The following is a 112,643-nucleotide window of genomic DNA, read 5'->3' as shown; positions in this document are numbered from 1 at the left end:
ACCAACCTCGACCGGATCATGCCGGAGCACCGCGAGATCCTGTTCACCACGCCCGGCCGCTACGAGAAGCTGCTGGAGCACATCCGCACCCGCGAGTACTACCTCAACCAGAAACGCGCCGCCGAGGGCCGGGAGCCCGTGACGTGGGAGGAAGCGGTGGAGAGCTGGTACTGCCGGCTGTACCTGCGGATCGTGGAGAACATCGACCTGCACCACGTGATGTTCCGCTTCCCCGGCCGCACCGAGGCCGACCTGTACCTGTGGATCATGGACCACCGCTACTTCCTGACCCAGAAGTACGGCCACGACGTCGGCAGCGAGGAAGCCACCAAGGACTTCGGCGAGCACTACGCGCCGCCCCTGTACAAGCGTGCCCTCCAGCGCGTGCAGTTGCTGCTCACCGGCAGCCTCGATCCCGCCCTGTAACCCCACCGCACGCGACGCTCGCCGGGACCCCCTGCCCGGCGAGCGTTCATTCGTGTGGGGACGTCTCCGCCCGCGCGGCCATGACGTACTCCACCAGCGTCCCCACGCCCCAGCCGGTCGCGGCCTCGTCTTTCAGGGCGTTGCCCGCGATGTCCAGGTGCGCCCACGGCCGGGTCACGAACTGCTGGAGGAACAGCGCCGCCTTGATGCTGCCCCCGGCCGGCACCATGTCGCTGTTCTTCAGGTCGGCCACCGTGGTCTTCTGGTACGCCCGCAGGTACGGCTGGTGCAGCGGCAGCTCCCACACGTACTCGCCCGCCGCGTGCGCCGCGCCCAGGAGGCGGGCGGTCAGGGCCGGGTCGCTGCTGAACAGGGCCGCGATGTCGTTGCCCAGCGCGGAGACCTTCACGCCGGTCAGGGTCGCCAGGTCGATGACTTCGCTGGCGCCCTCGTCGCACGCGACCGCCAGCGCGTCGGCCAGCACCAGCCGGCCCTCGGCGTCGGTGTTCGTGACCTCCACCGTCTTGCCGTTCGCGGCGCGGAACACGTCGCCGGGGCGGATGGCGTCTGGGCCGACCATGTTCTCGGCGGCGGCCACGTAGGCGCGCACCTCCACGTCCTCCGGCACGGCGCCGCGCACCTCCCCGAGCGCGCGCATGGCCCCCAGCACCGCGCCCGCGCCCCCCATGTCGCCCTTCATGCCGTACATGCCCTGCGCGGTCTTGAGCGAGTACCCGCCCGTGTCGAAGGTGATGCCCTTGCCCACCAGCGCCACCACGCGCCGCGCGGCCCCGCGTGCCGGAAGCGTCACGCGGATCAGCCGGGCGCCCACCGCGCTTCCCGCCGCGACCGCCCGCAGCAGGTTCATGCCCCGCGCCCGCAGGGTCGCGTCCTCCCAGACCTCCACGTTCAGCCCGTGGGCCTCCAGGGTGAGGGCCTCGGCGGCTAGGGTGGCCGGGTTCAGGTGGTTCGCCGGGGCGCTCACGAGTTCGCGCGCGAAGGTGATCCCGGCCTCCAGCGCCTGCACCCGGCGCACGTCCGTCTCGGTGAGGCCCTCGAGGTGCACCTGCACGGGCGTGCGCCAGGCGTCGGTGCTCCGGTAACGTTCGTCCCGCCACGTCGCCGCCAGCAGCGCTCCCGCCAGGGCCGCCCCGTGCCCGCTGGCCGCCACCCGCAGCGACTCGGCCTTCAGCTCCCGGGCGAGCTTCGCCAGCGCTATGCCCAGCTCGCGCGCCTGCGCCGCGTCCTGCGGTTCCAGGGCCAGCGCCGAGTCGCCGTCGGCCGTGCGCGACACCAGCCGCACCTCGTCCGCCTTCAGGTCGCGGGTCAGGCGCTCGGGTACGTCCTGACGGCCGCCGAGAAACGACAGGGTGAGGTCGGCGCGCTCCAGGGTGGAATTCAGTGGCATACGGGAGTAGACCACGGGCCGAACACCGGGCGTTCCGCTGTGCTGGACGGCGTTTGTGGTAGGCACCAGCGCCGGGACGGGCCGCCCGCGCGCGTCCAGACGCCGGGCCGAACAGTTCCGGCGCCTCCCGTATACTCGGGGCTACTGTGAGCGGCTCCATACAGATCACCGAGGCGGCCCTCGCCTCGCTTATCGGCCTGACGGCCCACGAGATTCCCGGCGTGGTGGGCATGGCCCCCGCGAACCTGCGCGAGGGCCTGAGCCGCGTGCTGGGCCGCGCCAACGCCAGCGAGGGCGTGGTGATCGGCAAGGACGCGGGGAAGTTCACCGCCGACCTGTACATCGTCGCGGCGTACGGCGTGAGCATCCCGACGGTCGCGCAGAACATCGTCGACCGGGTGGTGCACACCGTCAAGACCCAAGCGGGCATCGACCTGGCCGCGACCCGCGTGCATGCCGTGGGGGTTCAGCGTGTCTGACGCTGCCCCCGCCCGCCACACCACCCTGACGCCGGCCGATCTGGCCCGCATGCTGCGCTACGCGACCGACTGGCTGGGCGTGTACCGCGAGCAGGTGAACGCCCTGAACGTGTACCCGGTGCCCGACGGCGACACCGGCACGAACATGCACCTGACCATGCAGTCGGTGCGGCGCGAACTGGACACCTGCGAGCAGGACGCCATGCCCAGCGTGGCCCGCGCGATCAGCTACGGCGCGCTGCTGGGGGCACGCGGCAATTCCGGCGTGATCCTGTCGCAACTTCTCAAGGGCTTCGCGGAAGCGCTGCGGGACGCCGCCACGGTGGACGGCGCGCTGCTGACCCGCGCCTTCCAGGCCGCGCAGAAGACCGGCTACGGCGCGGTCATGAAGCCGGTCGAGGGCACCATCCTGACCGTCGCGCGCGGCGTGGCCGAGGGGGCGGCGAGCGCTCCGGCAGGCGCGGACATCGAGACGGTGCTGGAACAGGCGCTGTTCCGCGGTCAGGCGCTGCTCGACCAGACGCCGGACATGCTGCCCGCGCTGAAGCAGGCGGGCGTGATCGACTCGGGCGGCCAAGGCTACCTGTACTTGGTCGAGGGCATGCTGGCGCAGCTCCGCGGCGAGGCCCTGCCGCCCGCTCCGGAGGTCACGAGCTACGCCCAGCAGCAGTTCGAGCACGAGGAGTTCGGCTTCTGCACCGAGTTCCTGATGTCCGAGGCGACCGAGCCGATCGAGAAGATCCGCGAACTGGTCACGCCCTTCGGGGACAGCCTGCTGGTCGTGGGCGCCGAAGGCTACGTCAAGGGCCACATCCACACCAACGAGCCCGACCAGCTGCTGGCGACGGTCGGCCGCTACGGCAAGATGCTCAAGACCAAAGTCGAGGACATGGCCGAGCAGCACACCGAAATCCTGGGCATGGCCGGCGCCGCCGCGCGCGCCGAGGAGGAAGTGCCGCCGTCGGGCCTGGTCGCCGTGGCGAACGGCTACGGCCTGGTCAAGCTGTTCCGCAGCCTGGGCGCGCGCATCGTGTCCGGCGGGCAGACCGCGAACCCCAGCGTGCAGGACATCGTGGACGCCGTGCGTTCGGTCAGCGCCGAGAAGGTCATCATCCTGCCGAACAACAAGAACGTGCTGATGGCCGCCGAGAAGGCCATGGAACTCATGGAGGGCCGCGCGGTCGTGATCCCAACCCGCACTCTGGGCCAGGGCATCGGCGCGGCGCTGGCCTTCCAGCCAGACACGGACGCGCAGGAGCTGAAGGACGCGATGACCGAGGGGGCCGGGAATGTCACCACCTTCGAGGTCACGCGCGCCAGCCGCACCACCAACATCACCACGAAGACCGGGCAGACGCTGGACATCAAGGAAGGCGACGTCATCGGCCTGCAGGACGACGAACTCGTGCAGGCCGGCGGCACGCCCGAGGACAGCGTGCTGGCGATGCTGAACGGCGCCTACGCCGGGCAGGAGATCGTCACCGTGTTCGGCGGGCCACAGAAGACCCAGGACGATCTGGACGCACTGGCCGCGAAGATCAGCGGCGCGTTCCCCATGGTCGAGGTCGAGGCGCACGCGGGCGGGCCCGACCTGTACGACTACCTCGTCACGCTGGAATAACACTGCTGGCGCAGCACGGAGGGCCGGGGCCGCCACGCTCCGGCCCCGCCCTTTGGCTTACGCGCCCGCTACGCCACCCGGCGAATGTGAAGCGCGCACCCTCACCCGTACACTCCATGGCAGGTGAGGGCATGCCACGCTCCTGCCGGCCGGGCCGGACGCCCAGGGTTACCTTGAAACGGTCAACCACCCTGAGCGGTTCACTTGCCCGACCTTCCCCACCCGCTCCCATCGTCCAGTGGTCAGGACGCTCGGCCTTCAACCAGGAAACGCCGGTTCAATTCCGGCTGGAAGTACCACACCTCCACATGGAGGACGATTCCATCGTTCAGCGGCCAGGACGCCCCGTTGTCTGCGGGAATACGCCGGTTCGAGTCCGGCTGGAATCGCCACACGGGGGAACTCCAGGGCCGACCGGTCACGGTTCTTTCAGCACACGTCCCCTGTGGGGGCGTTCGGGCGGAAGCCCCGCAGGGGGCTCCGGGTTCGATTCCCGGCATTGAAGTGGCCCGGTCCGTGATCCACCACCTTGTCCGGATGTTCCTCGCTCTTTCGCCGGTTGGGCCGGAGAAGGCTCGGTTCTCTTCGGTGATGACCCGCTCAGGCGGGTTCGGGTTCAACTCCACGCCGACCTTCACCCCTTGCCCGGCCACTCACGCAGATGTCGTCCAGTAGCCAGGATGTCCCGCTGCCAGCGGGAAGACGACAGTGCAAGTCTGTCCATCTGCTCCATTCACCTCATATGCAGGCTTCTTCTAGTCAGCAAGATGCCCGGCAACCGTCGGGGAACGGCGGTGCAATTCCGTCCAGCCTGCTCCACTTCCCCTCCGACCCACTTCCCGAGGTCTCGCTATGCTCCGGTATCCCAACTCGGCAGAGGAACACGCCTCAGAAGCGTGTCAGTGTGAGTTCAAATCTCACTCGGAGTACCAGCCCCAGCGCGGGCAGACCATGGTGGGCGTCGAAGTCCCTCCGCACGCCTTGCCCAGCCTGGGCCGACGCATGAGGGTTATTGGCGATCCCGGTTCGAATCCACACACCCACCCCAAATCCAGTCCCGGAGGTACGCGCATGAAACAGCCCAGACAACCGAACAAAGTCCAGTGGGCCGGCCGTACCCCGCGACTCCAGCGAGATCATCAGCGCCATCCCGACCACGCCCGATATTCCTTCACTACCCAGCCGCGAAATTCCGGATGGGCGGCGAAGACGGCGAGTCGCGGAAGACTGTAAATCTTCAGCCTGCGGGCTGAGTGGGAGGAGTTCATCCGATTCCGGCACTTCCAGAACGGCACCGGAAGCCCCTCCATCTCCTGAACCCCTCCCCGCGTCCAACTCGCTCCGCTCGGGTTCGGCTTCGCCTCACCGGGAGGCCTTCGAGTTCAAATCCCACCCCATCCACCACACGCGGCGGGTAGCTCAATGGCAGAGCAGGAAACTGCTTTCCACGCCCCTTGCCCCGGCACATGCTGCGGGCCGAAGTGCGAAAGTTACCACTCTTAATGGCCGGGTTGCGGGTTCGAGTCCCGCCCCGCCGCTTCACTTCGACACTCCACCATGGGGACGGTGGTGCAACGGCAGCACAAACGTGACCGCGAGGTAATGCCTCAGCGCCACTTGCCCAGGCGTGGGCCGCTGTCTGAGGCTGATGTTCAGTGCGGGTTCGAATCCCGCCCGTCCCCCACATCACATGGAACGGTAGCTCAGCGGTAGAGCATCGCCTCCACACCACCTTGCCCCTCAGGGCCGACCGTGAAGGCTTATCGACTACCTATCGAAGGTCGTGGGTTCGATTCCCACCCGTTCCACCACACGAACCGGTAGCTCAGCTGGAGGAGCGTCCCGCTACGAACGGGAAGGCCGCAGGTTCAAGTCCTGCCCGGTTCGCCACTTTTCCGGGATGGCTCAGTGGCAGAGCGCCTGCCTGTTAAGCAGGACGTCGCAGGTTCGATCCCTGCTCCCGGAGCCACCGCCTGGGCGAAAGCACCAGGCCACATCGGTCATGAACAGCCAGACAACCTGCCTTTCCATGACCCCTCTCTGGACGTAGTGCAGCGGAAGCACGCCTGATTCGGATTCAGGAGGTCGCACGTTCGATCCGTGCCGTTCAGACCATGCAGACAGCGTCAGCCTCTGCCCGTCTTCGGGCGCTGGGAAGAACTGAGGCGGATTCGGGATCGTAGCTCAACGGGAGAGCACCTGCCTTGCACGCAGGGGGCTGAGAGTTCAAATCTCTCCGATTCCACCATCCAGACCGCACGAGGAGGCCGGGCGACCGGCGCGGGGGAGAACAGCCAGCGTACGGAGAGTGTGGTGTAAAGGCTGCACGCCGCCCTGTGAAGGCGGAGGTCATGGGTTCGAGTCCCGCCGCTCTCCCCACCGTGTTCCGGTAGCTCAGCAGGAAGAGCGTCTGGTTGAAGTCCAGAAGGCCGCAGGTTCGAGTCCTGCCCGGTTCACCACTGGCGCACTGCCGCGCCGCGTCGCGCCCGGCGATTCCGGGAGGGCTCAGTGCCCATTTACTTGCCCTGTCGAACAGGAGGGCCGACCCATGAAGAACTACCTGAACGCCGTGAATCCCCTGAAGCGCACCCAGACCGAGCGGCTTGGTCCCCGTCAGGTCGTGAACAACGCGGGCGGGTTCGTGTACGCCCTGCCGGACGAGGCCCGCCTGACCCGCTTCCTGATCCTGGGCACGGACGGCGGCACCTTCTACGCGACCGAGCGGGCGCACACCCTCCAGGCGACGGAGTTCGTGAAGACCTTCGTGCTCCTCGACGCGGGCGCGGCGCTGCGCGTGACGCTGGACGTGATCCGGGCCGGCCGCGCGCCCAAGCCCGACCCGGCGCTGCTGGTGCTGGCGCTGATCGCCAAGACCGCGCCGGACGCCGCACACCGCAAGGCCGCGTGGGACGCCCTGCCGGAGGTCGCGCGCACGGGCACCATGCTGCTGCACTTCCTGGCGTTCGCGGACGCCCTGGGCGGCTGGGGTCGCCTGACCCGCCGGGGCGTGGCGAACGTGTACGAATCGGCAGACGCGGCGCGGCTGGCGCTGTGGGCGGTGAAGTACAAGAGCCGTGACGGCTGGAGCCAGGCAGACGCCCTGCGCCTGAGCCACCCCAGGACGGACGACCCGGAACGCAACGCGATCCTGAAGTTCATGGTGGACGGTGTGCTGGACGGAGTGGGCGACATCAGCGCTCCGGCCCTGCGCGTGATCGAGGGGCACCTGCTGGCCCAGCGCGTGACGACCGACAAGGACGCCGCGACCCTGATGCGCGGCTACGGCCTGCCCATCGAGGCGATCCCGACCCACCTGCGCGGCGAGGCCGTGTACCGCGCGGCCATGCAGACCAACGGCCTGACGTGGCAGCTGCGTAACCTGGGGAACCTGGGGCGCGTGGGCGTGCTGAGCGCTGCCAACCGCGACGTGGTGCGCGAGGTCGTGGACCGCGTCACGAACCCGGACGCGCTGAAGCGTGGGCGCATCCACCCGCTGGACGCCCTGAAGGCGCACCTGGTGTACGCGCAGGGTCGCGGCGTGAAGGGCAAGGGCGAGTGGGTTCCCGTGCCGCAGGTCGTGGACGCCCTGCAGGACGCGTTCTACCTGGCCTTCGGCGCGGTGCGTCCCGCTGGCAAGCGCTTCCTGCTGGGCCTGGACGTGTCGGGCAGCATGGGCGTGGGGCTGGTGGGCGGCGTGCCGGGACTGAGCCCGCTGAAGGCGACCGCCGCCATGGCGCTGGTCACTGCCCGCACCGAACCCGAGTACGCGGCCGTGGCATTCAGCTCGGCAGGAAGCGGCTACGGCGGGCGCTGGGGCGGGGGCACGCCCGGCCTGACCCCGCTAACCATCACCCCGCGCCAGCGGCTGGACGACGTGATGGCCGCGATGCAGAAGATCCCGATGGGCGGCACCGACTGCGCCCTGCCGATGCTCTGGGCGGCGAAGAACAAGGTGCTGGTGGACACCTTCGTGGTCTACACCGACAACGAAACGTGGGCGGGGGGCGTCCACCCGACGGTCGCGCTGGATCAGTACCGTCAGAAGATGGGCGTGGACGCGCGCGTGATCGTAGTCGGCATGACCGCCACGGAGTTCACCATCGCGGACCCGAACCGGGGCGACATGCTGGACGTCGTGGGCTTCGACACCGCCGCGCCGGGCGTGATGACGGACTTCGCACGGGGCGAGCTGTAGAAAACAAAGGGGGCAGAGAGCGGAGGGCTGAAAGGCCGTCGCCCTCTGCCCTCAGCCGTTGACAAAGATGTCCAGCGGCAGGAACGCGCTGACGGTGTAGTTGGGCGCGTCCACGATCTGGCTGATCTTCAGGTCGGCGCACGCGCTCGCCAGGACGTACGCCTGCTCCAGTGTCAGGCCGCGCGCCTGCAGCCGGCGCAGCAGGGGGCGCAGGGCCAGCCGGGCGGCGGTCATCAGGTCGGGGTCGTGGCCGGTGGTCGCGTGCCAGCGCCGACTGCTGCCGCCGTGCGTGGGAGTGGTGAATTCCGGTGTGGTGAGGCCGGCGCCCTTCTCCACGTTCACGCGCAGCGTGATGCGGCCGTCCATCTCGATACCGGTGCCCGACAGCTCACCGTCTCCCTGGGCGGCGTGCAGGTCACCCACCGACAGGAGCGCGCCCGGCACTTCCACCGGCAGCCACAGGGCCGCGCCGGCCACCAGTTGCCGGATGTCCATGTTGCCGCCCACGTGGCGCGGCGGCGACGTGGAATGCGGACCTGCCGCGCCCGGCGCGACGCCGATCACGCCGGGGAACGGCGCCAGCGGCACGCGGATGCCCGGCAGGAAGTCCGCGTGCGTCCGGGCGCGCAGGTCCCAGATGTGCGTGTACGGCGTGAGCCCCTCGGCCCCCAGCGCGGCGTCCAGCAGCCCGATGCCGTCGGGGCGGCAGCCGGTCCAGCCCCACTCGGCGCCCTCGACGCTCAGGAGGTCGATCCGGAGCGCGTCGCCGGGTTCGGCCCCGTCAATGAACACCGGGCCGGTCAGAGGATGGCCGCGCGGGCCAGGGCGCGGCGCACGCAGGCTGCGTGCGATCACGTCTGCGAGGTCCGGTGGCGCCTCCACATCGCCGGTCGCCACGCGCCTGGCCACCCCACCGTCCGAGGCGTCCAGGGTGTCGAGGGTGACCGTGTCGCCGGGCCGGACGGTGAGGGCGGGCGGCAGCGCGTGGTCCCACACGGTATGGATGTGCGCGGTTCCAAGGTGGTGATCGGCCATGGCGCCCAGGGTACGGGAAACGCCCCGGACTGCACGAGTCCGGGGCGTGGCGGAAAGACGCTTACTTGGCGGTGATACGGCCCTTGACGGTGTTCGTGAGGCTGGCGCCGTTGGTCTTGAGGTAGTTCGACAGGATGTCGGTGTCGGCCAGGTTGGCGAGCTGCACGACGTTCGTGCCCTGCTTGAAGATCGTGAAGTTGTCGCCGCCCGCCGCCAGGAAGTTGTTCGTGGCGATGCGGTAGGTGGCCGTCGCGCTGATCGGCGTGCCGTTCAGCTTCATGCTCGCGAAGTCGACGCGATTGCCGTCGGCGTTGGCCAGTGTGTACGAGTACGTGAAGCCCCCGGACACCTGGAGCAGTTTGATCGCGGTGGCGTTCGCGCCACTCCACTGCTGCTCGAGCAGATCCTTGAGCTGCTGGCCGGTCAGGCTCAGCACCGTGGTGGTGTTGCCGAAGGGGTGCACGGCGAACACGTCCCCGAAGTTCACGGCGTTGCCGGCCTTGATGCGCGTGGTATCGGGCAGGTCGGCGCGGATGCCGCCGGGGTTCATCAGGCCGATCTGGGCGCCCTGCGCCTGGGTGCCGGCCAGCAGCGCGTCGGCGATCACGTCGCCCAGCGCGCTCTCGGTGTTGCGCACGTTGTTGATGCCGCGCTGGATCTGCGGCGAGCCCAGGTTGGCGATCGTGACGTTCGAGATGGCGTCGGTCTTGGCGTTCGCGGTCGTCAGGAGCTGGGTCATGTTGAAGTCCAGCGTGCCGGCCGCTTCGCGCGCGGTGTAGTCCACGACCAGGTTGGCGGCCGACACGCTCATGACGGCGTGGTTGGCGACGTCCACCTTGAGTTCCAGGTGCTGGAGCAGGTGCCCGTAGAAATCGCCCTCGATCACGATGCGGTCCTTGCCGGTCGGATCAGGAATCAGGCAGTTGTAGCCCTTGTGCGTGTGCCCGCTGATGATGGCGCTGACCGCCGGATCGACCCGCTTGGCGATGCTCACGATGGGGCTCTGCGTGGCGTTGAACTCGTTGACGCTGCATCCGACCGTGCTGTAGTTGGCCGTGCTGGTCGCGTTCAGTTCACCGCCCTCGTGGATCAGCATGATGATCGCGTCGACCTTCTTGGCCTTGATCTCGGGGATCACGGCGTTCACGGCGTCGGCTTCATCGGTGAAGTCCAGCATGGCCACACCCTCGGGCGACACGATGCCGGGGGTGGTCTTGGTCACGGCGCCCACGAAGGCGATCTTCGCTCCGCCGATCTCCTGAATCGAGTACGGCGCGAACGGCGTGCCAGTCTTGCCGGAGGCGGCGTTGTACTTGACGTTCGCACCGATCCACTTGAAGGTCGCGCCCTTGTAGTTCGGGTCGAACTTGCAGGCCTTGGACTTGTCGTTGCTGTCGCACCCGCCGTTCTGCATGCGGAACAGCTCGGTCAGGCCCTGGTCGAACTCGTGGTTGCCCAGCGCACTGACCGACATGCCCATCTTGTTCAGGGCGTACACGGCGGGCTCGTCGCGCAGCAGGCCGGAGTTGATCGGGCTGGCCCCGATCAGGTCGCCGCCACCCACGAAGATCGTGTTCGGGTTGGACTTCCGGGCGTCGTTCAGCTCGGCGGAGATGGCCTCGATGCCGCCCGCCTTGATGGACGTCGTCGCGCCGGCCTTGGTGAAGGCCGTGGGCGCGAGGTTGCCGTGGAAGTCGTTCAGGCCCAGCACGGTCACGTTCACCGGCTTCGGCGCGAGCGTGGTGGGGGTGGTGGCACAGGCGCTGAGGCCCAGGGCGGCCGTCAGGAGCAGCAGGGGCGCGTTTCTTTTCATGACCCGATCATCCTAGCGCAGGAGTTGTCAGCGTTTCATGCGCTTCTTAACTGGACGATGCCACTGCGGGCCGTCGTGGAGCGCGGCACGTTCGGCCGCCTCTGCTAGCCTGACCGGATGCTCGACCCCCGCACTGTTCCCTTCACCGCCGAGGTTCATCCGGACGCCCGGCCGGCCAGGCGGCTCACGTGGGATTCCCGTGAGGCCGGCGCGGACACCGCCTTCGTGGCGCTGCCGGGCGAGCGCATGCACGGCAACGCGTTCGTGCAGCGGGCGCTGGATGCCGGAGCGCCGTTCATCGTGACCGACCTGGACGTGCCGCGCGCGGTGCGGGTGCGTGACGCCCGCGAGGCGCTGTTCGCATGGGCGCGCTCGGAGCGGCGGCGCAGTCCGCTGGTGGTCGGCATCACGGGCAGCGCTGGCAAGACCACCGCGAAGGCCTACGTCACGGCGGCGCTGGACGCGGTGTCCATGCCGGTCTACAACACCATGCCGGCGATCGCGTGTTTCCTGATCGAGCACGGGCGCACTCCCCGGCCCCTGGTGGTCGAGATGGGCATCGACCGCGTGGGCGAGATGGCCGAGCTGGTGGACCTGGTGCGGCCGGATGTGGGCGTGGTCACGACCGTGGCGCCCGCGCACCTGGAGCAGCTGGGCAGCGTGGAGGTGATCGCGCGCGAGAAGGGCGTGATCCTCCAGGGCCGCCGGGCGCTGGTGGGCTCGCAGGCGGCGGCGTTCTATCCCGGCGTGGACAGCTACGGTTTCGGTGAAGGCGTCACCTTCCCGGGTGAGGCGCTGGAGATCACGCCGCAGACGGCGAGCTTCTCGTTCCAGGGCGTGCCCGTCCGGCTGCCGCTGGCGTCGCGCGTGCAGGCCGAGGCGGCCGTACTGGGCCTGCGGCTGGCGCAGGAGCACGGCGTGGATCTGGACGCCGCGGCCGCGCGCCTCGCGTCGGTACAGGTGCCCGGCGGGCGCTACCGCGTGTCACCGGGGCGGTACACCGTGATCGACGACGCATACAACGCCTCCCCGGTGGCCGTGAGCGCGGCGCTGGAGGCGCTCGCGGGCTTCCGTGGGCGGCGGATCAGCGTGCTGGGCCGCATGCTGGAACTGGGCGACACCGAGCGCGAGTTGCATGCCCAGGTGGGCCGGGACGCGCGGGCGCACGCGGACGTGACCTACGGCGTGGGCGCCTTCGCGGCCGAGCTGGGTGAGCGGGCCTACGCGACCGTGCCGCAGCTGCTGGCCGCCCTGCTGGCCGATGTGCGCGACGGCGACGTGGTGCTGGTGAAGGCCAGCCGCGGCATCTCGTGGACGCCGGAACGCCGCGCGCAGGAGGGTGTGGGGCTGGACGTGATCGTGGACGCCCTGGTGCGGCAGCGGGACGGTGGGGGGCCGCCGCCCGCGTCCTGACGCCCTCATCCCCCTCAGTGACGGGCCGGCCACACTGACCGGCATGCGCGCCGCCCTGCCGCTCCTCATGTGCTCCGCCCTGCTCGCCGCGTGTGCTCCGATCACCACGTCGTCCGGGGTGTCCGGGAGCAGCCTGCGCGCGGCGTTCAGCAACCAGGGTGTGGCCTTCGTGACCGCGGGGCGGGCGTGCGTGGCTCGCGCGCCCTCGTACGTGACGGTGTGCCCGCCGGTCCCGGCCGCGACCGACGTGGCGTGGAACGGCGGGGACGCGTGGGCGGCCGTGCCGTCGCTGGGCGTGGCCGTCACGCTTGACCGCGCCGCGCGCAGCGTGACGGTGGGCCGGGTCGTGGCCCTGAGCGCCACCCGCGCCTACCGCGAGGACGGCAGCGCGGTCGGGTACGCGGGAGAGGCGCTGGGCGGCGTGACCGGCGGGCCGTCGCTGGCCGTGACCGGCGGGAACGGCGTGGACTACGTGCTGCTGGCCGGAACCCTGGTGACGGTGCCGGGGGGCGCGCGGCTGGACGGTCCCACCGGCACGTACCTCGTGACCACGCCGACCGGCGCGCGGGCCTCGACGGTGCCGGCGGTGGACTCGGCCCTGGGCACGTACCGGCTGTCCGGGGGGCGCCTGGAGCGCCTGGACGCCACGGGCCGCGTGGTGGCCGCCGTGCCGCACCCGGACGGCCGGGTCGGGCTGGTCGGCACGGACGTCGTGACGGTCACGCCAGCCGGTGAGGTGCGGGTGTACAGCGAAACCCTGGGCCAGCGCCTGCGCTGAGGGCCGGCGCCGTTCTGTACAGGCGCCCCGACGACCGGGGGCGGCACGGGACAAAGCTGCCGTTCTGACCCGCCGCGCGGATGCCTGATCTTTCACTGGCCCGAGGCGGACAGCCGTGCAAGGATGAGCACACCGGACGGCATGGGCGGCTTCATTTCACCGGGATACCGTTCTCATGTGCCGGGCCGGCGACTCCACGCGCCGGGAGTCGCGGCCCACGCCTCTGCGCTGGAAACGGCGCCTATGACGTGTCAGAGTTCGGTAAGCACCGGAATGATTGGATGAAGATGCCCATGGCCTCCCCTCTCCCGTCCCCTGCCGATATGCTGCCATTCCCCCTCTGGGACGCGCTCTTCCAGATGAGTGAATGTTAATGTACGCCCAACCCTGGAGGGAGAATGTCAAGTTTCCTGAACCGACTACTTAATCCGCGCCCCCCGGCGCTCGGGGTCGAGATTGGCACGAGTGCCATCAAGGTGGTGGCGCTGCGGCCCGGGTCTCCGCCCTCGCTGCTGCATGCCGTGATGGTGCCCACGCCGATCGGCAGCATGAGGGACGGACTGGTGGTCGAGCCGCAGGCGGTCGCGACGGAGCTCAAGAACCTGCTGGCCGAGCACCGCATCACCACCAAGTATGCCGTGACCGCCGTGCCCAACCAGTCGGCGGTCACGCGCAACATCATGGTGCCCAAGATGGACCGCAAGGAACTCCAGGACGCGATCAAGTGGGAGGCCGAGCGCTATATCCCCTATCCCATCGACGACGTCAGCCTGGATTTTGACCTGCTGGACGACCCGGCGACCATCCCCGACGACTCGCAGATGGAGGTCGTGATCGCCGCCGCACCCACCGAGGCGATTGCCCGGCAGGTCGAGGTGCTGCGGCTTGCGGGCCTGGAACCGACCATCGTGGACCTCAAGTCCTTCGCGGCGCTGCGCGCCCTGCGCGGGAACCTGCTGGGCGAGCACCTCACCAAGAGCACCCTGACCGGCGGCAACTACACCGAGGCCGGCGAGGTCGCGCTGGTCATGGAGATCGGCGCGAGCAGCAGCGTGATCAATCTGGTGCGCGGCGACCGCGTGCTGCTCACCCGCAACATCAACGTGGCCGCCGACGACTTCACGACCGCGCTGCAGAAGTCCTTCGATCTGGACTTCAGCGCCGCCGAGGACGTCAAGCTCGGCTACGCCACCGCGACCACCCCCACCGAGGACGAGGAAGACCTGCTGAACTTCGACCTGGCGCGCGAGCAGTACTCGCCGGCCCGCGTGTTCGAGGTGGTTCGCCCGGTGCTGGGCGACCTGATCACCGAGATCCGCCGCAGCCTGGAGTTCTACCGCGTGCAGAGCGGCGACGTGGTCATCGACCGGACCTTCCTGGCGGGCGGCGGCGCGAAACTGCGCGGGCTGGCCGCCGCGATCAGCGACGCGCTGGGCTTCCGGGTGGAGGTCGCCAGTCCGTGGCTGACGGTCCAGACGGACCAGGCGAACGTGGACACCGGGTACCTCCAGACGAACGCGCCGGAGTTCACGGTGCCGCTGGGCCTGGCGCTGCGGGGGGTGACCGGCCGTGGTTGAAGTCAACCTGCTTCCCCAGCAGTACCGCACCCAGACCGAACCGAGCGCGTGGCGATTTGCGATGTACGCCCTGGCGCCCCTGACGGTGGCCGCCATCCTGATTCCCGAGGTGATCACCGCGACGCGCGTGTCCGAGCTGAACAAGCAGATCGACGCGCTGAACGGCGAGATCACGGCCCTGACGCCCGCCAAGCTGGAGTACGACAAGCTCAACGCCGAGAAACGCGATCTGGAGCAGGTCACGGCCATCGCCACACAGCTCAAGGCGACCAAGACGTACTGGATCAACGACCTCGCGGCCTTCAGCGCGCAGCTGCCCAGTGCGCCCGGCGTGGCTGTCAAGAGCATGACCATGCGCCCCATCGAGACCAGCGCCCTGAGCACGCTGCAGCAGAGCGGCATCTACCTGGGCAAGAACGTGGTGCGCGAGATCGACGTGACGGGCGTGGCGAGCAGCCAGCAGGCTGTGGTGACCTTCCTGAAGACCTTCGAGAGCAGCCCCAACTTCGGCGTGAACTTCAAGACGCTGCAGAGCGACCAGACGTCCGGGCAGTACAACTTCACCGCGACGGTCGGCGTGGTCGGTCAGGCGGCCACCACGGCGCCCGCCACCACGCCCGCCACGCCGGGACAGGCGCCGCAGGCCCCGGCGGCCGCGCCGGCCGGCACCGCGCCCACCCCCGGCACACCCACGGGCAGCGTGCCGGGAACCCAGGGAGGGCACAGTGTTAACTAAGCTCTCGCCCCGCAACCTGTTCCTGGTGGCGCTCGCCGCATGCGTGCTGCTGATCGGGCTGTGGTACATGCTGCGCTTCCAGCCGCGCCAGCAGCAGATTTCCGACCTCAGCGGCCAGCTCGACACGCTGAACACGCAGGTGGCCACGCTGCGCACCGCCGCCGCGCGGCTGCCCACGCTGCGCACCGAGGTCGAGGCGATGCGCACCGACCGTGAGAAGTTCCTCGCCGCGCTGCCCAGCGCCGCGAACTTCGGGCCGGTGCTGGACGAACTGCGGCTGACCACTGCCTCGACCGGCGCGCGGATGAACAACTTTACCGTGCAGACCGGGAACGTGGCGAACCTGCCCGGCGGCGTGCGCCCGCTGAACCTCACGGTGGGCATCACCGGGAAGTTCGCGCAGGTGTTCCAGACGCTGCGCGACATCGAGACCATGAGCCGCTTCACGACGGTCAGCAACGTGTCCCTGCAGCTGCCGACCGCGACGTCCTTCGATCCGGACCTGGAAGGCTCACTGGGCATGACGGTATACACCTTCGATCCGGCCCAGGCGGCCGCGCAGGCCGGGAGCACGTCCGGCACGCCCGCGGCGCCCAGCGCTCCGCCCGCCGCACCAGGAGGCACCCAGTGACGCGCGCGCCCATCAAACTCTCCCGCGAGATGAAGCTGCTGCTGCTGCTGCTGCTGATGGTCGGCCTGATCGGCCTGTGGTACGTGCTCACCAACAAGCCGTCCACCACGGACCTGTCCCAGCAGCCCCCGGCGACCGGCACGGCCGGCACCGGCACCGGAACGGGCACGACCGGCAACGCGGCCACGCCCTCCACGGGGTCCAGCGCGGCCACCGGCAGCACGAATCCCGACATGGTCCCGGTCACGCCGCCCACCACGCCGTCCACCGGCAGCCAGACGGGCTCGGGCCTGACGGTGCAGCCCGACAGCCAGGTGCAGGTCGAGACCATCCCGCCCTTCCCCACGGCCGGCACCACGGCCACCACGCCCGAAGCGGAACCCGCCGCGCCCAGCGGCATCAATCCGGACGGCCAGATCGCCTCTGCCCCCGGCGCCAACCCCTTCAAGCCGCTGACCCTGGACGCCAGCGCGAACGCCGGCACGGCGACGAGCGGCGCGGCCACGACCACCCCAGCGGTCACGTCGCCCGCCACCAGCCCGGCCAGCAGCGGCCAGGTCACCGCAGCGGTGCCCGCCCAGCCGATCACGCCGGCCGTGGACTCGCTCGGGAACACCGGGGGCGCGCTGGGCCTGAGCCCCATCCCCGGCTCGGACGGCAGCGTGGACGTCACGTCCGGCAGCGTGTCCGGCGGCGCCCTGCCGGTCCCGGTCATTCCCGGCTCGGACGGCAGCACCGGCACCGCCGCGACCCCGGTGGTCGTGCCCGTCACGCCCACGGGGGTCGCCGGCGGCACCACGGCGGGTAGCGCCACCCCCACCGGCAGCGCCGCGGGCAGCGCGTCCACCGGCACGGTCGTCCTGACGCCCCCCGCCAAGCCCCCGGTCGTCGGCGTGAATGTCCCCGGCACCGTCAAGGGCCTGCCGGACGTGGTCGCCGCCGCGCCAGCCGCGACGGGCAGCGCCACCGGCACCGCGGGCAGCGCCCCGGCCACCGCCGCCGCCACGGCCCTGCCCACGCCGGGCACGCCCCAGGTGATCCGCGACCTGACCACGGCCTCCAGCACCGGCACGGCCACGCCGGCCACCCCCGCGCTGAGCGCCCTCGACCGGTACGTGCAGGACCAGGGCCTGGTGTTCAACGCCGTGGTGCTCGGACCGATCAACACCGCCATCTTCCGCGGCAAGGCCGGCTACGTGGTCGTCGCGAGCGGCCAGCCCCTCCCCGACTCGAAGGTGGTCGTGGGCGACGTCACCGCGACCAGCGCCACCCTGCGCCTCGGCACCGACTCGACGACTCTTGAACTGGACAAAAGGTGAGCCATGACTAGACGCTACGCATCCCTCCTGCTGACCGCCGCGCTCGGCATGGCCGCCGCGCAGACCGCCCCGACGCCGGTGACCAGCGTCTCCGACTCGGCCCTGTCCGGTGCGGGCGTGACCTTCCAGATCAGCCGGGCCGGCAACGACCTGACGTCCATGCTGATCGCGCTGGCCAAGAGCGTCGGGTACGAGTTGATCATCGAGCCCAGCGCCGACGACGTGCTGCGCGCGGCCGGTTCGGGCACCACTGGCGGCGCGGCGGCGGCGAGCACGGTCACCTACGCCTTCACGAACAAGCCCTTCAACCAGGTGTGGCCGCTGGTGCTCGACCTGTACGGCCTGAGCTACGAGTCGCTGTCGCTGGGCGGCAAGACCGTGCTGCGCGTCGGCGTCAAGCCCATCCAGAAGATCGTGAAACTGCCGTCCGGCCTGGTGGCCAGCGCCGTCGAGCGTCAGCTGAAGCTGTCCTTCGGCACGCCGCAGACGGCGCAGACCAGCCAGACCGCGCCGGCCGCACAAGGGGCCGCGACCACGGCAGCCGGCACCACCACGACGACGACCCAGACCGACGTCGTCCTCGACTCGAAGACGCTGCGGATCGTGGCGGAACCGTCCTCGAACTCCATCATCATCCGCGGCACCAACCAGGAAGTCGCGCAGGTGCAGGCGCTGCTCGACCAGATCATCGCCACGCAGCCGGCTGGGACGCAGGCGGCCGCGCCCATCCCCTCGGTGCAGCGCATCTACAGCGTGAACTCCAGCGCGGCCGACATCACGGCGCTGCTGGGCGCGCAGTTCCCCACCCTGCGGGTCACGGCGGTGGGCACCAGCGGCCAGATCGTGATCACGGGTGCCCAGGATCAGGTGGACGCCGCCCTGGCGCTGCTCGGGCAGGTGGACAGGGCGCCGACCCCCACCGCCACGGCCACCACGGCACAGCAGGTGTACACCGTCAAGGGCCAGCAGGCCGACGCTGTGGCCCTGCTGGGCGCGCAGTTCCCAGCGCTGAAGGTCACGCCGGTCGGGCAGACCGGGCAGCTCGTGATCAACGGGCCGCAGGACCAGCTGACGGCGGCGCTGGCGCTGCTCGGCCAGGTGGACCGGCCCGCCAGCGCCGCGCCCACCACGGTGCAGCGCGTGTTCACCCTGGTCAACGCCAGCGCCGAGGAGGTCAAGGCGACCCTGGAGGGCACCCTGGCGCGCGCGCTGAGTGACGCGGGCACCACGACCTCGCCCAACGTCCCGGTGACGGGCACCGATGCCAGCGGGAACCCGATCACGGTCAGTGTGCCGGCGTCGCAGACGGCGGCGGGCGCGGCGGCCCAGGCGCAGGCACAGCAGCAGACGGCCAGCGCGGCCACGGCCCCCGCGACGGGCGCGACGATCATCGCGGACGTGCGGACGAACACGCTGATCGTGCGCGGCACGGCCGAGCAGGTCACGCAGATCGCGGAACTCATCCCGAACCTCGACAAGGTCGTGCCGCAGATCAATGTGCAGGTGCGTATCCAGGAGATCACGGACACGGCGCTGCGCTCGCTGGGTGTGGACTGGAAGCTGGGCTTCGGCGGCTTCAACATCGGCGTGGGCCAGTCGGGCCTGACGGCGACCTTCGACCCCACGCGCAGTCTGGTGGGCTTCAACCTGGGGCCGTCCCTGACCGCGCTGGAGAACCAGGGCATGACCAAGCGCGTGTACGACGGCTCGGTGACCATGCAGAGCGGCCAGCGCTCGCTGACCTCCGCCAGCGGTGCGGACAATGCGTCCAGCAACGCGGCAGCGTCCATCAAGAGCGGCGGCCGGGTGGAACTGAACATCCCCTCGACCAGCGGCAACATCGTGCGGCAGATCGACTACGGCGTGAACCTGGACTTCTTCAGCCCGCAGGTCGCCCCGGACGGGACGATCACGCTGCGGGTGCGCGGGCAGATCAACCAGCCGTCGTCGCCGCTGCCGACCACCGGGGTCCCGAACATCCTGTCGTTCACGAACTCCGAGGCGCAGAGCACCATCACCTTCAAGAGCGGGCAGACGGTGCTGATGAGCGGCCTGATGAGCACCAACGAGACCAGCAGCAAGGTAGGCGTGCCGATCCTGAGCAGCATTCCGCTGATCGGAGCGGCCTTCGGCAAGCAGGACACCAACCGCACCCAGACGCAGCTGCTGGTGGTCATCACCGGCACCGTCGTCCAGTAAGGCTTCCCGCCCGGCGCGCTCCCTTCGGTGGGGGCGCGTCTCTTTGTGGCGGCGCGGGGCCGTGAGGCTGTCGCGTGACCGTCAGACCGTTAGACCTTTGGACGGAAGGGCCGCCTCCCAGCGCTACGATTCCGGACATGAGGTATCTGACCGCCGGAGAGTCGCACGGGCCGCAGTTGACGGCCATCATCGAGGGGCTGCCGTCGCAGTTGCCGCTGGGCACGGGCGACATCGACCCCTGGTTGAGAAAGCGGCAGGGCGGGTACGGTCGCGGGCGGCGCATGGTGATCGAGACGGACGAGGCGCAGCTCCTGAGCGGCGTGCGCGCGGGCCGCACCACGGGCGCGCCGGTCACGCTGGTGATCGCCAACAAGGACCACCGCAACTGGGTGGAGATCATGTCGCCCGAACCGGGGGGCGAGCCGCGCAAGAAGGCCCTGACGGACGCCCGCCCCGGTCACGCGGACCTCACGGGCGGCATCAAGTACCGCCACAAGGACCTGCGTGACGTGCTGGAGCGCGCCAGCGCCCGCGAGACGGCGGCGCGCGTGGCGGTGGGCAGCGTGGCCCTGAAGCTGCTGTCGGAACTGGGGGTGCAGGGCGCGAACTACGTGTCCAGCCTGGCGGGCATCGAGACGACCCAGGCCTTCTCGTGGGACGCGCTGGACGCCATCGAGGACAGCGACCTGCGGACCCCGGACGCCGACGCGGCGGCGCAGATGCGCGAGCGGATCGACCGGGCGAAGAAGGACGGTGACACGCTGGGCGGCATCCTGGAGATCCGGTTCCGGGGCCTGCCGGTGGGGCTGGGGTCGTTCGTGCACTACGACCGCAAACTCGACGGCCGGATCGCGCAGGCGTGCCTGAGCGTGCAGGCCATGAAGGGCGTGGAGATCGGGCGGGCCTTCGACAACGCGCTCAGGCCGGGCAGCGGCGTGCACGACGCCGTGTATTACAGAGGCGGCACCTACGCGCGCGACACGAACGGTGCGGGCGGCCTGGAGGCCGGCATGACCAACGGCGAGGAGCTGATCGTGCGCGTCGCCATGAAACCCATCGCCACGCTGATGACGCCGCTGCCGACCGTGAACGTGGTCACGCACGAGGCGTCCGACGCGGCCCGCGAGCGCAGCGACACGACGGCGGTGCCGGCGGCGGGCGTGGTGCTGCAGTGCGCCATCGGCTGGGTGCTGGCCGAGGCGATGCTGGAGAAGTTCGGCGGTGACAGCGTGCCCGAGCTCCAGGAGCGGGTGCAGGCGGCGCGCGCCTACGCGCGGGCGTACTGACCGTGACGACCGCGCCGGCGAGCGGCACGCCCGGACCGGCGCTGCCCGTGCCCGAGCGGATCGAGGCGGGGCTGCGCGCCCACCTGCAGGAGACGTCGGGAAGCGAGGTTACCGTCCCGGCGCAGGAGTCCCTTAGACTGTCCCCCATGGTGGCCGCCGGCCTGATCGATCGTCCCGTGAGCTGGGTGGCGCTGGCGGGCTTCATGGGCACCGGAAAGAGCCGCGTGGGCTGGGAACTGTCGCGGGCGCTCGCGCTGCACTTCGTGGACACCGACAAGCTGATCACGCGGGTGGTCGGCAAGAGCATCCCGGAGGTCTTCGCGCAGGAAGGCGAGGGCTACTTCCGCGCGTGCGAGCAGGAGGTCGTGGGCCGCGTGAGTCGTCTCGACCACGCCGTGATCAGCCTGGGGGGCGGGACCTTCATCCACGAGGAGAACCGCCGCGTGCTGCTGTCGCGCGGGCCGGTGGTCGTGCTGTGGGCCACGCCGGAGACCGTATACGCCCGCACCAAGCACAGCGACCGGCCGCTGCTGCGCGCTGACGATCCCATGACCCGCATCCGGCACCTGATGGACGAGCGCGAGCCGGTGTACCGCCAGGGCACCATCCACGTGCACAGCGATGGCCGGCCCAGCGAGGAGATCGTGGAGGAAGTGATCGAGCGGCTGTGGAACTGGGCGGACGCGCAGCACGCGTGGGCCGAGCCCGGAGCGCCCCTCGCGGTCGACCGTGCCACGGATTGAGGTCGGCGGGCCGACGCCGTACCCGGTCACGGTCGGGAGTGGCGTGCTGGACACCCTGAGCGTCCCGGAACGGCACGTCGCCCTGATCCAGCCGGAGGATCTGCCCCGCGCGTTCGTGGAGAGGGCCCAGGCCGCGCTCCAGCCCACCCTGACGGTCAGCGTGCCCGCGCGGGACGCGTGCAAGACGCTGGACGTGTACGCCGGCGTGCTGTCCCGGCTGGCGGCGGCCGCTCTGCCGCGCGACGCCGCAGTGGTCGGCCTGGGCGGCGGCGCGGCCACCGATCTGGCGGGCTTCGTGGCCGCGAGCTACCTGCGCGGCGTGGCGTTCTACACCGTGCCGACCACGCTGCTGGGCATGGTGGACGCGGCGGTGGGCGGCAAGACCGGCGTGAACCTGCCCGAGGGCAAGAACCTGGTGGGCGCGTTCTGGCCGCCGAGGGCCGTGTGGTGCGACACGGATACCCTCTCGACGCTGCCGGGCGCGGTGTTCCGCGAGGGCGCGGCCGAGGCCTTCAAACACGGCCTGATCAGCGATCCCAGCCTGCTGCCGCGCGTGCTGGCGCCCGAGTTCCGGCCCGGCGGCGCCCTGCTGGAGGACACGGTCGCGGACGCCATCGCGGTCAAGGCGGGCGTGGTCACGCGCGACCTGACCGAGCGCGGCGAGCGGGCCTTCCTGAACTTCGGGCACACGCTGGCGCACGCACTGGAGGGGGTCACGCACCAGGCCATCCCGCACGGCGAGGCGGTCGCGTACGGCATGCACTACGCGGCCCGCGTGAGCCGCGCCCAGGGCGGCGCCGACCTGACGCCCGACACCCTGGCCTTCCTGCGCTGGCAGCGGCCCTCTTCCCTGCCCGCGCTGACCTACGACGACGTGGCGCCCTACATGGCGCGCGACAAGAAGGCGGACGCGGACGGCGTGCGCTTCGTGCTGCTGCGTGACCTCGCCCGGCCGTACCTGACGCGCGTGCCCGAGGCGGTGCTGCGCGCCGAGTTCGGCGGCTGGCAGGACGACGTGGCCCGGCTGGACTGAAGAGCCGCGCCCGGACGTGCCGGAACCCGCTACGCTACCTGCATGCTGCTCGTCCTGAACGGCCCGAACCTGAACCGCCTCGGTCTGCGTGAACCCGGCGTGTACGGGTCGCAGACCCTCGAAGACCTGGAACGCCAGTGCGAGGCGTGGGGCGCAGAACTGGGCGAGTCGGTGACGTGCCGCCAGAGCAACTACGAGGGCCAGTTACTGGAGTGGGTGCACGAGGCGCAGGAGCAGGGCTTCACTGGCATCGTGATCAATCCCGGCGCGCTGACGCACTACAGCTACGCGCTGCGCGACGCGATTGCCGGGCAGCCGCTGCCAGTGGTCGAGGTGCACATCAGCAACGTGGACGCCCGCGAGGCGTTCCGGCACACCAGCGTCACAGCGGCGGTGTGCCGGGGCAAGATCAGCGGCCTGGGCTTCTTCGGCTACCGACTGGCGATGGAATACCTGACCGAGAGCGCGTGACCTGACCGGGCGAGGGCACAAGGGTAGGGGTGACGTCCTTCCCGGCTGCTCCATCCAGCCGAGCAATAGATGGTTCCTTCCTGCGACGTGACTCCAGGGAGATGGAGTCCGGAGACATGGCGCCAGCCATCGTCCTCAGCAGTGTCCGGGGGGACGGATCAGGCTGCCCGCCGAAGAGGTCGCCCGTCATCGTGTGAAGGCGCGCACAGACCACAACTGTGCGCCGGGCGTGTAGGATAGGGCCAATACACATCTTGAAAGCGCTTTCAGACCCGCAGGAGCCCGCATGATCCGCCCGTCCACCGCGTCCGTTCCGTCTGCCCTTCGCCCGTCCCGGCGAGGCCCGAGCCGCAGCCGCACCCCGGCGCTGCTGCTGTCGCCGTTCTTCGTGATCCTGCTCGCCTTCGGCGTGTTCCCGCTGCTGTTCTCGTTCGTGATCTCGTTCTACGACTGGAACCCGCTCGCCAGCCTGGGCCGGGCACGCTTCGACGGCGTGTGGACCTACCAGAACATCTTCACGGACCCTGCGTACTGGCCCGCGCTGCTGCGGACGCTGGGCACCGCCCTGAAGAGTGCGGTCATGCAGCACGCGGCGGCGCTGCCGCTGGCCTTCGCGCTGCACCTGACCTTCCGGCGGCTCCAGGGCGTGCTGGGCACCGTGCTGTTCCTGCCGTACGTGACCTCGCCGCTGGCAACCGGGCCGGTGCTGGCACTGCTGTTCACCGTGCTGTGGCGGCCGCTGGGCGACCTGTACAGCGCGCTGTACGCCGGCATTCAGGCCGTGCCCGCCCTGCACACGCTGTCGGCCGCGCTGCCGTACTCGCTGGACGCCGCCGGTGCGGAGCGCGCCTTCAACCTCGCGTGGAACGGCGTGGGCTGGAACGTGCTGCTGTACCTGATGGCCCTGAACGCCATTCCCCGGCAGCTGTACGAAGCGGCCCAGGTGGACGGCGCGCCGCTGGGCACGCAGTTCCGGCGGATCACGCTGCCGCTGCTGCGGCCCATGCTGTTCGTCGCCTTCACCCTCAGTTTCCTGGCGGCCACGCAGGCCAGCACGTGGAATCCCAGCGCGCCGATCAGCTACGCCACCATGACCATTCCCGAGTACGTGATCCGCACCAGTTTCTGGGACTTCGACGGCGGGCTGGCTGCCGGGCAGACATGGGTGTACTTCGCCGGGATCGCGGTGGTCGTGGGCATCCTGTACGCGCTGATCGGGCGTCACTTCACGGAACTCGACACCGCCGGGGACGCCTCGGGCACCGACGCGCCCACCCGCCTTGCGCCCGCCCCGGCCGCCGCGCTGAAATTGCTGGTCGGCCTCGCGCTGCTCTCGGCCGTCTTGCCGGCCGCCGCGCTGCTGCTGAACGCCACGCATCCCTTCCCGGACTTCCTGCTGAACGTGGGCGACGGCCTGCGCAGCAACTACACCGACCTACTGACACAACTGCCGGACTACTGGCGCACCGTATGGAACTCGGTGTACGTGTCCACCCTGGGGGCCACCGGAGCAACCCTCACCTCGCTGCTCGCCGGGTACGCCTTCGCGCACCTGGACTTCCCGGCCCGGCGACCGCTGTACGCCGTCGTGCTGGGCGTGATGCTCTTTCCCACCCTGACGAACCTGATCCCCACCGTCCTGACCATGGGCCTGCTGAACTGGGTCGAGCAGCCGCGCGCGCTGTGGGTGCCGGCGCTGGCGAGCGCCATCGGCATCTTCCTGACACGGCAGTACCTCCAGGCCGCCGTGCCGCGCAGCGTGCTGGAAGCTGCGCGGATCGACGGCGCGCGCACGCCGCAGATCCTCACGCGGGTGGTCGTGCCGGTCGCGTGGCCGGTGATGGTCACGGTCTTCCTGCTGACGTTCATCACGCAGTGGCAGGCCAGCCTGAACGCACTGGCGATCCTGCACGACCCCGCCCACCGGCTGGTGTCACAGGCGCTGAGCCTGGTGAGCGGCGGAGCGCTGTCGGTCGGCGCGGCGGTCGCCACGCTGCCCACGCTGCTGCTGTTCGCGCTTGCCGCCACGCAGCTCGCGCGCGGCCTGAACATCACGGGCGGCCCCGCCGCCTCGCCCCCGCCGCCGGCCACGCCGGACGCCCCGCTGCCCGGCGCGGACGCGGTGCGCGCCGTCGCGTGCCTGATGGTGATCTTCCACCACCTGTCGCAGCGGCTGAACGGCAACGTGCAGCCCCCGGCCCTCAAGGAACTCCAGTCCTTCGTGATGAGCGGGGCGGTCGGCGTGAGCGCGTTCTTCGTGCTGTCGGGCCTGCTGCTGTCGCTGCCGTTCTGGCGCCGGTACTTCGCGGGCCGCGCGCATCCGCCGCTGCGCGAGTACGCCCGCCGCCGCTTCCTGCGGATCGCGCCGGGATTCTGGGCCAGCCTGGGCGTGAGCCTGCTGCTGACCCTCGCCCTGGTGCCGGACGCCGTGCACCCGTATCTGCGCGCCGTGAGCGCCGCCACCTTCACGTCCTCGCTGCACTGGCTGACGTTCTTCCCCGCCGACCTGAACGGCCCGCTGTGGAGCATCGGCTTCGAGGTCGTGTGCTACGCCCTGCTGCCACTGGGCATGCTCGGCCTGTTCGCGGTGAAGCGGCGGCACCCGGCACTCGCCTTCGCGTGGTGGTTGGGCGTGCTGGCCGTCACCCTCCTCGCCCACCAGTGGATCCTCACTCACATGATCCCGGACGCCGACGGGCGCGGGTGGCAGTACGGCATCACCGGCGGCAGCAAATACTGGATGCCCAACTACAACCCCGTCGGGCTGTACGGTCATTACCTGCTGGGCGTGCTGGCCGCCGGCGTGATCGCGTGGCGCACCCGCACGGCGCGGGTCGCCGCCGGCTGGAACGACGTCCTGGCCGCGCTGCTGGTCGCCGGGATCGTCGGCCTGCTGTACGCCACGCGACACGCCCCGGAGTTCAGCTTCAGCGTGGGCCGTCAGCCGTACTTCTACCCCACCTTCCCGCTGCTGGTCGCCGCGTTGCTCGCCACGCTGCCCTTCACCCGCGCGCTGGGCGCGTGGCTCGACCGGCCGCTGCGTACCACCGCCCGCCTGAGCTTCGGGCTGTACATCTGGCACTACCTGATCCTGGAACTGATCCGGCTGCTGCACAACCCCGCGTTCGCGTACTTCGGCATGGACAGCGTGGGCGCGTGGGCGCTGACCAGCACGGCCGGCCTTGCCCTGGCGTACTGGGCCGCGGGCCTGAGCTACCGCCACATCGAAGAGCCGTTTTTGCGGAGAATGCACAGGGGTAGGGGCACCGCACCAACATTGGCACCAGCAAATCAATCTACAAACTAATCTAAGAATATGCCTACCGGCCGAGCAAACAAACTGACAGGGCAGATTGGGGAGTTTCTCGTGTGTGCCGAGCTTGGGCGGCGAAGTCTCATAGCTACGCCGTTCTCTGGCAACGTGCCCGCCTTTGACGTCTTGGCCGCCGATGAGGACGGTCGAACACTACCCATCCAGGTCAAAGCTTCCAATAGCAATCAATGGCGCTCAAGCGCAGAATTGTGGCTCAGGCTCTCTATTGCAAAAGGCAGGCAGAAGAGTGGAGGATTGACGGAGATCACCCACCCTCAACTGATTTACGTATTCGTCGCCCTAAAACCCGATAGCAATTCAAAAGATCGATTTTTTATACTCGATAAAACCATGCTACAGAAGTTATTGGCCGAATCCTATACCGCATATATGGAAGAGCGCAGCTGGATCAGAACTAGAAATCCAAAGTCATTCGACTGCCGGCTTTGGATCAGTGAGATTGAAAAATACGAGGACAACTGGAAACTGGTGGAGAGTCGTCTCAAGGGGCTTCCCGATTCTCCTATCTGACGCTTGCCCCCGCACCCCCCGATCTGATACCTTGGCGTTTAGTGTCTCGTGCTTGGTAGGGCCGAGACGACCGGGAGGCCCCCGGACACGCACGTTGCTTTCCCCCTGACAGCGCGGGGCGTGTCGCAGCCAAATCCCCTTTTTCATGGAGTACAGCGGTGAAAACCTACATCCCCAAGAATGACGAGCAGAACTGGGTCGTGGTGGACGCGAAGGACGTGCCCCTGGGCCGCCTGGCGACCCTGATCGCGAGCCGCATCCGTGGCAAGCACCGTCCGGACTTCACCCCGAACATCATCCAGGGTGACTTCGTGGTGGTCGTGAACGCCCAGCAGGTCGCTCTGACCGGCAACAAGCTGGATGGCAAGGTGTACACCCGCTACACCGGCTACCAGGGTGGCCTGAAGACCGAAACCGCCCGCGAGGCGCTGAAGAAGCACCCCGAGCGCGTGATCGAACACGCCGTGTTCGGCATGCTGCCCAAGGGCCGTCAGGGCCGCGCGATGCACAGCCGCCTGAAGGTCTACGCCGGCGAACAGCACCCGCACTCCGCCCAGCAGCCCAAGACGCTCGAGGTCAAATAATCATGGCGATCCAGCAACCTGAACAGTTCTACGGCACCGGCCGCCGCAAGACCGCCGTCGCCCGCGTGTTCCTCCGCCCTGGCGAAGGCAAGATCGTGGTGAACGGCAAGGAATTCCAGACCTACTTCCGTGGTCTGCTCCGCGCCGTGCACGCCCTCCAGGCCTTCCGCGAGACCGGCACCGCCGGCCGCTACGACGCCGTGATCACCGTGGCCGGTGGCGGCCCCGCCGGTCAGGCCGACGCGATCAAGCTGGGCATCGCCCGCGCGCTGCTGAAGGTCAACCCGGACTTCCGCGCCCAGATGAAGCCCCGCGGTCTGCTGCGCCGCGATCCCCGTGAAGTCGAGCGCAAGAAGTACGGCCTGAAGAAGGCCCGCCGCGCTCCGCAGTTCAGCAAGCGCTGACCCGACGCGGTCAACCGGAAGAACGCCCCCTCCCGTGTGGAGGGGGCGTCTTCATGGCGTGCGTGGGCTCAGCCGCCGGTGCGGCCGCGTTCTTCCAGCCACGAGCCGCTGATCTCGCGGACGATCAGGGTGGTGCCGTCGGCGGCGACGATCAGGACGTCCGCGCCGACGGGCGTGTCGGGGCCGGTGGCGCGCCAGTCGCTGTCGCCCACGCGGACGCGGCCGGTGCCGTTCGTGATGGCGGCCGTGACCTTCACGGTGCGGCCGACCAGCCGGCCCGCGCCGCGGTTCACCTCGTCGCCCTCCGTGCCGCCCAGCGCGAGGCGGCCCACGTACCGCCGCCCGATCAGAACGCTGGCGACGCTGAACGCCGCGAACAGCAGGAGCTGCACCGTCACCGGGATCGGCAGCACGAACACCACCAGGCCCAGCGCGAACGCAGCGAGGGCCAGCCACACGAAGAACACGCCGGGCGCGAACACCTCCAGGATCAGCAGCGCGGCGCCCAGCACCCACCAGTGCCACGGCTGCACGCGCTCCAGGGTGGGCCACCAGTCCATGGGCCTAGTCCTTCCGCCCGCCGAAGGCTTCCTGGGCGAGCTGCGCGATGCCCTGGAGACTGCCGAGCACGGCGGTCGCCTCGACCGGCAGGATCAGGGTCTTCTGGTTGGGCGCGGTGGCGACGTCCCGCAGGGCGTCCACGTAGCGCTGCGCGATGAAATAGTTGATGGCCTGCACGTTCCCGGCGGCGATCGCCTCGCTGACCATGCGGGTCGCGGCGGCCTCGGCCTGGGCGGCGCGCTCGCGGGCCTCGGCCTGCAGGAAGGCGGCCTGGCGCTGGCCCTCGGCGTTCAGGATCTCGGCCTGCTTCTCGCCCTCGGCCTTCAGGATGGCGGCCTGGCGGAAGCCCTCGGCGTCGAGGATGTTGGCGCGCTTCTCGCGTTCGGCCTTCATCTGGCGGGCCATGCTGGCGACCAGGTCGGCCGGCGGCTTGATGTCCTTGACCTCGATACGGGTGGCCTTGACCCCCCACGGCTCGGTGGCCTCGTCCACGACCGTCAGCAGCCGGGCGTTGATCTGGTCGCGGTTGCTGAGCAGTTCGTCCAGATCCATGCTGCCCATCACGGTGCGGATGTTCGTCATGGTGAGGTTCAGGATGGCCTGCTCGAGGTTTCGCACCTCGTAGGTGGCCTTGGCGGCGTCGAGCACCTGGTAGAACACCACGCCGTCCACCGTGACCAGCGCGTTGTCCTTGGTGATGACCTCCTGGCTGGGGACGTCCAGCACCTGTTCCATCATATTGACCCTGCGCCCGATGCGGTCGACGTAGGGAATGATGATGTTCAGGCCGGGGGTGAGGGCACGCTGGAATTTCCCGAAGCGTTCCTGCGTCCACTGGTAACCCTGCGGAACGCTCTTGACGCCGGCCAGCAGCGTGACGATCACGAGCAGCACCAGAAAGACCACGAGGATCGTAAAGCCCATGTTGTTGCCTCCTGCTGCCCTTACGCGCTGTTCAGGTCGTTGGTTCCCGCACGCGCAGGCCCGGCACGTCGACCGTGACGGCGTCCAGCAGTCCCAGCGACCGCCACAGCGGCCACGGATCGAGGCGATTGGCGTGCGCAAGCAGCAGCGAGATGACCGTGCCGTGCGAGACGATGGCGACGGTGCCGTGCGGGTTGGCCCTCAGCACGGCCTGGACGGCGTTCCCGAAACGGGTGCAGGCGTCTGCGGCGCTCTCCTCGCCGTAGACGACGTCGTGCGGGTGGTCGAAGAACTGGCGGAGGTCGGCCTCGAAATTGGCCGGATCGGTGTGGAAGGGCGCGGTGTAGCGCAGCTGCTCGTGCAGGCCGAGCATGGCGCGCCACGGCACCCCCAGCCGCGCGGCCAGGCCGTCAGCGGTGGCCCGCGCCTTGGGTTCCTCGCTGGACACGATCACGTCCGGGCGGGGCGTCAGCCGGGCGACCAGCGCGTCCAGGCCGTCCAGCGCCCCCTCGGCCAGGACCCAGTCGTGGGCGGGCACGCCGGGGATGATCCGGGGCCGGCCGTGCTTGATCAGGTGCAGGGTACGGGGCATCCGCCCAGGAGAGCACGCGGGCGGACGCACTACACTCGGCCGGTGCTGCCGCTGGTGACATTGGATGGCGTGACCGTGATCGCCGGGGGCCGGACGCTGCTCTCGGGCGTGACGCTGGACGTGCGGCCGGGCGAGGCGCTGCGGCTGGCCGGGCCAAACGGCGGGGGCAAGACCACGCTGTTGCGGCTGCTGTCGGGCGAGGCCGCGCCGGTTGCGGGCACGCGCGTGTACGGCCTGGGGGGTGTGGAGCGCCGCAGCGCCGTGCACGCCCGCCGCATCCTGAACGTGGTGGGGCCGGACGCCGAGGCCTTCGCGCTCACACGGGACTGGGCGCAGAGTGTGCGCGACGCGCTGCTGGCCGGCTTCGAGGGTGACCAGCTCAACCTGTGGGGTGGCAGCGCGGCGGCCGAGGCGCGGCTGGGCGAGGTCGTGGCGCTGACCGGCACAGCGGCCCTGCTGGAGCGCGACCTGCGCACGCTCAGCCACGGGCAGCGGCGACGGGTCGGGCTGGCCCGCGCGCTGATGCCCGCGCCGGACGTGCTGCTGCTCGACGAGTTCACGGACGGCCTGAGCCCGCAGGCGCGCGCCGAGCTGGGACAGGTGCTGCGGGATGTCCACGCCTCGGGCGTCGCCGTGGTGCTCGCCACCCACCGCCCGGACGAGGCCCCGGCCCTGCCGTGGCGCACGGTGCGGATCGAGGCCGGGCAGATCGTGGACGGAGCCGTGGGCGCGGCCGAGGTGGGTGTGCCGGAGCCCCTGCCCATCCCGCCGGGTCACAGCGACCTGATCCGCATGTGCGGCGTGGTGGTCTACCGCAACGGGCACCGCGCGCTGGGGCCGCTGGACTGGCGCTGGAGCGCCGGACAGCACTGGCTGGTCACGGGCGGCAACGGCAGCGGCAAGAGCACCCTGGCCCGCGTGATCGCCGGAGAGTTCTGGCCCGCGCGCGGCGGCACGGTGGAGCGGCCCTTCCTGGCACGGGACGTGCTGACCGAACGCCGCCGCACCACCGGCCTGGTCAGCGCGGAGCTGTCGATCCGGCAGCGGCGCGGGTGGACGGGACAGGACGTGATCGACAGCGCGTGGAGCGGCACGGAAGGCTTCGCGCCTGCCCTGACGGCCGAGCACGCTGTGGCCGTGCAGGACATCGCCGGGGCGCTGGAGGTCACGGAACTGCTGGCCCGCAGCGCACAGACGCTGTCGCAGGGCCAGCTGCGGCGGCTGCTGCTGGCCCGCGCGGTCGTGCACCGCCCGCGCGTGCTGATCCTGGACGAGGGTCTGGACTTCCTGGACGCCGCGTCCCGGGCCCGCTTCCTGGCGCTGCTGCCCGGCCTGGCGCGCGGCGGCACGCACGTCATGGTGATCGCGCACCGCGACGCTGACGCCCCGGCGGGCCTGACGCACCACCTGCGGCTGCGGGACGGGCACGTGGAGTCTCAGGGCGCGCTGTGACGCCGGCGCCCAGTCAGGTTCGGCTCACCTTCACGCCCTACGCTTGGGGCGTGAGACGTTCCGCCCTGACCGCCCTGCTGCTCCTTCCAGCCCTGTCGTTCCCGGCGTGGGCCCAGACGACGACACAGCCGACCACCGCCCCCAAGACCGCGGCGCCCGCCACGGTCACCCCGGCCCCCGCGACCGACGGCAAGACCATCGAGGCCGTGACCGCCACCAGCCCGCGCGGGTTCAGCATCCGCATGCCGGGCGGGCAGGGCTGGACGCCGCTGAAGAACGTGCCGAACACCGATGTGGCCTTCCTGAACCAGACCGTGAACGGCCTGCGGCCCACCGTCACCGTGATCACCCAGGACGTCGATCCCAAGATCAAGGCGACGCTGGCGGACTTCCGCGACCTGTTCTCGCGGCAGCTCGGCAAGGACGTTCCGAGCTACAAGCTGCTGGGCGAGAAGACCACGCGCGTGAGCGGCATGCCGGCGATCCTGTGGACCTACTCCGGCGATGGGGACGGCGGCCCGGTGCGCTGGACGCAGGTGATCACCCTCAAGAGCAACCGGCTGTTCACCGTGACCCTGATGACGCCCACCGGCACGCCCGCCGACGTGATCGACACCGGACGCGAGATCCTGGACTCCTTTGCGCTGACGCTGAAGTAGGGCCCCGCGGCACACGCGACGAACCCGGCCGGAGGACGACCCCCCGGCCGGGTTTGTCGCCGTGCGTTCAGCGGGGCAGGGAGGCCGCGACCGCGTCCGGCAGGGGCGTGGTGGGGCGGCCGATCAGGCGGCGCAGGTCGCCGCTGGCCGTGCTCAGTTCACCGCGCGCGATGCCGGCGTCGCTGTCGGCGAACATGGCGGCCGCGCCGGCCGGCAGACCCAGGCCGGTCAGGGTCGCCGTGTACTCCGGCACCGACTGGTTCACGTAGGCGTAGGGCTGGCCGGTCTGGCGGCTGATCTCGTCCGCGAGCTGGGCCAGCGTGACCGGCGTGTCGCCGCCGAGTTCATAGGTGGCGTTGTCGTGGCCGCCCTCAGTCAGGACGGTCGCGGCGGCCTCGGCGTAGTCGCGGCGGGGCGCGGGCGTGAGCTGGCCGCTGCCGCCCGCGCCGACCAGCACGCCGTGCGGGAGGGTCTGCGCGAGGTTCCCGGTGTAGTTCTCGACATACCAGCCGTTGCGCAGCAGGGTGTACGGCACGCCGGACTCGCGCAGGGCGGCCTCGGTGGCCTGATGGTCCGCGGCGAGGAGCATGGCGGTGGTGTCGGCATTCAGGATGCTGGTGTATGCGATCAGCTTCACGCCCGCGTCCTTCGCGGCGCCGATGACGTTGCGGTGCTGCTCCACGCGGTTCTGCATATCGGTGCCGGAGATCAGCAGCACGCGCTCGACCCCGGCCAGCGCGGCGCTCAGGGATTCCGGCTGGGCATAGTCGGCCTGGCGGACCTGCACGCCCTGGGCCGCGAACTCGCTCGCCCTGGCCGGGTCGCGCACGAGGGCGACGATATTGCCGGCCGGGACGCCCTTGTCGAGCAGGGCCTGGACGACGTGGCGGCCGAGGTGGCCGGTGGCTCCGGTGACGGCGATGATGGGGAATTGCGACATGGTGGACTCCTGGGGTGACGAGAGGGCGGACGCCTGGGTGTAACCTTCTTTCTTACATGTCGGTCAAAAAAAATCAGCCCGCCCGTGCGGCCAGATCCGACATCACGTCGGCCAGCGTGGTCCGCGCGAGTTCCCGCTCCAGGGCCGCCTGTGCCCGGCCGAAACGCTCCTCCAGAGTGACCTGGATGTTCGCGCCGACCGGGCACTGTGGGTGCGGGTGCTCATGCAGGCGGAACACCGAGTCCTGACCGTTCACCGCGCGGTACACGTCGAGCAGGGTGATCTGCGCGGGTGGCCGGGTCAGCGCCGCACCCGCCACGCCGCGCTGCGTGCGCAGCAGACCGGCGCGGCGCAGCAGGCCGGTCACGTTGCGGATCACGACCGGATTGGTGCCCACGCTCGCGGCGATGTCCGCCGAACTCGACGCCTCTGGGTAGGCACTGATGAGGGACAGGACGTGGACGGCCACGGCGTACTGGCTGTTCATGCTCCTGCTCCCCGGACCGACATGTCAGTAATCTACTTACATGTTGCGGGGCTGTCAAGGCCCGGCGCCGTCACGCGCCGGTGAGCTGATCGGCCCACGCGTGCAGGAACGCGCCCAGGTCCGCCTGCTCCGGTACCTGCGCGTGCGCGTGGCGGGCCAGCAGGGGCAGTGTGCCCACCTGCACGCCGAAGCCGGCCACCTCCAGCATGGCCTCGTCGTTGTCGCTGTCCCCGAAGGCCACGGTGTGGGCGGGCGGCACGTCCAGCGCCTCCGCGATCAGCGCGAGCGCCGCGCCCTTGTGCGCGCCCTCGGGCGTGACGGTCAGGAAGTGTGGGTAGGGGTCCTGCGCGCCGGTCAGCACCAGGTGCGGGTGCGAGCCGCGCAGCCGGCTGGCGAAACCCGCCACCTGCGGATGGAAGTACCCGACCTTCAGGACCGCGTCGCGCGGCGCCTCCGCCAGCGGCCGGTAGCCGCGCAGCACCATCCACGGCTCCGGCTCGGCGCCGGCCGGCACGTCCACGTACAGCGTATCCGCGGCGAACAGCACCACCCGCGCGCCCTCCAGTTCGTGCGCCAGCACGGCCTCCAGGTCCTCCGGCGTGAAGGCCGCATCGGCGTGCACGGTGCCGTCCACCTCGATGCGGCCGCCGTTGTTGGTGGCGACCGCGTCGGGCTGCATGACCTCCGTCACCCGCGCCGGCGCCGCGTCCCGCCCGGTGATGATCGCCAGCTTCACGCCCAGCGCGCGCAGACGGTCCAGGGCGCTCACCACGTCGTCGGCCACGCTGTCGCCCCGGTCCGGGATCAGCGTGCCGTCCAGGTCGAAGGCCAGCAGCAGGGGCAGGGCCGTGGGCAGGGAGGGGCGGCGTTCAGGACTCACCGCCGGAGCGTAGAGCATGTGACCGCCGGGCGCCCGCTCCTTGTCCGGGCGGCGCGAACGAGATCTGGCCGAGCAGCACTGAAATGACCGGCGCCGCCCCCACGGTGGGGAGCGGCGCCGGCGAAGCGTCGTGCCTTACTCGGCCTGGGCGTCGGCGGCCGGCTCGGCCGGGGCCGCCTTGGCGTCGGCGCGGGTGGCCTTGGCGTTCGCGGCGTCCTTCATCACGCGGCTGCGGTCGCTCTTGATCCGGGCGGCCTTGCCGCGCAGGTCGCGCAGGTAGTACAGCTTGGCGCGGCGCACCTTGCCGCGTTCCAGCACCGTGACCTTCGCCAGCAGGGGGCTGGAGAAGGGGAACACGCGCTCCACGCCTTCACCGAAGGAGATCTTGCGCACGGTGAAGCTCTTGCGGCTGCCCGAGCCGTTCATGGCGATGACCACGCCCTCGAAGGCCTGGTTGCGGGTGCGGTTGCCTTCCACGACCTTCGTTTCCACGCGCACGGTGTCGCCGGGGCGGAACTCGGGGTGATCCTGCTTGATGTGCGGCTGCTCGACGGCGCGCAGGATGGCGCCACGGTTCACGGTCACGGTCTTCTGCATAACTTGCTCCTCTGGGCAGCGGACCGCCCCACGGTCCCGCGCGGCGGGCAGAGGCGTTCGTACTCCGGTGCTCGGGCCGGCCGCGCGCTGGCGACAGACCAAACCGAAGCAGTATACGCGACCCGGGGCCACGTGGACAAGCCGCCGCGAGACAAGAGCAGCGCAGATCACACTTCGCGGCCCGGCAGCGCGGCAGCATCGGTTCCGTGACTTCCCCGCACAGTCCGGACGAGTATCTGGCCGGCGCCGATCACGCGGCGGCCCAGCAGCGCCGCCGCCTGGCCGAGGTACACGCGCGTGAGCACGTCGGCGCCGCCGGCTGGGCGCAGTCCAGCACCCTCGAGAGCATCATCCGCGCCGGTCAGGAAGGCCTGATGGCGACCGAGGCGCTGCGCCGGGTGGTCGACCTGACGGGCGAGCAGCTGCGCGGCCTGCCGCTGGGCACGGCTCCCGACGAGCGCGCCGGGCAGGCCGCCACGCTCCGCGGCGTGATGGACCGCGGTCAGGGTCAGCTGGACGCGGCGCGGCACCTCGACGATCTGGTGTGCCGCGCGCTGGAAGAGGTGAGCGCCACGCCGCTCACGCAGATCAGCGTGTCCCGCCTCCAGGCGGTGCAGACACACCTCCAGACCCAGGTCGAGGCGCTGCACACGATCATCGCGTCGGCGCATGCCCAGGCCGCCACGGTGGAACAGGTACAGCAGCTCGACCGGGTGATCGCCGAGCACCAGCAGCGGGTGCGCGACCTGCGGCTGGAAAGTGCCGGCTCGGAGGCCGGGGCGCTGGCCACCGCCGGCGAGAGCATCGTGCAGCGCCTCGGGGAACTCGACGAGGCGGCGCCCGCGCAGCTCGGCGCCCTGAACCGCATCGGCCACGCCGTGGCTGACCAGGTGAGCGAGTCGGGCGGCACGCCGGAGCAGAAGGCCGAGACGCTCGAACACCTCGCCCAGAACATGCAGGACCGCGCCGACGACCTGCGCCGCGATCCGGAGTGATCCGGGCCTCCGGCGCGCCGCACCACCGCCCTCAGGCCAGCTCGATCCAGTAGCGGCGGATCACGCGCTCGTAGTCCGGCACGGTGAATTCTCCCTCCAGCACGCCGCAACCCTTCTCGATCACGCGGCGCGACCCGGCGTTGTCCACGTCGCAGGTGACCAGCACGCGCGTCAGGCCCAGTTCGCGGGCGCGCTCCAGCGCCAGCCGCAGGGCCAGCGTGGCGTACCCCCTGCGGCGCTGGCCGGGCCGGATCTCGTAACCGATGTGCCCGCCGAACTCGCGCAGGCGGGCATTGAGCGTGTGCCGGATGCTCACGCGGCCCAGATAGGTGTCGCCCTCGACCAGCCACAGGGACTCGGAGTTCACGAAGCCCTCGGGCGGAACGGCGGGCGGCTCGAAGCGGCGCAGGTGAGCCAGGAACGCCGGGAAGTCGCGTTCCAGTTCCGGGATGTCGAAGGTCAGGGTGTCGCCCAGGCCGCTGCCGGTCTGCTGGGCCTCGCGCACGGCGTCCAGAAAGCTGGCCCGGTGGCGTTCGGAGGGGGGAACGAGGGTGGGCATGGCGCAGTGTGGCGGAGCGCCCGGCCGCGTGCCCATCCGCCGGATGGCCGACGTGTCCGGCCTGCGCGGACGACACGGGCCCCGTGCCCACCGCTGGGAATGCCAGCACCCACCATCCGGAGTGGTCAATCCGCGGCGAAACTCGGCCGCTGACACGGTAAGGGGCCGCAGCCCCGGTTTACAATCCACAGCATGTCCGGCCCCTCCTCCTTCGTGCTGCGCGACCTGGGCACCGTGCCCTACCGCGACGCCTGGGCGCTGCAACGCGAGCTGCACGCCCAGGTGCTGGACGGCTCCGCGCCGCCCACGCTGCTGCTCGTCGAGCACCCGCCGGTGCTTACGCTGGGCCGCAAGGCGCGCGAGGGCACGAACATCGTCGTCACGCGCGGGTATCTCGCTGCCCAGGACATCGAGGTGCTGGAGGTCGAGCGCGGCGGGGACGTCACGTACCACGGCCCCGGCCAGCTCGTCGCGTACGCCATCTTCCCGGTCGGCCGCCGCGTGGTGGACTTCCTGCGGCTGCTGGAGGACGCGACGATCATGGCCCTGCACACGCTGGGGCTGGACGACGCCCGCCCGAACCCCGGTTACGCGGGCGTGTACGTGGCGCCGCGCGACGTGAACGGGCAGTGGCTTGACCAGAAGATCGCGTCGTTCGGCGTGGCGGTCAAGCGGCACGTGGCCCTGCACGGCCTGGCGCTGAACGTCACCACCAACCTCGACCACTTCGACCTGATCGTGCCGTGCGGCCTGACGAACACGCAGATGACCTCCGTGCAGCGCGAGTACGACCGGCGCGGCGTGACCCGCACCGCCAGCATGGCCGACGCGAGGCGCGCCCTGGCCGACGCGTTCACCACCACCTTCGAGACCTACGACTGGACGCTGCCGCAGCTCGCGGCGGTGGGGAGCTGACACCACATGACCCACACCGACACCACCCCGCCTGAACAGGAAGCCAAGTTCGTCAAGAACGGCATCTACCGCAAGGACAGCGTCCGCGTGCGCGAGCAGAAACCCGAGTGGCTCAAGGTGACCATTCCCACCGGCGGCGTGTACGGCGAGGTGCGCAAGATCGTCAAGGAGCACCGCCTGCACACCGTGTGCGAGGAAGCGATGTGCCCCAACATCGGCGAGTGCTGGTCGCGCGGCACGGCCACCTTCATGCTGATGGGCCACATCTGCACCCGCGCGTGCCGCTTCTGCGCGGTGGACACCGGCAATCCCCTGGGCAAACTCGACCTGGACGAGCCCGCCCACGTGGCCCAGAGCGTGCAGCTGATGGCCCTGAAGTACGTGGTGCTGACCTCGGTGGACCGCGACGACCTGCCGGACGGCGGCGCGTACCACTTCGCCAAGACCGTGACCGCCATCAAGACGCTCAACCCCGACACGCGCGTGGAGGCCCTCACGCCGGACTTCGGCGGCAACACCCACTGCGTGGATCTGGTGCTGGACAGCGGCGTGGACACCTACGCGCAGAACCTGGAAACGGTGCGCCGCCTGACCCACCCCGTGCGCGACATCCGCGCCAGCTACGACCAGACCCTGGCCGTGCTGGCCCACGCCAAGCGGGCGCGGCCGGACGTGATCACCAAGACCAGCATCATGCTCGGGCTGGGCGAGACGCGCGAGGAGATCCGCGAGGCGATGCGCGACTGCCGCGCGGCCGGCGTGGACGTGCTGACCTTCGGGCAGTACCTGCGGCCCACCATGCACCACCTGCCGGTCGAGCGCTACGTGACGCCCGCCGAGTTCGACGAGATCCGCGCCGAGGGCATGGAACTGGGCTTCATGGAGGTCGTGTCCGGCCCGCTGGTGCGCAGCAGCTACAAGGCCGAGCAGATCGTGATGGACAAGCCGGGGAACCTCCCCGATCACCTCGCGCACCTGGACGCGGGCAGCGAACTCAGCCTGATCTAGCGCGCGGCCACGGCAGGGGGCGAGTCCGGGAAGGCGCGGGCCGCCCCCTCTCCCCTGTGTTCCCACGCGTGGACGACGCGCTGCACGTTGGCCTCCAGCGGGTCGGAGCATGACAGGTCGAGGTCGTACCCGGTGAAGGTGTGCACCGTCAGCGCGTCGCGCCGGGCGTCGCCCACGCCGCGGTCGCCGCGCGCCCGTTCGCGGCGTTCGAGTTCCTCGACGGGGCAGTGCAGACTGACCAGGAACACGTCGAAGCCGGCGAGCAGCGTCCGGAACTCCTGCCACATCTGCGGCGTCTCGGCGATGTAGTCCACGACGAGGTTGTTCCCTGCCGCGAGCAGGGCGGGCAGGCAGCGGTGGAAGCCCCCGAAGACCTGCGGACGGATCGCGTCCCACTCGCGCAGGCGGCCATCCGGCGTGCGCGGCAACACGTGGGGGCCGAACAGGAAGAAGTCCAGGCTGAAGTGCAGGAACGGCACGGGCAGCGCATCCCGCAGCGCGTGCGCGAGCGTGGACTTGCCCGCGCTGGACGCGCCGTTGATCAGGATCAGGGCGCCGCCAGGTGCGTCGGACGTCACCCGCACAGTCTGCCCCACCCCGCGCCCCGCACGCACCGGCCAGATGGCGCAGCGGGCCGTGCCGTCCCGGTCATCCGCGGGAAGGTGAGCACCCTGCCGGCCACGGACGCCATGCACGCGCAGCTTCCTGCGCTATGGCACGCCCATGCTGTCGCGGCCTGCATCCGCGCCGTCCTGAGCACAGGCGAACCCGCGTCAGTTCCACCCGGCCCAGTGCCACCTGAACCACGGTCATGCTCGCCGGCCCGTGCTGTACTCGGGCATGCGACACCTGAACCGGGCCGCGCTGCTGGCGCTGCTCACCCTGAGCGGAGCCGCCCACGCGACCCTGGAGAACGACGCTGGCACCCTCCTGCCCTATGGGCCGCGCGTGGCCGGCAGCCCCGCCAACGAGCAGGCCCGCACGTACCTGGAAGCGCAGTTCCGCGCCCTGGGCTACGACACGCGCCGCCAGAGCTTCACGTACAGCCGCTTCGACGACCTCGGCTCGGACGTGCAGGTCGCCGGGCAGACCCTCGCGGGCACCGCGCTTCAGGACTCGGCCGGCGGCACGGTGCAGGCCGCCGTGGTGCGCGTGCCCGGCACTGGCACCCCCGAGGACTTCGCCAGGGTGGACGTCCGGGGCAAGGTCGCGGTGGTCCAGCGCGGCCAGATTCCCTTCCTGCAAAAGGCGCAGAACGCCCTCGGCGCCGGCGCGACCGGGGTGGTCATCGTGAACAATGCCGCCGGGGACTTCCGCGGCACCCTTGGCCAGCGCACCGCCCTGCCCGTCCTGGGCGTCTCTCCCACGGCCGGTGAGGCGTTGAAGGACGGCGTGACCGTCACGCTGAACGTCCGCGTGCGCGAGGGCGACGTGACGGGCATCAACCTCATCGCGTCGCGCAGCGGCCAGCCGGGTTCCAGCGTCCTCTTCGGCGCGCACCTCGACTCCGTGCAGGGCGCGCCCGGCGCCAACGACAACCTCAGCGGCAGCCTGACCGTGCTGGAGATCGCCCGCCGAGCCGCCACCACGCCACTCGGGGGGCGCAGCACCTTCGTCCTGTTCGACGGCGAGGAAGACGGCCTGCTGGGCTCGCGCGCCTTCGTGAAGGACAACACCGCCATGGTGCAGGGACTGAAGGCCATGCTGAACTTCGACATGGTCGGCGTGAACGTCATGCCCCTGTCCATTTCCGGCACGCCCGCCCTGATGGACACCGCCCGCCGCGCCGGCCTGCCCACCGCCGGCTCCGACATCGGCCGCAGCGACCACGTGCCGTTCCGGGACGCGGGCGTGCCCGCCGCGATGTTCTACCGGGGCGAGGACGCGAATTACCACAAGCCCGGCGACACTGTGCTTGACCTGGGCCTGGTGCGAGAGACGGCAGACGTGGCCGTCACACTCGCAGACGCGGTGCTGAGCGCCACGCCCGCCAACTGAGCCACCCGAACGCAAAAGCCCCCGCCGAACGCGGGGGTTTTGTGGTGCGGATGCCCATATAGAGGATGAAGAGCGCACTCTTATCAGAAGGGTAATACATACACAACAACGGAAACACTGTCCTGCACAGTATATTTAACACATACTCCCAATGCAACTGTCGTGGGCATGTCACTTCTGCTCGCCTTGTTGCTGGGCAAGTGGTACACAGGGGCAGCGCCCAAGCCCGGTACGAATTAGTTCAACCAACTAGGAGACATATGAAGATAAGTCAGATCTTCAACCTAAATAAGTCTCAATTTGAGCTTGACTTTGTAGATGTTGACGTGTCAAGGGATACTCAGCTGTTTGTCGATCCTTATTATATCTCAGTTAGAACAGATCCGTGGTCTGTGGAGGCAAGCAGAACACTGCACAGTTTTTTTCAAAGAATTGTTTCACTACTCCACGCAGGTGATGTTAAACATGCCTTTTCAATATTCACAAATTTGAGCGAGCCGAACGAGACATCACTAGGGATGTCCAAAGGGATGCCTAGTGGTCGAGGAGCAGGCGAGGACAACATAAAAAGAATATTTGATCGCTTAGTAAAAAGCCGAGCAGTAGCCACCGGGATACTTGAAGATTTGGAAGACGTAAGATTGTTTGTACCAGGAGTGGACAAAGACAAAATATCCGACATGGCGACAAACATTATCCGTCGTCATCTCATTGAATATACACAGAATCAATGCAACTTATGGAGTATCCCTCTCCGATCAGAGGTAACGTCGGGGCCAATGTGGATTAGGGAGACCAACAGCTGGGAGCATGAACATACCGAAATGCTCGTTATTGAAGAGAGGAAGATTCTTTTGGTGCCGAAGGGAGTTGTATCATATGCAAATGCGTATTCAGGCCAGGAATATCACCGACACTTCGTCTTGAATTACCTTCAAGCCGAACATCTTCGCCTAGACAGCTTGTTAGTTCAGAGGAGGGTGAACAAGAAAGGAGGCGAACGACGCTGGGTCACCAAAAAGAGCATAATAGAGACCGGCGCAAGAGCAGATAAGGAGTACCTCGCAGACTTTACCTTGAGGCACCCCGAGGTCTTTGCAGACTTCAAGGCGAACGCGAAGAGGAAGACGCGCCCGTTAACTAATGAAGAATTAGGGGCCGAAATAGCGGACGTTAATGCCATTTTAGATCATCTGATTCAGAGGTTCGGACAAATACCCACTGGCAATGAACACGCTTCGGAATACCACAAAACCGTTGTAGCAACAATGGAAATCCTCTTCTATCCTCGCCTCACCTCACCTCAGGTTGAACGAAGAATTAATAGTGATAGGAAAAGAATCGACATCACATTTGATAACTCTGCCGATGCTGGGTTTTTCAAAATTATTCAGACGAAACATGATCTGCCGTGTCCTTACATAATAATAGAATGCAAAAATTACAAAAAGGATCTGGCAAATCCCGAGTTGGATCAACTGATTGGTCGCTTCTCGCCCAACAGGGGTAAGATGGGGTTTGCAATATGCAGATCTTTTGACTCGTTAGAAACTTTCATGGAAAGGTGTAGGGACACTTTTAGCGACAGTCGCAACCTGATTATACCCCTCACAGACGCAGATATGATTGCGATGCTTGAAGAAAAGAGAGGGGGAGAATCAGAACCAGGCGAAGCGTTATTACTGGACAAGTTACGGGATATTGTGCTCTCCTAAGCCCGAGGGTTTGGCAACTTTAGTGGAGACCATGTTTGCCCGTTGATAATGCGACTTATCGAGGGCCGCTCCTAGATCGCACTAAAAATGACACTCATGTCCACCCAACCACGTACCCGAAACGAAAGAACCCCGCGCTTGGCGGGGTCACTTCCTATGTGGTGCGGATGCCCAGACTTGAACTGGGGACCTCACGCTTATCAGGCGTGCGCTCTAACCAGCTGAGCTACACCCGCGCACCGTGGGCTGCCGTCCATGCGGACAGGCGGCAGTCAATGTAGCAGGGGGGCGGCGGGGTGTCAACGCTTGCGCGGCGGCCCTAGCGGGGCCACGGCACGCTGCCGGGCGGCGGGGCCAGGCCCGCGTGGATTTCCAGCGCGTAGCGGTCGGTCATGCCGGCCAGGTAGTCGCACACGGCGCGCTCCATGCCCCACGTGGCGGCCAGGTCGCGGTACTGCGGGGGCAGCATGCTGGGCCGGGCAAGCAGGGCGTGGAACAGGGTGGTCAGGACGCGGCTGGCCTGTTCGACCTGCATCTCCACGCGCCAGTGCCGGTACAGGTTGTCGCGCAGGAACTGGCCGGCGCCGCGCAGCAGGTCGCGGACGTGCGGGCTGTACGTGATGAGCGGGCCGGCATGAGCGCGGGCGGCGTGGGCGCTGGGCAGGGCGGCGCGTTGCAGCGCGGCGTCACTGGCCTCGCTGAGGTCCGTGATCAGCCACCCCAGCAGTTCACGGTGCAGGTGCCGGCGTTCCCGGTCGGAGATAGATGCGGCGTCCAGGCCGGCGCGGTCCGCGAGTTCCTGCCACAGGGGCAGGCCGGCGAGGTGAGCAGGCGTCAGCAGGCCGCTGCGCAGGCCGTCGTCGAGGTCGTGGGCGGTGTAGGCCAGGGCGTCGGCGGCGTCCACGACCTGCGCCTCCAGGCTGGCTGCCCCCAGTTCCGCGCGGTCGTGCTTGTTCAGACCGTCCAGCGTGTCCAGCGTGAGGTTCAGGCCGGGCGTGTCCGGGCGGCGGTACTCCAGCTGCGTGACGATGCGCCGCGCCTGGCCGTTGTGGTCGAAGCCGCCGTGACCGTCCATCAGGGCGTTCAGGACACGTTCCCCGGCGTGCCCGAAGGGCGGGTGCCCCAGGTCGTGCGCCAGGGCGACCGTCTCTGCCAGGGTCTCGTTCAGGCCCAGGGTCAGGGCGACGCTGCGGGCGACCTGCTGCACTTCCAGGGTGTGCGTCAGCCGGGTGCGGTAGTGGTCGCCGCTGGCGTTCAGGAACACCTGCGTCTTGGCTTCCAGGCGCCGGAACGCGGTGGTGTGCAGCACCCGGTCGCGGTCTTTCTGGAACGCGGTGCGGGTGGGGCTGCCCGGTTCCTCCGGGTGCTCGCGCGTGGCGTGGGCGCTGAGGGTGGCGTAGGGAGCGAGCGTGGCCGCCTCGCGGGCCTCGAGTTCAGCGCGGGTGACCATGCGGACAGTGTGGCAGAGCGCCGAGCGCGAAGGGCCGGACGAGGTCTCTCTCCGGCGCTGGCCCCCCGGCGCTCAGCTCTCGGCCGGCTGGTACCAGTTGCGGTCCCAGCGGTGCGCGTACAGCTTCTGCACCTGTCCGGCGGGGAGGCCCTGCCCGTCGGCCAGGGTGACGTTGCGCTCGACGTTGCGCACCGAGCGCATGCCCACGATCACGGTGCTGACGGCCGGGTGCGACAGGACGAAGCGCAGGCTGGTCTCGGCCAGCTGGTCCGTGCGGATGCCCAGGTCGCTCTCGATGGCGCGCAGGTGCTCCTGCAACTCGGTCTTGCGGGCACCGCCGAAGTAGCGGTTGCGCCAGTCGCCGTCCGGGAAGGTCGTGTCGGGCGTGATGGTCCCGGTCAGGCTGCCCTCGTCGAGCGCCACGCGGACGATCACACCCACGCCGTTCGCCGCGCAGGCGTCCAGCAGGCGGTCCTGCGGCGCCTGATCGAAGACGTTGTAGATCACCTGCACGGTCTCGACCACGCCCGCCTCGACCGCGCGCACCGCGTTGTCCGGCTGGTGGTCGTTGATGGAGATGCCGAAGGCGCGGATCTTGCCGTCGCGCTTCAGTTGCGCCACCGCGTCCTGCCAGTCGCCCTGCCCCAGCCACGAGTCGTTCCACACGTGGAGCTGCTGCACGTCGATGGTCTGGAGGCCCAGGCGTTCCAGGCTGGCCTCGGTCATGCGGATCACGTACTCGCCGGGGAACGCCTGCTCGGCGGTGGTGCCGGGCGCGGCGGGCCACTGCAGGTTCTTGGGGCTGACCTTCGTGGCGACCAGCGTGCCGGGGTGCTCGCGGACGACCTGCCCGACGAGGCGCTCGCTGTGCCCGCTCCCGTACCCCATGGCGGTGTCGATGAAGTTGCCGCCGAGTTCGACGTAGCGCCGCAGGGCGTCCAGGCTCTCGTCGTCCTGCGCACCCTTCCATGCGTCGGCCCCGATGCCCCACGCGCCGTAGCCGATCTCGCTGACGCTCATTCCGGTGCGGCCCAGGGGCCGCTGGTGCAGACGCGGTGTGGTGGTCATGCCTGGACTGTAACGATTCAGGGTGGATGAATCCAGTCGCTCAATCTTCACCGTGCCGCCGGGAGTACCCTGCGCGGGTGAGCGCGCCTGCCCCCGCACCCCTGCCCGCCATTTCGCCGCAGGTGCGCCAGTTCGCGACCGTCGGCCTCGTCATCGGGGTGTTCCTGGCGGCGCTGGAAGCCAGCGTGGTCGCCACCGCCATGCCCAGCGTGATCCGCGACCTGGGCGGCGAGAAGCTCTACGCCCTGCCCTTCGCGATCTACCTGCTGACCAGCACCGTGTCCAGCCCGCTGTGGGGCCGCGCGAGCGACATCGTGGGCCGCCGCCGCCTGTACCTGTGGGGCGTGGTGATCTTCCTGCTCGGGTCGGCGGCGTGCGGCCTGAGCCACAGCATGACCGCCCTGATCGCCGCCCGCGCGTTCCAGGGCCTGGGGGCCGGCGCGCTGCTGCCCCTGACGCTGACCATGATCGGCGAACTGTACACCCTGGCCGAGCGCAGCCGCGTGCAGAGCTTCATCTCCGGCGTGTGGGGCATCAGCGGTCTGCTCGGCCCGCTGCTGGGCGGGTGGCTGACGGGGGCGCTGTCGTGGCGCTGGACGTTCTACTCCAGCCTGCCCTTCGGCGTGGCCGCCCTGGTCATCGCCCTGCGCGCCCTGCCGGAGACCGGGCAGCCCCGCCCCGCCCGCCTCGACTGGCCCGGCGCGCTGCTGTTCACCGCCGGCAGCGGCCTGGTCGTGTGGGGCCTGGAACAGCGGCAGTGGGGGCTGGTCGGCGTGGGGGCGGTCGTGCTGGTCGCCGCCATCGTCGTCGAGCGCCGGCACAGCGACCCGCTGCTGCCCATGCGCGCCCTGCAAGACCGCCTGCCACGCATCTCCTTCGCCGGAAACCTGCTGGGCGGCGCCGCGTACTTCGGCGTGATCGCGTACCTGCCCCTGTACGCGCAGGGTGTGAGCGGCAGCCCCACCGCTGCCGGCGCGATCCTCACGCCCATGCTGGTCGGCTGGACGCTCACGGCCATCGTCACCGCGCGTCTGGTCAAGACCGTGCCGCTCGCCCGCATCGCCCAGGGCGGTTTCCTGGTGCTGGTCGTGATGTTCGCCGCCCTGACCCTGGCGGTGCACGCCCCGCTGTGGGTCACGAGCGCCCTGGGCTTCGCGGTCGGCACCGGCATGGGCTTCGCCATGCTCAGCCTGTTGCTGGCCGCCCAGGAAGCCTCCCCCCGGCACGAACTGGGGGCCGTCACCAGCGGCGTCCTGTTCGCCCGCCAGATGGGCGGCGCCCTGGGCGTGGCCCTGATGGCCCTGCTGATCGGCCCCGCCGCCATCGCCGCCGGCGGCTTCGCCCTGGCCGAGGGCCTGCGCCGCGCCTACGACCTCGCCCTGGGCCTCGTTGTCATCGCCTTCGCCCTCAGCCTCCTCCTGAAAGTCGTCCCCGCCAGCCAGAGCGGCCGGGCCAGCGAGCGGCCAGTGACGGCAGAATAAGAAGACCCCTAGCCCTGCCCTCTGCTTCGCAGGTCTTCGAGTTCGCGATACAGAAGAAAAAGGCGAGCCGGGCGAGTGGAGTCGGGGTCTATGGTCCCACGCGCTCCTTGCCCAATCTATCCATAGGAGAGAGAAGTTAAAAACCGAAGCGCCCACCCTGCCCCTGGCCGAAAGCCATCGTGCGCGCAGCGCGCGGGCGGTGACGGCGTAAAAGCCCGAGGCGAGCACACGGCCCCACGCCAACGAGACCCCGTGTCAGGCCAGCCTGAACGACGTGGCGACCACATGCCCAGCGCAGCGCTCTCCCCCTGCCCCTCTGGGGTAGGGGGCCGGGGGGTGGGGCAATCGGGCAACCTCACCTCACGGAACGCAGAACGCCCCCTCTGCTAGCCTGCACCCCAGATGGCGACCGTGGCGGAACTCCGGGAGAAGCTGCGGCGTCCGCTGAGCGCCGAGCTGGCCTCTGGCTGCCAGAACCGCGTGGTGGCAGGCGGCGTGGAAAAGCTGCTGGCGTCACCGCTGGGCAACCCCTTTCCACAGGTGCGCGAGGCCCTGCGCGGCTACGGCGAGTGGTCCGCGGACGCCCGTGAGGAGGCCCTCAAGGGCGCGCTGGCCCTGCTGTCGGACGGCAAGGAGAAGCCGGCAGCGGTCAAGGCCACGTCCCGTTCCGCCGTGCCCGCGGCTGCGCCGGGCGAGCGGTTACCCCCGGACGCGCCGGTGGAGCGCCTGAACACCGGGCCGGGCGGGGCCAGGAAACTCCAGTCGCTGGGGCTGCCCCTGCTGCGGGACGTGTTGCACGCGTACCCGCACCGTCATGAGGACCGCCGGGCACTGCCGGATCTGGCAGAGGTGGAAGAAGGCCAGAAGATCACGGTGGAGGGCCGCGTGGTGGCCAAGTCGCGCCGCTCGCCCCGGCCCGGCATGCTGGTGATCGACGTGACGCTGGAGACCCCGGCGGGCGGGCGCGTGAAGGCCACGTGGTTTAACCAGCCGTGGGTGGAAAAACAGCTCCGCGAGGGCGCGCGGCTGGTGCTGACGGGCCGCGTGAAGAAGTTCGGGCGCAGCGTGCAGCTCGGCGTGGAGCACCTGGAGACGGTGGACGGCGCGCAGGATTCGCTGAGCACCGGGCGGATCGTGGGCGTGTACGACACGCGCGAGGGCATCTCGCAGGAGTTCCTGCGCCGCGCGGCGCACCGGGCGCTGGAGACCGTGCCGCTGGACGACTACCTGCCCGCGCACTGGCGGCGGCAGTACGGCCTCACCGACCTGGGAGACGCGCTGTGGGGCATGCACTTCCCACAGGACGAGCAGCACCTGAGCCGCGCCAGCGCCCGGTTGCGTTTCGACGAATATCTGTTCCTGGAACTGCGCATGCTCCTGCAGGGCGAGGACGCCGTGCTGGAGGGCAAGCGCTTCAATGCCCGCAGCGACGACATCCACACCTTCGAATCGGCGCTGCCCTTCCGGTTCACGAACGCGCAGCGGCGGGTGCTGCTGGAGATCACCGACGACATGCGCTCCGACCGGCAGATGGCGCGGCTGGTGCAGGGCGACGTGGGCTCGGGCAAGACCGCTGTGGCCGCGTGCGCGCTGTACCTCGCAGTGCGGGACGGCTACCAGGGCGCGCTGATGGCCCCCACGGAGATCCTCGCGCGGCAGCATTACGCGAACCTGCTGGCGTACCTGGGGCCGCTGGACGTGCGGGTGGGCCTGCTGATCGGCGCGATGACGCCGAAGACGAAACTGGAGATGCAGGCCCGCATCGCGGAGGGCAGTGTGGACGTGGTGGTGGGCACGCAGGCGCTGATCCAGGAAAACGTGCGCTTCGACAACCTGGGCCTCGCGGTGGTGGACGAGGAGCACCGCTTTGGGGTACAGCAGCGCCGCAAGCTGCTGAGCGGGCGGCCGGACGTGCTGGTGATGTCCGCCACGCCCATTCCCCGCTCGCTGGCCCTGACTGCGTACGGCGACCTGGAACTGTCGATCATCGACGAGCTGCCGCCGGGCCGCACGCCGGTCGAGACGAAACTGATCCAGGACACCTTCCGCGCGCAGGCCTACGGCTTCGTGATGGGCCAGATCCGCGAGGGCCGGCAGGCGTTTGTGGTCACGTCCCTGATCGAGGAGAGCGACACCCTGGAACTGCTGGCGGCCACGCAGCTTGCCGACGACCTGAAGGTCATCCTGCCCGAGGCCCGGATTGACCTGCTGCACGGCAAGATGACGGCCGCCGAGAAGGACTTCGTGATGGAGAGCTTCCGGCGCCGGGAATTCGACATCCTGGTGTCCACCACCGTGATTGAGGTCGGCGTGGACGTCCCCAACGCCACCGTGATGGTCATCGAGAACGCCGAGCGCTTCGGCCTGAGCCAGCTTCACCAGCTTCGCGGGCGGGTCGGGCGCGGCAGCGCGAAGAGTTACTGCGTGCTGGTCGCCGGCGAGCACTCGCAGAAGACGCGCAAGCGGCTGAAGATCATCGAGGGCTCCACCGACGGTTTCGTGATCGCAGAGGCCGACCTGAAACTGCGCGGCCCCGGCGAACTGCGCGGCACCCGCCAGAGCGGGATTCCCGACCTGCGGCTGGCCGACCTCGCCAACGACACGCAGATCATCGAGCAGGCGCGGGAGCTGGCCAAGCACATCCTGGCCCACGACCCGAAGCTGGAGCACCCCAGATTGCAGTACCTGCGCAGCGAACTCCAGAACCGCTCGCAGAGCGTGGCCTTCCGGGAGGTGATCTGATGACCCCTCCCCCGCTCGTGGTCTACGTGGATGTGGACGAGACGCTGATACGCAATGCGGGCCGGGCACGGATTCCCATTCCGGCCGCCACCGGGCACGTGCGGGAGCTGGCGGCGCAGGGCGCGGACCTGTACTGCTGGAGTTCCGGCGGGGCCGCGTATGCCCGTGACAGCGCGCGTGAGGTCGGGCTGGAGGACGTGTTCACCGCGTTCCTGCCCAAGCCGCAGGTGCTGCTGGACGACCAGCCGGTGGGCACGTGGCGGCGGCTGGTGCAGGTGCATCCGCTGTCCTGCTCGGACGAAACGGTGAACACGTACCGGGCGGCCCTGTCGCGCGGCCGCCCGGAGCCGTGACTTCGGGTTACTTCGTGACCGTGAACGGCTGGCTGTAGAGCGTCGGGTTGGGGCTGGCCGCCTCGGTGGAGTAGCGCAGTTCGTACTCACCGGGCTCGTCGGGCAGACGCAGGGTCACGGGATTGCCGTCGCGGGTGTAGGTGTAGTTCAGGTACGACCCGACCGGCGCGCCTTTTTTGACGATGGTGACGTACTCGCCGGGGTTGTTCGGGCCAGTCCACTTAATCTGGATGGTGCTGCCGGCCTTGCCCTGCCTGGGGGCCGTGAAGCTGTACGTGCTGCTCTTGATCGTGAGGGGCACGGTGGCCAGGGTGGGGTTGGGACTCTGGCCCTCGGTGGAGTAGCGCAGCTCGTAGTCGCCGGGCTCGAACGGCACCTTGAGGCGGCCGGGATTGGCGTCTTTCGTGTAGAAGTACGTCGTGTACGTGCCGACCGGCGCGCCGGCCTTGACGATGGTGACGTAATCGCCAGGGTTGTTCGGCCCCGTCCACTTCACCTGGATCTCGCTGCCGGCGCTGGTGGTCGCGGGAGCGCTCAGGGTGTACGTGGTGCCGGTGAGTTTCAGGGGAACGCTGGCCAGGGTGGGGTTCGGGCTGCCGTGTTCGCTGGAATACCGCAGTTCGTAGTCGCCGGGGGCAGCAGGCGTTTTCAGGGTGCCGGGGTTGGCGTCCCTGGTGTAGAAGTACGAGGTGTACTGGCCGACCGGAGCGCCCTTGGGCACGATGGTGACGTAATCGCCGTCATTGTTCGGGCCGGTCCAGCGGACCTGGAGTTCGCTGCCCGCCACGGCGGTGGCCGGAGCCTCGAGCTTGTAGGTGGCGCTGCTCAGCTTGAGCGGCAGCGTCGCCAGGGTCCGGACGCTCTTGTCGTTGTTGTACCGCAGCTCGTAGTCGCCGGGCGTCAGGGGCAGCGACAGGGTGCCGGGGTTGGCGGCCCGGGTGTAGAAGTAGTCGGTGTACACGCCCACCTCGGCCCCCTTGGGCACGATGGTGACGTAGTCGCCGTCGTTGTTCGGCCCCTGCCACCGGACCTCGATCTTGCCGCCGGCCTGGGCCGTGCCCGGCGCGCTCAGGCTGGCGCCCTGGCGTTTGGGCGTGAAGGGCGCGCTGCGGCCGATGATGCGGGTGCTGCCGTCCGGGTTGGCGAGGTGATAGCGCGCCTCGTACACGCTCTCGTCGTCCGGGACGTTCAGGTCGAGGCTGCCGCTGGCGCCCTGCACATACGCCCAGTCGAGGTAGACGGGATCGGCGTCGGTCTTGCGGGCGATGGTGATCCAGTTCTTGGCGCCGGTGGGCGCGCCGCTGAAGGCCACCGTGACCTTGCCACCCGCGATGGGCGCGCCCGGCGTCACGGTCAGTGTCACGCCACTGGTCGGGGTGACGTCGAAGGTGAAGGTGTTTGCCGCGCCCACGCTGACGCTCAGGCCGCCGAAGGTCTGCGTGTCCGTGGCGGTCTTGACGGTCGCGGTATACGCGCCGGGAAGGACGTTGGCGCCGTAGATGCCACCGGAATTGTTCAGCAGCGTGCCCGCCGCGCCCGCGCTGCCGGTGAAGGTCACGGTGGGGCCGCTGGCGAGCGGCTGACCGCCGCTGGTGAGCGTCACGGTCACGGGAACCAGCGTCTGGGTGGGGGGCGCGACCGCCTGCACCGCCGTCCCGAGGGCCGACGCGAGTTCCGGCACCGAGCGGGCGTTCACGAAGGTGCCCACACCCGCGAAGGACGCCTGCGCCCGCGCGTCGAGGTCGATGCCGATGATCCGCAGGTCGACCTCGATGCCCCGGGATTTGAAGGCGGCCAGCGCAGCTTTCAGGTCGCCCCGGCAGGATTCCTGACCGTCGGTGACGAGCACGATCAGTTTGCGGCCCGCCCCGGTGGGGAAGTCGTTTGCCGCCTGCGTCAGCGAGTACGCGATGGGCGTGGCTCCCTTCGGCCGGGTCTGGTTGACCGTCTGGAGCAGGGTTGCGCGGTCCAGGCCCTGCATGGGCAGCGTCAGCACGCTGTCCTCGCACGCGCCGCTCTCGGAAGCGGTCGTGCGCGCGCCGTACAGGCGCAGGCCCACGTTCAGGTTCGGGTCGGCCGGCAGGCGCCCGATCAGGTCCGTCAGGACGGCCTGCGCGGCGGCGATGCGGGTCTGTCCGCCCTCCAGGCGCGTGAACATGCTGCCCGAGGCGTCCAGGATCAGCTCCACGTAGGCGGGGCCGCCCTGGGCGCCCGCCACGCCGCTGCCGAGCAGCGTGGTCAGGGCCAGGAAACGGAGCGCGCGCAGGGCGCGGGTGATGCGGTTCTCCATCGTCATCCCTCGGTTCCGGGGCTGCTGGCCGCCCCGACGCCCCCAGGAGAAGCGGCGCCGCGCCCCCCGGCGGGCCGCCGACTTCTCACACTGCGCCCATTGTGCCGCACGCGGCCTCCCCGGTTGGGGGCACGCCGAGCTGTGACAGGGGTGTCAGAGACGCGGAACTATCCTGACTCCATCAGCGCGAGACAACTCAACGCGGGCCGGGTGAAGTCCGCAGCGCAACGCGAGTCGGAGTCGAAACGCTCCGACTCTTTTCTTCGTGCCGTGCGGGTGTCGTGTGCTGCGGTACGGGCTGGAGCAGGGAGGCCCACTATGCTGGGCGCATGACGGGGACGGAGACGGGACGTATGGACGGCCGGGTCGTGCTGGTGACCGGCGCGACGAACGGCATCGGGCTGGAGACCGCGCGCGAACTCGTGCGGCGCGGCGCGCAGGTGACCATCATGGGCCGTGATCCGGAGCGCACGGCCCGGGTGGCGCGCGACATCGGCGCGGCCGGTACGCTGACCGCCGACCTGTCGGACCTGTCGCAGGTGCGCCGCGCCGCGGCCGAGTTCGCCGCCCGCTCGCAGCGGCTGGACGTGCTGGTCAACAACGCCGGGGCGCTGTTCACCACCCGGCAGGAGACGCGCGAGGGCATCGAGATGACGTGGGCCCTGAACCACCTCGCGCCGTTTTTGCTGACGCGCGAGCTGCGGCCGCTGCTGCACGCGGGCACCGCGCCGCGTGTGGTCACGGTGTCGTCCGGCGCGCACGCCATGGGCCACCTGCGCGTGGACGACCCGGAGTTCCGGCGGGGCTATTCGGGGTGGGCGGCGTACGCCCACAGCAAGCTGGCAAACATCCTGTTCACGCGGGAACTCGCGCGCCGCGACCCGTGGCTCACCGCGAACGCGCTGCATCCGGGCGTGGTCGCGTCCGGCTTCGGCGGGCACCAGGGCGGGCTGTTCAGCGCGCTGTACCGGGTGATCGACGCCTTCTCGCTCACGCCCGTGGAGGGCGCGCAGACGACCATCCACCTCGCGGCCGACCCGGTGACCGTGAGCGGGCGCTACTTCGTGAAGTCGCGCGAGGCGGCGCCGGCCCCTCAGGCCCTTGACGACGGCGCGGCCCTGCGCCTGTGGCAGCTCAGCGAGGCGCAGGTGAACGAGGTGCTGGGCGAGACGGTGGTGGGCGGGTAGACCGCGCTGGACGCCCAGAGCGGGCTCAGGCTTCCTTGATGCAACCGGTCTTCAGGAAGTCCTGGATCATGGGTTCCAGGTCGTGCAGGGCCACGTCGCTGCGCATGGCGTACTCGGCGGGCGTGTTCTTGTCGCCCAGCGCCCGCAGGAACGCCAGACCGCCGGTGCCGTGCTGCATCCGGAAACCCTGGTGCACGTCGGTGATGGCGTTCAGGGCGTCCTTGCCGCGCAGGGTCAGCGCGTAGTGGTGGTGCGCCCAGCCGGCCAGGCTGCGCGGCAGGATCAGGGTCTGTGGGCGCAGCGGCGCGGGGAACGCGCCCTCGTAGGGCAGCGTGGCGGGCATGGTGGCCACGATCTCGCCGCGTACGTAGAAGATCGCCCCGGTCGGGCGGGCATGCAGGCCGGTGAAGTCCTCGGTCAGGTTGAACTTCCACGCGCGAGACCCGATGCCGCTCAGGACGTGCGCGTAGTTCTGCGACAGCGGGTGCGCGCTGAGAGAGGCGCCCTGCTCATACAGGTTCAGCAGTTCGCCCAGCGCCTGCTCGCCGGTGGCGCTCGCGGCGGCGGCCGTGACGGTGCGGCCCTCGTACAGCAGCACGTACGCACTCTGGTCACCCAGGACGGCGTGCAGGTACCCGAACCACGAGTGCTCGTGCAGGTACTTCAAGAAGGCGTGCAGGTCGCAGAAGTTCTGGTTCAGGCCCGCGTGGGTGGCCGCGGATTCCGGCAGGAAGCGCGCCAGGAAGGGCGCGGCGCCGTGGAACATCGGCTTGAGTTCCGGGATCAGCTCGGCGAGTTCCTCGGCCCCGTCGGCGGCGTGCAGGTCGTGCGCAGACGTGGCCGCGCCGCTCAGGGCATCGACCGGGCCGGGCAGATGGACGACGTCCGCGTCGTCGGGGCGGGAGGGGCGCAGGTCGTCGTTCACACGCCCTCCAGCAGGCCGGCCCGCAGGGCAGGCTCGTCCGGAGCGTCGTCCACGCGGCGCAGCCCGGCGCGGAAGCGCTGACCGTTGTCCACGTAGCGGGCGGCGTTGCCGGTGCTGGGCGCGGGCCGCACCACCCGGGCAGGCACCCCCACGGCCAGCATGCCGTCCGGGACATGAGCACCCTCGGGCAGCACCGCGCCCGCGCCGAGCACGGCCCCGGCGCCCAGGCTGCTGCCGCTGAGCATCACGGCGCCCATGCCGACCAGGCTGCCAGGCCCGCAGGTGGCCCCGTGCACGATGGCGCGGTGGCCGACGGTCACGTGCTCATCCAGCGTGCACGGCCAGCCGGCGTCGGTGTGCAGCACCGCTCCGTCCTGCACGTTGCTGCCCGCGCCGACCGTGATGGCCTCCAGGTCTCCGCGCAGCACCGCGCCGAACCACACGCTCGCCTGCGCGTCCACCCGCACGCGGCCGATCAGGTCGGCGCTGGGCGCGATGAACGCGGTGGGGTGAATGTCGGGGACGTACCCCTCCAGGGCGTAGCGCGGCATGCCTTCCTCCGGGGGCTGCGTCCATGTGGGGCCGGAAACCCGGCGGGCGGGAGGCGTCCAGCACGGCGCAGCAGGGTGAACTTGCGCTAAAGGGTATCACGCGCTCTTCGCCGGTGGAACGCAGCTGATCCGCGCCCGCCGGGGGCACCCCGCGCGCGTCCTGACCGGGCGTGGATGTGGTGGTAGACACCGGGCGGAACATGCGATACTACCCGGGTCTCAAGTCACGCGCCATCTCGTGGTTTCAGCCCAGAGGGCGGATAACCGGGCAGCGGTCTTGGAGATGCAAGGAGAGTTATGGCTCAAGGTCGAGTGAAGTGGTTCAACGTCGAGAAGGGCTACGGGTTCATCGAACACCCCGGCAACCCTGACGTTTTCGTGCACTACAGCGCCATCCAGAGCGGCGGCTTCCGCAAGCTCAACGAGGGCGACGAGGTCGAGTTCGAGGTCGAGGCCGGCCAGGGCAACAAGGGTCCCCAGGCCAAGAACGTGGTCGTCACGAACGCCGCGCCCGCACCGATGGGTGGCGGCAGCTCGATGGGCGGCAACCGCGGCGGCGGCAGCCGCTGGTAAGCGCCATGTGACCCGGCAGGTTTCCTGCCACGGTCGCCAACTACTCCAGTGTTCGGGCGGGGGCCTGCGGGCCACCCGCCCTTGTCGTGGCTCCGGGGGTCCGCAGCCGCACGCCCCCCTCCAGGGGCACGGTCAGGTGCGCTGCACATGGCACCGTCCGTCCGTACCATGGGGGCATGACGGACCTGCCGGCCGCCACTCCCCCCACTCCCGCAGACGACCCGACCGGCTCGCCGTACGGCCGCCACGTGGGTCTGCGGCCCGCCCTGGACGCCGCCGGGACGCCTGCGACGCCGACCGTCACGGAGTACCCGGTGTCGTTCACAGGCCGCGCCGACGAGTATTTCCGGATCTGGATCGTGAACGTGGCGCTGACCATCGTGACGCTGGGGGTGTACCTGCCGTGGGCACGCGTGCGCACCCGGCAGTACTTCTACGGGCATGTGTGGGTGGACGGGCAGAACTTCGAGTACCGCGCCAACCCGGTCGCGCTGCTGCGCGGGTACGTGCTGGTGGGCACGCTGTTCCTGGGGTACACGCTGTCCACCCAGTTCCAGAAGTACTGGATCGCCGTGCCGCTGCTGCTGGCGTACGTGCTGCTGTACCCGTGGCTGGTCCGGCAGTCGCTGCGCTTCCAGGCGGCGAACACCGTGCACCGGGGCCTGCGCTTCCGCTTCTCGGGCACCGTGAAGGCCGCGTACGTGGCGTACGGCGCGGCAAACATCCTGGCGTCGATCGGGGGGATCTTCGCGCTGCCGTGGGCGTGGTTCATGCAGCGCCGCTACCAGCTGGACCACGTGGAGTACGGCACCGCGCGCGGGCACTTCCGGGGCGACGTGGCGCCCTTCTACGTGATCGCCGTGACGGCCGTGGGGATCGGCATCGGCCTGGCCATCGCCGTGGCGCTGCCCGTGACGGCTGTGCTGTTCGGCACCTCGGCCCTGGACAGCGGCTCGCTGGACGACCTGAAGACAACCGGACTGCTGGCCGGCATCATCGCGGCGTATGTGGCGTTCATCCTGCTGTACACGGTGCTGTGGCAGTACGTGCGCGCCGCGACCATGGCCTACGTGCTGAACCACGCCGAGCTGGGCGGCGTGGTGCGTACCCGCGCGACCTTCCGGCCGTGGCGGCTGGTGTGGATCGGCGTGACGAACGCGCTGGCGACCGTGGTCACGCTGGGGCTGGCGACGCCGTGGGCCGCGATCCGCCGCACGAAGTACGTGATGGAGGGCGTCCAGGTGCGGGCGATTGCGCCCCTGGACGACTTCGCGGCCGGCAGTGCCGAGCGGCCCTCGGCGCTGGGTGAGGCGGCGACCGAGCTGCTGGACATCCAGGTGGGCTTCTGATGACCGGCGACGCGGTGCCCGGCGTGTACTTCGATGGCCGCCGCAGCCGCGACTACCCCGCCACCCTGACCCTGGGCGAGCAGGGCGTGACCCTGAGCGTGCCGGACCTGGGCCTGACGCGGGTGTGGAGCGCGGCGGACGTGAGCGTCGACCCGGCCATTCCGGGCGTGCGCCGGGTGGTGAAGTTCTCGGACGGCGGGCGCTACGAGACGGCGCAGGACGCCGCGCTCAGTGCGTGGGAACGCCACACCGGGCGCAACCGCGCGCTGAGCGGCGTGCGCTGGCTGGAATCCCGCTGGACGGCTGCGCTGGGCGCGCTGGTGCTGGCGGTGCTCGCGGTGGCGGCCTTCATCGCCTTCGGGCTGCCCGCGCTGGCGCAGCAGGCGGCGGCCGTCACGCCGCGCAGCGTTCTGGCGGCCTTCGACCGCGAGACGCTGAAGGTGCTGTCCAGCGGGGACTACGTCGGCCCGACGCGGCTCAGCGCCGAGCGGCAGGCGCAGCTCCATCGCGAATTCCGGGACGTGGCCGTGTGGGCGGGCGGCGGCTATCCGTATACCCTGCTGCTGCGCAACGGCGAGCCGGGCGGCGAGGGCAGCGGCATCGGCGCGAACGCCTTCGCGCTGCCGGGCGGCACGGTGGTCATGACGGACCAGCTCGTCGCGCTGGCCCGCAGCGACCGCGAGCTGATGGGCGTGCTGGCCCACGAGACCGGGCACGTCACGCACCGGCATGGCCTTGCGGGCGTGTACCAGGGCCTGGGCCTGACGCTGGTCTCGACGGTGCTGACGGGCGACCTGGTGTCGGCCAGCACCTTCGCCGCCGCCGTGCCGGCCGCCCTGCTGCGCGGCGGGTACTCGCGCGCGGCCGAGACGCAGGCCGACGAGGTCGCCGGGCACTACATGCTGCAGCGCTACGCCAGCACCCGGCCCCTGCAGGACATCCTGGCGCGGCTGGAGAGCCAGGACGGGGACGAATCGCCCAGCGTGTTCGACCTGCTGCGCTCGCACCCGGGCACGCCGCAGCGCATCGAGCACCTGAAGGCCATGCAGCGCGCCGCGCTGCCGTGATGGGGCGGAGCACGCTACCCTGCGGGCGTGAAGTTCACGGTGATCGCCACCAGCTTCGACCCGGACAGCCGCAGCGCGTGGCTGTGCGCCCTGGCAGCCCGGCAACTCGCCGCGCAGGGCCATGACGTCACGCACCTCGACCTGCGCGACACGCCGCTGCCGACGTTCGACAACGTGCAGGGGCCGGGCGGGTGCTACGACCACCCGAACGCCGCGCGGTACCACCGGGCCATTGCCGACGCAGACGGCGTGCTGCTGGGCGTGCCCGTGTACAACTGGGGACTGGGCTCCGGCGCCAAGGCCCTGGTGGAACTCACCGGCAGCAGCGACGACCTGCGCGGCCTGCACGGCGCGTGGTTCGACAAGCCCGTGACCTTCCTGGTGTCGGGCGGGCTGGACCACGGTTACCTGAGCCACGGGGCCTTCGCGTTCGGCCTGATGGTGGATTTCCGCTGCGTGGTGAACCCGCACTTCGTGTACGCGACCTCGGCGCACTGGGACGCCCCGGAGGTGCCGGGCACGTGGCTCGCGGAGCGTCTGGAGCGCACCGTGGACCGGGCGACCGACCTCGCCGCGCGCCTGAGGGGCCGCGAGTACCGGAGCGCATGGGAGATCTGACGGTCACGCCCCGGCCGCCCACGGACGTCCCGCGCGTGGTGCTGGAACACCCGGACTTCTACGTGGTGCACAAGCCCGCGCTGTGGCTCACGCATCCCGTGCACGCGCGCGTCGAGGTGCCGGACGTCGTGACGTACATGCAGCGCGAGACGGGCGAACCGGACCTGTCGCCCCCGCACCGCCTCGACCGCGAGACGAGCGGCGCCCAGGTGCTGTCGCGCGACACGGACGCCGCCCGGCGCTTTTACACGCTGTTCAAGCAGCATCTGGTCGGCAAGACGTATGTCGCCATCGTGCACGGCACGCCGCCGTGGGAGCGGCGCACCGTGGACGCCCCGCTGGGCGACGTGGGCCTGGGCGGCGCGAACCGCGTGGTGATCCGGCAGGGCGCGGTGCCGGACGGCCGGCCCGCCGTCACGGAGTTCCGGGTGCTGGAGCGCCGCGCCGGGCACGCGCTGCTCGAGGCGTATCCGCGCACCGGGCGCCTGCACCAGATCCGCGCGCACCTGTCGCACGTGGGCCTGCCGATGGTCGGGGACAAGATCTACGGCCGCGACCCGGACGTGTTCCTGGAGTTCATGCAGACCGGCCAGACGCCGGAGCTCACCGCGCGGCTGGGCCTGGGACGGCAGGCCCTGCACGCGGCCCGCCTCGCCTTCCCGTGGGACGGCGCGCAGGTCGTGGCCGAACTTCCCCTGGCGCCGGACCTGCAGGCGTACTGGGACGCGCTGGGCAGCTGACCCGAGCGCCGGCTACTCAAGTCCCTTGTATCCAGCCCTAATCCGACTATCCTGATCGGGTATAGGGAGAGCGGTATGGACGAACGCACACTGGATCAACTCGGGCCGGGCGAGACCGCGCACGTCGTGGCCCTCGACCCGCGCCATCCGCTGCGGCGGCGGCTGCTGGAACTGGGCTTCGTGCGCGGGGCGCCCGTGACCGTGGTCAGGCGCGCCCCCATGGGCGATCCGCTGGAACTGCGCGTGAACGGCACGGACCTCGCGCTGCGCGCCGCGGACCTGCGCGGCATCCGGGTGCGCGGATGAGCGCGCCCACCCTGCCGGTCCCCAGCACGTCCCTGATCCCGGACGAGGCGGCGTGCGTCTCCACGCTGGAACGCCTGCGGGCTGCGCACGAGCCAAGGGTCGTGGTGGTCGGGAATCCGAACGTCGGCAAGACCACGCTGATCAACGCGGTGGCGGGCACGCGCCTGAAGGTGGGCAACTGGGGCGGCGTGACCATCGAGAAGCGCGAGGCGCGTCTCACGCACTCGGGCCGCAGCGTGTACCTGCTCGACCTGCCCGGCGCGTACTCGCTGAGTCCGCATACGCCGGAAGAACTCATCGCCCGCACGGCCCTGCTGGACGAAGCGCCGGACGCGGTCCTGAACGTGCTGGACGCTGGGAACCTGGAACGCAACCTGTACCTGACCTTGCAGCTGATGGACTTCCAGCTGCCGGTCGCGGTCGCCCTGAACCTGGTGGACGAGGCGAAGGACAAGGGCCTGACGGTGGACGCCCGGGCGCTGTCGCGGGCGCTGGGCGTGCCGGTCGTGGAGACGGTGGCGAGCCGCAGCACCGGCACCGCCGACGTCCTGGGCCGCGTGCTGGGCGAGGCGACGCTGGGCATCGGCGTGCGCTACCCGAAGGCGATCGAGGACGCCGTGGCTGACCTGAGCAGCCGCATGCGGGCGCTGCCGACCCTGCCGCCGCACGCGCACCGCTACCTGGCGCTGGCGCTGCTGGAGGGCGACCCCTCGGTGCGGGGGCGGCTGGCGGCCACGGGGCACCGGGCGCTGCTGGACGCGGCCGACACTCACCTGCGCGCGCTGGACGCGGCCGGACTGGACGCCCTGATCGATATCGCGGAGGCGCGCTACGCGCGGGCCGGGGACCTGGCGCGGGTGGCAGTGCCGAAGGCCGAGTCGCGCCGCACGCTGTCCGAGCGCATCGACACGGTGGCGCTGCACCCGTGGCTGGGCATCCCGATCTTCCTGGCGCTGGTGCTGCTGGTGTTCCGCCTGACCTTCAGCGTGGCCTCGCCGTTCGTGGACCTGATCGGCGGGCCGCTGCAGGACACGCTGAGCGGATGGGCCGCCGCGCTGCTGGCGTGGTTCCCGCTGGGGCGCGACCTGGTGGTCGGCGCGATCATCCCCGGCGTGGGCACGGTGCTGAGTTTCCTGCCGACCCTGCTGGTGCTGTACCTCGCCATGAGTTTCCTGGAGGACAGCGGGTACATGGCCCGCGCGGCGTTCCTGATGGACCGCGGCATGCGCTCCGTGGGGCTGGACGGCCGGGCGTTCATTCCGCTGGTGCTGGGCTTCGGGTGCAACGTGCCGGCGGTGTACGCCACGCGCACGCTGGAACGCGCCAGCGACCGGGTGCTGGTGGGCATGATCCTGCCGTTCATGAGCTGCTCGGCGCGGCTGCCGGTGTACGTGATCTTCGCCGCGGCGCTGTTCCCGCGCCAGGGCAGCACGCTGGTGTGGGCGCTGTACGTGCTGGGCATGCTGGTCGCCTTCGCGTTCGCGCTGGTGCTGCGCCGCACGTCCCTGCCCGCCGAGGGCGGCGGGGTGCTGCTGGAACTCCCGCCGTACCGCTTCCCGGCGTGGAAGGTGCTGTGGAAGCACGCCGCGCGCCGCACCGCGAGCTTCGCCAGGCGGGCGCGCACCACCGTCATGGCGACTGTCGCGGTCGTATGGGTGCTGCTGGCCATTCCCATGGTGCGCGGCCAGAGTTTCGCCACCATGCCGCCCCAGGACAGCCTGTTCGGCACCGTCAGCCGCGCGGTGTCGCCGGTCTTCGCGCCTCTGGGCTTCGGGAACTGGCAGGCGACCGGCGCGCTGGTGCCGGGCTTCATTGCCAAGGAGGTCGTGGTGGGCACGCTGGGGCAGATCTACCTGGGCGAGCAGGCCGCCGCACCCAAAGCGCTGGGCGTGGTGGACGGCGCCGTGAAGGCCGCGACCGCCACGTGGGACGCCGTGAAGGCCAGTGTGGCCGCCCTGCCGACCGTGATCGCGCTGCCGCAGCTGGGCACGGATACCACGGCGGACGCTCAGTCCCCACTGGCCGCCGCGCTGGCCCGCGCGTTCACGCCCGCCGCCGGACTGGCGTATCTGGTGTTCGTCCTGCTGTACACGCCGTGCATCGCCACGGTGGGCGCCATGGCGCAGGAATATGGGCGCCGGGTCGCATGGACCACCGTGGCGTACCAGCTCGCGACCGCGTGGGTGGCGGCCTTCGTGGTGTACCAGGTCGCGTCGAGGCTGCTGTGAGGGCGCTGGCGTCTCCTCCCCCACTGGCGCGGATTCTGGGCGCGGTGGCGCTCACGCCGCGCACCCCGGCCGAACTGGCCCGCGACCTCGGCAGCACCGAGGCGGCCCTGGCCGGCATGCTCACCACGCTGCACGCCGGCGGGTACGTGCAGGAGGCTGCGCCGGAGCAGGGCGCGTGCGCGTGCGGGCCGTGCTCGCTCAAGAGCGTGTGCCGCAACGCGGACGGCGCGGCGCCCACGCTGTCGTTGCTGCGGCTCACGCCGCGCGGCGAGGCGTACCTCGCGCGGCACACCGCCGGCTGACCGGCGGCGTGGGGTCCGGCCCGTATACTCGCCGCACATGACTTCCTCACTCCCAGTGGAACGGGCACCCGTGAGTCCATGGGCGCTCTCGGCGTTCTGGTTCGGCACGGCCTTCCACTGGCTGGTGATCCTGCTGTCGCTGGTGCCCGCGAACGTGCTGCACTTCGTGGGCGAGGCGCACAAGGGCACGTACGTGGGCCTGCTGACCCTGATCGGCGCGGCCATGGCGCTGATCATCCCGCCCATCGTGGGCGCGCAGAGCGACCGGCGCGGGCGACGCCTGCCGTACCTGCGCCTCGGCGTGGGCGTGAACGTGGTGGGGCTGGCGGTGATGGCCGGGGCGGTCTCGGGCCTGAGCGGCATGGGCGGCTTCTGGGTGTACGTGCTGGGCTTCCTGCTGGTGCAGTTCGGGAACAACTACGCCACCGCGCCGTACTCGGCGCTGATTCCGCAGCTCGTGCCGGTGCGCGAGCGCGGACGGTACTCCGGCGCGATGGGCATGCTCCAGGCGGCCGGGCAGCTGCTGGGCGCGGTGGGCGCGCTGGTCGTGAGCCTGCTGAAGCTGCCGGACGCGGCGCTGTTCGCCCTGGTCGGCGTGATGCTGCTGCTCCCCGCCCTGGTCACCGTGCGCGGCGTGGGCGACGCGGACCGCGCCGCGCCCGTCACCCCGGCGAGCGCCGAACCGGAGCAGCCCTGGACAGCCCTGTTCGCGTACCGGCCGTTCCTGTGGGTGTTCGTCACGCGGGCGCTGTTCGCGCTGGGACAGTACTCGGTGCAGCCCTTCCTGCAGTTCTACAACCGTGACGTGCTGAAACAGGCCAGCCCCGTCACGTCGAACCTGTACATGCTCGCGGCGATCATCGTGGCGAGCATCCTGTCGGCGCTGGTGGGCGGGCGGATCAGCGACCGGGTGGGCCGCAAGCCCGTGATCTACGTGGCGGGCACCACCATGGCCGTCACGGCGCTGCTGTTCCTGGTCGCGCCGGGCTTCGGGGCGGCGCTGGGGCTGGCGGTGGTGTTCGGGCTGGGCTACGGGGCCTTCACGTCGGTGGACTGGGCGCTGGGCAGCGACGCCATGCCCAGCCGGGCCAGTTACGCGCGCGACATGGGCATCTGGCACGTGGCCTTCGTCGCGCCGCAGTTCATCGGGGGGCCGCAGGGCGCGCTGCTCGACTGGGGCAACGCCCAGACGCCGAACCTGGGCTACACCCTGGTGTTCGGCATCGCGGCCGTGTTCTTCGCACTCGGCGTGGTCCTGGTGCGCAACGTGCCGGAACGGGTGGCGCCGACCGGGCCGCAGCCGGCGTGACGCCCGGTCCCTGCAGTGGCCGGATGGTGCGTCCGCTCACCCTGTCTTGACCCGACGTTCAGACGGTGCCGCTCCTTGCACACGGCCGCGCAGGCGCATGTCAAGGTCACGCCATGAGCGACCTCAGCCACCAGGATGCCGTGAAGAAGATCGCCGGGATCATCAAGAACGTGAAGTTCGCGATGCTGACCACGACCACCGCCGAGGGGCACCTGCACGCCCGGCCCATGACCACCCAGGAGACCGAGTTCGACGGCGACGTGTGGTTCATCGGCGCCAGGGACTCCGAGGCCGTGGCGGACATGCGCGCCCGCCCGCAGGTGAACCTCGCGTACGCCAAGCCCGGCGACGGCGAGTACGTCAGCGTGAACGGCACCGCCGAACTCGTCGAGGACCGCGCCAAGCTCGACGAGCTGTGGAGCGACTTCTACAAGGCCTACTTTGAGGGCGGCAAGGAAGATCCCAACATCCAGCTGATCAAGGTGCACGCGAACGGCGCGGAGTTCTGGGAGAGCGACGGCAAGGTGCGCACGCTGTTCCAGCTCGCCAAGGGCGCCCTCACGGGCCAGCACGCCCACATGGGCCAGAACGACACCGTCAAGCTCTGAGCCCAGACACCACGCCGCCCGCGAGCACGGACTCGCGGGCGGCCTTGTGGCGCGTTATTTCAGGAGCTTCTGGACGGCGGCGGTCAGGCTGGTGCCCTTGTCGGCGTACAGCACGAGCTGCGTCTGCGCGGCGACCTTCTCGTCCATCACGATGGCGAAGCCGTTCGCCTTGGCCGCCTGCGCGACCGCGGCGTTCAGCTTGGTGCTCAGCGGCGCGAAGGCCGTCTGGAGCTTCTTGGTGTAGTCGGCCTGCAGGGTGGTGTACGCCTGCTGGGCCTTGGTCACGGCCTGCCGGTCGGCGGCGCTGCCCGAGGCGCTGGCCTTGGCGGCCAGGGTCTGGATGGCCGCGCGTTTGGCCTTCAGGTCGGTGTCGGCCTGCGTCATGACCTTCACGTACGCGGCGTTGTTCGGCATGGCCTTGACCAGCGTGTCCACGTTCACGAACGCGACGCGCGGTTTGGGCTGCTGGGCGCGGGGCACGGTCGCCAGGAGCGCCAGGGGCAACAGGATCAGGATTCGGTTCACGGAGGACTCCCCTTTCACGGCGAATGGAGGCAGGGGAACGCTCAGGGCTTGAGGGCCTTGACGGCCGCGTCGGTCAGTTCGGTGGCGGGGTCCGCGTAGATCACCAGACCGCTCTTGGCGGCCACGGTCTTGTCCATCACGACCGAGTAGCCGTTGGCCTTGGCGACGGTGCTGACCGCCGTGTCCACCGCCGTCTCGACGGCCGTGATGCGGGGTTCGTTCTGCTTGTCGTAGGCTTCCGCCTTGGCCTTGATGGTCGCGACCAGCGTCTCGCGCTGCTGCTTCTCGGCGGCGGTGGCGCCAGCGCCCTTGGCGTCGATGGCCTTGATCTGCGCGTCCAGCGGATCGAGTTCGGCCTTGGCCTTCGCGTTGGTGTCCTGGATCAGCTTGTTGTTGGGGTGGGCGGCGAGCAGTTTGCTGACATCGACGAAGCCGACTTTCTGGGCGCCGGTCTGGGCGTGCGGGGCAAGGGTGCCCAGGCCGAACGCGGCCATCAGGGCAAGAGGAGCAAGAGCTTTGGCGGAAATCTTCATGAGAGGGAGGCTAGCATGCACTTCTCTGAGCCGAATGAAGCGCGCCGTCACCTGCGGATCAGGCGGGGTGCGCGGGCGGGCCGTGGACTAGACTGCGCGCATGCTGGTGAAAGACTGGATGACCCGGAACCCCGTGACGATCACGCCCGACACGCCCGTCATGGAGGCCCTGCGGATCATCAACGACCGCCACTTCCGCCGCCTGCCGGTCATGGATGGTGGGCGGCTGATCGGCATCACGACCCGCAAGGACCTCAAGGACGCCATGCCCAGCAAGGCCACCACCCTGAGCGTGTGGGAACTGAACTACCTGCTGAGCAAGCTGACGGTCTCGGAGGTGATGGCCCGCCCGGTGGTGACGGCCGCCGAGAACGAGTACCTGGAGGACGCCGCGCTGCGCATGCAGGAGCACCGCGTGGGCGGGCTGCCGGTCCTGAACGACGCCGGACAGCTGACCGGCATGATCACCACCCGCGACATCCTCGAGGCGTTCACCAGCATCCTGGGCATGCAGGGCGGCGGTCAGCGCCTGACTCTGGAGATGGACGACGTGCCGGGCAGCCTCGCGGCGGCCACCAGCGCGATCCTGCCGAGCAACATCATCTCGGTCGCCACGTACCCCGGCGGACCCGGCCGCCTGCGCTTCGTGATCCGCGTGAGCGGCGAGGGCCTGCGCGACGTCCGCGAGCGGGTGCGGCAGGCCGGCATCAGCGTGCTGGACTGAGGGTCAACGGCTGCAGACCTCCACGGGTGGGGCCAGCCGCGACCAGCCCAGATCAGGAGCCGGAGCGCTCAAGCTCCGGCCCATTGCCGTCGGTGTCAGCCCTGGATCTCCGCGCCGGTCCTGGCACGCAATTCGTCCAGCGTGACGCCGGGCGCGAGTTCTACGAGCTTCAGGCCCCCCTCCGTCACGTCCAGCACGCCCAGGTCGGTGATGATGCGGTCCACGACGGCCTGACCGGTGAGCGGCAGGGTGCACTCGCGCAGGATCTTGTGCGCGTCCCCCTTCGCCACGTGTTCCATCAGCACCACCACACGTTGCACGCCCGCCACGAGGTCCATCGCGCCGCCCATCCCCTTGACCATCTTGCCGGGGATCATCCAGTTCGCCAGGTCGCCGCGCTCGCTGACCTGCATGGCCCCCAGGATGGCGAGGTTCACGTGCCCGCCGCGGATCATGCCGAAGGAGTCCGCGCTGGAGAAGATGCTCGCGCCGGGCAGCGCCGTGACCGTCTGCTTGCCGGCGTTGATCAGGTCCGGGTCCACCTCGTCCTCGGTGGGGAAGGGGCCGATGCCCAGCAGCCCGTTTTCGGACTGCAGCCACACCTCCATGCCGGGCGGGATGTGGTTGGCGACCATGGTGGGCAGCCCGATGCCGAGGTTCACGTAGTACCCGTCGCGGAGTTCGCGCGCGGCGCGGGCGGCCATCTCGTCTCGTGTCCAGGGCATCAGGGCCTCACCGTCCTCTGCTCGATGCGTTTTTCCGGGTGGGCGTTGAGCACCACGCGCTGCACGAAGATGCCGGGCGTGACCACGTCGTCCGGGTCGAAGGTGCCGGTCTCGACGATCTCCTCGACCTCCGCGACGGTGACCCTGCCGCTGGTGGCGACCAGCGGGTTGAAGTTGCGCGCGGTGCGGCGGTAGATCAGGTTGCCCGCGCGGTCGGCCTTCCACGCCTTGACCAGCGCGAGGTCGGCCACGATGCCGTGCTCGAGGATGTAGGTCTGCCCGCCGAAGTCCTTGTGTTCCTTGCCCTCGGCGACCAGGGTGCCCACGCCCGTCTTGGTGTAGAAGCCGGGAATGCCCGCCCCGCCGGCGCGCAGGCGCTCTGCCAGGGTGCCCTGCGGCGTGAACTCCAGCTCGAGTTCGCCGGCGAGGTACTGCCGCTCGAACTCCTTGTTCTCGCCGACGTAGCTGCTGATCATCTTGCGGATCTGCCGCGTTTCCAGCAGCAGGCCCAGGCCGAACCCGTCCACGCCGGCGTTGTTGCTCACGGCGGTCAGGCCCGTGACGCCGCTGCCCCGCAGCGCGCCGATCAGGGCCTCGGGAATGCCGCACAGGCCGAAGCCCCCGACCGCGATGGTCTGGCCGTCCTGCACGATGTCGCGGAGCGCGTCCTCGGCGCTCGGGTATACCTTGTTCATTCGTCCTCCAGTCGCGCCTTCATCATGCCCCGGCGGCCAGCCGCTCCTGCACGGGCCGCGCGTTCAGAAACGCGGTGACGTGCTCGCGGAACGCGGCCGGGTTCTCCTGCGGGAAGCCGTGCCCCACGCCGTCCAGGGTCACCGCGCGGGTGGTCAGGGCCTCGGCGGTGGCGCGCACCATGTCCGGCGTGACGAGCGTGTCGAGGGCGCCGCCCAGCACCAGCGTGGGCACGCCGCGCAGCGCGGCCGGGTCGACGTGCCACGCGGCCAGCGCGCGGGCATTGCCCGAGTAGTGACCGTCGTGCATGCGCCCGGCGTCCTCGACGTACTGCGCGAAGTTGCCGGGGCGACCCGACGGGAACAGGGCGCTCAGGCTGGCCTCGCGCACCGTGCGCACGGTGCGCAGGAGTTCGAGCACCGGGTAGTTCTCCTCGGGCGTGGCCAGCCCGGACGGCGGCGCGCTCGCCGCGAGGATCACCCCCGCGACGTGTTCCGGAGCCTGCGCGGCAAGTTCCAGTACGACCGCGCCACCCAGCGAGTGCCCCAGCAACACCGGGCGGGTCACGCCGCGCTCGTTCAGCCAGCCGGCCAGCCACTCGGCGTACGTGGGAATGGACGCCGCTTCCGGGGGGTGGTACGTGCCGCCGAAGCCCGGCAGGGTGGGCGCGAGCACCCGCCAGCCGCGCGGTGGATCGGCCAGCAGGTCGAACCACCACACCGCCGACGCGAAGTTGCCGTGCACCGCCACCAGCACCCGTTCAGTCATGCGCCTCCCCGCTTCCCACGCCCGCCGGCGCGGCGCGCGGCTGCGGCGTGGCCAGCAGGGCGCGCAGCGGGGCGGCGAAGGCGTGGGTGTCCATGATGCACCCCAGGTGGCCGTTCGGAGAGGGGAATTCCACGTGCGTGTGGGCCACCCCCGCCGCGCGGCTGGCCTCGGCGAAGGCGCGCATCTCGGCCGCCGGAAAGAACTGATCCACGGTGACGTTCGCGGTGAGCAGGTGCAGCCCGCCCGCGCGCCAGCGGCGATACAGTTCGTCCGCCGCGCCGACCTGCGCGAGGTCGTGCGTGAGCACCGCGCGGCCGATGTCCAGGACGTGCGGCAGGCTGGCCACGCCCATGCGTGAGCGCAGGTACGCGCCGAAGTCCGTGGCCGTGAAATTGCGCGCCAGGCCGTCCGCGCCGAAGCCGAACAGCGAGATCAGCCGCAGCGCTCCCTCCAGGCCACCGCTCGCGGCCACGTCGCGCAGCAGCGGCGCGAAGGCGCCTTGCAGCGCCGGCCCGGCCGCCGGGGACGCCGCGATGGCCGCCACGCGCGGCGCGAGCTCCGGCGTGCGGGCCGCCCACTGGAGCGCCTGCATGCCGCCGAAGCTGGGGCCGATCACCGCGTGCCAGCGGGTCACGTCCAGCGCGCGCATCACGTCAAGTTGCAGGGCGTGCAGATCGCCCAGCGTCCACGCGGGAAAGCGCCCGCCCCACGGCTGCCCGTCGGGGTGCGGCGTGGCGGGGCCGGTGGTGACCACGGCCGGGTCGAGCGCCTGCACGTTCGAGAGCGTGTTGGCGCACACCACGAGGTAGCGCCCGGTGTCCACCGCCTTGCCGGGGCCGATCACGTCGTCCCACCACCCGGGCGTGCCGTCCGGATTCAGGCCGGCGGCGCGCATGGTGCCGGTGTAGTGGTGGCACACCAGCACGGCGTTGTCCCGCGCGGAATTGAGGGTTCCCCAGGTCTGCGCTCCCAGCCGCACCGGCACGGCCTGACCCGCCAGCGTCGCGGTCACGTCCAGTACCAGCGTGCCCGGCGGCCCGGCGCTTCCCACCGCTCTGCCCTCCTGCGCGTTGTGTTGCATCGGGGCCCAGCGTAGGCGCGCCGCGTTACGGGCCGGTCACACGGCAGGGGTGTAACGTGACCGTGACGGCCGCGCCCTACACTCCGGGGCGAACATGAACAGAATCCTCCTGACGGGCGTCCTGCTCGCCGTGTCCAGCGCGGCCGCAGTGAAAGTCGGTATTCTCCTTCCCCTGAGCGGCCCGAGTTCGGTGTCCGGCCAGGCCGCCCAGAACGGCTACAACCTGGCCCTGGACGAGATCAACAGGGCCGGCGGCGTGCTGGGCAAGCCCCTGGAACTGGCCATCTCGGACGACGGCAGCGCGCCGGCCAAGGCCGTGCCGGAGTTCGTGAAGCTGGTCACCGTGGACAAGGTGGACTTCATGGCCGGCGGGGTGAGCAGCGGCGTGACCGTGGCGCTGTCCGGCCCGGCCAAGCAGTACAACACCTTCATGGCGTGGATCGGCGCGGCCGCCACGCCCGTCGAGGACGCCTTCGCGGGCTACCCGTACTTCTTCCACTACCACCCGTGGTCGTACTACAACTTCGAGGCGATCCTGGGGTACTTCAAGTACCTCAAGACCTACAAGAAGGCGAAGAACATCGCCATCGCCTACGAGGACGGCCCCTTCGGCAGCGCCGGGATCGACGCGACCGTGGACGCCTTCAAGAAAGCGGGCTTCACCGTGGTCATGACCGAGAAGTTCAAGACCGGCAGCGGCAACTTCGGGCCGCTGGTCAGCAAGGCCAAGGCCGCCAACCCCGACATCCTGTACTGGGTCGGCTACGACACCGACGCCCTGCCGCTGGCGACGGAAGTCAGGCAGCAGAACCTGAAACTGGGCCTGATGTACGGCACGCCGCCCTCGTGGCCGGTGGGCTTCGAGAAAAATGCCCTGTCGGACAACGTGGCGGGCCTGAGCCTGTGGCTGCCGACCAGCCCCACCAAGGAGAGCCGCACGTTCGTGGCCGCGTACAAGAAGAAGTACGGCACCGTCACCGAGGAGTACTTCGCGCCGCTGGCGTACGTGAACCTGAAGTCGCTGGCCGCCGCCATCAACGCCGCGGGCAGCACTGACAAGGACAAGGTCGCGGCGGAACTCGCCAAGACGAACATGCCCACGCCCTTCGGGCCCCTGACCTTCACGCCCAGCCTGAAGACCAAGTACCAGGGCTTCAAGGCCGGCAACTGGCTGCACTTCCAGTTCCAGAGCGGCGCGCGCGTGCCGGTCTTCCCGATCAAGTTCGCGCAGAAACCCATGGTGTACGGCAAGTAACGCGGCGCCGGGGACGCGGGGGCCGCGCAGCAGCACGCGCGGCCCCCGTGCCCGCAGAACACGGAACGGGGAGGACAACCATGACGGGAAACGTGGAATCGAGGACGGTGGACACCGCCCGCGTGCGGACGCGGGTACTGGAACGCCCGGCCGTGGTGGGCGCGCGGCGGCGGGTGCTGCTGGTGCACGGCAACGTGTCCAGCAGCGCATTCTTCCATGACCTGCTGCTGGCCCTGCCGGACGACGTGCACGCCGTCGCGCCGGACCTGCGCGGCTACGGCGGCACCGAGCCGCGGCCGGTGGACGCCACGCGCGGCCTGCGCGACTGGTCGGACGACGTGCTCGCGCTGATGGACGCGCTGGGATGGCCGTCCGCGCACCTGCTGGGCTGGAGCCTGGGCGGCGGCGTGGTCATGCAGGTCGCCCTGGACGCGCCGGGGCGGGTGCAGTCGCTCACGCTCGCGGCGGGCATTTCCCCGTACGGCTTCGGGGGCACGCACGGCGAGGGCGGCACGCCGAACGCCGCGGACTACGCGGGCAGCGGCGGCGGCACCGTGAACGCCGCCTTTGTCGCGGCGGTGGCGGCCGGCGACCGCTCGGACGCGCCGGGCAGTCCGCGCGACGTGCTGCGCAAGTTCTACGTGAATCCCGCCGCGTTCACGCCCACGCCCGAGCAGGAGGAAGCGTGGCTGGACGCCATGCTCTCGACCCGCACCGGCGACGACCACTACCCCGGCGACATGAGCGCCAGCGGAGCGTGGCCGAACGTCGCGCCGGGCACGCGCGGCGTGGCGAACGCCTTCTCGCCGAAGTACCAGAGTCTCGCGGCCTTCGCGCAGCTCTCGCCGGCCCCGCCGGTGCTGTGGGTGCGCGGCGACCTGGACGCCATCGTGAGCGACGCCAGCTTGTTCGACCTCGCGCAGCTCGGGGCGCTGGGGGTGGTGCCGGGGTGGCCGGGGGCCGAGAGCTGCCCGCCACAGCCGATGGTGACGCAGCTGCGCGCTGTGCTGGACGCCGCGCAGGCCGGCGGCGGATCGTACCGCGAGGTGGTGCTGCCCGGCGTGGGCCACTCGCCCTTCCTGGAAGCGCCGGACGCGTTCCTGGCGGCCTTCACTGCCCACCTGGACGCGGAATCCATCCCCGATACCCCATCCTCACTCAATACGGAACGCCTCTGAATGGACCTCTTTTTCCAGACCCTCATCAACGGCCTGCTCCAGAGCGGCATCTACGCGCTGGTCGCGTCAGGGCTCGCGCTGGCGGTGGGCGTGGTCGGCATCGTGAACTTCGCGCACGGCGAATACCTGATGATCGGCGCGTTTCTCGCGTGGGCCGGCAGCGCGTGGCTGGGCCTCGACCCCCTGCTGAGCCTGCCGGTCGTGGCGGTCGCGGTGTTCGGCGTGGGCGCCCTGACCTACCGCGTGAGCATCCGGCACGTACTGCTCGCGCCAGAACTCAACCAGATGCTGCTCACCTTCGGCCTGGGCATCCTGCTGCAGAACCTCGCGCTGATGGTGATGGGCGGCAACACCCGCACCGTCAGCACGCCGTACCAGGCGAGCAGCGTCACGCTGGGGCAGCTGAGCATCGGCGGGCCCAAGGCCATCGCGTTCGGGCTGGCCGCCGCCCTGCTGGGCGCGCTGTACGCCGTGCTGTACCGCACCACGCTGGGCCGGCAGATGCGGGCGGTGGCGCAGAACCGCCGCGGCGCGCAGCTGATCGGGATCGACGTCGACCGGGTGTACCTCATCGCCTTCGCGGCGTCGTGCGGGCTGGCGGCCATCGCGGGCGTGCTGGTCAGCGTGCTGCTGTTCGCCTCGCCCACCGTGGGGCTGGTGTTCGCGCTCAAGGCCTTCGCGATCATCGTGATGGCTGGCCTGGGCAACCTGACCGGGGTGCTGTGGGCCTCGGTGATCCTGGGCGTGTCCGAGGCGCTGGTGCAGACCTACGTGCCGGGCGGCGGCGGCTGGAGCGACGCGGTGTTCTTCCTGATGATCTTCGGCACGCTGGTGCTCCGCTCGTACCGGGGGGCAAGGTGAGACGCTTGCCGTCCACTGCGTCACCGAATCGGGAGGGCACCGATTCGGCCCGTGTTCAGGCGGGGGTCGTATGAGCGCCGCGCTGCCCGGCCGGGCCGCCCGCGCGCGCCCGGACGTCACGTGGCCCAAGCTGCTGCCGCTGCTGATCTTTCTCGTGCTGGCGCTGGCGTTTCCGTTCCTGCCGCTGGGCGACCACCGGGAATTCCTGCTCCAGATCGGGTATTTCACGCTGGTCGCGGGCATCCTGGCGCTGTCGTGGGACATCCTGGCGCGCTCCGGGCAGGTGAGCCTGGCGCACGCGGCGTTCTACGGCCTGGGCGCGTACGGCTACGCGCTGCTGCTGCGCGCCGGCGTGCCGTGGCCGGCCGCGCTGCCGCTGGCGGCCGTGCTGTCCGGCGGAATCAGCCTGATCCTGGGCGCGGTGACCATGCGCCTGAACGGCATGTACTTCGCCATCGCCACTCTGGCCTTCACGGAGGTCGTCCGCACCGTCATCCAGAACCTGCCCGAGAGCGTGGCGGGCGGCGCGAACGGCCTGCTGGTGCCGGCGCTGCTGGGCGGCAACTCGCGCGGGCAGTACCTGCTGGCCCTGACGCTGCTGACCGTCACGGTCGCCGCGAGCCTCGCCGTGCGCCTCACGCGGCTGCACCACGCGTTCTCCGCCATCCGGCAGGGCGAGGAAACGGCCCGCGTGCTGGGCGTGAGCGTCGTGCGCTACAAGCTGCTGGCGTTCTTCCTGTCGAGCACGCTGGCGGCGGTGGGGGGCGTGCTGTACGCCGGCAAGACCTTCTTCATCAACCCGCTGGAGACCTTCAGCCTCGCCAATTCCATCGCGCCGCTGACCACCTCGATCTTCGGCGGGCTGTACACCACGCTGGGGCCGGTGCTGGGCGCCACGCTGCTGCGCGTGGCCGAGGAACTGCTGCACGGCGCGGTCAAGAGCGGCTACCTGGTCGTGTACGGCCTGGTGCTGATGCTGAGCATCCTGTGGCTGCCGCGCGGCATCGTGGGCCTGTGGCGGCGCGGGCGCAGCGGAGGCGACCTGTGAGTGCCGGGCAGGACGTGCTGCGCGCCGAGGGCCTGGGCAAGCGCTTCGGCGGTCTCCAGGCGGTGCAGGACGTGTCGTTCACGCAGCGCCGCGGCGAGGTGCTCGCCATCATCGGGCCGAATGGAGCGGGCAAGACCACGCTGCTGAACCTGCTGTCCGGCGTGTACCGCCCCAGCGCCGGCCGCCTGCACCTGCTGGAGCAGGACGTGACGGACTCGCCCATCGAGCACCGCTGCCACCTGGGCCTGGGACGGGCCTTCCAGATCGTGCGGCCCTTCCCGGACATGACCGTGCACGAGAACGTCACGGTGGGCGCGCTGTTCGGCACGCCCGGCACGCGGCTGCGTGAGGCGCGCGAGCAGGCGTGGGCGCTGCTGGAACTCACGGGACTCGCTCCGCACGCCGAGAAGGCCGCGCACGACCTCACGCTGCTCCAGGACAAGCGGCTGGAGGTCGCCCGCGCCCTGGCCACACGCCCGCAGGTGCTGCTGCTCGACGAGGTGATGGCCGGGCTGCGGCCCGCCGAGTCGCAGGAGGCCGTGGGGCTGATCCGCAGCGTCCGGGACAGCGGCGTGAGCGTGCTGTTCATCGAGCACATCATGCCGGTGGTGCGCGACCTGGCCGACCGCGTGGTCGTGATGGACCAGGGCCGCGTGATCGCGCAGGGCACGTACCGCGAGGTCACGGCAGACCCACAGGTGGTCAGCGCGTACCTGGGCACGGAAGCGGAGTTGCACGCATGACCCCGGACCAGGGGCGGACGGCGCTGTTCCCGAGCGGACTTGCAAAGCTGCGAAGCAGAGCGAGTGGGGACCGACAGGGTCGGCCCACAGTGGAGCGGCGGACGGCGCTTTCCCGGCCGGTCCGGAACGGAGGGCCGATCCGATGACACAACGACAGGCGAACCCCATCCAGGGACAGGAACTGCTGATCGAGCACCTGGCGGCCGGGTACGGCAAGGTGCAGGTGCTGTGGGACGTGTCCGTGCGGGTGGGGCCGGGCGAGTTCGTGGCGATGATCGGCGCGAACGGGGCCGGCAAGACGACCACCCTGCGCGCGGTGAGCGGCGTGGTGAAGCCGACGGCGGGACGCATCACGCTGGGCGGCGTGGACGTGACGCGGGCGGCGCCGTCCACGGTGGTGCGCCTGGGCCTGGGCCACGTGCCGGAGGGCCGCGAGCTGTTCGCCCACATGACGGTGCGCGAGAACCTGGAGCTGGGCGCGGCCATGCGCCCGGAGGCGCGTGACGCGCAGGCGACCACGCTGGAGCGCGTGTACGCCCTGTTCCCGCGCCTGCACGAGCGCGCCGGGCAGCTGGCGGGCACGCTGTCGGGCGGCGAGCAGCAGATGGTCGCGGTGGGCCGCGCGCTGATGGGCTTGCCGAGCGTGCTGGTGGTGGACGAGCCCAGCCTGGGCCTGTCGCCGCTGATGACCCAGACGGTGTTCGGCGCGCTGAAGGCCGTGAACGACGACGGCGTGAGCGTGCTGCTGGTCGAGCAGAACGTGGGCCTGAGCCTGCGGCTGGCGCACCGGGCCTACGTGCTGGAGAACGGACAGGTCGTGAAGGAGGGCACCGGCGCAGCGCTGCTGGCCGACCCCGCCGTGCGCGGAGCGTATCTGGCGCTGTGAGGGCCGGCCCTGGAAGTCCAGGGCACAGCACCGAACGTTCGGTGCGGTCTTACTTCGGCAGGCCGCCCACGGTGGTCAGCGTCACGTCGCGCTGCCGGGCATAGCGCAGGAAGTCGCGCAACACGTCCAGCATCTCGGGCGCGTTGTCGTGCAGCAGCACGATGCCGCCCGCGTGCAGCTTGCTGCGGTACCGGGCTTCCAGGGTCGAGTCGCCGGGGTTCTGGAAGTCGCCGGGGTCGTCCGTCCAGAACACGGTGGTCAGGCCCAGGCTGCGCGCGGCGTTCAGCGTGCCGGGCGTGTAGTCCCCGCCGGGCGGGCGGAAGTAGCGCACCGGCTTGCCCGTGATGGACCTCAGCAGGTCGTCGGTCCAGCGCAGTTCGTCGGTGGCGTCGGGCAGCGACAGGGGCGGCAGGCGCACGTGGTGGTAGGTGTGGTTGGCGACCTCGTGGCCCTGCGCGGCCATGTCGCGCACGAAGTACGGGTACGCCTGGGCGTTGCGGCCGATCACGAAGAAGGTCGCGTGCGCGCCGCTGCGGCGCAGCAGGTCAAGCAGCAGCGGTTCGAACAGGGGGTGCGGCGCGTCGTCGAAGGTCAGGGCCGCGACGCCGTCGGTGCCCCGGCGCGCGCGGTAGAGCAGGCCGCCCACGTCCCCGCCGGTGATCTGCGCGCTGGTCACGCGCAGCTGCGTGCGGCTGCGCTGCGCGGGCCGCGCCGGCATGCTGGGCGAGGTGGTGAGGGTCGGGCCGGTCTCGCGCACCTTGTCCGGCTCGCGGTACGTGGGGAGGGCCTGCGGGCCAGGGTTGACCCACTGGCGGTCGTAGGGGCCGCGGCCGGCCGTCCAGGCCTCGAAGTCCATCGTGCGGGCGCGCGGCACGCTGGCGGTCAGCAGGGGCAGCGGCCCGCCGAAGCCCGCGTAGGATGACGCGTCGTACACGCTGACGTCCACCTCGGCCAGATCGGGGCGCGCGGCGTACACGCGGGCGACGACCGTCCCGGCGATCTCGCGCGCCTGGGCGTGCTGCTCGGGCGTGAGGGTCAGGATCGCGTGCGCGACCGTGATGAAGCCGTTGCCGAGCACGTTGATCACGTGGACGCCCGGCATCGCCGGCGTCAGGGTCAGGGTGGGCAGGGTCGGCGCCGGTCTGGTGCCGGGCGCGACGGGCTGCACCTGACCGGGCAGGGCCGTGGCGGGCGTCTGGGCGGAGGCGGCGACGGAACTCAGGGCGAGCAGGGCGAGGAGCACTCGAAGAACGGGGCGTCTCACAGGGACAGTCTCCGGATTGGGGGGTGGGGTCATCGGCGGGCGAACAGGGTCGCCAGGACGGAGGGCAGGTGCAGGTGGCCGGTGCCGTTTGCCCAGGCCAGATTGGCGGTCATGCCGGCGGGCATGTGCCCAGCGGCAGTGTAGAGGGCCGCCGCTTTGCGGTACTGGGCGCGGGCGTCGTCGTCTCGCCCCTGTTTGCGCAGCACGGTGCCCAGGACGCTCGCGGCGAGCGGATTGCCGGGCTCTTCCTGGAGCGACTGGCGCAGCAGGGCCTCGCTGGTCTTCAGGCCGTCCGGGGTGGAGCGGCCGCTGCCGGTGCCGAGCACGCCGCCCACCGTGCGCTCGGCGCGGTAGTAGTCGTACTGGCTCCTGATGTAGGCGAGGCTCAGGAAGCCGAGCTTCGCGGCGGGCACGCTGCCCCTGCCGTCGGTGCGGACATACGTGGTCATGACGTCCCCGTCGAAGGTGGGCGTCACGAAGCGCCATCCGCCGTCCACCCACGCGAGCAGGCCCTGGTGCTTGGCGGTCGGGGTGGGTTCGCTGGCGTCCACCTGCACGTCCCCGGTGCTGAGGCGCACCACGCTGGTGACGTGGCCCAGATTGCTCTCCTGGCCGCTGAGGCTCTTCCACACCATGACCAGACCCGCGTTCAGCCCGGCGCGCTGGAGCAGCGCCGCGATGATGGTGCTCTGCAGCAGGCACTGGCGCTCGCCGTACTTGGGAATGCTGGCGAACTCGTAGCCGCGTTCCAGGCTGAAGCGGGGCACGGCCGCCTTCACGAAGGCGTGCGCCCACGCGGCGGTGTCCAGCGCCAGCTTGTCGCGTTCGGCGCCGCTGGCAGCCTGCACCTGGGCGCGCCGGGCGTCCAGCGCGGCACTGAGGGTCTGGCCACCGGCCAGGGGCTTGCCGGTGCGGGTGTACGCGGCGCTGAGCCACGCGCTGAAGGTGCCGTCCAGGGTCGCGCGGCGGTACGAATCGGCCGCGAGCGCCGAGAAGGCCGGGCCGCCCAGGTGCACGTCGGCCGGAGCGGGCGCCGCGGCGGCCAGGGTGCCGGGCGCCAGGGTGAGGGTCAGGAGCAGGGTCAGGGTTCGCATATCGACCTCGGGGTCAGGGTAGAAGGGGAACGTCAGAGTTTCAGGATCAGGCCGCGCCGGGCCATCCACGCCAGGCCCAGCCACACGGCCAGCACGTAGCCCAGGGTGTAGGTCCAGCCGCCGGCCAGGGCGCCCAGATGGTCGCGGGCGACGGTGAGCAGGGCCGCGCCCATCGGCATGGCCTTGCCGGCCCACCCGACCACCCAGTCCTGCAGAATCCACACCTTGATCACGATGGGCAGCACGTAGCCGGCCAGGGCGTTGCGGCCGGGGATGGTCAGGGGCGCGAGCAGCGCCGAGCCGCCCGGCACCCGCCCGGCGTCGCCAATGAGCCACGCGAGCAGCAGGCCCAGGGTGCCCAGCCCGGCCGAGTACACGATGTACGGCGGCGTCCACAGCGTCTTGCTCAGCGGCAGGTGCCCGCTGGCGGCCCAGCCGAAGCCCACCGCGGACAGCAGCAGGCCCAGCAGCAGCAGCTTCGCCCACGCGCGCGGCTCGCGGCGTTGCAGCGGCGTGGCGGCGGCGGCCCCGAGCAGCACCAGCGCAGTGGTGGGAATCACCGACACCAGCCCGCGCAGCCCGATGGGATTGAGCAGCACGTCGTTCAGCGCCTGCACGGGGTTGTGCGTCTCGTCCACGATGCCCACGCCGGCCGGGTGCACGCCCAGCGTGAGGAACGCCGCGTAGCCGGTCAGCAGCGCGGCCGCGATCAGCACCTGCCAGCGCACCCGCAGGCCGCCCAGCAGCGCGCCCACCAGGGTCGCCAGCGCGATCAGCTGCAGCACGCCCAGGCCCAGCGTGAAGGTGTGGGTGGTCACGCTGGTCTCGAAGGCCCCGAGCAGGTACAGCAGGGCGGCGCGTTCCACCAGCCGGCGCACCCGCGCCGCGCCGGTCACGCCCGCGCGCGTCATGGCCGCGAGCGAGAACGGCAGGGCCGCGCCGGCGCAGTACAGGAACCACGGAAACACCAGGTCCGTCAGGGTCAGGCCGCCGAACGGCGCGTGCATGAGCTGCGCCGGCGTACGCCCGCCGAGCGACACGTTGTTCACCAGCAGCATCAGCAGCACCGTCAGGCCGCGGAACGCGTCCAGGGCCAGCAGGCGCGGCGCGCGGGTCGCGGGGGCGCCAGCGACCGGCGCGGCGGGCAGCGTGGCCGGTGGGGCCGGGGAGGGAACGGCCGTCATGCGCCCAGTGGAGCGCGGCCCCCTCAGGTACAGATGAAAGCGCGGCAGACGTCCAGCTTCGCGGGCCACGCTCCCTGATAGCATTCGCTGCGCATGACAGGTCGTCGGTTTGTTCCGTTCCCCGCGTGGGTGGACGCCACGTCGGGCACGTCGCGTCCGGACTCCTCCGCCCCTCCTCCACCGGGCGGGTCGGGTCAGGCCGGCGTCACGGCCGGGCCGGGCGCTCCATGAGCGTGTCGTGGCGTGACCTGACGTCGCCCCGGCGGGCGCGCTGGCCGGCCGCGTCCGGCGCGGTGGCGCGGCCACGGCTGCGCGCGCTGCTGGGCGCGTCGCCCGTGCTGGTCGTGGTCGCTCCCGCGGGCTACGGCAAGACCACCGCCCTGGCCGCCACCGGGCCTGACACGGACAGCGCGCGGGCGTGGCTCACCCTGGACGCCGACGACGCCGATCCGCAGGTGCTCGCGGCGGGCCTGGCGCTGGCGGTCGAGGGCCTGCCGGGCGGCGCGGCCCCCGGCGCGCTGCTGGACGCCGGGGCGAGCCCGCGGCGGGTCGCGGCGCGCGTGGCGGACGTGCTGGACGGCGCGCGGGCGCGGCTGGTCCTGGACGAGGCGCAGCACCTCCTGACGCCGCTGGTGGAGGGCGTGCTGCGCGAGGTGCTCGACTGCGGCGCGGGCCGCGTGACCCTGCTCTCGCGCGTGCCGCTGCCGCTGCCGGACCTGACGCGGCTGGAGGCGGCGGGGGTCGTCACGCGGCTGTCGGCGGCGGACCTGGGCTTCACGCCGGACGAGGTGGGCGCGGTGCTGCGCGCGCAGGGCCTCACGCCGGGGAACGCGGAGGTCAGGCAGGCGCACGCGCTGACCGAGGGCTGGCCGATCGCGGCGCGGTTCCTGGCGCATTCGGTGGCGCAGGGCCGCGTGGGGCTGCGCGCCCTGGCGGATCTGGACGGCGGCGAGGCGCAGCTGGGCACGCTGTTCGCGTACCTCGCGCAGGAGGTGCTGGGTCCGCTGGAACCGGCGCTGCGCAACGTCCTGACGCGCGGCAGCGTGTTCGAGGAACTCACCGCGGACCTGCTGGAAGACGTGCTGGAGGAACCACACGCGGGCGCGCTGCTCGAGGCCCTGGCACGGAGCGGCACCTTCCTGACGCGCACCGGGCCGGTCGAGGGCGGCGGCGGGGCGTACCGCGCGCACCCGCTGCTGCGCGCCCACCTGCGCAGCGCGCTGCCTGCGGGCGAGGCGACACGCGTGGCGGCGCGCGGGGCCGCGTACTTCGAGCGCACCGGGCGGCCCCGCCGGGCGATGGCTGCGCACCTGCTGGCCGGGAACGCCGGGCGCGCGGCCCAGCTGCTCGCCGCGCACGGCGACACGTGGCTGTCGCAGGGACGCGTCACGCTGGTCGAGCGCAGCCTGCACCGCCTGCCGCCCGACGCGTGGACGCCGGACCTGCACGCCCTGGCCGGCGACGCCCTGCGGCTGTCGTCGCGCTACGACGGTGCGCTGGCCGCGTACGCGCGCGCCACACCGCTGCGCCGGGCGCTGGGCGAGGTGCAGGTGGCGCTCGACACCGTGCAGCCGGACGAGGCGTGGGCACCGCTGGACGTGGCCGAGGCCCTGCTGACCGGCAGCGGCGACGGCGCCGCGCTGGTGGGCCTGCGCCGGCTGCGCGCCGAGAACCTGCTGAACGCCGGGCAGCCCGGCCCGGCGGTCGCGCTGGAGCCCGCGCTGGCCGGGGGCGCACGCCACGCGCTGCGCACGGGCGACCTGAACCGCGCTCTGGCCCTGGCGCAGGACGCCGCGCGGGGCGAGACGGGCGGCGCGCGGGCCGCGCAGAACCACCGCGAGGGCCTGCTGCTCGCCAGTTTCCTGCACGCCATCTGTGGAGACGCGCCGGCGGCCGTCCGGGCGGCCGGCGAGGGCCTGGCGGAGGGCGAGCGGCTCGACAGCCCCTTCGTGCGCGCCCTGGCCCTGGCCCGCCTGGGGCACGCCCACCTGAGCGCGGGCGACGACCCGGCCGCGCGCGCCGCCTACGACCGCGCGCTGGAGCTGGCGCAGGGCGTGGTGCCGCGGCTGCGCGTCGAGCCGCTGATGGGCCACGCGTTCCTGACCGCCCGCGCGGGCGACCCGCTGCGGGCGCGGACCCTGCGCGACGACGCGCTCGCCCGCACCGGTGGGGACGGGTACATGCGCGGCCTGGTGCACCTCGCGGCGGGGCTGGGGAGCATCCAGGCGGGCGACGCGGCGGGAACGGCCGACGATCTGGACGCCGCGCGGGACGCCTTCACCGCCTGCGGGGACGCCTTCGGGCTGGCGGCGGTCGCGCTCGCCACCTTCGCCGCCCACGGCCACGGCGCGCCGGAGGCGGTGCAGGGGGCCGCGCGTTACCCCTTCCTGCTGACGACCGGGGCGATGTTCGCGCCGCTGCGCTCCCGCGCGGCCCGCGCGCGGCTGCTGGCCACCCTGGCCGAGGCCCGGCCGCACGAGCGGGCGGCGCTGGCCAGCGTGGCCGCCGCGCTGGGGTACGCGGACGTGCCGGCCAGCGCGGACACGCCGGGCTTCGGGGTGCACGTGCACGTGCTGGAACGCGTGCAGGTCGTGCGGGAGCACGAGTCCCAGCCGCGCGAGTGGGGCCGCGCGAAGGCCCGCGACCTGCTGGCCCTATTGGCGGTGCACCGCGCCGGCCTGCCCCGCGAGGCCGCGCAGGAGGCGCTGTTCCCGGACGCCGAGCCGGGCGTGGGCGAGCGCAACTTCCGCGTGACGCTGCACGCGCTGGGGCAGGTGCTGGAGGACGGCGCGGCCAGCGGCGTGTTCGTGGAGCGTGGCGAGTGGCTGCGCCTGCGTCCCGGCCCGGACCTGTACGTGGACCTGTGGGCCGCGTGGGACATTCTGGCCATGCCTGCCGGCACGCCCGGCCGCCTGCCGGCCCTGGCACAACTGGGCGCGCGCGTGGCTCCCAGCGACCTGCGGGACGTGCAGCGCGAGGCCGAGCGCTACGCGGCGGCCCTGCCCGACGCCCTGGCGACCGAGGCGGGCGTGGCGCTGGAAGCCGGCGACCCGGACGGGGCGGCCGTGGCCGCCGAGCGGGCGCTGATCCTCGACCCGGCGCACGAGCCGGCGGCGCGGGCCGCCATGCGCGCCCACCACGCGCGCGGCCACCCTGCGGCGGCGCGGCGGGTGTACGCAGGGCTGCGGGGCGCCCTGTGCGAGCTCGACCTGTCTCCCCTGCCCGAGACCGTCGCGCTGCGGCAGGCACTGGGCGGCCCGGACGGCGCGGGCGGGTAACGGCCGGGTGACGGCCCCGCCCTACACTCGCGGCATGACGACCGGACTTCAGGAAGACCGCGCGGCGCTGGTGACGGGCGGCACCAGCGGCATCGGCCTCGCCACCGCGCGGCGCCTGCGCGACGACGGCCTGCGGGTCGCGGTGCTCGACCTCGACCGGCCCGCCGCGCGGGAGGTGGCCGACGCCGAGGGCTTCGTGTTCATCGGCGCCGACCTGTCGCGCCGTGAGGACTGCGCGCGGGCCGTGCCGCAGGCCGTGGCCGCCGTGGGCGGGCTGGACGTGCTGGTGAACAACGCGGGCTTCCAGCACATCGCGCCCATCGCGGAATTCCCGGAGGACACCTGGGACGCCATGCTGCACGTGATGCTCACCGCGCCGTTCCTGCTCACCCGGTACGCGTGGCCGCACCTGCGGCGCAGCGGGCACGGCCGGGTGGTGAACGTGGCGAGTATCCACGCGCAGGTCGCCAGCCCCTTCAAGGCGGCGTACATCAGCGCCAAGCACGGCGTGATCGGCCTGACCCGCACGGCCGCGCTGGAGGCCGGCGAGCAGGGCTTCACCGTGAACGCGATCTGCCCCGCGTACGTCCGCACGCCGCTGGTCGAGAACCAGATTGCGGATCAGGCCCGCACGCGCGGCATCAGCGCCGCCGACGTCGAGCAGACCGTCATGCTGGAGAGTGCCGCCATCAAGCGCCTGCTCGAGCCGCAGGACGTGGCGGCGCTGGCGAGTTACGTCGTCAGCCGCGCCGCGTGGGGCATGACCGGCGCGGTGCTCGACCTCGACCTGGGCTGGACAGCCAGGTAGGCAGAGAGCGGAGAGCAGACGCCTGTTCGCTCTCTGCTCTCTGCGCCTACCTCTGGTCGCTGCTGAGCACGATCACGTAGGCGGTGCCGCGCGCGCCGCGCACGACGCTGGCGCCGGCGCGGGTGTAGCGGCGCTCGGTCATCCAGTAGCAGTGCACGGGGCTGTGCAGCCACCACTGCATGGCCTGCTCGGGGTTCACGCCGCCGTTCATGTAGATGATCTCGGTGACGCTCACGGCGTTCACGCCGGTGCTGGCCGCGCGCACGCGGGGGGTGCTGCCGCCGGTACCGGTGTGCGACACCCGCCCGGTCTGCACCATGTATCCGGCCTGGAGCCGCGCCGCCTGGGCGTGCTGGGCGCTGGCCGTCAGCGCGCCGGCGGCGGGCCGGATGCCGCTGCCGGGGCACGTCACGCCCTGGGCGCGCACCTGGTTCAGGCGGTCGAGGAGCTGGCGCTCCGCCGTACTCTGGGCCTGCACAGCGCCCAGCGACAGGGGAACGAGGGCCAGCAGCGTCAGGAGAACCTTGAGCATCGTGAACGCAGCATAAAGCCGGCGCCCTGTCATCCGTCTTAAGACGGGGGCGCCGGCCAGGGGTGAAGGCTCAGGCGGTGGGCAGGATACCGCTGCGGCGCAGCAGGGCGTCCGGATCGGGGTCGCGGCCCATGAACTCGCGGTACAGCGCGGCCGGGTCGTCGCTGTTGCCGCGCGCGAGCACCGCGTCCACGAAGGCGCGGCCGGTGTCGCGGTTGAAGATGCCCTCGCGCGCGAAGCGGGTGAACGCGTCGGCGTCCAGCACCTCCGCCCACTTGTACGAGTAGTACCCCGCGCCGTAGCCGACCGGCGAGCTGAACAGGTGCCCGAACGACGCGACCATGGCGTAGTCCTCGGGCAGCGCGTAGGGGTAGAAGCGCGCCATCACGCCCCGCGCCACCGTGACCGGGTCGGCGTCGCCGGCCGGATCGTACTCCACGTGCAGCGTGAGGTCCGTCAGGCCCAGCGAGTACTGGCGCATGCTGAAGTTTGCGGCGCGGTAGTTGCGGGCGGCCACCATACGGTCATACAGTTCCGCGGGCAGCGCCGCGCCGGTCACGTGGTGCCGCGCGAACAGGTCGAGGGCCTCGCGCTCCATCACCCAGTTCTCCATGATCTGGCTGGGCAGTTCCACGAAGTCCCACGCGACGTTGGTACCCGCCAGGGATTTCACGGGGACGCGCGAGAGCGCGTGGTGCAGCAGGTGCCCGAACTCGTGGAACACCGTCTCGACCTCGCTGATGGACAGCAGGGCGGGCGTGTCGCCGCTGGGGGGCGTCATGTTGCCGCACATCAGGCCCAGGTGCGGCTCCACGCCGTGCTCGCGGGGACCGCCGGTGAAGAACGAATTCATCCACGCGCCGCCGCGCTTGGTGTCGCGCGGGAACCAGTCGGTGTAGAACGACGCGATGTGCACGCCCGCGTCGTCGTGGATGTCGTAGTAACGCACCTCGGGGTGCCAGCCGGGGGCCTGGGCCTGCGTGACGGTCACGCCGAAGACCCGCCGCGTGATCTCGAACAGCCCCGCCAGCACGCCGTCCATCGGGAAGTACGGGCGCAGCTGCTCCTCGTCGAAATCGTACTTCGACTGCCGCTGCTTCTCGGCCCAGTACGCCACGTCCCACGCGGCGAGCGCCGGAGCGCTGTCGCCGGCCTGCGCGCGGTAGTACGCTTCCAGCTCGGCGTTCTCGGCGTCAAAGGCGGCGCGGGTGCGGTCCTCGAGGTCACGTTCGAACTTCAGCGCGGCCGCGCCGCCGCCCGCCATGCGGTCTTCCAGCACGTAGTCCGCGAAGTCGCGGAAGCCCAGCAGCTCGGCCTTCTCGCGCCGCAGGCTCAGGATCTGACGGATCAGGGGGCGGTTGTCGCGGCCCGGTTCGCGGCCCACCCGCTGCTGCGCTTCCCACAGCTCGCGGCGCAGGTCGCGGTCGTCGGCATACGTCAGGATGGGGCCGTACACGGGGTAGTGCAGGGTCAGGCGGTGGCCCTCCTGGCCGTGCTCCTGCGCGTCGCGGCGGGTGGCGTCCTGCACGCGCACGGGCACGCCCGCAAGGCGACCTTCCGGCACGTACAGCTCAAAGGCGGCGGTGGCGTCCAGCACGTTCTTGCCGAATTCGTTGGTGATCTCGGCGAGCGTGGTGTTCAGTTCGGTCAGGCGCGTCCGGCCGGCCTCGGGCAGGTCGGCGCCGCCGCGGCGGAAGTCGTCGATGGTGAGTTTCAGGTGGCGGGCACGCACCGGGTCGAGCGCGGCGGCCTGGGGTGTGTCAGCATAGGCCTTCAGGGCGGCCCACAGGCCGGGGTGCAGGCCCAGCATGGTGCGGAACTCGCTGACCTTGGGAATGATCGCCTTGCGGGCGGCCTGCCACGCGTCGCTGGTGACCACGCCGTCGAGGTGCGACACGATGGTGTTCACGGTGTCGAGCTGCTCCGTGAGGGTGTCGAGGTCCTCCATGAAGGCCTCGAAGTTCCGCCCGGGCGCCGCGGCGAGCCGTTCGAGCTTCTCGCGGGTCGCGGCGAGCAGGGTGTCCACGGCGTCTTCCGCGTGCTCCGGCAGGATGCGGTCGAAGGGAATCTTGAACCCCAGGTTCAGGAGGGGGTTCGCCGTCAAGACAGCGTCAGGTGACATCCGGTGAAGTATAGGCATGGACCGCCAGGACCGCCGTAAGCCGGACGACGGATGCCTTTCCCCGCCGGGTGTGCTGCACTTCCGTATGGCCGAGCCCACGTCCCCGCCCGCCACGCTCCTGCCCCTCCCGGACGACGTTCAGCTGCGTCCCGTCACTCCGGACGACTTTCCGGCGTTGGCGGCGTTCCTGACAGCCGCGCATCCCGATCACCCGCTGGCGGCGGCGGACCTGGAGCGCCACGCGACCTTCCGCCTGCCGGACGAGCCCCACTGGCACGTGCTCGCGCAGCGCGGCGGCACGCTGGTCGGCATGGCCGAGGCCGGGGTGCCGCGCATGGACGGCCACCCCGGCTGGATCCAGGTGACGGCCACCGTGAATCCGCCGGACACCGCGCTGATGGGCGCGCTGCTGGACCAAGCCGAGGCGCGCGCCCTGGCCTTCGGCGCGCGGACGCTCACCACCGGCGCCCGCGAGGGCTGGTGGGAGGTGCCGCTGCTGGAAGCGCGCGGCTACGCCGTCCACGACCGCATGTGGCCCAGCGTGCTCGACCTGACCACCCTGGACGACGGGCGTTTCCGGGCGTTCGAGGAGCGCGCGGCCGCGTCGGGCGCCACGCTGCGCACGCTGCCGGACCTGGGCGACATCCACACGGACGGAGCCATGCAGCGCCGCCTGTACGACCTCGTCGCGGCCCTGCTGCGCGACGTGCCGAGCGCCACCCCGGTCAGCGTGTGGCCCTTCGAGACGTGGCAGCGCCGCTTCCTGAGCGGCCTGAAACACCCCGAGGGCGTCTTCGTGGCGGTCGCGCCGGACGGCGGGTGGGTGGGCGTGAGCGAACTGCACATGCCGATGCCCGCGCGGCCCGGCACGCTGATGATCGGCCTGACCGGCGTCCTGCCCGCGTGGCGGCGCCGCGGCCTGGCGTACGCGCTGAAACTCGCGGCCGCGCGGGCCGGGCACGCGCGCGGCTACACGAAGGTCTTCACCGGCAACCACAGCCGCAACGCGCCCATGCTCGCCATCAACGAGGCGATGGGCTTCGTGCGCGAGCCCGCCCGCCTCACGCTGACGCGGGAGGTGGAGGGCGCCACCGGCTGAGGATCAGCGACTTGTGTTCTCCAGCAGCATCGCGTCGCCCAGCGAGTAGAAGCGGTAGCCGTCCGCCAGGGCGTGGTCGTAGGCCGCGCGGATGCGGTCCTCGCCCGCGAAGGCCGCGACCAGCAGCAGCAGCGTGCTGCCCGGCAGGTGCAGGTTCGTGATCAGCAGGTCCGGCACGTTCACTCGCGTGCCCGGCGTGATGAAGATGCGGGTGTCGCCCTCGCCGGGCTGCACCCGCTCGCCATTCCACGCGCTCTCCAGCGTGCGGACGGTGGTCGTGCCGACGGCCACCACGCGCCGGCCCTCGGCCCGCGCGCGGGTGATGGCGTCGGCCGCCTGAGCACTGACCGAGTAGCGCTCGGCGTGCATGACGTGCTCGCGGACCGGCCCGCTGATGGGCTTGAAGGTGCCGGCCCCGACATGCAGCGTGACCTGAGCGCGCTCCACGCCCCGCCGGTCGAGGGCCGCCAGCAGTTCCGGCGTGAAGTGCAGCCCGGCGGTCGGCGCGGCCACGCTGCCGGGCGCACGCGCGTACACCGTCTGGTAGCGCTCACGCCAGCGGTCGTCCGAGTCGCCGGCGTCGATGTACGGCGGCAGGGGCAGGCGGCCGATGTCGTCCAGGTGCGGCGTGATGTCGTGCTCGAAGCGCAGCAGCCGGGCACCGTCGGCCTGCTGCCCGACGACCTCCGCGCGGTGCTCGCCCAGGAAGAGGACGTTCCCGGCCCGCTTCGCGGGCTTCAGGTACGCGCTCCACACGTGGCGCTCCTCCTCGCGCAGCAGCAGCACCTCGACCTGACCGCCGCCGTGCCCGTGGGCGTCCAGCGGCTTGCGCGCCATGATCCGCGCCGGGATCACGCGGCTCTCGTTCCACACCAGCAGGTCGCCGGGCCGCAGCAGCTGCGGCAGGTCGCGGAAGACGTGGTCCGAGACGGTGTCCCCCACCACCATCAGGCGCGAGGTGTCGCGCGGCTCCGCGCCACTCTGCGCGATGCGCTCCGGGGGCAGCTCGAAGTTCAGGCGCGCCAGGACGGCGTCGGGGTCGCCTGCCGCCGGACGGCCCGGCTCAGGGCTGGGGCTCATCGCCGGCGCCTTTCGCCGCGCCGCCGTTCTTCACGCGGGCGGGCATCAGGGCGTCGTCCACGTCCGGCAGGTGGGTGAAGCGGTCGGCGGCGTCGATGAGTTTCTGCGCGGTGTGCTCGCGGAACGAGATCACCTCCACGCGCTTGCCGCGCTCCTGCAATACCTCCACGATGTCCGTGAAGTCGCCGTCGCCGCTGCCCAGCACCACCACGTCCATCGAGTCCATCATGCGCACCATGTCCGCGACGATCCCCATGTCCCAGTTGCCCTCGTAGATGGGCTTGCCGCCCTCGGTGACGTGGTGCAGCGTGAGGTTCATGCGCCGCACCTTGAAGCCCAGGGTCGAGAGCTTATAGATGAAGGGCCGCGCGGTCGCCTCGCCCTCGCGCTCGACGGTGTACGCGATGGCGTGCACGAGTTCGCGGTCGCGGGTCGCGCAGCGCAGCAGCGACTCGAAGTTCACGGTGCGTTCCAGCAGGTCGCGGGCGGAGTGGTAGAGGTTTTGCGTGTCGATGAACACGCCGACACGGGGCCGGGATACGACGTACTGCATTGGGGATCTCCTGTTGGGCGGGGAACAAAAGTGGGCCGGAAAAGGGCGGGGCCAAAGGCTGGCCGCAGGGCGGTCAGCGGGGGGAGTCTAGCACCGTGCCCGCGCCGGCCCAGAGAACGTCAAACAACCGCCGGCCGGGTGGGGCGCGCGGGCGCTACCCTGGACCCATGACGAGTGACCGGCGAGCGGAAGCCCTGGCCAGGGCGCAGGCGGCCTACGACGGCGTGCGGGCGCAGGGCCTGAAACTGAATATGCAGCGCGGCCAGCCGTCCGACGCGGACTTCGACCTCAGCAACGGCCTGATGGGCGCGCTGGGCGAGGCCGATGTCACCATGGACGGCCTGGACCTGCGCAACTACCCGGGCGGCGTGGCGGGCCTGCCCAGCGCGCGGCGGCTGTTCGCGGCGTACCTGGACGTGAAGCCCGAGAACGTCGTGGTGTGGAACAACGCCTCGCTGGAACTCCAGGCCTTCGTCCTGACCTTCGCGCTGCTGCACGGCACACGCCACAGCGCCGGCCCGTGGGTGCAGCAGCGCCCCAAGATGATCGTGACCACGCCCGGCTACGACCGGCACTTCCTGCTGCTGCAGACGCTGGGCTTCGAGCTGCTCACGGTGGACATGCAGCCGGACGGCCCGGACGTGGACGCCGTACAGCGCCTCGCGCAGAGCGATCCGTCGGTCAAGGGCGTGCTGTTCGTGCCGACGTACTCGAATCCGGGTGGCGAGACGATCAGCGCTGCGAAGGCCGCGCGGCTGGCCGGCGTGCAGGCCGCGGCGCCGGACTTCACGATCCTGGCGGACGACGCGTACCGCGCGCACCACCTGGAGGGCGCCGACGAGACCGTGAATTTCGTGGCGCTCGCGCGCGACGCCGGCTTCCCGGACCGCGCCTTCGTGTTCGCGAGCACCAGCAAGATCACCTTCGCGGGCGCCGGCCTGGGCTTCGTGGCGAGCAGCGAGGACAACATCAAGTGGCTGTCGAAGTACCTCAACGCGCAGAGCATCGGGCCGAACAAGGTCGAGCAGGCCCGGCACGTCAAGTTCCTGGAGTCCTACCCCGGCGGCATCGACGGCCTGATGCGCGACCACGCCGCATTGATCGCACCGAAGTTCCGCGCGGTGGACGAGGTGCTGCGCGCGGAACTGGGCACGGACGGCACCTACGCCACGTGGACGAACCCGCGCGGCGGGTACTTCTCCTCGCTGGACACCACGCACCCCGTCGCGGCCCGCGTGGTGCGCCTCGCGGAAGACGCCGGCGTGAGCCTCACCCCGGCCGGCGCCACGTATCCCGGCGGACAGGACCCGCACGACCGCAATATCCGCCTGGCGCCCACCCGCCCGCCGCTCAGCGAGGTCCACACCGCGATGCAGGCGGTGGCCGCGTGCATCCGCCTGGCGACCGAGGAATACCTGGCCGCGCAGGCCAACCCCGCGACCGCCCCCGCCGGCGTCTGACCCACTCTCACCCGCAGAGCACGGCCGCCGGCAGCACGCTCCGGCGGCCGTGCTCCGTGATGCCCGCTGGGACCCGCACGGCGGCCCGGTTCTGATTCGGGTGAAATCCCGGCCGGCCCCTGGTAACGTTCCCACCTTCCCCGTGCGTGCGCCCGGCCCGGACGGAGCGTTCACAGACGGGAACGCGGCTCGACATCCACAGGCGTCCAGCACACGCTTTGGCGGATGAACGTTTTCCGACTGACCAAGTGCGCTTGACCGGGGCAGCGGTGGGACGCACCATGAGACGCATGGCGAACCGTTACGCGGGAACCGAAGCGGAGCGTGGGGCGCTGGACGCCTACGTGAAACTCTGGCGGGCCGCGCACGCGGTCGAAGTGGCTGCCAACCGCCACCTCATGGACCACAACCTGACCACCAGCCAGTTCGCGGTGCTGGAGGCGCTGTACCACCTCGGGCCGCTCAGCCAGCGACATCTGGCCGACAAGATCCTGCGCTCCAGCGGGAACCTCACCATGGTGATCGACAACCTGGAACGCGACGGTCTGGTCAGGCGCGAGCGCGTACCCTCCGACCGGCGGGTGGTCAGCGTGACCCTCACCGCGGCGGGGCAGGCGCTGATCGCCCGGGTGCTGCCCAAGCACGTGCAGGGCATCCACGACATCTTCGGCGTGCTGGACTCCGCCGAACTCGCCTCGCTGAGCGCCCTGACGCGCAAACTGGGCCACGCGGTCAGCCGCCGGCTGGACGCCGACGCGCTGCGCCCGCTCGGGCGGGGCCGGCCCGGCGCCCTCCCGGAGTCCTGACCGCCCCTCAGCGCAGCGTGGCGGCGATGAACACCGGCTCGGCGTCCGGGCCCTCGAAGCCCGGCCCGTAGGCGCGGACCGTGAGCAGCGCGCGGTCACCCTGCACGTCCACGCGTTCCAGGGTGTACCCGGCGGCGCACGCGCGGGCGGCGGGCAGCGCCGCGTCCTGGAACACGACCAGCCCGTTCACGCTCAGGCGGAACCCGGCGGGCACGAAGCCGCCCAGCATCTCCGGGTACGCGCACGTGGACGGCAGGGCGTACACGTCCAGCGTGACCGGCACCGGCCGCGACCACACGTTCACCGCGGTTCGCTCGGTCTGCCCGGACGTGGCGGCGTCGCTCCAGCGCGGGTACGGCGCGGCGTAGGTGCGGGCGAAGCGCGCGGCGTGCACGCGGCCGGGCCACAGGCCCCAGGTATGCAGGCGGGCGGCGGTGGCCGGCGCGTTCAGCAGCGCGGCGCGCAGGCTGCCGGGCGACGCGTCCGCCGTGCGGGACTGGCGGTAGAGGGTGGTGCCGCCCGCGGTGCTCAGCACGTCCAGACGCGCGGCGCCCTGGCCGGACCCGTCCTTCACGCCGGAGGTGAGCACCAGCACGCGGTCGCCCGACACGGAGAAGCGCACGTGGGTCACGGGCAGGCGTTCGTTCGCGAGGGCCACAGTTCCCGACGCGAGCAGCAGGGCGAGCAGACGGCGCATGCCCCACCGTACCCCCACGGCCTGAGCCGGCGCTGAACCCGGTCCAGCGGGGCTCAGCGGAAGCGCAGCGACGACAGCACCTTGCTGAACAGCGTGCTGGCTGCCGCGTAGCGCGCGGGCGAGTCGGTGAGCTGGAAGGAGTACAGGTTTTTCGCGCCGTTGCCGTACCACACCCGCATCCGCAGCTGGCCGCGCGGGTGCGTCAGCGTGTACTGGCGCTCGATGCCGCTGACCCCGCCGTACGTCGCGGCCGCGCTCGACTGCTGCTTGAGGGTCACGCCGCTGGACGTCACGCCCGCCTCGAACTTCTTGAATTCGCTGTTCAGGTTCACGGCGGCGCCGTTCTTGGGCGTGTACAGCAGCCGGATCAGCGTGGCGGGCGGGGCCTTGGCCGACACGACGCTCACGCCGGCGGCCTTGTCGCCGAAGTCGGCGCCCAGCCAGCCGGCAGGCAATGACACGCGGAAGGGCAGCTTGGGGTCGTCGACCGCGACCAGCGTCTGCGCGGAGGCGACACCGCCGGCCATCAGCGCGGCGGCCAGCACGGGAATCCGGACGTTCATGGGAGCGAGCGTAGCAGCGGGACGTGAGCGGGACCCCTGTTCAGCGGGGCACGGAACCGGGCTGCGGCCACAGGCGCACGTCGGCAGGCCCGGCCACATCGCGCAGCGCGACCGGGCCATAGGCGCGGCTGTCAAGGCTCTCGCCCAGGCGGCGGTTGTCCCCCATCACCCACACCGTCCCGGCCGGCACCACCCGGGCCGCCTGGTCCTGCACGAAACCCTCGCTGGCGTACGGCTCGGCCAGCGCACGGCCGTTCACGGTCACGCGCCCGTCCGTCACACCCACCGTGTCGCCCGCCAGCGCCAGCACGCGCTTGATGTTGTACGGGCGGTGGCGCACGCCCCACACGGTCTCGTAGGCGTAGGGACTGTCCGCGGGCGCCTTGAACACCACCAGGTCGCCGCGCCGGGGAAACGCGCCGCCCAGTCCCCACGTGCGCTGCCAGCGCGGGTATTTCAGCAGCAGCAGCACGTCCCCGGTGTGCAGGGTGGGGTTCATGGAGTCGCCGTCCACCCGGGCGAGGGTGCCCACGAAGGTCGTCAACACGTACACCGGCAGCAGCGCGCCCACGATCCACGTGCGCCACGCCGCCGCGAGCGGGTGGGGTGGGGTGGGGGTCGCGCCGCTCACAGCTGCCCAGGCTAGCAGAGGGACGGTCCGGGCCTTGGGCGGGCCTTAAGGCTCACTTCAGGCAGCGGGGAGGATGGCCAGAAGTCGGGATACCCTGACGCGCATGGATGAGCTCAAGGTCGAGAAGTATCACGAGGGCCACGGCGCGCCCGCCCAGCCGGGCAAGATGGTCAAGGTGCACTACACCGGCACGCTGGAAAACGGGCAGAAGTTCGACTCCAGCCGCGACCGCGGCCAGCCCATCGAGTTTCCGCTGGGCGTCGGCTACGTCATCAAGGGCTGGGACGAGGGCATCGCGCAGCTGAACGTGGGCGACAAGGCGAAGCTCACCATTCCCGCACACCTGGGCTACGGCGCCGCGGGCGTGCCCGGCGTGATTCCGGGCGGCGCGACCCTGATCTTCGACGTGGAACTGGTGGACGCCGGCTGACCGGTCCCCGTTGGCGCGGCCCCCGTGGACACCGTCCACGGGGGCCGTCCCGTGCTGCCCCACCACGCCGCCTGGCCGCCCCCACGTTTCTCATTTTCTTCTGGTTCAAGGATGACCCATGACCGACGCTGACGCCGCCGCGCCCCCACATCTCCTGCTGGGGTCCTGCGATTACCCGGAGCACGTGCCGCAGGACCGCTGGACCCGCTACGCCGAGCAGCAGCGCAGCGCGGGCCTGCACTTCGTGCGGATCGCGGAGTTCGCGTGGAGCCGACTGGAACCCGAACCCGGCCGTTACGACTGGGCGTGGCTCGATCACGCCATCGAGGCGTACCACGGCGCGGGCCTGAAGGTCGTGCTGTGTACCCTGACGGCCACGCCGCCCGCGTGGCTGATCCGAGCGCACCCGGAGGTCCTGCCGTACGACGAGCAGGGCCGTGTGCGCGAGTTCGGGTCGCGGCGCCACTACGACTTCGCGTCGCCGGTGTACCGCGAGCACTCGCGCCGGGTCACGCTGGCGATGGCCCTGCGCTACGGGCGGCACCCGGCGGTGGTGGGCTGGCAGACCGACAACGAGTTCGGCTGCCACGCCACGTCTCGCAGCTACGGCGGGGCCAGCGCGGCGGCCTTCCCGGAATGGCTGCGCCAGCGCTACACCGTGGTCGAGCGCCTGAACGAGGCGTGGGGCAACGTGTTCTGGAGCATGGAGTACGTGTCGTTCGACCAGATCCGCCCGCCGATCCTGACGGTCACGGAACTCAATCCGTCGCACGTGCTGGACTACGCGCGCCACTGCTCCAGCTTGATCGCGGACTTCCAGCGCGAGCAGGTGGAGATCCTGCGGGAGATGTCGCCGGGGCGCTTCATCACGCACAACTTCATGATCTTCGAGTCGGGCTTCGACCACTACGAGGTCGCGCGGGGCCTGGACTTCGCGTCGTGGGACAATTACCCGCTGGGCATGCTGGAGCACTTCGCCCCGCCCGGCGCGGGCGACGACGTGAAGACCCGCTACGCGCGCACCGGGCACCCGGACCTGATCGCCCTGAACCACGACATCTACCGCTCGCTGGCGTCGGGCGGCGCGGGCCTGGGGCGCGAGGGACGCGGCACGCCGCCCGGCATGTGGGTCATGGAGCAGCAGTGCGGGCAGGTGAACTGGGCGCCGTACAACCCGTTGCCCGCGGACGGCGCGGTGGCCCTGTGGACCGCGCAGGCGTGGGCGCACGGCGCGGACGTGGTGAGCTACTTCCGCTGGCGCGCGGCGACCATGGCGCAGGAGGTGATGCACTCCGGCCTGCTGCGCCACGACGAGACCGAGGACCGGGGGCTTGCCGAGGTCCGCGCCCTGGACCAGTCGCAGTTCCCGGCGGGCGACGTGCCGGCGCGTGTGGCGCTGCTCCACGACTACGAGAGTCTGTGGCTGTACGACCAGCAGCCGCACGCGGCGGGCATGACGTACTGGGCGCAGGTCGTCGCGTATTACGGCGCGCTGCGCTCGCTGGGTGTGGATGTGGACATCGTCCACGCGGACGCGGACGTGAGCGCCTACGCGGTCGTCGTGGCCCCGGCGATCACGCTGATGTCGCCCGAACGCGCCGAGCGCTGGACGCGAGCCGTGCAGGGCGGCGTGAAGCTGGTGTCCGGGCCGCGCACGGCCTTCCGCATGCCCGGCGGTCAGACCTGGGCGGCCGGCCAGCCGGGGCCGCTCTCGGACCTGCTGGGCGTCAAGCTCCTGCAGTTCGACTCTCTGCGGCCCACCCTGACGCAGGACGTGAGCGGGCCGGGCGGCGCATTCCAGGCGCAGACGTGGGCGGAGAGCTACCGCCTGGAGGGCGCACAGGCGACGTACACCTACGCGGGCGGCCCGCTGGACGGACACGCGGCGGTGGCCGCGCACGGGAACGCAACCGTGATCGGCGCCCACAGCCCCGACCTTCTCCGGGCGGTGCTCTCGGACGTGCTGGCAGGCGCTGGCGTCGAGGTCACGCACCTGCCGGAGGGCGTGCGCATCAGCCGCCGGGCCGGGCGGACCCTGGTGCAGAACTGGACCACGGAGCGCGTCACGTGGCAGGACCACACACTGGAGCCCGTGAGCTTCGAGGTGCTGGCCCATGCCTGAATGGACCCTGGCCGCCGACCCCTCCACCCTGCGCGTGCTGACCAGCGGCTATCAGTCGTGGAGCGAGGCCGAGCTGCGGTTCGTCACGGACACCCAGCCGCGCGCCCTGCTGCAGTGGATGACCGAGCAGGGCCAGGACCCCGCGTTCCCGCCCAGCGACGAGGCCGGCGTGTGGCGCTCGCACACCCTGATCGCCCTGATCCGCCCGGACGGTGGCGGCTGGGTGGGCTGCGCGCTGGACGCCACCCACACCTTCACGCACTGGGAGGCGCGGGCCGGGCAGGGCGAGGTCACGCTGACCTGCACGCTGGAGGGGCCGGACGTCGAGGTGGCCTTTGAGGAGACGGCGGACGTGATCGCCACCGTCGAGGCGCTCAGTGCCGAGCTGGGCCGGCGGATGAACGCGCTGACGCCCCCGCCGCTGCGGGTGTGGTGCTCGTGGTACTCGTACTACCGCTCGGTCACGCTGGAGGACATGCTGCACAACGCCCGGCGCGCGCGTGAACTGGACCTGCCCTTCGACGTGTTCCAGCTCGATGACGGCTTCCAGGCCGACCTGGGCGACTGGACCGAGCCGTCCGCGTGGTTCGGCGGGCACGCCAGGGACCTCCCCGCCGCGCTGAAGGCGCTGGGATTCCGCGCGGGCCTGTGGCTGGCCCCGGTCCTGGTCGGGCCGCACTCGAAGCTGTACGCGGCGCATCCGGAGTACCTGCTCCAGAACGAGGACGGCAGCGGGCCGCTGCTGTTCGGGAACAACTGGGGCGGGCCGTACGCGGCCCTGGACACCACGCACCCCGGCGCCCTCGCGTGGCTGCGCGACCTGGCCGCCACCGTGCGCGGGTGGGGCTACGACTACCTGAAGATCGACTTCCTGTACGCGGCGTCGCAGCCAGGCGGGCGGCACGACCCCGGCGTGGGCCGCGCACAGGCGTACCGTCAGGCGCTGGACGCGATCCGCGAGGGCTTTGGCGACGGCTTCATCCTGGGCTGCGGCGCGCCGCTGGCGACATCCATCGGCGTGGTGGACGCCATGCGGACCGGTCCGGACGTCGCGCCCTTCTGGGACGACGAGGGCCGCCGCGTCCACCTGCGCGACGGCGCCACCCCGAACGCCCGCAGCGCGCTGCACACCGCCCTGTCGCGCTGGTACCAGCACACGTGGTACCAGCCGGACCCGGACGTGATGATCGCCCGGCGGGAGCTGAGCATGCTGAATGAGCACGAGCGCCAAGCGGTGGCCGGCATGCTGGACGTGATCGGCGGCCTGCGCGCCAGCAGCGATCCTATCGACATGCTGGACGCCGCCGGGCTGGCCCTGCTGCGCCGCAGCCTGGAACTCAGCACCCCGGACCGGCCCACCACCCTGGCGCGCAGCAACGGCGGCGCGGTCACGCACTTCACGCGCGGCACCTTCAACCTGACGGACGCGGCCGTGGACGGCCTGCCGCCGCACACTTACCAGCCCACCAGCTGACCTTCCCGTGGGCCGGAGGACGTCGCCCTCCCCTGCCGCAGGCTGCCGCCCGGCCCCACTGGATCAGCCGCGCCCGAGCAGCGCGGCGCGCAGGGTATCCAGCGCCGCCTGCACGCCCTGCCGCTCGCCCGAAGGCGGCGCCGTGCTGGCCCGCACGACGAGATCCGGCACGGTGAGCACCGGGGGCGGCGCGGCGTCCTCACCGCGGTCCAGCAGCGACAGCAGGTGCGCGAAGGCGCGGGCGCCCAGCGTGGGAAAGTCCTGCCGTACCGTCGTGAGGGGCGGGATCAGCAGGGCGCTCTCCGGCGTGTCGTCGTAGCCGACCACCGACACGTCGGCGGGCACGTTCAGGCCGCGTTCCCACAGCGCACGCAGCACGCCCACGGCCATCTGGTCGTTCGCCACCAGGATCGCCGTGAACGGTACCCCGCCTGCGAGCAGCCGCAGGGTCGCCGCGTACCCGCTGGCCGGACTCCAGTCGCCCTCGACCACGGCCACCGGCGCCAGATCGCGGGCGGCGAGGGCGGCGCGCCACGCCTGCGGCCGGGCGTTTTCCACCACCGCGTGCCGGGGGCCATCCACGAAGGCGATCCGGGTATGGCCCAGGGCCAGCAGGTGATCGGCGGCCTGCCGCGCGCCGTGCCCCTGGTCGAGCAGCGCGGCAGGCACGAGGGTGCCCAGCGGCACGTCCATGAACACGCACGGCAGGCCCGGAAAGCGCTGGCGCACCGCCACGGCGTCGGCAGAACTCAGCGAGGCGTTCAGCAGCACGCCGTCCACCTGCCGCTCGCGCAGGCCGCGCAGCGTGTGTGTGACGGCCGCCAGCCCGTTCGCGGCCACGATGGACACCAGCAGGCTGTAGCCGGCCTCCCGCGCCGCGTGCTCGATCCCGGCGGTGAGCTGCGACGGGGCGTGCAGCGACAGGTCATTGGTAGCGAAGCCCACCGAGTACGTGCGCTGCCGCGCGAGGCCGGTGGCGAGGCGGTTGGGAACGTAGTTCAGCTGCGCGATGGCGTCGTTCACGCGGGCGCGCGTGCGGGGCGCGACCGGCCCGTGGCCCGTGACCACCCGCGACACGGTCTGCTGCGAGACGTCCGCCAGCGCAGCCACGTCGGCCAGCGTGACGGTCCGGTTGCGGTCGGTCATGCTCAACACCTCCAGCCGATTTCTGTTAAGGCTAACACTCGGGCATTGTCGAGGCCAAGACTGACTTGAGGGTGCGCCTGCGGATCCCACGTCCTTCGTCAGAGGACGCTCGCCCTTCTGCAAAATCTCCGCACCAGATAACAGAATTTCGCTTCTCTCTTCAGGCTCATCAGCAGTTATCTATTGGGCCCCAGGGTCGCATTCAGCGCTGGCACACAACTGTTAACCATAACACTCCGTACGCTGCGGGCACATCGTCATCCGCCGGCGCCACTGGGCGCCCTCCTTCTCCGCACGTCCGGCCTGGACGGCGCGCGGACCCGTCTTGTCCTCCACCGGGAGAGTGTCATGCCGTCTGAATCCCCTACCCCTTCCTCCCTGCTGCTGGGCGTCTGCGATTACCCGGAGCACGTCTCCCCCGACCTGTGGGCGGACTTTGCCCGGCAGCAGCGCGAGCTGGGCCTATCGTTCGTGCGGCTGGCAGAATTCGCGTGGAGCCGTCTGGAACCCCGCGCCGGCGAGTACGACTGGGCGTGGCTGGACGGAGCCATCGAGGTCGCGGCGGCCCAGGGCCTGAAGGTCGTGCTGTGCACGCCCACCGCCGCGCCGCCCGCATGGCTGGTTCAGGCGCACCCGGAGATCCTGCCAGTCGGCCGCGATGGCCGCGTCAAGACCTTCGGCGCCCGGCGGCACTACGACCCGGCCAGCCCGGTATTTCGTGAGCATTCCCGGCGCATCACGCGCGCCCTGGCCGAGCGCTACGGGCAGCACCCGGCAGTGATCGGGTGGCAGACCGACAACGAGTTCGGCTGGGGCGACACCGCGCAGACGTACACCCCGGCGGCGCAGGCGGCGTTCCGCGCGTGGCTGGAGGCGCGCTACGGCACGCTGGACGCCCTGAACGCCGCGTGGGGCAACGTGTTCTGGAGCATGGAGTACAGCGACTGGGCGCAGATCCCGCTGCCCGGCCAGGCGGTCGCGGCGTGCAGTCCGTCGCACACGCTGGACTTCATGCGCTTCACGTCGGGGCTGCTCGCGGCGTTCCAGGCGGAGCAGGTCGCCATCCTGCGCGAGTGCTCGTCGGGCCGCTTCGTGACGCACAACTTCATGGGCTTTTTCAGCGCGTACGACCACCACGAGTTGAGCGTGGGCCTGGACTTCGCGTCGTGGGACTCGTACCCGACCGGCACGCTGACCGCGATTGGCGAGTGGAACGTGATGGAGCCGCAGGTCGCGCTGGAATACGCACGCACCGGGCACCCGGACATCACCGCCTTCAACCATGACCTGTACCGCGGTCTGACCGGCCGGGGCCACTGGGTCATGGAGCAGCAGTGCGGGCAGATCGACTGGGCGCCCAGCAATCCGCTGCCGGCGGCAGGCGCGGTGCCGTTGTGGACGGCCCAGGCGTGGGCGCACGGCGCGGACGGCGTGGCGTACTTCCGCTGGCAGGCCGCCACGATGGCGCAGGAACTCCTGCACTCGGGCCTGCTGCGCCACGACGGCACCCCGGACCGTGGCCACGCCGAGGTGCGGGGCATCGACGCGGCAGCCCACCCGCTGGTGCCGGTCGTGAACCGCGTGGCCGTGCTGCACGACTACGACAGCCTGTGGGCGTACAACGCGCAGCCGCACTCGGGCGGCCTGAACTACTGGGCACAGACCTTCGCGTACTACCGGGCGCTGCGTGCGCTGGGCGTGGACGTGGACATCGTCCATCCGGACAGCGACCTGAGCGGCTACGCCGTGGTCGTCGCGCCCGCGCTGACGGTCATGACGCCGGAGCGTGCCCGGCATCTGGAGGCCGCCACGCACGCCCGGCTGGTGTTCGGGCCGCGCACCGGGCTGCGCCAGCTCTCGGGCCGCGCGCAGGACGGCGGAGGCTTCGGCCCGCTGGCGGGGCTGCTGGGCGCCCGCCCGCTGAACTTCGACTCGCTGCCCGCCGGCCTGGAGCAGACCGTGGCGCTGGAGGGCAGCCCACACGCCGCGCGGCTGTGGGCAGAGGCGTACGACCCGCATGGCGCGGACGTGCTCGCCACCTACGCGGGCGGCCCGCTGGACACTCTGGCCGCCGTGGTCCGGCACGGCACCGTGACCGTGATCGGCGCGCACAGCGACACGCTGATCGCGGCCGTCCTGCGCGGCGTGCTGGCGGACGCCGGCATTGAGGTCACGCCCATGCCGGAGGGCGTCCGCGTCTCGCGGCGCGGCGGCCACACCCTGGTGCAGAACTGGACGGCCCGCAGCGTGACGTGGCGCGGCCACGTGCTCCCGCCGGTCAGTTCGGTGCTGCTCGCGTCCCCCGTGTCCACTCTGGAGGAATTCGCATGACTGCCCTGATCCCCCCCACGCTGCTGCTCGCCCTGACCGCCGGCCTGATCTCGTGCGCGTCGTCGCCGGATGTCCAGGCCAGGGCCACCGCCCCGCTGAGCGCCCAGGCCAGCCCCGCCAGGGACAAGGACTTCGCGTGGATTCGTGGCGTGGACGTCTCCGAGGCGCGGGACGCCGAGCTGCACGGCGTGCAGTTCAGGGACACGGACGGCAAGGTCCGGCCCGCGCTGAAGATCGTCAAGGACCACAAGTTCGGCTGGGTGCGCGTGCGGCTGATGGTCGATCCGGACGGCCGCTACGGTCTGGCGCAGGACCTGCCGTACGTGAAGGCCATGCTGCTGGACGCCAAAAAACAGAACCTCCACGTGCTGCTCGACCTGCACTACTCGCACTGGTGGGCCGATCCCGGCGGGCAGTGGACGCCGCCGCGCTGGCAGGGCCAGGACGCCAGGGCGCTGGAGACGTCGGTGTACGACTACACGCGGGACGTGATCACGCAGCTGCGCGCCCAGGACACCCCGCCGGACATGGTGCAGGTCGGCAATGAGATCAACGGCGGAATGCTGTGGGAGGTCGGCCGCATCCGGAACGACGACATGACCACCTTCGCGAAGCTCACGAACGCGGGCGTGCGGGCCGTGCGTGACGCGAGCGGCGGCCCGGCCACGACCCCGCCCGTGATGATCCACATCGCCAAGATCGGGGACGCCGCCGCGACCGTCGCGTGGTACCGCGCGTTCCAGCAGGCCGGCGGGCAGTTCGACACCATCGGCATCTCGTACTACCCGATGTGGCACGGCTCCTTCGCGGAGCTGGACGAGACCATCCGCGCGCTGAACGCCGCCTTCGCCAAACCCGTGTACGTGGCCGAGACGGCGCTGTACTGGGCGCCGAACGAGAAGGGCTACACGAACGTGCCGTACCCGCAGACGCCACAGGGTCAGCTCGACTATCTGCGCGCCCTGTCACCGGTCGTGCAGCATGCCGGCGGACACGGAATTTTCTACTGGGGCGCGTTCTGGTCGCAGAGCGCGAAGTGGCTCAGTGCCCCCGGCTGGACCGACGACGACGCCTCACGCCGCGCCCTGTTCGACGACGACGCGAAGGCCACCCCGGCCATCGACGGCCTGAACTGATCCGCCTTCCCTGAACACCACGCCACCCGTCCCCAGGAGGACTCCATGAACCGACTGCTCACCCTCACCGCCCTCGTACTCGCCTCCCAGGCGTCGGCCGCCACGCTGACCGTGTGGAACCACTTCACGGACGCCGCCGAGGTCGCGTGGCTGCGCGCCCAGGCCGCCGCGTTCCAGAAGGCGACCGGCACTGCGGTGAACATCGTGGCCCTGCCGCTCGACCAGATCCCGGACAAGCTGCTCCAGGCCGCGCCCAAGGGCCAGGGGCCGGACATGGTCGTGACCCTGCCGCAGGACCGCCTGGGACAGCTCGCGTCGGCGGGCATCATCGAGCCGCTCGACAAGTACCTGACGTCGAAGACCGACCTCGACAAGACCGCGCTGAGCGCCATGACCTACAACGGCAAACTGTTCGGCCTGCCGATGTTCGCCGAGTCCGTGGCGCTGATCTACAACAAGAAGATCGTGAAGACCGCGCCGACCACGTGGGACGAGTTCATCAAGGTGGCGCAGGCGAACACCGGCAACGGCAAGTTCGGCTTCCTGGTGGACCTGACGAACGCCTACGCGAACTACGGGATCTTCAGCGCGTACGGCAGCTACATCTTCAAGAACAACGGCGGCACCCTGAACGTGAAGGACGTGGGCATCGGCAACGCGGGCGCGCTGAAGGCCGTCAGCGTGATGAACGACCTGCGCTACAAGTACAACCTCGTGCCCGAGGGCGTGACCGCCGACGCCGCCAAGGGCGCCTTCGTGGACGGCCGGCTGGGCATGCTGATCACCGGACCGTGGGACATGGGCGACATCAAGAAGGCCGGCATCGACTACGGCATCACCACGCTGCCGACCCCTCCCGGCGCCACGTCAAAGTGGTCGCCCTTCGTGGGCGTGCAGGGCGTGATCCTGAACGCCTACGGCAAGAACAAGGCCGCCGCCGCGCAGTTCGCCAAGATGCTGGTCAGCCAGGACTCGCAGACGTCGTTCAACCAGGCGGGCGGGCGCATTCCGGTCAGCCTGGCGGCGCGCACCAAGCTCAAGAACAACCCCATCGTGCAGGGATTCGGCAAGGCCATCTCGGCCGGCACGCCCATGCCGAACGTGCCGCAGATGGGCGCGATCTGGGGGCCGTGGGGCAGCGCGGTCGCGCAGAGCGTGCAAAAGCCCAACCCGGACTACCGCTCGATCCTCGACAGCGCGCTGAAGGAAGTCAGCAGCAACATCAAGTGAGCGCGTGCCCCCAGGGGCAACGGAGCCCAGCGCGACCGGATACGCAACCCGGTCCACGCTGGGCTCGTCATGTAGACATCCGCCGGGATTCCCCACGCGCGGATTCCGGAGGGTCGTCCGGGGAAAGGTAGGATACTCAGCATGCACCAACAGGACTTCACGAAGCCGGACGGGCGGGCGCTGACGCTGTACGGTCTGCACCCGGTCCGCGTGGACAGCGAGATCCCCAGCCCGAGCCCGGACCCGGTGGACGCCCGGCCGGTGATGCGCTGGCATCCGCTGCGCAGCGAGTGGGTCATGTACGCCGCACACCGCATGGGCCGCACCTTCCTGCCCCCGCCCGAGTACAACCCGCTGGCCCCCACCAGCGACCCCGAACATCCCACCGAACTGCCGCGCGGCACGTACGACATCGCGGTCTTCCAGAACCGCTTCCCCAGCCTGACCCTCACCGCCCCGGACCCCGGTCTTGGACCGGCCGACACGCGCGCCGGGGTGGGCGCGTGCGAGGTCGTGGTGTTCAGCCAGGACGCGGGCGGCCGGCTGTGCGACCTCTCGGACGAGCAGATCGGGCTGCTGCTGCAGGTGTGGGCCGACCGCACCACCCGGCTGGCCGCCACCGGCAAGATCAAGAGCGTGCTGGCCTTCGAGAACCGCGGCGTGGAGGTCGGCGTGACGCTGCACCACCCGCACGGCCAGATCTACGCCTACGACCACATCCCGCCGGTGCAGGCCACCATGCTGCGCAGCGCCGAGGCGTACCACGCGGACCTGGGCCGGCCGTGGCTGGCGGATTTCGTTCCGCAGGAACGCGCCTCGGGCGAGCGGGTCATCCGCGACGACGGCGAGGCCCTGAGCGTGGTGCCGCCGTTCGCGCGCTACACCTACGAGACGTGGGTGCTGCCCGCCCGGCCGGTGGGCCTGCTCTCGGAGCTGAGCGACGCCGAACGCGCGAGCTTCGCGCGGGTGCTGCGCGACGCGCTGCGGCGCCTGGACGGATTGTTCGGCGGGCGCATGCCCTACCTGATGACGGTGCACCAGGCCCCGCTGGACGGACCGCACCCGGCCTTCCCGCTGCACATCGAGATCTACCCGTACCTGCGCGCGCCGGGCCGCATGAAATACCTGGCCGGCACCGAGCAGGGTGCGGGCGAGTTCGCCAACGACAAGTACCCGGAGGCCGCCGCTCAGGAGTTGCGCGCCGTGAACCTGGAAGACGTCAAGCTGGACGGGGGCGACCAGTGAGCAGCTTCGAGACGATCTTCGGCCGCGCGCCGGAGGCGACGGCGTCCGCGCCGGGCCGCGTGAACCTGCTGGGCGAGCACACCGATTACCAGGGCGGCTTCGTGCTGCCCACCGCGATTCCGCAGCGCACCACCGTCAGCGTGGCCCGCAACGGCAGCGCCGAGCACGTGCTGCACAGCGCCAACAGCCACAAGACCCTGCGCGTGACGGTGGGCGAGGTCGGCACCGACTTCGCGCCGTACCTGACCGGCTGCCTGAACCTGTGCGGCGTGCAGGAGGGCATGGACGTGTACGTGCAGGGCAATGTGCCCAGCGGCGGCCTGAGCAGCAGCGCGGCGCTGGAGGTCGCGGCCCTGCGCGCCCTGAGAACGCTGTACGGCCTGGCACTGGACGACGTGGCGCTGGCGCTGCGCGGCGTGCAGGTCGAGCACGAGTTCGTGGGCGTGCAGTGCGGCGTGATGGACCAGATGGCGTCCAGCCTGGCCGACACCACCACCATGCTGCTGATCGACACGCGCAGCCTGGAGCGTCGCGCAGTGCCGTTCCCGGAGGGCGCGGAGGTGCTGGTGATCGATTCCGGCGTGCCGCGGCGCCTGGCCGAGAGCGGCTACAACGAGCGCCGCGCCCAGGTCGAGGAGGCCTCGCGCCTGCTGGGCGTGACGGAACTGCGCGACGTGACGGACGTGGCGGCGCTGGACGGCCTGCCCGAGCTGCTGAAAAAGCGCGCCCGGCACGTGGTCACCGAGAACGCCCGCGTACTGGCCGGCCTGGGCGCGGACGCAGCGGCCTTCGGGCAGCTGATGAACGCCAGCCACACCTCGCTGCGCGACGACTACGAGGTCTCGCACCCGCAGGTGGACACGCTGGTGGCGCTGCTGCAGGCGCACCCCGACATCTTCGGGGCCAGGATGACCGGCGCGGGCTTCGGCGGGGCGGTCGTGGCGCTCGCGCGGGCCGGGCAGGCGGCCGCGGCAGCCCAGGCCGTGCTCGCGTCGTACGGCGCGGACGGCCGCCGCGTCGTGCCGTAGGCCCCGGACACTGCTGACAGGAACGCGAGACAGGAGCGCGGGGCCACCCACCAGGCGGCCCCGCGCTCCTGTGGCCTGCACAACGTGGACAGCTGAGGCGCTCCCCACGCCCCGAGCGGCTATCTTCCGTGTCAGGGATGCGCCCAAGGAGGGCAGTGGATGAAGTATGAGCCGGGCAACCAGTTCTTCGACGAGATGTTCACCGCGCAGGGCGACGTCCGTCCCCATTACCAGGGCGTCCTGGAGTACCTCGACCGGCTGGGCGTGCGGGAATTCCAACGCCGGCACGAGCTGCTGGACATGGCCTTCCGCAACCAGGGCATCACCTTCACGGTGTACGGCGACGCGCAGGGCACCGAGCGCACCTTTCCCTTCGACCCGGTGCCGCGCATCATTCCGGCCAGCGAGTGGGCGCACGTGGAGGCGGGCCTGACCCAGCGCGTGAAGGCCCTGAACGCCTTCCTGCGCGACATCTACTCCGCCGCCGAGATCCTCGGGGACGGCGTGATCCCGGCCGAACTGGTGTACACGTCGGGGCACTTCCGCCGCGAGGTACACGGCGTGCTGCCGCCCAACGGCCTGTACACGCACATCGTGGGCACCGACCTGATCCGCGACGAGCAGGGCAATTACCTGGTGCTGGAGGACAACCTGCGCTCGCCCAGCGGCGTGTCGTACCTGATGGCCAACCGGCAGGCCATGACCCGTATCTACCCGGGCATGTTCGAGAACCAGGGCGTGCGGCCGGTGCAGCACTACGCGGCCGAGTTGCAGCGGCTGCTGTCGTCGGTCAGTCCGCGCGAGCACGGCACGGTGGTGGTGCTCACGCCCGGCATGTACAACAGCGCGTACTTCGAGCACGCCTTCCTGGCCCAGCAGATGGGCGTGGAACTCGTGGAGGGCCGCGACCTGTTCGTGGACGGCGGCCGGGTGTGGATGCGCACCACCGGCGGGCGTCAGCAGGTGGACGTGATCTACCGCCGTGTGGACGACGACTTCCTCGACCCGCTGGCGTTCCGGCGCGACTCGTCGCTGGGCGTGCCGGGCCTGATCGAGGTCTACCGGCAGGGCCGCGTGGCGATTGCCAACGCCATCGGCACCGGCGTGGCCGACGACAAGGCGGTGTACGCCTACGTGCCGGACATGATCCGCTACTACCTGAACGAGGAACCCATCCTGAACAACGTGCCCACGTACCTGGGCTGGAACGCCGAGCACCTGGAGCACATGCTCTCCAACGCGTCCGAGATGGTGTTCAAGGCGGTGGGCGAGGCCGGCGGCTACGGCATGCTGATCGGCCCGTCCGCCACGGGCGCCGAGATCAGCGAGTACCTCGAGAAGGTGCGCGCCAACCCGCGCGAGTTCATCGCGCAGCCGGTGGTGGGCCTGTCGCGGCACCCGACGTTCTACCCGGACAGCGCGGAGTTCGAGGGCGCGCACATCGACCTGCGGCCCTACGTGCTGTGCGGCGATCCGGTCACCATCGTGCCGGGGGGCCTCACGCGCGTGGCCCTGCGCCGCGGCAGCCTGGTCGTGAACTCCAGCCAGGGGGGCGGCAGCAAGGACACCTGGGTGCTCGACCACGATGGCCCCGCCACGCCGCTGGGCATGAACCAGCTGATGCACGGGGACGTGACGGACGCGGCGGGCGTGCAGTCCCAGTCGCAGGCGCAGTTCCAGGGCGGCTTCGGGTCCGTGCCCATTGACGCCACGCCGGATCGCCAGCACGTGGCGTTCTCGCCGGAATATGCCCAGCTGCGCGAACGCGTGGCCGACGAAGCGCTGACCTCGGCGTACGAGCAGAGCCACGAGCCGCGCCCGGACGGCGCGGAGCCGCACCAGTCGCAGTCGCAGAGCCAGTCCCAGTCCGGGAGCGGGCAGCAGTCGCAGAGCCAGTCCCAGTCGCAGGGCGGCGCGGTGTCGCCGGGCGGACGGTCGTACCAGCAGCAGCTGGAGAAGGACGAACTGACGGGGGGTGAGGGCTGAGTGCTGCTGCTCTCGAGACTGGCCGAAAGCCTGTACTGGATCGGGCGCTACATGGAACGCGCGGAGAACGCCGCCCGACTCCTGAACGTCAACTATTACGCGACCCTGGAGATGGCCGGGCGGGGCCGCGAGCACTGGGCGCCGCTGCTGGAGCTCACGGGCGGCGAGGCCGCTCTGCGCGCCAAGTACGGGCGGCTGGACGCCCGCTCGATCTCGTCGTGGATGGCCTTCGACCACGACAACCCCAGTTCGATCGCCAGCTCGCTGATGCGCGCGCGTGAGAACGCCCGCGGCCTGCGCGACCGGATTCCCAGCGAGATGTGGGAGAGCCTGAACCGCGCGTACCTGACGCTGTGCTTCGAGAACGGCGACATCCTCGACCGGGACGGCCTCTTCGAATACTGCGTGGCGGCGCGCGACGCGTCGCAGTTCTTCTTCGGTATCGCCTTCGCGACCCTGCCGCGCGACGAGGGCTGGTCGTTCATGCGCGCCGGACAGACCCTGGAGCGCGGCGACAACACGCTGCGGGTCCTCCAGAGCCGTCTGAAGGACGCGGCCGTGCAGGCGCTGCGCGACGACCCGGCGGGCCGCACCCTGCAGGACCAGCGCTGGGTGAGTGCGCTGAAGGGCGCGAGCGCCTACGAGGCGTACCGCAAGAGCGTGCATACCGGGATCCACCCGCTGCGCATCGCGGAGTTCCTGCTGCTGGACGAGTTCTTCCCGCGCTCGGTGCGCTACAGCGCCGAGAACCTGCACGACGCCCTCACGCAGATCGACCGGCACCACCCGGGCGCCCACCCGGAAATCCTGAAGCTGTCGCGCTGGCTGGTGGCGCGGCTGCAGTTCGCGTCGGTGGAGCACATCGTCGAGGACGAGTACCCGTCCATCGAGGAGCTGCTGAGCGATTTCAACCGGGTGGGCGCGGCGATCAACGCCGCCTACTTCGAGCAGGAATGAGACCCGGCCTGAAGCGGTCCTTGACCTCCGGAGTGTCAGGACGCAGAAGCTGTCACACTGCCCGCCGGAGGCCGTCCGGCCAGGGGCACGACTGATGCGCTGCGAGATCCGCCACACCACCGAGTACCGCTACCCCGTCCCGGCGTGGGATTCATTCAACCAGGTGCGGCTGCACCCGTCGCAGGAGGCCCGCCAGTCGGTGCGGTCCTTCCACCTGCACGTCGCTCCAGAGGCAGAGATCACGTCGCGCAAGGACTACTTCGGGGCGATCGTGCACCACGTCCACGTGCACGAACCGCACACACACCTGGTCATCGAGGCGCAGGCCATCGTGGACACGCACGCGCTGCCGCTGCCGCCGCCCACGCCCGTCAGCGCCCTGCGCGCCGAACGGCGCCGCAACACCGAGTTCCTGGTCGCCAGTCCGCGCGTGCCGGCCGGCGACTGGCCGGAGATCTTCGGCGTGACCCGACCCGGCCAGACCGACGACCTGCCGGACTTCATGATGGACCTCACCACGTACCTGTACCGGCGCTTCACGTACGACACGCGCGCGACCGGGGTACGTACCCCGCTGGCGGAGTTCGCGCAGCACGGGCGCGGCGTGTGCCAGGACTTCACCCACGCCATGCTAGGTATCACGCGGCAGCTGGGCATCCCGGCACGCTATGTGAGCGGCTACCTGTACTCGGGCGGCGAGATGAAAGGCGCCGAGGCCACGCACGCGTGGGTGGAGGTGCTGATTCCGGATTACGGCTGGCTCGGCTACGACCCCACCAACAACTGCATGGCACAGGAAAAGCACGTCAAGATCGGGCACGGCCGCGAGTACAGCGACATCTCGCCGGTGCGCGGCACGTACTACGGCGGCGGCAAGGGCGAACTGGACGTGGCCGTGCACGTGTACGGCGAGCAGTAGCGCGCCCAGGGAAAGGGCATGCAGGAAGGGCGCGGCCACTCGAGCCGCGCCCTTCGCCTGGATGGAACGTCAGTTGCCGCTGATGGCGCGGCCGACCGCGAAGAGCGAGGCGAAGAAGCCGCCGACCGCCGCGGAGACCAGGAAGCTGGCGATCCACGCCAGCACCAGCGTGGCGATGGACTGGCCCTGGTCGCGCAGGTTCATGCTGGACTGCACCGCCAGGAAGCCGAAGTAGATCATCACCAGGCCGATCAGGAACGACACCAGCCAGCCCAGGACCGGGATGATACCGATCAGGGTGCTGACGATGCTCAGCGGCACGAAGAACAGCGCGAAGGAGTACGCGACCTCGGAGAAGGTGCCGGTGCCCTTGAAGAGGTTCTTGCCGATCAGGTACACGGCCCCGGTGAAGATCAGGAACTGCACGGGAATGATGATCAGGCGCGAGATCAGCTGGCCGAAGAACGACACGTCGGAGTGGAACAGCGCGAAGAAGGCGGCGATCACGGCCGACACCACGGCGGCGACCATGACGTACAGCAGCGCGGCGTTCAGGTTGCCGCGGCGCTCGTAGCGCTCGAAGGTGGCGGGGCTGGGCTGCGACAGCACGGCCACGCTCTGGGCGAACATTTCCTGAACCTGGGCGCGGGCGTCGGTCTGGACTGGGCCTCTCATGCCCCACAGTACGGCTCCCATGTCAGGTGCGTTGCCTCATGGAAACTTCATCAAACCTTTACGATCGGCTTCGCCCGATGGTGGCCCACGCCGGACGTCCAGCGGCTCACCCATGCGACAATGACCGCGATGACCGATCTTCACATGACCTCCAATGATGCGCCCACGGACAGCCACAGCGGCTTCGTGGCCATCGTCGGCAAGCCCAACGTGGGCAAGAGCACCCTGCTGAACGCCTTCCTGAACACCAAGGTGGCGCCCACCAGCCCGCGGCCGCAGACCACCCGCCGGGGCGTCCGCGGCATCCACACCACCGACACGCACCAGATCGTGTTCGTGGACACCCCCGGCGTCCACAAGCCCAAGGACGCCCTGGGCAAGTACATGAACCAGGAAGTGCACGCCGCCCTGGCCGACGTGGACGCGATCCTGTGGGTGGTGGACCTGCGCCATCCGCCCACCGACGAGGACAACATGGTCGCCCACCAGGTGCGCGATCTGCCCAAGCCGCTGTTCCTGATCGGCAACAAGCGCGACGTCGCCAAGTACCCGGAGGAGGCCATGAAGCTCTACCGGGGGCTGCTGGAGGGCCGCAGCGGCGACACCACCGAGCTGACGCTCTCGGCGCAGAACGACACCGCCGCCGTGGCGACGCTGCGCGAGCAGGTGATGGACACCCTGCCCGAGAGCCCCTTCTTCTACCCGCGCGGCGGGGCGTCTGACCAGACGCGCGAGATGTGGGCGGCCGAGATCATCCGCGAGGAAGCCATGAAGAAGCTGCGCGACGAACTGCCCTACGCGGTCGCCACGCGCGTGACCTCGTGGACGGAGCGCGAGGACGGCCTGCAGCGCATCGAGGGCGAGGTCGTGGTCGAGAAGAACGCCCACAAGGGCATGGTGATCGGCTCCGGCGGCAAGCAGCTCAAGGAGATCGGGCAGGCCGCGCGCAAGCAGCTGGAGATCTTCCTGAACCGTAAGGTCTACCTGGGGCTGGAAGTCATCGTGATCCCGGGCTGGCGAGAGGACGAGGAAGCCCTGCGCGAACTCGGCTACGAGTAACCGGCGTTCTGGGCTATAGGGTGGAACGGCTCGCCGTGACCGGGGGCCGCTGCTCGCTGTCACGCTCCCTCAGCACGTCCTCGTAGAACAGCTTGGTGTGGTACATGCGGAGCAGTCCGGCGTCGTACAGGCAGTCGAATTCACGTCGTGGTATGAATCGCACGTCCGCGACCTCGCCCGGGATGGTGGGACGGTACGTCGAGCCCGGGAGCGCCTCGGCCAGCCACGCGTGCCTCAGCACCGGCTCGCCGTCGGGAAAGCGGCCCAGGTATACAGCCAGGAAGCGCGTCAGGCGTACGCGCACGCCGGCCTCTTCCCAGGCCTCGCGCACCGCGGTGTCCTGGGGGTTCTCGCCGTCCTCGACCGTGCCGCTGGGAATGTGCCACAGACCGGCCTTCTGGCCCTCTGCTGGCGCGCCGTGCTCCTGCACCAGCAGGATGTCCCCGGCCGGGTTCAGGATCACGACGCCGGCCGCGCGGTGCGTGATCGGCGTGTGGAATTCGGGGCCGAACTGCACGCGCCCCGATTACCAGCCCTGCCGCTCGCGCAGGCCCGTGATGTGCGCCACGTGGTGCCGGCCGTGCCACGCGTACATACCGAGCAGCGTGTCGAGGGTATACGTGCGGCCCTGCGCGGGGTGCGTCCACTCGCGGGCGAAGTCGGTCACGCCGCCCAGCACGGTGACCAGGCGCGTGTGCAGGCCATCCAGCAGTTCCAGACTGAGCGCTGGTGGCAGCGCCGAGTCCGGCAACTCGGCCCAGAGCTGCTCCTCATAGGGCTTCACGGTCGGGTTGTCCTCGGTCAGGGCGAGTTTGACGCGCACGTAGGCGTTCATGTGGCTGTCCGCGACGTGGTGCACCACCTGCCGCACGCTCCAGCCGCCCTCGCGGTAGGGCGTGTCCAGCTGAGCGTCGTCCAGGCCGTGCGCGGCGGCGCGCAGCTCGACCGGCAGCGCGCGGATGGCGCCCAGCGCTGCCTCGCGCTCCTCGGGGCTCAAACTCAGGTGAATGGGCATCGGGCCGATGGGATAGCGGGGGTCGGTCATGGCAGGCTCCTGAAGGCGCGGGGCAGGGCGGACTGCTGCCGAGGCTACGGGCCGCCCTCCGGCAGATCAAGGGCCACTCTGTTCCGGATCTGCGCTCAGGGAAGCGTCCTTTCTCGTCCAGCGGTCGGCGTCGCGCGTCTCGACCTTGTGCATCATGCGCTCAAAGCCGCGCTCGAGGCTCAGGCCGCGCTCGTTGGCAAGGCAGACCATCACGAACAGCAGGTCCGCGAGTTCCAGTTCCAGGTCGCCGGGGTCCTCGCCGGGTTTGGGCGTCTTGCCGTTCTGGTGCGCCAGCACGCGCGCGACCTCGCCGGTCTCCTCCGTCAGGCGGGCCAGCATCAGCAGCGGCGGAAAGTAGCCCTCCTTGAACTGCGAGATGTAGGCGTCCACGCGGGCGCTGGCGTCAGCGAAGGTCAGGGCCATGTGGGTCAGCATAGGTCATGCCCCGTGCGCTGGGCTGGCCGCCCGCCACGTAGCCGATGCGTCTCCCGCCCGCTGGCCGGAAGCCTGTGGACGGCCGCCCCTCTCTGCCTGCTCCGTGCTGGCCCACCCATGTGAAACGTGGTCCGAGCGCCGTACCTGCGCGGCACGCAGCGCACTGAGCGCGAGGCCATAATCCACACGCAGAACAGCGTCGGAGCGCAGAGATGTCCTGCGCTCCGGTCTCTGATCGTGGCGTTGCGGGGTGCGGGCATGCCGGTCGAGCCCAACTGGACGGGCCGGCGGCCGCGCCCTCAGCGGATGTAGAAGAAGGTCTCCTGCACGTCGCGGTCGGCCTGCGGGTAGGGGCTGACGTAGGCGTTCGTGAAGGTGTTCCAGCGGTCGCCGTCGTAATAGCCACTGATCACGAGGTCGGTGGTGGGACGCACGCGGGTGAAGATCGCACGGACGCGCTGGATGCCGCGGGGCGGCGCGATGGTGTACACCACCCCGTCCTGGGCGCGCGGGAAGGACGTGGTGCCGGGCTGCACGTACACGTTGCGGGCGAGCACACTGGCGTAGCCGTTGCTCTGCAGCGCGACCAGCGTCACGTAGCCAGCGGCGCGGGTGCCGACGTTGATACGGACGTTCTCGCCCACGGCGTAGCTGCTGCCCTCGCCACGGTCCGGCTTCAGGCCGCTGATCAGGTTCCCGCCGCTCGCCTGGAGGGTCAGGTTCGGGCGGACGGACACTGTGCACGCGCTGAGCCCCACGGCGAGGGCGCTCGCGATCACGGCGGTGGTGTGAACTGGACGCATGGCCGCAGCATACGGGCCGGGCCTGACGGAAAACTGAGTGCTGAGCCGGGCCACTGTTCACCCAGTGGGCGGGACGGCGTCACGATGTCCGCGCGGGGCGCTGGCGTAGCATGACGCATGGTCCGCCCGACGCGCATGTCGTTCCAGTCCAGCGAGCGGCCCGCCGCACACCGCGGCGGCTGGTGGCCGGTCGCCGCCCTCCTGGCTCTGCTGCTGGGCAGCGCGCCTGTCCACGCACAGGCGACCGCGTCGGCCAGCACCGTCCAGTCCGGCACGGTCGCGGCGGTTCCGACGGCGCGCCTGGGCGGCGGCTACTCCACCAACCGCTTCTTCGACGATCTCAAGCGCGGACGGGTCGCGGCCGTCACGCTGGACAGCCTGGGGAACGCCACGGTGAGTTTCATGCCCTGCCGCACCAGCGACGGCTGCGACGGCCAGGACAACGGTGGCCGGGCGCGCACGCTGGTCGTCCCGGCGGACGGCGCGACCCTCGACCGCATCCGCGCGGCGGGCGTGCCGCTGCGGGTCGTGCCGGGCGGTTCGGCCTTCGGGTGGATCGGTCAGGCGCTGCCGCTGGTGCTGACCGGCCTGATCCTGCTGGTGCTGTGGCGCAGCATGCGCGGCAGTTCCGGCGCGGGCAGCGCAAGCACGTTCGGGAAGAGCAAGGCGGCGGTGATCGCGGAGGGGCAGATCAAGCTCTCCTTCCAGGACGTCGCGGGCTGCGACGAGGCCAAGCAGGACCTGCAGGAAGTCGTGGACTTCCTGCGTGCCCCCGACAAGTACCACGCCCTCGGCGCCCGCATCCCCCACGGCGTGCTCCTCGTCGGTCCCCCCGGTTCCGGCAAGACCCTGCTCGCCAAGGCCGTCGCCGGGGAGGCCAAGGTCCCGTACTTCTCCATCTCCGGCTCCGACTTCGTCGAGATGTTCGTCGGGGTCGGTGCCGCCCGCGTGCGGGACCTGTTCGAGCAGGCGCGCAAGAGCGCGCCCTGCATCGTCTTCATCGACGA

The 112,643-nt window shown here is 70.7% G+C and carries 104 protein-coding genes, 10 tRNA genes and 2 pseudogenes (1 of these 116 running past the window's edge); 76 read left to right on the top strand and 40 right to left on the bottom strand.

Annotated features, from left to right (window positions below):
* On the top strand, positions 1-426 hold the end of the coding sequence (locus HNQ07_RS12915; protein ID WP_184112408.1) for a DUF4032 domain-containing protein. The gene continues 504 nt to the left of window position 1, outside the view; 426 of the gene's 930 nt are visible here — the last part of the coding sequence; its start codon lies beyond the left edge, outside the window; the stop codon is at positions 424-426.
* Positions 427-472: 46 nt separating this feature from the next.
* Here the strand turns inward: HNQ07_RS12915 and HNQ07_RS12910 are convergent, their stop codons facing one another.
* A complete protein-coding gene (locus HNQ07_RS12910) occupies positions 473-1,834 on the bottom strand; it encodes a M17 family metallopeptidase (RefSeq protein ID WP_184112406.1) in 1,362 nt (453 codons plus the stop codon).
* A 146-nt stretch (positions 1,835-1,980) separates the two neighbouring features.
* On the opposite strand from HNQ07_RS12910, the gene HNQ07_RS12905 reads away from it, so the two are divergent.
* The 14 genes and pseudogenes from HNQ07_RS12905 (at position 1,981) to rsr (ending at position 8,129) form a co-directional block, all read left to right on the top strand.
* On the top strand, positions 1,981-2,313 hold the full coding sequence (locus HNQ07_RS12905; protein ID WP_184112404.1) for an Asp23/Gls24 family envelope stress response protein: 333 nt from the start codon (positions 1,981-1,983) through the stop codon (positions 2,311-2,313).
* 49 nt (positions 2,314-2,362) lie between these two features.
* Positions 2,363-3,934 (top strand): fatty acid kinase ATP-binding subunit FakA, encoded by a 1,572-nt coding sequence (fakA, locus tag HNQ07_RS12900; RefSeq protein WP_184112757.1) that lies wholly within the window; start codon positions 2,363-2,365, stop codon positions 3,932-3,934.
* A 317-nt stretch (positions 3,935-4,251) separates the two neighbouring features.
* Positions 4,252-4,326, top strand: a tRNA-Asp gene (locus tag HNQ07_RS12895).
* Between the two features lie 265 nt (positions 4,327-4,591).
* Positions 4,592-4,666, top strand: a tRNA-Gly gene (locus HNQ07_RS12890).
* A gap of 122 nt (positions 4,667-4,788) precedes the next feature.
* Positions 4,789-4,866, top strand: a tRNA-Leu gene (locus HNQ07_RS12885).
* A gap of 475 nt (positions 4,867-5,341) precedes the next feature.
* Positions 5,342-5,473, top strand: a tRNA-Gly gene (locus tag HNQ07_RS12880).
* Positions 5,474-5,494: 21 nt separating this feature from the next.
* Positions 5,495-5,616, top strand: a pseudogene (locus HNQ07_RS12875).
* Positions 5,617-5,626: 10 nt separating this feature from the next.
* A pseudogene (locus HNQ07_RS12870) lies at positions 5,627-5,745 on the top strand.
* A gap of 3 nt (positions 5,746-5,748) precedes the next feature.
* Positions 5,749-5,824 (top strand) — tRNA-Arg (locus HNQ07_RS12865).
* Positions 5,825-5,828: 4 nt separating this feature from the next.
* A tRNA-Asn gene (locus HNQ07_RS12860) sits at positions 5,829-5,903 on the top strand.
* A 71-nt stretch (positions 5,904-5,974) separates the two neighbouring features.
* Positions 5,975-6,049 (top strand) — tRNA-Pro (locus HNQ07_RS12855).
* Positions 6,050-6,107: 58 nt separating this feature from the next.
* Positions 6,108-6,182, top strand: a tRNA-Ala gene (locus HNQ07_RS12850).
* A 56-nt stretch (positions 6,183-6,238) separates the two neighbouring features.
* Positions 6,239-6,313, top strand: a tRNA-His gene (locus HNQ07_RS12845).
* A gap of 169 nt (positions 6,314-6,482) precedes the next feature.
* A complete protein-coding gene (gene rsr / locus HNQ07_RS12840; RefSeq protein ID WP_184112402.1) occupies positions 6,483-8,129 on the top strand; it encodes an RNA-binding protein Rsr in 1,647 nt (548 codons plus the stop codon).
* Between the two features lie 51 nt (positions 8,130-8,180).
* Here rsr and HNQ07_RS12835 read toward each other — a convergent pair whose 3' ends face one another.
* On the bottom strand, positions 8,181-9,164 hold the full coding sequence (locus HNQ07_RS12835) for an acetamidase/formamidase family protein (RefSeq protein ID WP_184112400.1): 984 nt from the start codon (positions 9,162-9,164) through the stop codon (positions 8,181-8,183).
* A gap of 61 nt (positions 9,165-9,225) precedes the next feature.
* The gene (locus HNQ07_RS12830; protein ID WP_184112398.1) at positions 9,226-10,977 is read right to left on the bottom strand and encodes a bifunctional metallophosphatase/5'-nucleotidase; all 1,752 of its coding nucleotides are present in this window, start codon (positions 10,975-10,977) and stop codon (positions 9,226-9,228) included.
* Between the two features lie 117 nt (positions 10,978-11,094).
* Here HNQ07_RS12830 and murF point away from each other — a divergent pair, with 117 nt between their 5' ends.
* The 15 genes from murF to rpsI all read left to right on the top strand — a co-directional run bounded on the left by murF (position 11,095) and on the right by rpsI (position 27,995).
* Complete coding sequence (gene murF / locus HNQ07_RS12825; RefSeq protein ID WP_184112396.1) at positions 11,095-12,390, top strand: UDP-N-acetylmuramoyl-tripeptide--D-alanyl-D-alanine ligase; 1,296 nt, start codon at positions 11,095-11,097, stop codon at positions 12,388-12,390.
* A 43-nt stretch (positions 12,391-12,433) separates the two neighbouring features.
* Positions 12,434-13,168: a hypothetical protein gene (locus HNQ07_RS12820; protein WP_184112394.1), complete on the top strand. Its 735-nt coding sequence runs from the start codon at positions 12,434-12,436 to the stop codon at positions 13,166-13,168.
* A 398-nt stretch (positions 13,169-13,566) separates the two neighbouring features.
* Positions 13,567-14,745, top strand: coding sequence for a type IV pilus assembly protein PilM (gene pilM, locus HNQ07_RS12815; protein WP_184112392.1), 1,179 nt, complete (start codon positions 13,567-13,569; stop codon positions 14,743-14,745).
* Positions 14,738-15,481 carry a fimbrial assembly protein gene (locus tag HNQ07_RS12810; RefSeq protein WP_184112390.1) on the top strand — a complete coding sequence of 248 codons (744 nt, stop codon included), beginning with the start codon at positions 14,738-14,740 and terminating at the stop codon, positions 15,479-15,481. Before pilM ends, HNQ07_RS12810 begins: the two co-directional genes overlap by 8 nt.
* Positions 15,471-16,112 carry a type IV pilus inner membrane component PilO gene (locus HNQ07_RS12805; RefSeq protein WP_184112388.1) on the top strand — a complete coding sequence of 214 codons (642 nt, stop codon included), beginning with the start codon at positions 15,471-15,473 and terminating at the stop codon, positions 16,110-16,112. Before HNQ07_RS12810 ends, HNQ07_RS12805 begins: the two co-directional genes overlap by 11 nt.
* Positions 16,109-17,431 (top strand): hypothetical protein, encoded by a 1,323-nt coding sequence (locus HNQ07_RS12800; protein WP_184112386.1) that lies wholly within the window; start codon positions 16,109-16,111, stop codon positions 17,429-17,431. The genes HNQ07_RS12805 and HNQ07_RS12800 overlap by 4 nt, the downstream gene beginning before the upstream one ends.
* A gap of 3 nt (positions 17,432-17,434) precedes the next feature.
* On the top strand, positions 17,435-19,630 hold the full coding sequence (locus tag HNQ07_RS12795; protein WP_229831982.1) for a secretin N-terminal domain-containing protein: 2,196 nt from the start codon (positions 17,435-17,437) through the stop codon (positions 19,628-19,630).
* A 137-nt stretch (positions 19,631-19,767) separates the two neighbouring features.
* Entirely contained in the window at positions 19,768-20,916 is a 1,149-nt protein-coding gene (gene aroC / locus HNQ07_RS12790) for a chorismate synthase (protein ID WP_184112384.1), read from the top strand.
* An 83-nt stretch (positions 20,917-20,999) separates the two neighbouring features.
* Positions 21,000-21,659 (top strand): shikimate kinase, encoded by a 660-nt coding sequence (locus HNQ07_RS12785; protein WP_373298045.1) that lies wholly within the window; start codon positions 21,000-21,002, stop codon positions 21,657-21,659.
* Entirely contained in the window at positions 21,646-22,692 is a 1,047-nt protein-coding gene (gene aroB, locus HNQ07_RS12780; protein WP_184112377.1) for a 3-dehydroquinate synthase, read from the top strand. The genes HNQ07_RS12785 and aroB overlap by 14 nt, the downstream gene beginning before the upstream one ends.
* A gap of 42 nt (positions 22,693-22,734) precedes the next feature.
* Positions 22,735-23,163 carry a type II 3-dehydroquinate dehydratase gene (gene aroQ / locus HNQ07_RS12775; RefSeq protein WP_184112375.1) on the top strand — a complete coding sequence of 143 codons (429 nt, stop codon included), beginning with the start codon at positions 22,735-22,737 and terminating at the stop codon, positions 23,161-23,163.
* A gap of 286 nt (positions 23,164-23,449) precedes the next feature.
* On the top strand, positions 23,450-26,470 hold the full coding sequence (locus HNQ07_RS12770; RefSeq protein WP_184112373.1) for an acyltransferase family protein: 3,021 nt from the start codon (positions 23,450-23,452) through the stop codon (positions 26,468-26,470).
* A 114-nt stretch (positions 26,471-26,584) separates the two neighbouring features.
* Entirely contained in the window at positions 26,585-27,007 is a 423-nt protein-coding gene (locus HNQ07_RS12765) for a hypothetical protein (RefSeq protein ID WP_184112371.1), read from the top strand.
* A gap of 158 nt (positions 27,008-27,165) precedes the next feature.
* Positions 27,166-27,591 (top strand): 50S ribosomal protein L13, encoded by a 426-nt coding sequence (rplM, locus tag HNQ07_RS12760; RefSeq protein ID WP_184112369.1) that lies wholly within the window; start codon positions 27,166-27,168, stop codon positions 27,589-27,591.
* A 2-nt stretch (positions 27,592-27,593) separates the two neighbouring features.
* Positions 27,594-27,995 carry a 30S ribosomal protein S9 gene (rpsI, locus tag HNQ07_RS12755; protein ID WP_184112367.1) on the top strand — a complete coding sequence of 134 codons (402 nt, stop codon included), beginning with the start codon at positions 27,594-27,596 and terminating at the stop codon, positions 27,993-27,995.
* A 68-nt stretch (positions 27,996-28,063) separates the two neighbouring features.
* Here rpsI and HNQ07_RS12750 read toward each other — a convergent pair whose 3' ends face one another.
* The 3 genes from HNQ07_RS12750 to HNQ07_RS12740 are packed head-to-tail and all read right to left on the bottom strand — an operon-like array spanning position 28,064 to position 30,072.
* Complete coding sequence (locus HNQ07_RS12750; protein WP_184112365.1) at positions 28,064-28,555, bottom strand: NfeD family protein; 492 nt, start codon at positions 28,553-28,555, stop codon at positions 28,064-28,066.
* A 4-nt stretch (positions 28,556-28,559) separates the two neighbouring features.
* On the bottom strand, positions 28,560-29,480 hold the full coding sequence (locus tag HNQ07_RS12745) for an SPFH domain-containing protein (protein WP_184112363.1): 921 nt from the start codon (positions 29,478-29,480) through the stop codon (positions 28,560-28,562).
* A 31-nt stretch (positions 29,481-29,511) separates the two neighbouring features.
* Positions 29,512-30,072, bottom strand: coding sequence for a histidine phosphatase family protein (locus HNQ07_RS12740; protein ID WP_184112361.1), 561 nt, complete (start codon positions 30,070-30,072; stop codon positions 29,512-29,514).
* A gap of 42 nt (positions 30,073-30,114) precedes the next feature.
* Between HNQ07_RS12740 and HNQ07_RS12735 the strand changes: the two genes are divergently transcribed.
* Both HNQ07_RS12735 and HNQ07_RS12730 read left to right on the top strand, forming a co-directional pair.
* On the top strand, positions 30,115-31,524 hold the full coding sequence (locus tag HNQ07_RS12735) for an ATP-binding cassette domain-containing protein (protein ID WP_184112359.1): 1,410 nt from the start codon (positions 30,115-30,117) through the stop codon (positions 31,522-31,524).
* Between the two features lie 50 nt (positions 31,525-31,574).
* Positions 31,575-32,183, top strand: a complete 609-nt coding sequence (locus HNQ07_RS12730; RefSeq protein ID WP_184112351.1) for a DcrB/PsbP domain-containing protein — start codon at positions 31,575-31,577, stop codon at positions 32,181-32,183.
* A 67-nt stretch (positions 32,184-32,250) separates the two neighbouring features.
* Here the strand turns inward: HNQ07_RS12730 and HNQ07_RS12725 are convergent, their stop codons facing one another.
* The 4 genes from HNQ07_RS12725 to rplS all read right to left on the bottom strand — a co-directional run bounded on the left by HNQ07_RS12725 (position 32,251) and on the right by rplS (position 35,087).
* Positions 32,251-33,123 carry an SDR family oxidoreductase gene (locus HNQ07_RS12725; RefSeq protein ID WP_221275010.1) on the bottom strand — a complete coding sequence of 291 codons (873 nt, stop codon included), beginning with the start codon at positions 33,121-33,123 and terminating at the stop codon, positions 32,251-32,253.
* A gap of 73 nt (positions 33,124-33,196) precedes the next feature.
* Entirely contained in the window at positions 33,197-33,610 is a 414-nt protein-coding gene (locus HNQ07_RS12720) for an Rrf2 family transcriptional regulator (RefSeq protein WP_184112349.1), read from the bottom strand.
* Positions 33,611-33,680: 70 nt separating this feature from the next.
* Positions 33,681-34,490, bottom strand: coding sequence for an HAD family hydrolase (locus HNQ07_RS12715; RefSeq protein WP_229831984.1), 810 nt, complete (start codon positions 34,488-34,490; stop codon positions 33,681-33,683).
* 135 nt (positions 34,491-34,625) lie between these two features.
* Positions 34,626-35,087 (bottom strand): 50S ribosomal protein L19, encoded by a 462-nt coding sequence (gene rplS, locus HNQ07_RS12710; protein WP_184112345.1) that lies wholly within the window; start codon positions 35,085-35,087, stop codon positions 34,626-34,628.
* A 206-nt stretch (positions 35,088-35,293) separates the two neighbouring features.
* On the opposite strand from rplS, the gene HNQ07_RS12705 reads away from it, so the two are divergent.
* Entirely contained in the window at positions 35,294-36,082 is a 789-nt protein-coding gene (locus tag HNQ07_RS12705; protein WP_229831986.1) for a hypothetical protein, read from the top strand.
* Positions 36,083-36,113: 31 nt separating this feature from the next.
* Here the strand turns inward: HNQ07_RS12705 and HNQ07_RS12700 are convergent, their stop codons facing one another.
* The gene (locus tag HNQ07_RS12700; RefSeq protein WP_184112343.1) at positions 36,114-36,641 is read right to left on the bottom strand and encodes a GNAT family N-acetyltransferase; all 528 of its coding nucleotides are present in this window, start codon (positions 36,639-36,641) and stop codon (positions 36,114-36,116) included.
* 192 nt (positions 36,642-36,833) lie between these two features.
* Here HNQ07_RS12700 and lipB point away from each other — a divergent pair, with 192 nt between their 5' ends.
* Entirely contained in the window at positions 36,834-37,556 is a 723-nt protein-coding gene (gene lipB, locus HNQ07_RS12695; RefSeq protein ID WP_184112341.1) for a lipoyl(octanoyl) transferase LipB, read from the top strand.
* A gap of 6 nt (positions 37,557-37,562) precedes the next feature.
* On the top strand, positions 37,563-38,564 hold the full coding sequence (gene lipA / locus HNQ07_RS12690; protein WP_184112339.1) for a lipoyl synthase: 1,002 nt from the start codon (positions 37,563-37,565) through the stop codon (positions 38,562-38,564).
* On the opposite strand, the gene HNQ07_RS12685 is transcribed toward lipA, so the two are convergent.
* Positions 38,561-39,142: a phosphotransferase-like protein gene (locus HNQ07_RS12685; protein WP_184112337.1), complete on the bottom strand. Its 582-nt coding sequence runs from the start codon at positions 39,140-39,142 to the stop codon at positions 38,561-38,563. The genes lipA and HNQ07_RS12685 overlap by 4 nt on opposite strands.
* A 262-nt stretch (positions 39,143-39,404) precedes the next feature.
* On the opposite strand from HNQ07_RS12685, the gene HNQ07_RS12680 reads away from it, so the two are divergent.
* Together HNQ07_RS12680 and HNQ07_RS12675 are read left to right on the top strand one after the other, a co-directional pair.
* Complete coding sequence (locus HNQ07_RS12680; protein ID WP_184112335.1) at positions 39,405-40,562, top strand: M28 family metallopeptidase; 1,158 nt, start codon at positions 39,405-39,407, stop codon at positions 40,560-40,562.
* 260 nt (positions 40,563-40,822) lie between these two features.
* On the top strand, positions 40,823-42,277 hold the full coding sequence (locus HNQ07_RS12675; RefSeq protein WP_184112333.1) for a DUF8370 family protein: 1,455 nt from the start codon (positions 40,823-40,825) through the stop codon (positions 42,275-42,277).
* Positions 42,278-42,436: 159 nt separating this feature from the next.
* Here the strand turns inward: HNQ07_RS12675 and HNQ07_RS12670 are convergent.
* From HNQ07_RS12670 to HNQ07_RS12660, 3 genes are all read right to left on the bottom strand, one after another.
* Positions 42,437-42,513: transfer RNA gene (locus HNQ07_RS12670), tRNA-Ile, on the bottom strand.
* 83 nt (positions 42,514-42,596) lie between these two features.
* Positions 42,597-43,727 carry a dGTP triphosphohydrolase gene (dgt, locus tag HNQ07_RS12665; protein WP_184112331.1) on the bottom strand — a complete coding sequence of 377 codons (1,131 nt, stop codon included), beginning with the start codon at positions 43,725-43,727 and terminating at the stop codon, positions 42,597-42,599.
* Between the two features lie 72 nt (positions 43,728-43,799).
* Positions 43,800-44,795, bottom strand: a complete 996-nt coding sequence (locus HNQ07_RS12660; protein ID WP_184112329.1) for an aldo/keto reductase — start codon at positions 44,793-44,795, stop codon at positions 43,800-43,802.
* Between the two features lie 77 nt (positions 44,796-44,872).
* On the opposite strand from HNQ07_RS12660, the gene HNQ07_RS12655 reads away from it, so the two are divergent.
* The 3 genes from HNQ07_RS12655 (at position 44,873) to HNQ07_RS12645 (ending at position 49,371) form a co-directional block, all read left to right on the top strand.
* On the top strand, positions 44,873-46,276 hold the full coding sequence (locus HNQ07_RS12655; protein WP_229831987.1) for an MDR family MFS transporter: 1,404 nt from the start codon (positions 44,873-44,875) through the stop codon (positions 46,274-46,276).
* A gap of 402 nt (positions 46,277-46,678) precedes the next feature.
* Entirely contained in the window at positions 46,679-49,018 is a 2,340-nt protein-coding gene (recG, locus tag HNQ07_RS12650) for an ATP-dependent DNA helicase RecG (protein WP_184112325.1), read from the top strand.
* The gene (locus HNQ07_RS12645) at positions 49,018-49,371 is read left to right on the top strand and encodes a DUF705 domain-containing protein (RefSeq protein WP_184112323.1); all 354 of its coding nucleotides are present in this window, start codon (positions 49,018-49,020) and stop codon (positions 49,369-49,371) included. Before recG ends, HNQ07_RS12645 begins: the two co-directional genes overlap by 1 nt.
* A 7-nt stretch (positions 49,372-49,378) precedes the next feature.
* Here the strand turns inward: HNQ07_RS12645 and HNQ07_RS12640 are convergent, their stop codons facing one another.
* The gene (locus tag HNQ07_RS12640; protein ID WP_229831989.1) at positions 49,379-51,667 is read right to left on the bottom strand and encodes a VWA domain-containing protein; all 2,289 of its coding nucleotides are present in this window, start codon (positions 51,665-51,667) and stop codon (positions 49,379-49,381) included.
* Positions 51,668-51,990: 323 nt separating this feature from the next.
* On the opposite strand from HNQ07_RS12640, the gene HNQ07_RS12635 reads away from it, so the two are divergent.
* Positions 51,991-52,848 (top strand): SDR family oxidoreductase, encoded by an 858-nt coding sequence (locus HNQ07_RS12635; RefSeq protein WP_184112321.1) that lies wholly within the window; start codon positions 51,991-51,993, stop codon positions 52,846-52,848.
* Between the two features lie 25 nt (positions 52,849-52,873).
* On the opposite strand, the gene HNQ07_RS12630 is transcribed toward HNQ07_RS12635, so the two are convergent.
* Both HNQ07_RS12630 and HNQ07_RS12625 read right to left on the bottom strand, forming a co-directional pair.
* A complete protein-coding gene (locus HNQ07_RS12630) occupies positions 52,874-53,773 on the bottom strand; it encodes a hypothetical protein (RefSeq protein ID WP_229831990.1) in 900 nt (299 codons plus the stop codon).
* Positions 53,770-54,324, bottom strand: coding sequence for a gamma carbonic anhydrase family protein (locus tag HNQ07_RS12625; protein ID WP_184112319.1), 555 nt, complete (start codon positions 54,322-54,324; stop codon positions 53,770-53,772). The genes HNQ07_RS12630 and HNQ07_RS12625 overlap by 4 nt, the downstream gene beginning before the upstream one ends.
* A 297-nt stretch (positions 54,325-54,621) precedes the next feature.
* Between HNQ07_RS12625 and HNQ07_RS12620 the strand changes: the two genes are divergently transcribed.
* The 10 genes from HNQ07_RS12620 to HNQ07_RS12575 all read left to right on the top strand — a co-directional run bounded on the left by HNQ07_RS12620 (position 54,622) and on the right by HNQ07_RS12575 (position 63,424).
* Positions 54,622-54,897 (top strand): cold-shock protein, encoded by a 276-nt coding sequence (locus tag HNQ07_RS12620; RefSeq protein ID WP_184112317.1) that lies wholly within the window; start codon positions 54,622-54,624, stop codon positions 54,895-54,897.
* Positions 54,898-55,073: 176 nt separating this feature from the next.
* A complete protein-coding gene (locus HNQ07_RS12615) occupies positions 55,074-56,246 on the top strand; it encodes a YjgN family protein (RefSeq protein ID WP_184112315.1) in 1,173 nt (390 codons plus the stop codon).
* A complete protein-coding gene (locus tag HNQ07_RS12610) occupies positions 56,246-57,313 on the top strand; it encodes a M48 family metallopeptidase (RefSeq protein ID WP_184112313.1) in 1,068 nt (355 codons plus the stop codon). The genes HNQ07_RS12615 and HNQ07_RS12610 overlap by 1 nt, the downstream gene beginning before the upstream one ends.
* Before the next feature lie 27 nt (positions 57,314-57,340).
* Positions 57,341-57,931: an NADPH-dependent FMN reductase gene (locus HNQ07_RS12605; RefSeq protein WP_184112311.1), complete on the top strand. Its 591-nt coding sequence runs from the start codon at positions 57,341-57,343 to the stop codon at positions 57,929-57,931.
* Positions 57,919-58,671, top strand: a complete 753-nt coding sequence (locus tag HNQ07_RS12600) for an RluA family pseudouridine synthase (protein WP_184112309.1) — start codon at positions 57,919-57,921, stop codon at positions 58,669-58,671. Before HNQ07_RS12605 ends, HNQ07_RS12600 begins: the two co-directional genes overlap by 13 nt.
* Before the next feature lie 75 nt (positions 58,672-58,746).
* On the top strand, positions 58,747-58,977 hold the full coding sequence (locus HNQ07_RS12595; protein ID WP_184112307.1) for a FeoA family protein: 231 nt from the start codon (positions 58,747-58,749) through the stop codon (positions 58,975-58,977).
* Positions 58,974-61,205 (top strand): ferrous iron transport protein B, encoded by a 2,232-nt coding sequence (gene feoB / locus HNQ07_RS12590; protein WP_184112305.1) that lies wholly within the window; start codon positions 58,974-58,976, stop codon positions 61,203-61,205. Before HNQ07_RS12595 ends, feoB begins: the two co-directional genes overlap by 4 nt.
* Positions 61,202-61,507, top strand: coding sequence for a helix-turn-helix domain-containing protein (locus tag HNQ07_RS12585; protein ID WP_229831992.1), 306 nt, complete (start codon positions 61,202-61,204; stop codon positions 61,505-61,507). Before feoB ends, HNQ07_RS12585 begins: the two co-directional genes overlap by 4 nt.
* A 37-nt stretch (positions 61,508-61,544) precedes the next feature.
* Positions 61,545-62,816: an MFS transporter gene (locus tag HNQ07_RS12580; RefSeq protein ID WP_184112303.1), complete on the top strand. Its 1,272-nt coding sequence runs from the start codon at positions 61,545-61,547 to the stop codon at positions 62,814-62,816.
* Between the two features lie 113 nt (positions 62,817-62,929).
* Positions 62,930-63,424, top strand: coding sequence for a pyridoxamine 5'-phosphate oxidase family protein (locus HNQ07_RS12575; RefSeq protein WP_184112301.1), 495 nt, complete (start codon positions 62,930-62,932; stop codon positions 63,422-63,424).
* 54 nt (positions 63,425-63,478) lie between these two features.
* Here HNQ07_RS12575 and HNQ07_RS12570 read toward each other — a convergent pair whose 3' ends face one another.
* Positions 63,479-63,949 (bottom strand): OmpH family outer membrane protein, encoded by a 471-nt coding sequence (locus HNQ07_RS12570; RefSeq protein WP_184112299.1) that lies wholly within the window; start codon positions 63,947-63,949, stop codon positions 63,479-63,481.
* Between the two features lie 41 nt (positions 63,950-63,990).
* Complete coding sequence (locus HNQ07_RS12565) at positions 63,991-64,482, bottom strand: OmpH family outer membrane protein (RefSeq protein ID WP_184112297.1); 492 nt, start codon at positions 64,480-64,482, stop codon at positions 63,991-63,993.
* A gap of 100 nt (positions 64,483-64,582) precedes the next feature.
* Between HNQ07_RS12565 and HNQ07_RS12560 the strand changes: the two genes are divergently transcribed.
* Positions 64,583-65,206 (top strand): CBS and ACT domain-containing protein, encoded by a 624-nt coding sequence (locus HNQ07_RS12560; RefSeq protein ID WP_184112295.1) that lies wholly within the window; start codon positions 64,583-64,585, stop codon positions 65,204-65,206.
* A gap of 95 nt (positions 65,207-65,301) precedes the next feature.
* Here the strand turns inward: HNQ07_RS12560 and HNQ07_RS12555 are convergent, their stop codons facing one another.
* The 4 genes from HNQ07_RS12555 to HNQ07_RS12540 are packed head-to-tail and all read right to left on the bottom strand — an operon-like array spanning position 65,302 to position 68,473.
* Positions 65,302-65,931 carry a CoA transferase subunit B gene (locus HNQ07_RS12555; protein ID WP_184112285.1) on the bottom strand — a complete coding sequence of 210 codons (630 nt, stop codon included), beginning with the start codon at positions 65,929-65,931 and terminating at the stop codon, positions 65,302-65,304.
* Positions 65,931-66,626, bottom strand: coding sequence for a CoA transferase subunit A (locus HNQ07_RS12550; RefSeq protein ID WP_184112284.1), 696 nt, complete (start codon positions 66,624-66,626; stop codon positions 65,931-65,933). Before HNQ07_RS12550 ends, HNQ07_RS12555 begins: the two co-directional genes overlap by 1 nt.
* 22 nt (positions 66,627-66,648) lie before the next feature.
* Complete coding sequence (locus HNQ07_RS12545; RefSeq protein WP_184112283.1) at positions 66,649-67,392, bottom strand: alpha/beta fold hydrolase; 744 nt, start codon at positions 67,390-67,392, stop codon at positions 66,649-66,651.
* Complete coding sequence (locus tag HNQ07_RS12540) at positions 67,385-68,473, bottom strand: alpha/beta fold hydrolase (protein ID WP_184112281.1); 1,089 nt, start codon at positions 68,471-68,473, stop codon at positions 67,385-67,387. Before HNQ07_RS12540 ends, HNQ07_RS12545 begins: the two co-directional genes overlap by 8 nt.
* 94 nt (positions 68,474-68,567) lie before the next feature.
* Between HNQ07_RS12540 and HNQ07_RS12535 the strand changes: the two genes are divergently transcribed.
* The 6 genes from HNQ07_RS12535 to HNQ07_RS12510 all read left to right on the top strand — a co-directional run bounded on the left by HNQ07_RS12535 (position 68,568) and on the right by HNQ07_RS12510 (position 74,444).
* On the top strand, positions 68,568-69,728 hold the full coding sequence (locus HNQ07_RS12535; RefSeq protein ID WP_184112279.1) for an ABC transporter substrate-binding protein: 1,161 nt from the start codon (positions 68,568-68,570) through the stop codon (positions 69,726-69,728).
* Positions 69,729-69,808: 80 nt separating this feature from the next.
* On the top strand, positions 69,809-70,906 hold the full coding sequence (locus tag HNQ07_RS12530; protein ID WP_184112277.1) for an alpha/beta fold hydrolase: 1,098 nt from the start codon (positions 69,809-69,811) through the stop codon (positions 70,904-70,906).
* The gene (locus tag HNQ07_RS12525; protein ID WP_184112275.1) at positions 70,907-71,767 is read left to right on the top strand and encodes a branched-chain amino acid ABC transporter permease; all 861 of its coding nucleotides are present in this window, start codon (positions 70,907-70,909) and stop codon (positions 71,765-71,767) included. It begins immediately after the preceding gene.
* Between the two features lie 70 nt (positions 71,768-71,837).
* Complete coding sequence (locus HNQ07_RS12520) at positions 71,838-72,815, top strand: branched-chain amino acid ABC transporter permease (protein WP_184112273.1); 978 nt, start codon at positions 71,838-71,840, stop codon at positions 72,813-72,815.
* Positions 72,812-73,558, top strand: a complete 747-nt coding sequence (locus tag HNQ07_RS12515; RefSeq protein ID WP_229831994.1) for an ABC transporter ATP-binding protein — start codon at positions 72,812-72,814, stop codon at positions 73,556-73,558. The genes HNQ07_RS12520 and HNQ07_RS12515 overlap by 4 nt, the downstream gene beginning before the upstream one ends.
* Positions 73,559-73,700: 142 nt before the next feature.
* Entirely contained in the window at positions 73,701-74,444 is a 744-nt protein-coding gene (locus HNQ07_RS12510) for an ABC transporter ATP-binding protein (RefSeq protein ID WP_184112271.1), read from the top strand.
* A gap of 49 nt (positions 74,445-74,493) precedes the next feature.
* On the opposite strand, the gene HNQ07_RS12505 is transcribed toward HNQ07_RS12510, so the two are convergent.
* The 3 genes from HNQ07_RS12505 to HNQ07_RS12495 are packed head-to-tail and all read right to left on the bottom strand — an operon-like array spanning position 74,494 to position 77,986.
* Complete coding sequence (locus HNQ07_RS12505; protein ID WP_229831996.1) at positions 74,494-75,708, bottom strand: polysaccharide deacetylase family protein; 1,215 nt, start codon at positions 75,706-75,708, stop codon at positions 74,494-74,496.
* 29 nt (positions 75,709-75,737) lie between these two features.
* On the bottom strand, positions 75,738-76,802 hold the full coding sequence (locus HNQ07_RS12500) for a hypothetical protein (RefSeq protein ID WP_184112267.1): 1,065 nt from the start codon (positions 76,800-76,802) through the stop codon (positions 75,738-75,740).
* Between the two features lie 32 nt (positions 76,803-76,834).
* Positions 76,835-77,986 carry a heparan-alpha-glucosaminide N-acetyltransferase domain-containing protein gene (locus HNQ07_RS12495; RefSeq protein ID WP_184112265.1) on the bottom strand — a complete coding sequence of 384 codons (1,152 nt, stop codon included), beginning with the start codon at positions 77,984-77,986 and terminating at the stop codon, positions 76,835-76,837.
* 227 nt (positions 77,987-78,213) lie between these two features.
* Between HNQ07_RS12495 and HNQ07_RS12490 the strand changes: the two genes are divergently transcribed.
* On the top strand, positions 78,214-81,264 hold the full coding sequence (locus HNQ07_RS12490) for an AfsR/SARP family transcriptional regulator (protein ID WP_184112263.1): 3,051 nt from the start codon (positions 78,214-78,216) through the stop codon (positions 81,262-81,264).
* Between the two features lie 34 nt (positions 81,265-81,298).
* On the top strand, positions 81,299-82,072 hold the full coding sequence (locus tag HNQ07_RS12485; protein ID WP_184112261.1) for a 3-hydroxybutyrate dehydrogenase: 774 nt from the start codon (positions 81,299-81,301) through the stop codon (positions 82,070-82,072).
* 46 nt (positions 82,073-82,118) lie between these two features.
* Here HNQ07_RS12485 and HNQ07_RS12480 read toward each other — a convergent pair whose 3' ends face one another.
* Positions 82,119-82,604: a CAP domain-containing protein gene (locus HNQ07_RS12480; protein ID WP_184112258.1), complete on the bottom strand. Its 486-nt coding sequence runs from the start codon at positions 82,602-82,604 to the stop codon at positions 82,119-82,121.
* A gap of 70 nt (positions 82,605-82,674) precedes the next feature.
* On the bottom strand, positions 82,675-84,726 hold the full coding sequence (locus HNQ07_RS12475; protein ID WP_184112256.1) for a M3 family metallopeptidase: 2,052 nt from the start codon (positions 84,724-84,726) through the stop codon (positions 82,675-82,677).
* Between the two features lie 85 nt (positions 84,727-84,811).
* Between HNQ07_RS12475 and HNQ07_RS12470 the strand changes: the two genes are divergently transcribed.
* Entirely contained in the window at positions 84,812-85,825 is a 1,014-nt protein-coding gene (locus HNQ07_RS12470; RefSeq protein ID WP_184112254.1) for a GNAT family N-acetyltransferase, read from the top strand.
* Between the two features lie 3 nt (positions 85,826-85,828).
* On the opposite strand, the gene queA is transcribed toward HNQ07_RS12470, so the two are convergent.
* Both queA and HNQ07_RS12460 read right to left on the bottom strand, forming a co-directional pair.
* Complete coding sequence (gene queA, locus HNQ07_RS12465; RefSeq protein ID WP_184112252.1) at positions 85,829-86,905, bottom strand: tRNA preQ1(34) S-adenosylmethionine ribosyltransferase-isomerase QueA; 1,077 nt, start codon at positions 86,903-86,905, stop codon at positions 85,829-85,831.
* Complete coding sequence (locus tag HNQ07_RS12460) at positions 86,889-87,458, bottom strand: LabA-like NYN domain-containing protein (protein ID WP_184112250.1); 570 nt, start codon at positions 87,456-87,458, stop codon at positions 86,889-86,891. Before HNQ07_RS12460 ends, queA begins: the two co-directional genes overlap by 17 nt.
* A 167-nt stretch (positions 87,459-87,625) precedes the next feature.
* Between HNQ07_RS12460 and HNQ07_RS12455 the strand changes: the two genes are divergently transcribed.
* Both HNQ07_RS12455 and HNQ07_RS12450 read left to right on the top strand, forming a co-directional pair.
* Positions 87,626-88,918, top strand: coding sequence for an aspartate aminotransferase type Ic (locus HNQ07_RS12455; RefSeq protein WP_184112248.1), 1,293 nt, complete (start codon positions 87,626-87,628; stop codon positions 88,916-88,918).
* Between the two features lie 290 nt (positions 88,919-89,208).
* Positions 89,209-89,724, top strand: a complete 516-nt coding sequence (locus HNQ07_RS12450; protein ID WP_184112246.1) for a MarR family winged helix-turn-helix transcriptional regulator — start codon at positions 89,209-89,211, stop codon at positions 89,722-89,724.
* Positions 89,725-89,731: 7 nt separating this feature from the next.
* Here HNQ07_RS12450 and HNQ07_RS12445 read toward each other — a convergent pair whose 3' ends face one another.
* The 3 genes from HNQ07_RS12445 to lepB are packed head-to-tail and all read right to left on the bottom strand — an operon-like array spanning position 89,732 to position 91,615.
* Positions 89,732-90,421 (bottom strand): DUF2259 domain-containing protein, encoded by a 690-nt coding sequence (locus HNQ07_RS12445; protein ID WP_184112243.1) that lies wholly within the window; start codon positions 90,419-90,421, stop codon positions 89,732-89,734.
* 53 nt (positions 90,422-90,474) lie between these two features.
* Positions 90,475-90,984, bottom strand: a complete 510-nt coding sequence (locus tag HNQ07_RS12440; RefSeq protein WP_184112241.1) for a hypothetical protein — start codon at positions 90,982-90,984, stop codon at positions 90,475-90,477.
* Positions 90,985-91,024: 40 nt separating this feature from the next.
* The gene (lepB, locus tag HNQ07_RS12435) at positions 91,025-91,615 is read right to left on the bottom strand and encodes a signal peptidase I (protein WP_229831998.1); all 591 of its coding nucleotides are present in this window, start codon (positions 91,613-91,615) and stop codon (positions 91,025-91,027) included.
* Between the two features lie 103 nt (positions 91,616-91,718).
* Between lepB and HNQ07_RS12430 the strand changes: the two genes are divergently transcribed.
* The 3 genes from HNQ07_RS12430 (at position 91,719) to HNQ07_RS12420 (ending at position 95,641) form a co-directional block, all read left to right on the top strand.
* Positions 91,719-92,045 carry an FKBP-type peptidyl-prolyl cis-trans isomerase gene (locus HNQ07_RS12430; RefSeq protein WP_184112239.1) on the top strand — a complete coding sequence of 109 codons (327 nt, stop codon included), beginning with the start codon at positions 91,719-91,721 and terminating at the stop codon, positions 92,043-92,045.
* Positions 92,046-92,163: 118 nt separating this feature from the next.
* Complete coding sequence (locus HNQ07_RS12425) at positions 92,164-94,167, top strand: beta-galactosidase (protein WP_184112236.1); 2,004 nt, start codon at positions 92,164-92,166, stop codon at positions 94,165-94,167.
* Positions 94,160-95,641 carry a glycoside hydrolase family 36 protein gene (locus tag HNQ07_RS12420; RefSeq protein ID WP_184112235.1) on the top strand — a complete coding sequence of 494 codons (1,482 nt, stop codon included), beginning with the start codon at positions 94,160-94,162 and terminating at the stop codon, positions 95,639-95,641. The genes HNQ07_RS12425 and HNQ07_RS12420 overlap by 8 nt, the downstream gene beginning before the upstream one ends.
* A 63-nt stretch (positions 95,642-95,704) precedes the next feature.
* On the opposite strand, the gene HNQ07_RS12415 is transcribed toward HNQ07_RS12420, so the two are convergent.
* Positions 95,705-96,787 (bottom strand): LacI family DNA-binding transcriptional regulator, encoded by a 1,083-nt coding sequence (locus HNQ07_RS12415; protein ID WP_184112234.1) that lies wholly within the window; start codon positions 96,785-96,787, stop codon positions 95,705-95,707.
* Positions 96,788-97,135: 348 nt separating this feature from the next.
* Between HNQ07_RS12415 and HNQ07_RS12410 the strand changes: the two genes are divergently transcribed.
* The 8 genes from HNQ07_RS12410 (at position 97,136) to HNQ07_RS12375 (ending at position 107,619) form a co-directional block, all read left to right on the top strand.
* Entirely contained in the window at positions 97,136-99,118 is a 1,983-nt protein-coding gene (locus HNQ07_RS12410) for a beta-galactosidase (protein ID WP_184112233.1), read from the top strand.
* Positions 99,115-100,254 (top strand): glycoside hydrolase family 53 protein, encoded by a 1,140-nt coding sequence (locus tag HNQ07_RS12405; RefSeq protein ID WP_184112232.1) that lies wholly within the window; start codon positions 99,115-99,117, stop codon positions 100,252-100,254. Before HNQ07_RS12410 ends, HNQ07_RS12405 begins: the two co-directional genes overlap by 4 nt.
* A gap of 45 nt (positions 100,255-100,299) precedes the next feature.
* Positions 100,300-101,484, top strand: coding sequence for a sugar ABC transporter substrate-binding protein (locus HNQ07_RS12400; RefSeq protein ID WP_184112231.1), 1,185 nt, complete (start codon positions 100,300-100,302; stop codon positions 101,482-101,484).
* A 141-nt stretch (positions 101,485-101,625) separates the two neighbouring features.
* Positions 101,626-102,729, top strand: coding sequence for a galactose-1-phosphate uridylyltransferase (gene galT / locus HNQ07_RS12395; RefSeq protein WP_184112229.1), 1,104 nt, complete (start codon positions 101,626-101,628; stop codon positions 102,727-102,729).
* Positions 102,726-103,757 carry a galactokinase gene (gene galK, locus HNQ07_RS12390; RefSeq protein WP_184112227.1) on the top strand — a complete coding sequence of 344 codons (1,032 nt, stop codon included), beginning with the start codon at positions 102,726-102,728 and terminating at the stop codon, positions 103,755-103,757. Before galT ends, galK begins: the two co-directional genes overlap by 4 nt.
* Before the next feature lie 159 nt (positions 103,758-103,916).
* Positions 103,917-105,743, top strand: coding sequence for a circularly permuted type 2 ATP-grasp protein (locus tag HNQ07_RS12385; RefSeq protein ID WP_184112225.1), 1,827 nt, complete (start codon positions 103,917-103,919; stop codon positions 105,741-105,743).
* Positions 105,744-106,700, top strand: coding sequence for an alpha-E domain-containing protein (locus HNQ07_RS12380; RefSeq protein ID WP_184112223.1), 957 nt, complete (start codon positions 105,744-105,746; stop codon positions 106,698-106,700).
* A 94-nt stretch (positions 106,701-106,794) separates the two neighbouring features.
* Positions 106,795-107,619 carry a transglutaminase family protein gene (locus HNQ07_RS12375; protein ID WP_184112221.1) on the top strand — a complete coding sequence of 275 codons (825 nt, stop codon included), beginning with the start codon at positions 106,795-106,797 and terminating at the stop codon, positions 107,617-107,619.
* 69 nt (positions 107,620-107,688) lie between these two features.
* On the opposite strand, the gene HNQ07_RS12370 is transcribed toward HNQ07_RS12375, so the two are convergent.
* A complete protein-coding gene (locus HNQ07_RS12370) occupies positions 107,689-108,294 on the bottom strand; it encodes a YIP1 family protein (protein ID WP_184112219.1) in 606 nt (201 codons plus the stop codon).
* 129 nt (positions 108,295-108,423) lie between these two features.
* Between HNQ07_RS12370 and era the strand changes: the two genes are divergently transcribed.
* The gene (gene era / locus HNQ07_RS12365) at positions 108,424-109,353 is read left to right on the top strand and encodes a GTPase Era (protein WP_184112217.1); all 930 of its coding nucleotides are present in this window, start codon (positions 108,424-108,426) and stop codon (positions 109,351-109,353) included.
* A 13-nt stretch (positions 109,354-109,366) separates the two neighbouring features.
* Here the strand turns inward: era and HNQ07_RS12360 are convergent, their stop codons facing one another.
* From HNQ07_RS12360 to HNQ07_RS12345, 4 genes are all read right to left on the bottom strand, one after another.
* Entirely contained in the window at positions 109,367-109,870 is a 504-nt protein-coding gene (locus HNQ07_RS12360; RefSeq protein WP_184112215.1) for a Nudix hydrolase, read from the bottom strand.
* 9 nt (positions 109,871-109,879) lie between these two features.
* The gene (locus HNQ07_RS12355; protein ID WP_184112213.1) at positions 109,880-110,398 is read right to left on the bottom strand and encodes a YfiT family bacillithiol transferase; all 519 of its coding nucleotides are present in this window, start codon (positions 110,396-110,398) and stop codon (positions 109,880-109,882) included.
* A gap of 66 nt (positions 110,399-110,464) precedes the next feature.
* On the bottom strand, positions 110,465-110,821 hold the full coding sequence (locus tag HNQ07_RS12350) for a nucleotide pyrophosphohydrolase (protein ID WP_184112211.1): 357 nt from the start codon (positions 110,819-110,821) through the stop codon (positions 110,465-110,467).
* A 311-nt stretch (positions 110,822-111,132) separates the two neighbouring features.
* Positions 111,133-111,636 carry a DUF4384 domain-containing protein gene (locus tag HNQ07_RS12345; RefSeq protein WP_184112209.1) on the bottom strand — a complete coding sequence of 168 codons (504 nt, stop codon included), beginning with the start codon at positions 111,634-111,636 and terminating at the stop codon, positions 111,133-111,135.
* A 117-nt stretch (positions 111,637-111,753) separates the two neighbouring features.
* Between HNQ07_RS12345 and HNQ07_RS12340 the strand changes: the two genes are divergently transcribed.
* Positions 111,754-112,643, top strand: an 890-nt coding sequence (locus tag HNQ07_RS12340; protein WP_311733223.1) for an AAA family ATPase, incomplete at its 3' end; no start/stop codon positions are given.

It is taken from the genome of Deinococcus metalli (genome assembly GCF_014201805.1).
GTDB lineage: Bacteria > Deinococcota > Deinococci > Deinococcales > Deinococcaceae > Deinococcus > Deinococcus metalli.
The sequence above is the reverse complement of the archived record's forward strand: the minus strand, read 5'-3'. Positions and strand labels throughout refer to the sequence as shown.

Bases quoted from the DNA above. Each gene is read 5' to 3' on its own strand.
- HNQ07_RS12910 (WP_184112406.1), bottom strand. From the start codon at position 1,834: ATGCCACTGAATTCCACCCTGGAGCGCGCCGACCTCACCCTGTCGTTT.
- fakA (WP_184112757.1), top strand. From the start codon at position 2,363: ATGCTGCGCTACGCGACCGACTGGCTGGGCGTGTACCGCGAGCAGGTG.
- rsr (WP_184112402.1), top strand. From the start codon at position 6,483: ATGAAGAACTACCTGAACGCCGTGAATCCCCTGAAGCGCACCCAGACC.
- HNQ07_RS12835 (WP_184112400.1), bottom strand. From the start codon at position 9,164: ATGGCCGATCACCACCTTGGAACCGCGCACATCCATACCGTGTGGGAC.
- HNQ07_RS12830 (WP_184112398.1), bottom strand. From the start codon at position 10,977: ATGAAAAGAAACGCGCCCCTGCTGCTCCTGACGGCCGCCCTGGGCCTC.
- murF (WP_184112396.1), top strand. From the start codon at position 11,095: ATGCTCGACCCCCGCACTGTTCCCTTCACCGCCGAGGTTCATCCGGAC.
- HNQ07_RS12820 (WP_184112394.1), top strand. From the start codon at position 12,434: ATGCGCGCCGCCCTGCCGCTCCTCATGTGCTCCGCCCTGCTCGCCGCG.
- pilM (WP_184112392.1), top strand. From the start codon at position 13,567: ATGTCAAGTTTCCTGAACCGACTACTTAATCCGCGCCCCCCGGCGCTC.
- HNQ07_RS12795 (WP_229831982.1), top strand. From the start codon at position 17,435: ATGACTAGACGCTACGCATCCCTCCTGCTGACCGCCGCGCTCGGCATG.
- aroC (WP_184112384.1), top strand. From the start codon at position 19,768: ATGAGGTATCTGACCGCCGGAGAGTCGCACGGGCCGCAGTTGACGGCC.
- aroQ (WP_184112375.1), top strand. From the start codon at position 22,735: ATGCTGCTCGTCCTGAACGGCCCGAACCTGAACCGCCTCGGTCTGCGT.
- HNQ07_RS12770 (WP_184112373.1), top strand. From the start codon at position 23,450: ATGATCCGCCCGTCCACCGCGTCCGTTCCGTCTGCCCTTCGCCCGTCC.
- rpsI (WP_184112367.1), top strand. From the start codon at position 27,594: ATGGCGATCCAGCAACCTGAACAGTTCTACGGCACCGGCCGCCGCAAG.
- HNQ07_RS12750 (WP_184112365.1), bottom strand. From the start codon at position 28,555: ATGGACTGGTGGCCCACCCTGGAGCGCGTGCAGCCGTGGCACTGGTGG.
- HNQ07_RS12745 (WP_184112363.1), bottom strand. From the start codon at position 29,480: ATGGGCTTTACGATCCTCGTGGTCTTTCTGGTGCTGCTCGTGATCGTC.
- HNQ07_RS12740 (WP_184112361.1), bottom strand. From the start codon at position 30,072: ATGCCCCGTACCCTGCACCTGATCAAGCACGGCCGGCCCCGGATCATC.
- HNQ07_RS12725 (WP_221275010.1), bottom strand. From the start codon at position 33,123: ATGTCGCAATTCCCCATCATCGCCGTCACCGGAGCCACCGGCCACCTC.
- HNQ07_RS12720 (WP_184112349.1), bottom strand. From the start codon at position 33,610: ATGAACAGCCAGTACGCCGTGGCCGTCCACGTCCTGTCCCTCATCAGT.
- rplS (WP_184112345.1), bottom strand. From the start codon at position 35,087: ATGCAGAAGACCGTGACCGTGAACCGTGGCGCCATCCTGCGCGCCGTC.
- HNQ07_RS12700 (WP_184112343.1), bottom strand. From the start codon at position 36,641: ATGCCCACCCTCGTTCCCCCCTCCGAACGCCACCGGGCCAGCTTTCTG.
- lipB (WP_184112341.1), top strand. From the start codon at position 36,834: ATGTCCGGCCCCTCCTCCTTCGTGCTGCGCGACCTGGGCACCGTGCCC.
- lipA (WP_184112339.1), top strand. From the start codon at position 37,563: ATGACCCACACCGACACCACCCCGCCTGAACAGGAAGCCAAGTTCGTC.
- HNQ07_RS12680 (WP_184112335.1), top strand. From the start codon at position 39,405: ATGCGACACCTGAACCGGGCCGCGCTGCTGGCGCTGCTCACCCTGAGC.
- HNQ07_RS12675 (WP_184112333.1), top strand. From the start codon at position 40,823: ATGAAGATAAGTCAGATCTTCAACCTAAATAAGTCTCAATTTGAGCTT.
- dgt (WP_184112331.1), bottom strand. From the start codon at position 43,727: ATGGTCACCCGCGCTGAACTCGAGGCCCGCGAGGCGGCCACGCTCGCT.
- HNQ07_RS12660 (WP_184112329.1), bottom strand. From the start codon at position 44,795: ATGACCACCACACCGCGTCTGCACCAGCGGCCCCTGGGCCGCACCGGA.
- recG (WP_184112325.1), top strand. From the start codon at position 46,679: ATGGCGACCGTGGCGGAACTCCGGGAGAAGCTGCGGCGTCCGCTGAGC.
- HNQ07_RS12645 (WP_184112323.1), top strand. From the start codon at position 49,018: ATGACCCCTCCCCCGCTCGTGGTCTACGTGGATGTGGACGAGACGCTG.
- HNQ07_RS12640 (WP_229831989.1), bottom strand. From the start codon at position 51,667: ATGACGATGGAGAACCGCATCACCCGCGCCCTGCGCGCGCTCCGTTTC.
- HNQ07_RS12635 (WP_184112321.1), top strand. From the start codon at position 51,991: ATGACGGGGACGGAGACGGGACGTATGGACGGCCGGGTCGTGCTGGTG.
- HNQ07_RS12625 (WP_184112319.1), bottom strand. From the start codon at position 54,324: ATGCCGCGCTACGCCCTGGAGGGGTACGTCCCCGACATTCACCCCACC.
- HNQ07_RS12620 (WP_184112317.1), top strand. From the start codon at position 54,622: ATGGCTCAAGGTCGAGTGAAGTGGTTCAACGTCGAGAAGGGCTACGGG.
- HNQ07_RS12615 (WP_184112315.1), top strand. From the start codon at position 55,074: ATGACGGACCTGCCGGCCGCCACTCCCCCCACTCCCGCAGACGACCCG.
- HNQ07_RS12610 (WP_184112313.1), top strand. From the start codon at position 56,246: ATGACCGGCGACGCGGTGCCCGGCGTGTACTTCGATGGCCGCCGCAGC.
- HNQ07_RS12600 (WP_184112309.1), top strand. From the start codon at position 57,919: ATGGGAGATCTGACGGTCACGCCCCGGCCGCCCACGGACGTCCCGCGC.
- HNQ07_RS12595 (WP_184112307.1), top strand. From the start codon at position 58,747: ATGGACGAACGCACACTGGATCAACTCGGGCCGGGCGAGACCGCGCAC.
- feoB (WP_184112305.1), top strand. From the start codon at position 58,974: ATGAGCGCGCCCACCCTGCCGGTCCCCAGCACGTCCCTGATCCCGGAC.
- HNQ07_RS12580 (WP_184112303.1), top strand. From the start codon at position 61,545: ATGACTTCCTCACTCCCAGTGGAACGGGCACCCGTGAGTCCATGGGCG.
- HNQ07_RS12575 (WP_184112301.1), top strand. From the start codon at position 62,930: ATGAGCGACCTCAGCCACCAGGATGCCGTGAAGAAGATCGCCGGGATC.
- HNQ07_RS12565 (WP_184112297.1), bottom strand. From the start codon at position 64,482: ATGAAGATTTCCGCCAAAGCTCTTGCTCCTCTTGCCCTGATGGCCGCG.
- HNQ07_RS12560 (WP_184112295.1), top strand. From the start codon at position 64,583: ATGCTGGTGAAAGACTGGATGACCCGGAACCCCGTGACGATCACGCCC.
- HNQ07_RS12555 (WP_184112285.1), bottom strand. From the start codon at position 65,931: ATGCCCTGGACACGAGACGAGATGGCCGCCCGCGCCGCGCGCGAACTC.
- HNQ07_RS12550 (WP_184112284.1), bottom strand. From the start codon at position 66,626: ATGAACAAGGTATACCCGAGCGCCGAGGACGCGCTCCGCGACATCGTG.
- HNQ07_RS12545 (WP_184112283.1), bottom strand. From the start codon at position 67,392: ATGACTGAACGGGTGCTGGTGGCGGTGCACGGCAACTTCGCGTCGGCG.
- HNQ07_RS12540 (WP_184112281.1), bottom strand. From the start codon at position 68,473: ATGCAACACAACGCGCAGGAGGGCAGAGCGGTGGGAAGCGCCGGGCCG.
- HNQ07_RS12535 (WP_184112279.1), top strand. From the start codon at position 68,568: ATGAACAGAATCCTCCTGACGGGCGTCCTGCTCGCCGTGTCCAGCGCG.
- HNQ07_RS12530 (WP_184112277.1), top strand. From the start codon at position 69,809: ATGACGGGAAACGTGGAATCGAGGACGGTGGACACCGCCCGCGTGCGG.
- HNQ07_RS12525 (WP_184112275.1), top strand. From the start codon at position 70,907: ATGGACCTCTTTTTCCAGACCCTCATCAACGGCCTGCTCCAGAGCGGC.
- HNQ07_RS12520 (WP_184112273.1), top strand. From the start codon at position 71,838: ATGAGCGCCGCGCTGCCCGGCCGGGCCGCCCGCGCGCGCCCGGACGTC.
- HNQ07_RS12510 (WP_184112271.1), top strand. From the start codon at position 73,701: ATGACACAACGACAGGCGAACCCCATCCAGGGACAGGAACTGCTGATC.
- HNQ07_RS12500 (WP_184112267.1), bottom strand. From the start codon at position 76,802: ATGCGAACCCTGACCCTGCTCCTGACCCTCACCCTGGCGCCCGGCACC.
- HNQ07_RS12495 (WP_184112265.1), bottom strand. From the start codon at position 77,986: ATGACGGCCGTTCCCTCCCCGGCCCCACCGGCCACGCTGCCCGCCGCG.
- HNQ07_RS12490 (WP_184112263.1), top strand. From the start codon at position 78,214: ATGAGCGTGTCGTGGCGTGACCTGACGTCGCCCCGGCGGGCGCGCTGG.
- HNQ07_RS12485 (WP_184112261.1), top strand. From the start codon at position 81,299: ATGACGACCGGACTTCAGGAAGACCGCGCGGCGCTGGTGACGGGCGGC.
- HNQ07_RS12480 (WP_184112258.1), bottom strand. From the start codon at position 82,604: ATGCTCAAGGTTCTCCTGACGCTGCTGGCCCTCGTTCCCCTGTCGCTG.
- HNQ07_RS12475 (WP_184112256.1), bottom strand. From the start codon at position 84,726: ATGTCACCTGACGCTGTCTTGACGGCGAACCCCCTCCTGAACCTGGGG.
- HNQ07_RS12470 (WP_184112254.1), top strand. From the start codon at position 84,812: ATGGCCGAGCCCACGTCCCCGCCCGCCACGCTCCTGCCCCTCCCGGAC.
- queA (WP_184112252.1), bottom strand. From the start codon at position 86,905: ATGAGCCCCAGCCCTGAGCCGGGCCGTCCGGCGGCAGGCGACCCCGAC.
- HNQ07_RS12460 (WP_184112250.1), bottom strand. From the start codon at position 87,458: ATGCAGTACGTCGTATCCCGGCCCCGTGTCGGCGTGTTCATCGACACG.
- HNQ07_RS12455 (WP_184112248.1), top strand. From the start codon at position 87,626: ATGACGAGTGACCGGCGAGCGGAAGCCCTGGCCAGGGCGCAGGCGGCC.
- HNQ07_RS12450 (WP_184112246.1), top strand. From the start codon at position 89,209: ATGGCGAACCGTTACGCGGGAACCGAAGCGGAGCGTGGGGCGCTGGAC.
- HNQ07_RS12445 (WP_184112243.1), bottom strand. From the start codon at position 90,421: ATGCGCCGTCTGCTCGCCCTGCTGCTCGCGTCGGGAACTGTGGCCCTC.
- HNQ07_RS12440 (WP_184112241.1), bottom strand. From the start codon at position 90,984: ATGAACGTCCGGATTCCCGTGCTGGCCGCCGCGCTGATGGCCGGCGGT.
- HNQ07_RS12430 (WP_184112239.1), top strand. From the start codon at position 91,719: ATGGATGAGCTCAAGGTCGAGAAGTATCACGAGGGCCACGGCGCGCCC.
- HNQ07_RS12425 (WP_184112236.1), top strand. From the start codon at position 92,164: ATGACCGACGCTGACGCCGCCGCGCCCCCACATCTCCTGCTGGGGTCC.
- HNQ07_RS12420 (WP_184112235.1), top strand. From the start codon at position 94,160: ATGCCTGAATGGACCCTGGCCGCCGACCCCTCCACCCTGCGCGTGCTG.
- HNQ07_RS12415 (WP_184112234.1), bottom strand. From the start codon at position 96,787: ATGACCGACCGCAACCGGACCGTCACGCTGGCCGACGTGGCTGCGCTG.
- HNQ07_RS12410 (WP_184112233.1), top strand. From the start codon at position 97,136: ATGCCGTCTGAATCCCCTACCCCTTCCTCCCTGCTGCTGGGCGTCTGC.
- HNQ07_RS12405 (WP_184112232.1), top strand. From the start codon at position 99,115: ATGACTGCCCTGATCCCCCCCACGCTGCTGCTCGCCCTGACCGCCGGC.
- HNQ07_RS12400 (WP_184112231.1), top strand. From the start codon at position 100,300: ATGAACCGACTGCTCACCCTCACCGCCCTCGTACTCGCCTCCCAGGCG.
- galT (WP_184112229.1), top strand. From the start codon at position 101,626: ATGCACCAACAGGACTTCACGAAGCCGGACGGGCGGGCGCTGACGCTG.
- HNQ07_RS12385 (WP_184112225.1), top strand. From the start codon at position 103,917: ATGAAGTATGAGCCGGGCAACCAGTTCTTCGACGAGATGTTCACCGCG.
- HNQ07_RS12375 (WP_184112221.1), top strand. From the start codon at position 106,795: ATGCGCTGCGAGATCCGCCACACCACCGAGTACCGCTACCCCGTCCCG.
- HNQ07_RS12370 (WP_184112219.1), bottom strand. From the start codon at position 108,294: ATGAGAGGCCCAGTCCAGACCGACGCCCGCGCCCAGGTTCAGGAAATG.
- era (WP_184112217.1), top strand. From the start codon at position 108,424: ATGACCGATCTTCACATGACCTCCAATGATGCGCCCACGGACAGCCAC.
- HNQ07_RS12355 (WP_184112213.1), bottom strand. From the start codon at position 110,398: ATGACCGACCCCCGCTATCCCATCGGCCCGATGCCCATTCACCTGAGT.
- HNQ07_RS12350 (WP_184112211.1), bottom strand. From the start codon at position 110,821: ATGGCCCTGACCTTCGCTGACGCCAGCGCCCGCGTGGACGCCTACATC.
- HNQ07_RS12345 (WP_184112209.1), bottom strand. From the start codon at position 111,636: ATGCGTCCAGTTCACACCACCGCCGTGATCGCGAGCGCCCTCGCCGTG.